The following is a 115,343-nucleotide window of genomic DNA, read 5'->3' on the forward strand; positions in this document are numbered from 1 at the left end:
ACCGGCGATGCCTCGAGGACGAGAGGCACCGTCACCCTCCCCAGAATGGCGTTTTGACCGGGTTCCGCAAGGGGCCCGGTTTCTCTTCTCCTGCAATCCCTGTTGTTGCTTCAGCAACCGGTCGTCGAAGAGGTTACCCATGTCGCGATTGAAGAAAGTACTCGTGGTTGGCGGCGGCACGGCCGGCTGGCTGGCGGCGTGCTACCTGGCCAAGGCCGTGAATGCGGTCGATCCCGACAGCGTGCAGGTGCACCTGGTGGAGTCGAGCAACATCGGTCTGCTCGGCGTGGGCGAGGCAACCTTTCCGTCGATACGAGGCACGCTCTCGGCCATCGGCCTGGACGAGCGCCGTTTCCTGGTGGGCGCCACGGCCACCTACAAGCAGGGCATCCATTACCGTCACTGGGTGAGGCCTCCGGGCGCGCCCGGCAAGTCTCATTTCTTCCATCCCTTCAGCCAGCCCAGCCAGCGGCCGGGTGGCCCTGAGCTGTTGCAGTACTGGCTGCTCGGTGCCGCGCCGGAAGGCATGTCGTTCGCCGACGCGGTCACCATGCAGAGCCGGCTGGTCGAGCGCAACCGCGCGCCCAAGCGGGCCAAGGACCCGGACTACCAGGGGCCGATGAACCATGCGTTTCATTTCGATGCGGCCTGCTTTGCACGGGTGCTCGCGGAGCATGGCCAGGAATCGCTCGGCATCAAGCGTCACGTAGCCACGGTGGAGCGCACGGAACTCGACGAGACCGGCGCCATTGCCCGGGTGATCACCACCGAGCTCGGTGAGCTTACGGCCGATCTCTACGTGGACTGCACCGGCCTGCGCGGGGCGCTGATCGGCGGCGTGATGGAGTCGCCGTTCCGCAGCCGGCGCGACGTATTGTTCGCGGATCGCGCGGTGGCGATGCAGGTGCCGTACGAGCGCCCGGATACGCCGATTCCGTCGTACACCATTTCCACCGCGCAGGAGGCTGGCTGGATCTGGGATATCGGCCTGCAGAAGCGTCGCGGCGTGGGTTATGTGTATTCCTCCCGCCATACGGACGATGCCCGCGCCGAGGAAGTGTTCCGTCGCTACCTCGGGCCGGCCGCGGACGAGCTGAAGGCGATGCACATCAAGTTCGAGACCGGCTATCGCCCGGAGCACTGGCGCAAGAACTGCGTGGCGGTGGGCCTTGCGGGCGGCTTCGTGGAGCCGCTGGAGTCGACCGGCATTGCGTTGATCGAGCTGGCGACCTATCTGCTCACGCATCTGCTGCCGGGCGACACCGACGAGATGGAACGCGCGGCGCGCCATTTCAACGAGATGATGGTGGCGCGCTACGACCGCATCATCGATTTCATCAAGATGCATTACTGCCTGAGCCAGCGGCGCGACTCGCCGTTCTGGATCGACAATGCGGATCCGGCCAGCATTCCGCAGACGCTGCAGGACAAGCTCGCGCTGTGGAAGCACCGACCGCCGCATCGCCTGGATTTCGTCAGCGACCTGGAGATGTTCCTGGTGTCGAGCTGGCAATACGTGCTCTACGGCCTGGAGTTCAAGACCGATCTGGAGCCGATGCGCAGTGCGTATCCGCGCTTCGAGGAGGCGCGCCAGGAATTCGCGATGATCCAGCAGGTGTCGGCTCATGCGGCGAACGACCTGCCCGATCATCGTGAGATGGTGGAGCAGATGTGTCGCGAGTTCCACGAACGTTCCGCATCGACCATGTCGGGCGAAGTCGTCGCGTAGCGTCCAGGCGTTCGTGTGCCGAGGTTCCGATTCTCGAGCGCACAAGCATGCGCATGTCTCTAGGCCTGTGGCAGGAAGCCGCAGCTTTGGCACGTTCGATCATGCTGGATAAAATGGCGGCGCCCACGACTGCGGTGAGACTTCCATGGACTCGACACTCATCGAAACGACGTATGCGGACGGCCGGATTTGTGGCGAGACCTCCTGCCGGGAGCGCGAAGGTGACGCCATGTCGTTCTGTGGCAGCTGCGCATTTTCCGAAGCCTGTGTATCCAGTGGCTATGCCAAGGGCGACCTGGCCGCGCTGCATTGCCTGGTCGAACATGTCCATACCGGTGGCGCCGGCGAACATGTGTTCCGGCGTGGCGAACCCTTCCGCGCGCTGTACGCCGTGCGCCGGGGCGGGGTGAAGACGTCGCTGTTCAGTCGCGACGGTCGCGAACAGGTACTCGGCTTTTATCTGCCGGGTGAAATCATCGGCCTCAACGGCATCTATCCCGACTGCTATCCCTGCGATGCGCTGACGCTCGAAAAGACCGAGTTCTGCCGCTTTTCGTTTCCCGCCATGAGCAGTCTCGCCTCGGTGCTGCCGGTGGTGCAGAGCCACCTGTTCCGCCTGCTGAGCAAGGAGCTTGGCACGGCCAACCTGCTGGCGGGTGAGCACACGGCGGACGAGCGCGTGGCGGCCTTCCTGGTGGACCTGAGTGAGCGCTACGAGCAGCGCGGGCTGTCGTCCCAGCGATTCCGCCTGCCCATGTCACGCAGCGATATCGCAAGCTATCTGCGCTTGGCGCCGGAAACGGTGAGCCGCGTGCTGAGCCGCTTCCGCCAGCAGGGCTGGGTGGCGATCGAGGGACGCGGCGTGCAGCTGCAGCGGATGGATGCGCTGCGTGACGCCGGCATGGCCTTGCGGCCTATGCTGGCCAGCGCCTGATTCACACTTTCCCTTGATGCTCAGCGAGACGGGCCAGGCTGCCCGTCGTCGCCCGCATCGGCGGGGGTGGTCGCCGTGGCATCGTCCTGAGCCGGCTTGACGGGCTCTTCCTCCATCAGCGGCAGCACACCTGGACTGTCCAGGTCATCGAACTGTCGGTGATTCACCGCCCAGAAGAAGATGCCGATCGCGACAACGACGATCAGCAGTGTCACGGGGATCAGGGCGAGCAGGATGTTCATGCGTGCAGCACCGGCTGGGATGCCTGCTGGCGGCCGATGCGCCAGGCATTGACCACCACCGCCAGCGAGCTCAGCGACATGCCGATTGCCGCCAGCCACGGTGGCACCAGGCCCAGCGCGGCGAACGGTATCGCACACAGGTTGTAGCCCAGCGACCAGCGACGGCCCTGGGCGATCACCTGTTGCACCTGGCGTGCGATCACGCGCGCCTCGATGAGTCCCCGCAGATGCCCGTGCAGCAGCAACAGATCGGCCTGTGCCTGGGCCACTTCCGTGCCCGTGGCGAGCGCGGCGGAGACGTCGGCCCCCGCAAGCACCGGCACATCGTTGGTGCCATCGCCCACGGCGAGGGTGATGTGCCCGTGTGTGCGCGCGGCCTTGAGCAGTTCGAACTTGTCTTCCGGCGTTTGTGCGGCGTGCCAGGTATCGATGCCCAGCGTGCGCGCAGTCGCTGCCACGCGCGAAGAGGTGTCCCCGCTGGCGATCAAAATGTCCACGCCTTCGCCGCGCAGCGTGTCGATGGTGGCCTGCGCATCATGACGCGGGCGCTCGCGCAGCCGGAAGGTCGCCAGGGCGCCGCCAGCGTCAGCCAGCCACAGTCGATCATCGGACCTCGGCGCCTCGCTGCCCAGCGCAAAGGTGATCTGGCCCAGTCGCAGTTCGCGGCCGTCGACCTGACCGCTGATGCCCCCACCTGGCGTCACGCGCACCTCCTCGGCACGCAGCAGGGGGAGGCCCGCCGCGGCATTCGCCACGGCCTGCGCCACCGGATGCGAGCTTTCGCGGGCCAAGGCCGCCGCGATGGCGAGCAGCGTCGACGCCTCGCCTCCACGCAGCACCTCGATATCCGGTGGGTCGAGGTGGGGAACGGTCAGCGTGCCGGTCTTGTCGAGCATGGCGAGATCGACGCGATCGAGAACCGCCAGCGCCGCACTGTCAGCCACCAGTACACCGCGCTGCGCGAGCACGCCCAGCGCGCGGGTCAGCGCGGCGGGGGCGGTGAGCGCAAAGGCGCAAGGACAGGCGATGACCAGCACGGCGACCGCGCTTGCGAACGCCCGCGAGGGATCGAACAGCAGCCAGCCCGCTGCCGTCGCGACGGTAAGTATCAACACGCGAGCCACGAAGCGGCGCAGTTCGACATCGCTTCGCAGCACCGAGGCTTCGCGCGTCAGGCGCGCATGGGCACCGAGCGCGCCGATGCGCGCGGCCGCCGTCGCGTCCCCGCCGTGCTCCACGCGCAGTTGCGCGGGCCCGGTAAGCAGGACGCTACCCGCGGCCAGATGTTCGCCGCGCTGGCGGGTCACGGGCGTGGATTCGCCGGTGAGCAGGGCCTCGTCCACCTGAATCCGCGAGCTTTCAAGTACGCCATCGGCCGGTACCGTCGAGCCTTCGGAGATGTGCACGCAGTCGCCGGGAAGCAGTTCGATGGCGGGGATCGTCTCCAGCGTGCCATCCGCCTTGCGACGCTCGGCGAGCAACGGCGTGCCATCGATCACGGCGTCGCCCAGCGCACCGCTGCGATGCCTGGCGCGAAGCTCGACGTAGCGGCCGGCGAGCAGCAGGAAGACGAACATGGTCACCGAGTCGAAATAGATCTCCCCGGTGCCGTGGACGGTGCTGAACGCGCTGGCGAAAAAGACCAGCCATACCGCCAACGCCACCGGCAGGTTGATGCCCAGCCGGCGTTCGCGCAGCTCCTGCACCGCGCCGACGGTGAAGGGATGCGCCGAATAGAACATCACCGGCACCGTGGAAATCAGGCTCAGCCAGCGGAACAGGCCGCGGGTGGTGAAATCCACGAAATCGACGACGCCGATGTAGATCACGAACGCATAAGTCATCACCTGCATCGCGAACATGCCGGCCACCAGCAGGCGCTTGAGCATGTCGTGCGATTCGCGGGTCCGCGTATCGTCGATGCTGTCGCTGCGCAGCGGTTGCGCCGCGCAGCGCATCGCAGCAAAGGCCTGCAGCAGTGAAGGCAGCGTGGTGCGTTCGGTGTCCCAGACAACGCGCACGCGACGGGCCGGCGCATCCACGCTGACGCCGCGAACGCCAGGCAACGCGTGGATGGCCTGTTCCAGTCGCAGCACCTGCTGGGCACCTTGCAGCGATTCCACGCGCAACGCCACCTCGCTGTGGCCATCACGGCGAGGGCGCAACACCTGGGCGGCCAGGCGTGGATGCGCCCATGCGTCGTAGCTGTTCATGGCGAGGGAGGTGGCTTGTGGCTGCTGTGCGAGCTGGACGGCACGCCGAAGACGGCGTGCGGGGCGTCCACCGGCTCATCGGCGTGGCGTGCGCCCAGCACGATCATCCATACGCATCCGGCCAGCGAGGCCAGGAAGAACGCCACCCCCAGCCAGAGGACCGGCTGGCGGTACCAGGCTGCGGAGGTGGCGCGTGAGGGACTAATCGCTGGCGTTGCCATTATGGGAGACGTGATACACGTAGGCCGCAAGCACGCGGATCTGGTCATCGGTCAGGCGTGGACTCCACGCTGGCATATGGCCCTGCTGGCCGTCGTGGATGGTCTTGTGGATGTCGGCCACCGTGCCGCCGTGCAGCCAGATGTGATCGGTGAGGTTCGGTGCGCCCAGTGCCTGGTTGCCCTTGCCGTCCGGTCCATGACAGGCCGCGCAGGTCGCGAACAGCGGCTTGCCAGCCTCGGCCGCCTGTTCGTCGTGCGGCGATCCGGAGAGGCTCAGCACGTACTGCACGAGATGGTTCACGTTGTCCTCGCCCAGGCTGGCCCAGGGCGGCATCACGCCGCTGCGGCCGTCATGGATCGAGGTGTAGATCGCCTTGCCGTCGCCACCGTAAAGCCAGTCGTTGTCGGTGAGATCGGGTGCGCCGACCAGCACGTTGCCCTTGGCAGCACGCCCGTGGCAGGCCGCACAGTTGTCCATGAACAGGCGCTCGCCCAGCTGTTGCGCGGCCGGATCACCGGCGAGCTGCTCGATCGGATAAAGCGAGAAGCGCTTCATCAGTTCGCCCAGCTTGGCGTCGTTGGCGGCGGTGGCTTCCGCCAGTTGCTGGTGGGACGTCCAGCCCAGCATGCCCTTGAAGGCACCGAAGCCCGGGTAAAGCGCGAGATAGGCGAAGCCGACCACGAACATGGCGGCGGAAAGCAGCACCCACCACATCGGCAACTTGTGCACGCCTTCGCGCAGCACGCCGTGGGCCCACACATGGCCACTGGTGCCGTCCGCCTGCACGGGGATCTTCGCCCGTGGTGCCCAGATGAAGAGGAACAGGGTGATGCCCAGGTTCAGCACCACCAGGAACATGATCCATAGCGACCAGAACAGGCTCATGGCTGCGTGTCCCCTTTGGTGGCGTGCGCGGTCTGTTCGTCGCTGCTCGCTTCGTCTTCCATCGGCAGGTTGGCCATGCGCGAGAACGCCTTCTTGTGATGACCGCTCCAGGCCCAGGCCCAGATGCAGATGAAGGCAACCATGATCACCACGATGATCACGCCGGTCAGGTGACCCCAGATCTCGCTCATGGCTCACCTCCATCGTTGGCCGGTTTGCCGTCCGCGGTCGTAGGCTCGTTCTTGATGCCCAGGCCCTGCAGATAGGCCACGAGCGCATCCATCTCGGTCTTGCCTTCCACCGCGGCAGGGGCGCCGGCAATGTCGGCATCGCTGTAGGGATCGCCGAGCTTGCGCAGGCCGCGCATGCGGGCCTGGATGTCGCTGGCGTCCAGCTTCGCACTGGCCAGCCAGGGGTAGCCCGGCATGTTCGACTGCGGCACGACCTGGCGCGGATTCATCATGTGAACCTCGTGCCACTGGTCGGAGTACTTGCCACCGACGCGGGCCAGGTCGGGGCCGGTGCGCTTGGAGCCCCACTGGAACGGGCGGTCGTAGACCGATTCTTCGGCGACCGAGTAATGGCCGTAGCGTTCGGTTTCCGCACGCAGGGCGCGGATCATCTGCGAGTGGCAGAGGTAGCAGCCTTCGCGCACGTAGATGTCGCGTCCGGCCAGACGCAGCGGGTCGTAGGGTTTGACATGGGCAGGCGCCTTGACGGCGTGCGCCTCCATGAACAGCGGCGTGATCTCGGCGAGGCCGCCGATGGACACCATGACGGCGGTGAGCACGCCCAGCAGGGCAGCGTGCTTTTCGATGGCTTCGAAATGCTTGTAGGCCATGGTCCGCTCCTCAGCCAGCCGCCGGAAGCGGGGCGGGAACCTGGTGCGGTTCCGGCTCGGGGATCGGCACCGGGATCGGCTTGATGATCCGGGCGCGCGCATCGGCGGCCGTGTACCAGAGGTTCCAGGCCATCACCACCATGCCGCTCAGCACGAACAGGCCACCCACCCAGCGGATCAGGTACATCGGCTTGATCGCGATCAGGCTGTCGAGGAACGAATAGGTGAGCGAACCATCCGCATTGGTGGCGCGCCACATCAGGCCCTCGGTGACGCCGGCCACCCACATCGAGCCGATGTACAGCAGCAGGCCCATGATGTGCAGCCAGAAATGCAGTTCCATCGCCTTGCGCGAATACATCTCGGGTTGGCCCAACGCACGCGGCGCCATGGCGTAGAGCGAGCCGATGGTGATCATCGCCACCCAGCCGATCGAGCCGGAGTGCACGTGGGCGATGGTCCAGTCGGTGTAGTGCGACAGCGAGTTCACCGTCTTGATCGCCATCATCGAGCCTTCGAAGGTGGCGGCGGCGTAGAACACCAGCGACATGACCATGAACTTGGCCGCGGGGTCGGTCTTGAGCTTGTGCCAGGAGCCGTTGAAGGTCAGCAGGCCGTTGGCGGCCGAGCCCCAGCTGGGCATCAGCAGGATCAGCGAAAACGCCATGCCCACCGACTGCACCCAGTCGGGCAGGGCGGTGTACATCAGGTGGTGCGAACCCGCCCACATGTACACCGAGATCAGCGCCCAGAAATTGACGATGGAGAAGCGGTAGCTCCACAGCGGCTGCTGAGCCTGGCGCGGCACGAAGTAATACATCATGCCCAGGAAACCTGCGGTGAGGAAAAACGCCACCGCGTTGTGACCGTACCACCACTGCACCATCGCATCGACCACGCCCGAATAGACCGGGTAGGACTTGGTCAGGCTGATCGGCAGCGCGATGTTGTTGACGATGTGCAGCAGGCCGACCGCGATGATGAACGCGCCGTAGTACCAGTTGGCCACGTAGATGTGGCGGATGCGCCGGCGGGCCAGGGTGGCGAAGAACACCACGCCGAAGGACACCCATACCACCGCGATCAGGATGTCGACGAACCATTCCGGTTCGGCGTATTCCTTGCTCTGGGTGATGCCCAGCGGCATGGTCACCATCGCCAGCACGCAGATCAGCTGCCAACCCCAGAAGGTGAGCTCCGCCAGTCGCGGTAGCGCCAGGCGCGTGTGCCCGGTGCGCTGGACGACGTAGTAGCAGGTGCCCATCAGGGCCGAGCCGCCGAAGGCGAAGATGACGCCGAATGTGTGATCGGGTCGGATGCGGCTGAAGGTCAGCCAGGGTATGTCGAAGTTGAAGACGGGCCACATCAATTCGGCGGCGGCGTAGACGCCCACTGACATGCCGATGATGCCCCACACGGCCGCCCCGAGAAGAAACAGGCGGACGACCTTGTCGTCGTAATACTCGGTATTAGGCATTGAAACCACCCTGTGAATTGGAGGATGTTGCCTTGCTTAAACGACGCAGTTCGATGACGCAGATCAAAATCGCGGGGCCGGGAATCACATTCCTGGCGCGGCGCATTGACGCAGATCAGAGTTCCCCGCCGGATGATGCGACTTTCTCGCGTCAGTCGCTACCGAGTTTCTACTGATTTGAATCAGGGGAGGGATGTCGACAAGAGGTGAAACTAGGCGGTCGAAAGAGGTGCCGCATGACCCACGTCGTCACTGAAAATTGCATCAACTGCAAGCACACCGACTGCGTCGAAGTCTGTCCGGTCGATTGTTTCCACGAGGGCCCCAATTTCCTGGTGATCGACCCGGACGAGTGCATCGATTGCACCCTCTGCGTGGAAGAGTGCCCCGTGGGCGCCATCTACGCCGAAGGCGATGTACCCGCCGGGCAATCGCTGTTCGTCACGCTCAATGCCGAGCTGGCCCGCCAGTGGCCGGTGATCGCGGCCAAGGTTCCCGCGCCGGACGATGCGGCGGAATGGGACGGCAAGCCTGACAAGCTGCGCCTGTTGATCCGGTAGCTCCGGACGAGCGCCGGTCCGGGTGGTTGCGATCAGGAAACGATATGCAGCGGGCCCACGATGCGCGAAGGGTGCTCCAGCGACAGCCGGCCGAGGTCCAGCCCCATGCTGAGTCCCTGCGCCACACGCTCGGCGGTGCCCACGAAAAGCTCCGCTGCCGCCGGTTCGAACACCTCGCGGGCGGTCTCACGCCACAGCTCCAGCCAGCGATAGAACAGCGCCTGCGGGAATCGAGGCAGGGCACGATGCACGCTCATCGGATTCCCGCGGTAGCGCCCCGTACGCAGGATCAGCGACGACCAGAAGTCGCGCAGGGTGACCTTGTGCGCCGGCCAGTCGTGGATGGCCTGACTGAAGATCGGGCCAAGCTGGGCATCTGCCTGCACCTTGTCGTAGAAACGATCCACCAGCGTGGCAATGCCGACTTCGCTGGCCTGGTGGAAGATCGTCATGGGCTTTGCTCCGTACGTAAGGCGGTCGGGTCAGCCAGGCTTGCCGTCCCGACGGGGTGTCAGATAAATCCAGGCCGAGCGGACCACCCACGGGGCAAGCACCAGCAGCCACAGGATCGCCGCCGCCGTATAGACCGGCCATGGCTGCCTTGCGGCATCGGCCAGCACGCGGACGATGGCCGTGAGCTGCATGCCGAGGAATGCGATCCAGGGGATCGTTCCCATTGCCAGTGGCCGGCCCGAGTGGCCATGCGTGACTCGCGTGACCATGCCGACCAGCATCGAGGCAAAGAAGCCGATGGTGAGTGCGTGCAACGGGGCGCGTGCCCAGCCGCTGGTGCCATGCCAGGCCAGCGAGAGGCTGTCGGCAGAGAACAGCGCAAAGGATAGTGGGAGCCAGGCCAACGCGACGTAAAGCACGGTGAGCAGCCCCGGACGGCGGGCCTTCCAGGGCTGCCACGCCAGCCATTGCCACAGCAGCAGGCCGGTGAGGGGCAGGTCGGCGATCCAGCGCCAGGCGGCAAAGCCGGCGAGATCCAGCAGCAGGTGCGCCAGCAACAGTACCCATAGGGCCACCAGCGACCAGGCCGGCCGCACCACCCGGTAGCCAGGGATCACGTTGTTGGAGAAGAACGGCACCATCCGGTGCGCGACCGTGAAGTAGACCGGCAGCAGCAAACCGAAGGTGCCCAGGCCGTTGGCGACCTGCATCAGCCGGGGTGAGGCCCCGCAGGCGAAGGCGAGCGCCAGGGCGATGCCAAAGGCGCCCAGCAGCAGGGCCGCAAAGCACGACACCGCCCAGACGTCGCGCCCGCGGTTCTGAACGAGTCGGCGGCCAAGCGCCAGCAGGGCGATGAGCCAGCCCGCCAGCATGGCGGCCAGGCCGAACGGAAGGATCGACGGTGCGCCGCTCTGAGCGGCGAGCACCACGAGGCCGCCGCCAAGGATCAAGCCGAAGACGGCCGCGTAGGTGCGCTTGGACACCTCAGCCAGGTTGAGCCAGCGGGGAAACACGGTGAGCAGGAAACCGAACACGAACGGGGACAGCGTCGCGTACTGCATCAGGAAACCATGCGCCCAGGCGGACGGCATGGCCTGCGCCGCGAATGGCCAGCCATGCCAGGCGGCCAGCAGGGCCCACGTCCACCAGGTCATGTTGGCGAGCAGGGCGAGGGCGCCGATCAGGAACATGGCCCGATGCGGTGCCGCCAGCAGTATGCCAAGCGGATCAGTGGGGCGGGAAGGGGATGGCGTTGCGGTCGTCATGGACGGCTTGCGTAGGGAGCGGGGGCCGAAGCGGACGCAGTCTGGCAATGTCGCTCCGGACCTGGCTCTGATCTGGGTCAGAATCATCCTACAGGGGTTACCCGGATCGGCCGGGCAAGCCCTGCAGCACCATCATCGGGCGGGTGGATCGATAAAGTCCACCCGCTCGCGGTTACAGCTGGCTCATGCCGCCGTCGGTGATGATTTCGGTGCCGACGATGAAGGCCGATTCGGGCGACGACAGGTGCAGCACCGTGGAAGCGATTTCCTCGGGTTTGCCGAAACGACCCAGCGGTACCTGCGACTGGATCTGCGCGGCTGTGGCTTCCAGCGTGACCTGGTCGAGGCCAAGCTTGCCGTATAGCGGCGTTTCCACCGGCCCCGGGCTGACGACGTTGACGCGCACGCCGGCGGGCAGCAGTTCGCCGGAGAGCGTCCTGGCCAGCGAGATCACCGCAGCCTTGCTGGCCGCGTACACCGACGAGGACGGCATGCCGAGCCGCGCATTGATCGAGCCATTGATGACGATGGACGCGCCTCGGTTGAGCAGCGGCGCCAGCGCCTGTACCTGGAAGTAGGGGCCCTTCACGTTGGTGTCGAACGTCAGGTCCCACAGGGCTTCGTTCACGGCATCGAGCGGCGCGAACTTCGCCACGCCGGCATTGAGGAAGACGGCGTCCAGCGTGATGCCCTGGGCTGACAGCGCGTCGGCAAGTGACTTGGCGGACGCCACCGAGCCCGCGTCGTTGCGAATGACGATGGCCTGCGGGCCCAGCGACGCCTTCGCCTGGTCGAGCGTGGCCTGATCACGGCCAGTGATGACGACACGGGCGCCTTCGGCGGCATAGGCCTGGGCAGCGGCGAGGCCGATGCCGCTGTTGCCACCGGTGACGAGGACGGTCTTGTTTGCAAAGCGGTTCATGAGGTTTCTCCTTGGGAGGTGTATGAGTCGATGGCGTCATGCTGCTACCGGCCTCCACCTTTGCCGTACCGCCTTTTCGATGAACACGTTCGAAGACTTCGAACGTATCGTGAAACCTCATTTCGAGGTCAAGGCCCGACGAAGGAGGCCAGATGTGCACGCGGCATGTGCATTGCGTGCGAGTGGTGTCCACGAGATGTGCGCAACGCGTGCAGTGGGCGTGCGTGTGGCGACGACAAGCCTGACTGGGCTACAACGCTTGCGCGAAACTGTCACGTCGTAGGGACTTCCTTTCGACATGGCGATCTCCAGGGTGACCTGAACCGCCCAAGGAGATGAGCCATGATCCGATGCAGCAACGCCGCGCGCATTCGCGGCGCATGGGGAGCTTTGTTCGTACTCAGCGCCACCTGCAGTGCCCCCGTCTTCGCCGACACCTCGCCCGCGCTGGATCGGGCAAGCCTGTGGATCGGCGGCTTCTATTCCGACACGGAAACACGCATCGGCGCGAGCGATCACAGCGGTCGGTATGGCGGCAGCGTCGGCCTGGAGGACGATCTGGGATTCCAGCGCCACAAGGCCGTGCCCCGTGCGCGCTTCGATTTCCTTATCGGGGACCACCAGGGGTTTTCCTTCGACTTCTTCGGCATCGACCGCACGCACAGTCGCTCGATCAGTCGCGCAGTCGACTACGACGGCAACCACTTCGACGCGTCGGCGCGCGTCGACGGCAAGCTCAACTTCAACTTTGGCAGCGCGGCCTATCGCTGGTGGTTCGGCCAGGGCAGCGACGTCTTCGGGTTTGGCATCGGCGCCGCGTACTACGGCGTGAAGGCGCGCATTGCCGGCGAGGCCTCGCTGAATGGCGAGACGGCGCAGGCAGAAGCCTCCACCCATGACACGGCGTGGGCGCCCGTCCTGCAGCTTGGCTGGCGCCACGCCTTCACGCACGACCTGCGCATGTACTTCGACGCCTACGGGGTGAAAAAGAATGGCGGCAATCTCGCCGGCCACATCTACAACGCCGCGCTTGGCCTGGAATGGTTTCCGATCGAAAACCTCGGCATCGGCGGCGAGTACGGCTATACGCGGATCAAGCTGGATCAGAACCGCACCAACTATCGCGCCGACCTGGACATGAAGCTGAAGGGCCCGTCGTTGTTCGTGCGGCTGCGTTTCTGACGAGTGGCTTCAGAATGCCCAGCAGAAGCAGCCGGGCGCGCCCCACAAGGCGTGTCCGGCATGCGTGTGCGAAGTGCAATGGGCATGGGAAGCAGCGTGCGTGACGATATCGCGAATGGGGGCGCGCGAGGGCGGTGATTTCCAGTAACGGCTTCCGAAATTCACCGGTGACCAGTCGGGCATTGCCGGGGGCGGCACGAGGTCGTGGGCGCGAAAATCGCCTGCGCCGTAGACGATGCGGCCGTCCACCACGGTGAGTTCGGACACGGTCTGCCTGATGTCTTCGTCGGGAATCTCGAAGTAGTCCTGCGACAGCACGGCGAAGTCAGCCAGCAGGCCGATGTCGAGTTGCCCCTTGAGGCCGTCCTCGCCGGAGAACCAGCTGTTGTGGCGTGTGCAGAGCGCCAGGGCCGTCGAACGGTCCAGGCGGTTGCGTTCGGGATACAGCGAAAGGCCCCCGAGCGTGCGCCCTGTGGTCAACCAGTGCAGCGTGGTCCAGGGGTCGTAGCTGGCCACGCGCGTGGCATCGCTTCCCGCACCGACATGCAGGCCCATCTCCAGCATCCGCCGCACCGGCGGCGTGCGTTCCGCAGCTTCCGCGCCATAGCGCTCCACGAAGTCTTCGCCCTGGTAGGCCATGCGATGCTGGATGGCGACGCCTCCGCCCAAACGCGCGATGCGCTCCAGGTTGCGGTCCGACACGGTCTCGGCGTGGTCGAAGAACCATGGCAGGCCTTGCAGCGACATCTCGCGGTCGACGCGCTCGAACACGTCCAGTGCGCGGCCGATGGTCTCGTCGTAGGTGGCATGCATGCGCCACGGCCAGCGCCGGGCGGTGAGCAGGCGCACCACCTGTTCAAGGTCCTCTTCCATGCCCGCGTGCGGATCAGGCCTGGGCTGGCGGAAGTTTTCGAAATCGGCCGCGGAGAACACCAGCATCTCGCCGGCGCCGTTGAGCTTGTAGAAGTCGTCGCCGTCGCCACGGCTGAGCGTGGAAGACCAGTGCCTGAAATCGTCGAGCTCTTCGCCGGGGCGTTGAGTGAACAGGTTGTAGGCGACGCGCACGGTCAGCAGCCGGTGCAGTTGCAACTCTTCGATCGCGCGGTAATCGTCCGGGTAATGCTGGAGCCCGCCACCCGCGTCGATCACGCTGGTGATGCCAAGGCGATTCAGCTCGCGCATGAAATGACGGGTCGAGTTGATCTGGTATTCGTAGGGCAGCACCGGGCCCTGGGCGAGCGCCGAATACAGCAGCATCGCGTTCGGCGTCGCCAGCAACAGGCCGGTCGGCGTGCCGTCACCGTCGCGCTGGATATGCCCGCCTGGCGGATCAGGTGTGTCGCGCGTATACCCGCACGCCCGCAGTGCGGCGGCATTGAGCAGGGCGCGGTCGTACAGGTGCATGACGAACACCGGCGTATCCGGTGCCAGGGCATTGAGTTCGCCGAGCGTCGGCAGGCGTTTTTCGGCGAACTGGTGTTCGGTGAATCCACCGATCACGCGCACCCATTGCGGCGGCGGTGTTCGTGCCACCTGGTCGGCCAGCATGCGCATGGCGTCGGCCAGCGACGGCACGCCGTCCCAGCGCAGCTCGAGGTTGTAGCTGAGCCCGCCGCGGATCATGTGGGTGTGCGAGTCGATCAACCCGGGGACGACCCGTCGCTTGCCGGCGTCGATCACCAGCGTGGCCGGGCCGGCCAGTGAACGGATCTGGCCGTTGGTACCCACCGCGGCGATGCGGGACCCGCTGATCGCCATGGCCTGCACTTCGGGACGCCTCGCCACACCCGTATGGATCTTCGCGTTGTGGACGATGAGCGTGGGATGCGTGGTCATGGAGGCTGCCTCGCGCGCCGAACGTTCCTATGCGTACAGATGTACGTTCAGACGCGTCGAGCTTTCGTGACCGCCCGCTATGTGGGGTGTCAAGCAGCGGGCGCAGCTCGCCGGCACAGGGTGGGGCAGTAAGGTCTTTCGTCGAGGAACGGGCCGGACAGGGCGCGTCGGGTCGGCATGTGCATATGCACAAAGGTCATTTCCTGCCGTGCCGGCGAATGCCCAGCATGAAATCACTCGTTGGGAGGCGAGCCCATGACCGTAGCGACAGGACGATCCAGAGCGAAAGCCGGGGTTTCACAAGGAAGTCTCTGCGCGGCGTTGCTCTTGCTCGGTTTGCCCGCAGCGGGCCTTGCGGCCGACTACGACTTCTACAGCAACTGGCCAACGCATGTGACGGCGTCGGACGGTACCGACTTCGGCCTCGCGGTGTTGTACCAGTACGACATCAACGAGTTTTCGCAGGACGACGGGCGATTCGAGGATGCGCACACCAACCGGCGTCGCTATCTCGGCCTGTACCTGCGCAAGCCCGGTGTGTATGACGCCATTGCCCAGTATGACTACCAGGCCAGGCAGTGGGCGGACGCATTCGTCCGCTTGCGCAGTGGCGGCGTGATCGGCGAAGACCTGGGTAACTTTCGGCTCGGTTATTCCAAGACGCCCGTAGGCTTCGAGGGCGTGACAAGCACTTCGGCCACCACCTTCGTCGAATCGGCGCTGCCGACGCAGGCGGTATGGGAAGGGCGTCGGGCGGGCATCGACTGGGCGTGGATACGTCCGCACGTGGTGATCAACATCGGCGACTACTTCTGGCGCAAGGACTTCGACGGCAACAACCCGGGGAGTACCTGGGCAGGGCGTGCCGCCTGGGTGCCGATCAATCGGCCGGAACACGTGCTCCACCTGGGTGTTTCCGCCTCGCGGGAGAACCTCGATTGGGCCGCCGAGGGCAGCGTGCCGCCCTCGGCACGCATCCGCGCACGGCCTGAGGCAGGGCTGACGCCGGTGCGCCTGGTCGATTCGGGCAGCCTCTCCTACAGCAAGCGCGTGGATCGGCAGGGTCTCGAGGCGCTATGGATCGACGGACCCTGGTCGATGCAGGGCGAATACATGCAAGCCAGGGTGAGCCGCTACAACGGCAAGCCCGACTACAACAGCGGCGGCTTTTACGTATTCACTACCTGGACGCTGACTGGCGAGGCCCGCTACTACAGCGACGGCAACGTGGGTGACCGCCGTTACACCGGTCGTGACCAGGCAGCCATTCGTCCCGCGCATGCCTGGGGCGCCGTGGAAGTGGCCGTGCGCTACAGCGAGCTCGATCTCAACGATGGCGCCATCACTGGCGGCCGTGAGCACGACTGGACGCTCGGCGCGAACTGGTACCTGGGTGAGCACCTGAAGCTGCAGGCGAATTATGTGTGGGCCTTCAGTGATCGCGGCAACCTGCAGGTGGATCCGCATATCTTCGAGATGAGGGCGCAGATCTACTTCTAGCGATGGCCGCCCACGCCAGCGGGTCGGGCGATCAATGCTTGACGTCGAGCTCGTTGGTGACTTCCTTCACGCCGGGCATGCCGCGCACCATGGAGTCGATCTTCGTCTTCTCGGCGTCGTTGGCCACGGAGCCGCGCAGCACCACCGCGCCGTCCGATGCGATGATCTTGACTTGGTGCGCCGCGGGGGACAGCGAGTTGTCGCGCTGCAAGGTCTGCTGGACGTTGGATGCCAGCTGCACATCCGCGGCGCTGGGAGAGGGGATCGTCCGGTTGGGGTTGTTGGGGTCGTGCATGGGCATGGTGGGAGGCGCTGTCGGCGTGGCGCCCGCGCCGGCCGGCGGTGTCGTCTGCGCGAAGCAGACGGTTCCGCTGACGATCAAGGTGCCGAAAACGATGGAGCGAAAACGCATGGCACGGTCCCGAGCAAGAGCGTCAGCTTCTAAGCTGCACCTCGGGACGTACCCACGCCGTGAACTGATCGTGCAGGACATGCCGGGAACCGCGGTCGCGGAGATCCAGACCTGGTGCTGGCGTCAGTCACGCCGGCCGTTGCGCCGGCGTGAGCAATGGCTCAATGCAGGCCTACGGTTCCCTGCATGGCGGCGAAGATCTTCTGCGTGTCGTAACCGACGCCGTTCTTGAACACCAGCGGCATGTGTTCCATCGCACCGGTGTCCCTGAGCGGGTCGCCATCGATCACCGCGATGTCCGCGCGCTTGCCGACGGCCAGCGTGCCGACGTCCTTGTCGCGGCCGAGATATTTGGCACCGTTGTAAGTGGCGATCTTGATGGCCTGTTCGAAGCTGAAGCCCGATTCCACCAGCAGCTCGACTTCGCGCTTGGACGAAAAACCGGGCACCACGCCGCCGTAGCCGGTGGGATCGGTGCCGGCGAGCAGCAGTCCGCCGGCGTCGGCGTACTGCTTTTCCATGCCGGCAAGCTTGCGGTAGGTCTCCCGCGAGATCCGGGTGGCGCGCTGGTCCTGCATGCGTCGCCAGGTTGCTTCATAGCTCTGGCGGACCTCGGGAAGCATCAGGGACAGTGCGCCCTCGGGCGCCTTGGGACGTCCCGCGGCCATGGTTTCGAACACGGTCAACGTAGAGGTGAGGGCGACGTGGTGGTCGATCATGTCGCGCATCAGCGATTTCACTTCAGGCGAAGCGGGATCAACGGACGCCAGCGATTCCATCACCGCTGCGTTCTTGGGGCACGTGTCGGGCTGCTTGTCCTTGACAAAATCGGTGGAGACGAAGAAGCCGTGTTCCAGGTTGTCGATGCCCATGTCCACCGCTTCGCGGTAGGTGACCGAGCACAGGTGCGCCGTGACCTTGCTGCCCCGGTGATGTGCCACGTCGATCACGCGCTGCAGTTCCGGCCGCGTGATCTGCATATAGGCCTTGTAGGAAGTGACGCTTTCATCGGCCCAGTAGTTGACGGTGCGCTCCGCATCCTCCACGCCGGTGAGCGAATGCACCGCCGGAATCGGCAGGCCGGGGCCGTTGAGGTAGGGGCCGGTCACGTCCATGTCGGGGCCGATGGAATCGCCACGTGCGATGGCATCGCGAACGTTGATGTCGGCGTACGGCATCATTGAGCCCGCCGTGCGCATGGTGGTGGCGCCACCCGCGAGGTACAGCCGCGGGAAGCTGTAGCTCATCTCGTTGTATTCCGCGCCACCGGCCGGATAGAACATGTGCTCGTGCACCATCACGAAGCCGGGCAGCAGCGTCTTGTCCCTGGCGTCGATGATGGTTGCGCCGTCGGGAATCTTCACGCGGCTGGCCTTGTCCAGCGCGACGATGCGTCCCTTTTCGACGAGCAGCGTCTGGTCCTTCTTCGCCTTGCCGCCACTGCCGTCGACGATGGTGGCGTGGGTGAAGGCGATCACCGGCTGCGCATAAGCCACCAACTCGCTGCCGGCCACCGGCTTGTCGGCGGCGAAGGCGGGCATCGACGACAACAAGCCCGCCAGTACCGTCGTGAGTAGCGATCGCCGCATGGTCATGGTGCTCCCCAACCAGTGAAGTGGGGGCATGCTAACAAACGCATACGGCGCGTGGATCAGCCTGCCTCGAGCAGGGCGACTGTTCCCTGGCCGCCATCGGCGCAGATGCTGACGATCGCGCGCGTGCCCGTGGGCATGGCGGCGAGTTCCTTCACGGCCTGGCTGAGAATGCGCGCGCCGGTGGCGCCGAAGGGATGGCCGAGTGCAAGGCTGCCGCCGTTCGGATTCATCAGGTCACGCGGGAACGCACCGAGTTCGCGCTCGACGCCGGCCTTGTGGGTAAGGAAATCGCGGCTCTGCAGTGCGGCGATGTGCGAGAGCACCTGTGCCGCGAATGCCTCGTGGATCTCCCACAGTCCGATGTCCTGGTAACTCAGGCTGTGTCGTGCGAGCAGGCGCGGGATGGCATAGGCCGGCGCCATCAGCAGGCCTTCGGTACGGAAATCGACGGCAGCGATTTCCCAGTCGATCAGCTTCACACGGGGCACATCCGTCGGCAGCCGTTCGAGGCCGCGCTGCGATGCCACCCACAGGCTGGCGGCGCCATCGGTCAGCGGCGAGGAGTTGCCAGCCGTGAGCGTGCCCTGGCCGCTGGTGCGATCGAAGGCGGGCGGAAGCTTGGCCAGCTTTTCCAGCGAGGTATCCGCGCGCGGAATGCTGTCGCGACGGAACTCGCCAACGGGAATCACCAGGTCGTCGAAGAAGCCCCTGTTCCAGGCATCCACGGCGTGGCGATGGCTGTCATAGGCGATCTCGTCCTGGTCGTCGCGCTTGAGATGCCATTCCTTTGCGGTGATCTCGGTGTGCTCGCCCATGCTGAGCCCGCTCGTGCGGTTCACGATGCCGGGGATGTACAGGCTGATGTCGCCGAATTTCAGCGACAGTGCGTGCGACACCTTCTCGCCGACCGAGCGCGCCTTCTGGAAACGCCGGATCCAATCCGACAGTCGTTGGTTGAGTCCCAGCTGGATGCGGCTGAGGCTGTCCACGCCACCGACCAGTGCCAGCTGCATGCTGTCGTCGTCCAGCATGCCGGCAGCCTCGATCATGCCGATCATGCTGGTGGAGCAGGCCATCACCGTGGAGAACGCCGGGATGGTGGCGGGGGCGCCCGCGTCCATCAGCACTTCGCGGGCGAGATTGCTCCAGGTGAGATTGGGCACCACGGTGCCCCATACGGCGACGTCCGGCGTCCGGCCTTCCGGCAGGCTGTCCAGCATGTGGCGCACCACGGGCACGGAAAGCGCAATGGCATCGTAGTTGGCCAATGCGCCATCCACCTTGGAAAAAGGCGTGCGCACACCTGCCGCGAGCCACACCGGATGGCGATAGCGCGAGTGAAGTGTCATGAAGGGCTTCCTGGTGGCAGGTGGAGGGTGGATTCAGGCCGTGGTGACGTGCCAGGGCGCCCCTTCAGGCGCGCCGCGTTCCAGCTTGTCGGGCAGTGCGTCCGTGTCGGCCACGAACTCGAGCGACACCGAATTGATGCAGTAGCGCTGGTGCGTGGGCGGCGGGCCATCGTCGAATACATGGCCCTGATGGCTGCCGCAACGGGCGCAGCGGATTTCCGTGCGCACCATGCCGTAGCTCGCGTCCCGCACATAGGACAGGTGCTGCTCGTCGAACGGCGTGGTGAAGCTCGGCCAGCCGGTGCGGCTGTCGAACTTGGCGCCTGCCAGGAAGAGAGGCAATCCGCAGAGCCTGCAGCAATACACGCCGGCACGCTTTTCCGACAACAGTACGCCGCAGAACGGCGATTCGGTGCCGTGATGGAGCAACACTTGGCGCTCCTCGCCCGTGAGCTTGGAGGCGAGCTGGTCAAATTGCAGCGGCGAAGGCGGCGAGAGGTCGAACGGGGCAGGTGCACTCATGACACGGGCTCCTCGGCGATCCAGGATGGGTTCGCCGGCAAGTTGTCGGCGACTGCGCCCTAGATCGTGGCGGGCGACGCGGAATCAAGGTTACCGGCGTTCGTCGGCCTGCTCTTCCTCGACGGTGAAGATCGCCTCGGGTGTCGCTTCCAGCCGGGCCTTGGGGATGGGCTTGCCGCTGAGATCGGAGTAGCCGTAGGTGCCGTCGGCGACCTTCTGCAGCGCGCGTTCGATATGGTCGATGCGCTGGGCGTCCGTGTCACGCTGCGCCTGGCGAACTTCCTCGCCGGCCGAGTCCTGGGCTTCATCCTCGAACTCCATGGCCTCGTCGCCATGATCCTCCTCGAAGGCACGGCGACGTGCGTTGGAGGACAGCTCGCCACCCAGCACCTGTTGCCGCAAGGCCTCCAGTCGTTGGCGCTGCTGTGCAATGAAGTCGGGGCTCAGATGAGCGTGCTCGGCGGGCATGGGTGTCTCCGGGGAGGGAAAGCGAGGTCTCCGGACAGCTATCGCATAGCCCCCGTTTCAGCGCGGTGAAGGCTCGCGACCTCGGCAAGTTTGCGCTTCGGTGGTTGCAGGCCTTGCCGATGCTCGTCGCCGGCCGGCCGCCGCGGGAGTCTTCACGCGGCATTGATGCCGCACTGAACGACCTTATGTGATGCGAGGGTTCCGGGCGACGAGGGCCGTCAGGGTCGTTGGCGCATCCGGTGTAGGTGGATTTTTCTGGACAGGATCTTATGGCTCGGCAAAAAGCGCTTCAGCTCTACCGCAACATCGGCATCATCGCCCACATCGACGCCGGCAAGACCACCACGACCGAGCGCATCCTCTACTACACAGGCAAGAAGCACCAGATCATCGACGTCCACGACACCAAGGAAGGCAAGGGCTCGACCACGACCGACTATCTGGAGCAGGAACGCAAGCGCGGCATCACCATCCAGTCGGCGGCGGTGTCCACCGAGTGGAAGGGCTACCAGATCAACCTGATCGACACGCCTGGCCACGTGGACTTCACCATCGAGGTTAACCGTAGCCTGCGCGTGCTCGATGGCGCGGTGGTGGTGTTCGACGGCGTCGCTGGCGTGGAGCCGCAGACCGAAACCAACTGGCGCCTGGCTGACCAGTACAACGTGCCGCGCCTGTGCTACGTCAACAAGATGGATCGCATCGGCGCGAACTTCGAGCATTGCGTGAAGGGCATCCGTGAGCGCCTCGGTGCCAACGTGCTGCTGTGCCAGGTGCCGCTTGGTTCGCATGACGAGTTCATCGGCATGGTCGACCTGGTGGCCGGCGTGGGCTACCTGTGGCAGGGCCACGACAAGGACAGCCTCTGGGAGACCGTGCCGCTGGAAGAGATTCCCGCGCGCGTTTCCTTCTCGACGGCCGCCGACCAGGCGTGGATCGCCGACCTGCCGAAGCTGCGCGAAGAGACGCTGGAGCGCGCGTTGTCGATGAACGATGCAGCGTTCGAAAAGCTGATCGAAACCGGTGAGTTCGACATGGATACGCTCAAGGCATGCATCCGCAAGGGCTGTGTGTCGGGCAAGCTCGTGCCGGTGTTCTGCGGTTCGTCCTATCGCAACAAGGGCGTGCAGCAATTGCTGGATGCCGTGGTGGACTACCTGCCGTATCCGGGTGAAAACGGCGGCATCGCGCTGGTGGACGAAAATGGCCATGTAGTTGGCGAGCAGGGGGTGGTCGACGAGGCGCCGGCCCGCGTGCTCGCCTTCAAGGTGATCAACGACCCGTTCGGCACGCTGACCTTCTGCCGCATCTATTCCGGCGTGATCAAGAAGGGCGACAACCTGCTTAACGTGACGCGCGGAAAAAAGGAACGCATCGGCCGCATCGTCGAGGTGCAGGCGAATGCGACACGCGAGATCGACGAGGCGCGTGCGGGCGACATCTGCGCCTTCGTCTCGCTGAAAGAGACCGAGACCGGCGACTCGCTCTGCGATCCGGCGCATCCGGCGTTGCTCGAGCGCATGCGCTTCCCTGACCCGGTGATCAGCGTGTCGGTGGAGCCCAAGCATCGCAACGACGTCGACAAGATGTCCGCTGCGCTCTACAAGATGGTCAAGGCCGATCCGTCGTTGCGGCTGGAGGTGGACAAGGAAACCGGCGAGACCGTGCTCAAGGGCATGGGTGAACTGCACCTCGAGGTGACCATCGACCGCATGCGCACCGAGCTGGGCGTGGATGCCAACATGGGCAAGCCCAAGGTGAGTTTCCGCGAAGCGTTCGGCAGGCCGGTGCAGCACACCTATACGCACAAGAAGCAGTCGGGTGGTTCGGGCCAGTTCGCCGAGGTCACCATGGTGTTCGAGCCGCTGGATACGGGTGGCGGCATCGTGTTCTCGGACGAAGTCGTCGGCGGCCGCATTCCCCGCGAATACATCCCGGCGGTGGAGCACGCCGTGACGGTGGAGTCGCGCGAAGGCCAGGTGGCCGGCTATGAGGTGGTGGACTTCAAGGCGCGCCTGATCGACGGCAAGTTCCACGACGTGGACTCCTCGGCACTGGCCTTCGAGATCGCGACCAAGCAGTGCTTCCGCGAGGCACAGAGGCTCAGCAAGCCCAAGCTGCTGGAGCCGGTGATGCGGCTGGAGGTGGTCACCGAGCCCGACTATCTGGGCGATGTCATCGGCGACATCAATCGCCGGCGCGGCACGGTGAGCGACCAGGGCCAGCGCGGCGCGCAGGCGTTCGTGCAGGGTTTCGTGCCGCTCGCCGAAATGTTCGGTTACATCAACTTCCTCCGCTCAGCCACGCGCGGACGCGGCACCTTCACCATGGAGTTCGACCACTATGAGGAAGTGCCCGCCAGCCTGGTCGACAAGCTGATGGAGAAAGAGGCGAAGTAAGGCTTTCAGTCAGTGGCGCCGCGTGGCCCGTGGACGGCCATGCGGCGCCACTTTTTTCCCGACGCAAATCCCCGCGCTGCTGGAGGTGTTCCCATGCGCATCAGCCCTGGACTCCTCGTGCTCGCCCTCGGCCTCGGCACGTTTGGCATGGCGGCTACCGCGAAGGAGTCGCCGGCGACACCGATGGTCGCGGTGGGGCCGCAATACGACAGTACCCATGTCTACGTGGCGCCCGCCGATGTGGACCGCTTCGTGGACAGCTTCCTCGGTACCTTCGGTGGGCAAAGTACCAGGCAGGGCATCGCCACGGTGACACCGACGCCCAGCAGCACCAGTACCCAGATACTGAAGACGCCGGTGGGTATGGTGTCGCTGTTCGGCTTTCGCACGCCGATTCCGCATCCGTTCGGCAGCGAACGTACCGGATACCTGGTGACCGATCTGGACGTCGCCATCAAGGCGGCGCGTGCTGCCGGCGCTGATGTGATCGTGGATGCCTTTCCCGACGCGATCGGTCGGGATGCCGTGATCCAGTGGCCGGGCGGCGTCAACATGCAGCTGTACTGGCATACCACGGCACCCAGCTATCCACCCATCCAGAGCGTTCCGGAAAATCGCGTGTATGTATCGCCGGATCGCGCCGATGCCTTTGTCAGAAGCTTTCTGATGTTCTCGCACGGCACGCTGGTATCCGATGCAAGGCAGGCGCCCGGCGTCGAAATCGGCCGCCCCGGCGAGAGCTTTCGTCGCATCCGCCTCGATTCCACCTTCGGCAAGATGACCGTGTTCGTCACCGATGGACACCTGCCGTATCCCTACGGGCATGAGCTCACCGGTTACGAAGTGGCCAACCTGGGCGACACGCTTGCGAAGGCGAAGGCCCATGGCGCGAAGACGCTGGTCGAACCGTTCACCAGTGAAGGACGTGAGTCCGCCATGGTGGAGTTCCCGGGTGGTTATGTGGCGGAAATCCACGCCAGCGCCGGGGCCAGGCCATGAAATGGCAGGGCAGGCTGGCGCGGGGTGAAAGCCTGCAGCGAACCTGTCGTGGATCGCGTCTTCAACGCCAGCTTCACCGGCGCAGTGCAAGCTGTGCAGGATGGCGCACGCGCGGCAATTTGTGCGACGGGCAGGCGTGAGGGGTGCGTCCCGAAATGGGTCCGTAATGACTTGGGGCAACCCTGGTGGTTGCCGGGCAAACGCACCGCGAGAGGACGCGACAGCATGACCAGCCAGCCACTCCTGCCGACCATCCTGAGCGTCAACGCGGGATACGTCGACACGGCGGGCTTCATGGCGCTGCATGGCCTGTTCACGGCGCACGTGACGGGAAACTTCGTCACCATCGGTGCCGCCCTGGTGTTGGGTACCTCCGGCATCATCGCCAAGCTGCTTGCGCTGCCGGTGTTCTGCGTAGCGGTTGTGGTGGCGCGCCTGCTGCATTTCTGGTTGGCCGGGCGCGGGCTTCCGGTGGTGCGCACGCTGCTGCTGATCAAGCTCGCCCTGTTCGTGATAGCGGCCTTGCTCGCGCTGCGCTACGGGCCGTTCGGTGCGGGCGACAGCTGGTCCGCCACGTTGCTGGGCATGACGATGGTGGCGGCCATGGCCATCCAGAACGCATTGCACCGCGTCCACCTGGGCAGCAGTCCGCCTTCGACGCTGATGACCGGCACCACGACCCAGATCATGCTGGACATTGCCGATCGCATTCACGGCGTGCCGGCGGACCAGCGAGCCGTGGTGGACGCGCGGCTCGCTCGCATGAGTCTGGCCGTGCTGGCCTTTGCGGCGGGCTGTGCCGCCGCGGCGCTGTTGTACGCCTATGCGGGTATGTGGTGTTTCGTGGCGCCGCCCTTGCTTGCACTGGCTGCCTACGTCCGCCACCGGGATGCCCCCGAAACCGCGGCCGCCAAATGAATTCGCGACGTTCGTTTCACCACACACCCGTCCCCGGAGAGCACACCATGAGCGATACAGGCAAAGCCAAGACCCGCCAGAAGGCGGCCCTCAATACGCCATCGACACTGGGAGAGAAAGCGACACGGGATCTTTCCGGCGAGCTCAATGCACTGCTGGCGGATGTGCTGGCCCTGTACCTGAAGACCAAGAACTTCCACTGGCACATGTCGGGTCCTTATTTTCGCGACTATCACCTGCTGCTCGACGAGCAGTCGGACGAGATCTACGCAACCGTCGATCCCATTGCCGAGCGTGTGCGTAAGCTGGGCGGCACCACCCTGCGTTCGCTGGGGCACGCTTCACGCCTGAAGCGCCTGCTCGACAACGATGCCGACTTCGTCACGCCCGACGACATGCTGGCGGAGCTGCGCGAGGACAACGGTAGCCTGATCGGCTACATGCGCAAGACGCACGAGCTGTGTGACGAGTACGGTGACGTGGCAACCGCCAGCCTGCTGGAAAACTGGATCGACGAGGCCGAGCGCCGCGTGTGGTTCCTGTTCGAGACCAGTCGTCACTCCTGATCGCGTGCGCGAAACAGGCAACGGATCGGCGGTCATCGCCGATCCGTTGGCTGACGCCATGTTGAATGTTGTCGATGGATGGTCACATCTTCAAAGCATGACGCTAACACTTGCTGCATGAAGATCGGGGCGAGTGCCACGCCACACCGCCGAGGATTCGTCATGTCCAGCCACGATCGCAAAGACGTGGGTCACGCCCACGACAAGCCTCATAAAGCCCCTGAAACGCGCGAGCAGCGCGATGAGCGCAAGCGCCGCGAGAGCGAGAACCACGACGTGGCGCTCGAGGAAACCTTTCCTGCCAGCGATCCGGTGTCCCCCTTTATTCCGGCCAAGTCGCCGGAAGACTGATATCGGAACGATGATTCTGGAAGAGGAGGTCGACACGCCCTCGTGGGTTTCCAGGTGCGCGACATGCAGGTGATTGCGCATCTGTGGAACAGCAGCCCCTGGGCCCGGCTTGGCATGGCCCTGGTGGCCGCGCTGCTGCTTTCGCTGGTACTGCGCGCGCTCGCCTATGTGGTGCTGGGGCGGCTGGCACGGCGCCATCCGGTGGTGGCCAACATGCTGGGCAGGGCCAGTGCGCCGATGGAGTGGCTGATTCCGCTGCTGATGCTGGTGGCTGCGCTGCGCGTGGTGCCGGATACGGATGCGCTGCCGTCGTTTGCGTTGATCGAGCATGTGCTGGTCATCGCGTTGATGATCAGCGTGACATGGCTGATCCTGCGTTGCCTGCGCACGCTGGAACTCGTCGCCATCCGCCGTTATCCGTTGGACGTGAGCGACAACCTCTCCGCGCGCCGGATGTTGACCCAGGTACGCGTGCTGCGGCGGACGGCCGAGGTCGTCGTGGTGATGCTGGGCGCCAGTGCGGTCCTGCTCACCATTCCCGGCGTGCGCCAGTTGGGAACCAGTCTGCTGGCATCCGCAGGCCTGGCGGGTCTTGCGCTGGGCCTGGCCGCCAAGCCGGTGCTGGGCAATCTCATTGCCGGCCTGCAGATTGCATTGACGCAGCCGATTCGTCTGGACGACGTGGTGATCATCCAGGGGGAATGGGGGCGCATCGACGAGATCACCGGCACCTATGTGGTCGTGCGCATCTGGGACGAGCGGCGGCTGGTGGTGCCGCTCAACTGGTTCATGGAAAACCCGTTCCAGAACTGGACGCGCTCAAGCTCTCAGCTGATTGGCAGCGTGTTCCTGTGGCTGGATTACCGCGTGCCCATGGCGCCGCTACGCGATGAGCTGATGCGGTTGTGCAAGGGGGCGCCGGAGTGGGATGGCCGCGTTTCGGTGCTCCAGCTGACCGATGCCAACGAACGTGCCGTGCAACTGCGCGCCCTGGTGAGTTCGATCGATTCGGGGCGCAACTGGGATCTGCGCTGCCGCGTGCGCGAGGGTCTGATTGCCTACGTGCAGGAGCACTATCCGCAATCGTTGCCACGAGTGCGGGGTGAGATCGAGGGTGACTCGCCTGCGGCTTCGCAAGGGCCGCAGGCAGCATCCGAAGGATGACTCAGGCGAAGCCGCGCAGGCGGGCCACCATGCCGACGCCGGTGGTGATCGTGCGCGAGAGCAGGCGAAGGTCCAGTGGCATTTCGGGGCGGTGGACGTCGAGCAGCAGGGCGATGCGCGTGCGCTCGCCGCGGTTCCACACTTCGTGCGGATAAGTGTCGTCCCACAGCAGGGACTGGCCGTCGCCCAGGCGGTGCTCCTGGCCGGCCAGCCATAGCACGGCGCCGGGCCGGCCCTCGTCGTCGGGTGGCACGTCGAGGTTGAGCTGGTAGCGCAGGATGCCGCGGAAGGGGCCGCGGTGCTGGGGAATGTGCTTGTGCGGCGCCAGGAAGGACAGCGTGGCGGAGAGAGCCTGCGGAGTGGCGGCCAGCAGCTCGCCCAGCGTGGGGCACTGCAGGAGATGGGTGCGGATCTCCTGCCCATAGACCTTGAGCAGGAACATGCGCCAGTCCTTGCCATCCGTCGCCGAGATCTCAGCCTGAGTCGGCATGATCTCGTGGAAGCGGGGAATGGATGGGACGGAGCGCCATACCGCCAATGCCTCCTCCCGAAGCTGCGGCCAGGCCGATTCGAACCGGCGCGCGGCGGGAAAGCAACTGTCGATGTCCAGCACGGGCGGCGTATCGATGCGCGAGTCATAGATGCGCCGGATCGCACGCGACGAGAGCTCATAGAGCGAGTCCATCTTTCTCCTCCGGGCGGCAAGGACGGGTGCCCCTGCGGCCCCGCGCCTGACTTTTCGCGTGACAGCGGAACGCACGGTAGTGGCCGGCGTCTCCTTGATACGTGAACGCCTGAGACGGTCTGCGGTTGGCTGCGACGTCCCCTTATTTCAGATGAGAAACCTGCCTTGAGTGGCTGATTTTCCGGAGTATTCTGTTTGATCTTTTACGTGACGTAACGTAAAATAGCGGAAATTGACGGAGGATGCGCCATGGTTGACCCGCAAGATCCCGGCACGCTTGCCTTGCCGCTGACGTTCAGGCGCGCACGCGGCCGCCCACGCAAGCCGAACGCGCTGACGCCGGCCGAGCGTGCACGGCGCTATCGCGCCAGGCAGAAAACCTTGTCGATGCATGTCGTGCCGCTGGCGGTACATCACGAGGCCGTCCAGGCACGTGATGCTGCGCAGGCAGAGGTGGCGCGGCTGCGTGGCGAGCTGGAGCAGGTGCTGCAACAACTGCGGCACTGATCCGGGCGGTCAGTGCGGTCGCGGGCACACTTTGCGTGTCCGCCTCATGCGCGACGACCTTGCGTCGGTCGCGCTACGGTTACTGGCGCATCGGGCGCGCCAGTGCGGGCGGCCGCCACATGGCGACCGCCCGTCTGTGTCTCAAGCGCTGAGTTCGGCCTTCAACGCAGCGGCCTGTTTCGGAAACCATGGACCGTTGGTTTCCAGCACTTCCGAGACGACTTTTTTCGCCTCGTCATCGCGATGCAGCGCCTTCAGTGCCTTCACGCGCTGCTGTGCCACCGCCAGGCGATTGGCGCCATAGGCTTTGTCCGCGGCCTGTGCGAGATAGGGCAGCGCATCCGCCGGCTTGCCGGCATCCAGCAGACTGCGGCCGTAGCGATACGCGTAGACGTAATCATCGGGGTAGGCCGCAATCAGCTTGTGCTGGTAGTCGTCGAGTTCCGCGGTGCGCTTGGCGCGCAGCAGATAGACGCGCAGGTTGTCCGCCAGGTTGCGGTCGCTGGCCAGGTTGCTGCCCAGCCGCTGCTGGGTGAGCTTGATGGCGCGATCGAGCACGGCCGTTGCGCCGGCATGATCGCCCAGGGCTTCATCGAGGTCCGCGCTGGACAGCACGGCGCTGCGCTGATCGGCGCAGGCGGGCTGGTTCACCAGTACCTGGGTGTCGACGTAGTGATCCAGGGGCGCGCGCTGTGCCGCCAGTGTGGATTTACGCTGCGCCGGTGACAGCTTGGCGCTTGCCTCCAGCAGATTGTCCAGCACGTAGGGGCGCTGGCAGCCGATGTCCTGGGCCAGCACTTTCTGGGCGCTGCCGATGATGGCGGCCTGGTTGTCCGAATTATTGGCGCGTGCGAGTGCCAGTTGATCGAGCCCCAGCGTCACGCGGGCATCCTTGCCCGCCTTCTGCTGCAGCGATGCAGGAAGGCTGGCGAACCAGGCAGAGCCGGCGTCGCCTTCACCGCGTGCCTGGTAGGCGTCCAGTACGCCAGCCACTGCGTCGATCGAACCCTTGGCGGCCTTGTCCTTGAGGCCGTCCAGCGTGTTGCCGGAGGCAAGGATCCTGTCCAGCTGCGGATAGAACTTTTCGCGAGGCTGTTCGGCGGTAATGCGGCCGAGTTCGTTGCCGTGCTCGTCCACCACGACATAGGTGGGCAGGAACGAGGTCTTGAGCTTCTTCATCCACGTCTGCGCTTCGGGTGAATCGGCATCGGCCTCCACCACAATCGCCTTGCGTTGCGCAGCGTCCCATTCGGGGCCGTTCAGCACGTGGCTTGCCATGTAGTAGCACGAGTAGCACCACACAGCCTGGAAATCGAGCAGTACCGGCCGATGCTGGGCGGCTGCCGCCTGGAGTGCATCGGCAATGGTGGTCGGCGACTTGTGATCGGCGGCAGCAGCCTGCAGCGATGCCAGCAGCAATGCCGCCGCCAAGGGGGCCGTGGTACGACGGATCAGGTTCGACATGGTGGCGTGCCTCGGGTTTCGTGCCGATGGAAGAAGGTGGGCGGGATGGCCCCAAGACCATCCCGCCCGATGCATGCATGGAGGGGCTGCACGCATCATTACCACGTGATCAGTAGTCGTAGGTGGCGGCCAGTCGCAGGTAACGCGGCTGCTGGCGAACCACGGCCGAGCCATACAGCGGATCAGGCGTGCCCGGCGAGATCTGGTAGTACGGGTAGGCGTTGAGGATGGCCTGCGAGTTGAACACGTTGAACACGTTGAGCGAGAAGCCCAGCTTGCCCTCGGCGAAGGCCGGCCGGTACGTGGCACCGAGATCCAGCTGCTTGTTCCACGGCAGGCGATGCGTGCCCGGAGGCGAGGGCTGGCCACCGCACCAGTGGTAGTAGCTGCCGTAGCCATCCGGATCGGTCTGGTTCGGGCCGTAGTAACCCAGGCAGTTGCGCGGGTTGCCCGAGACGATCGAGAGGTTGCCCGACACCTGCCATTCCGGCGTGATCTGGTAGTAGCCGAACAGCTTGATCTGGTGCGCGTGGTCATTGCTCTGCGCGCCGTTCGAGTAGGACATCAGGGCCGGGAAATCCCAGTCGATGCTGGTGGATGCCGCGGTCTGCTGGATGTCCGAACGCAGCTGGCCTTCCGTGTCGCCGTAACTGCGCGAGAACACATAGTCGATCTTGCCGTACCAGTGGCCATCGAACGGATGCTCCAGGTAGGTCTCCAGCGCGTAGTACTTGCGCTTGAGCGGGGGAAAGCCCATCTCCGCGTTGCTCAGCGAGACGCTGCGATAGGCGCCGCCGTCGTCGACCACGGTGAATGTGTTGGCGCGCCCCGGGTTGATCAGGTAGCAGCTGTTGGTGGCGCTCACGGTGTAGCCGAGTTGCGCGGCCTTGTTCTCGATGGCCGGCACGTCGCAGTAATCGTCGATCCCCGTGCGCAGGATGCGCTGGGTGAGCTTGGCGCCATAGGTCCAGTTGGAGCCCAGCGTCTTGTCGAAGCCCAGGATGAACTCGTCCTGGTATTCCGGCTTGATGTCCTGCGCGGTCACTGTCTTCGGATCGGGCAGTACGCCGTAGGTGTTGTTGGGCGACACAGGGTTGGAGAACGGCACCAGTCCGATCGGCGTGCCGTCCGCGGCAATGCCGCTATAGGTGAAGTACTGCTGCGTGGCGACGTAGGCGCCGGCGGCATTCAGTGCCGGGTTGAGCGGCAGGCCGAGGTAATAACGCCCGGCGTTGCCGTACACCTTGAAGCTGGAATCGCCGTTCACGTCCCAGGTGAAGCCCAGGCGCGGCGCCCACTGCGCGCTGCGCTGGCGGATATACGCCTCGCCGTTGGCGTTGTAGTCGGTGAACTGGTCGTTGCGCAGGCCCAGCGACAGCAGCCAGCGATCGGTCACCTGCCACTTGTCTTCGATGTACTGCGCGCGTTGTGCCGAGCGCACGCTGGCAATCGAGCTGTTGACGTACTGGATGGCGTAGTAGCCGTTCGCGCCATTGGGATAGTTCGCCGGTGCGCCCACGCCCAGGTTCGGAATCAGCGCCACGTTCGGCGTGGTGGTATAGGCGTACTGCCAGTAATAGCCCGGGCCCGAATTCTGGCTGCCCTGGTCGATCGCGCGCGCGTTCTGGTTGTCGATGCCGGCCGACAGGGTGTGCGAGCCGAGCTGATAGGACAGGTCGATGCGCAGGTTGTTGCTGTCGTTGTGGCGATTGGGATTGAACAGCGACTGGGTGACCTGGCTGTTGCCGATCGGATTGCCGCCGTTGAACGCCGGGTTCTGGTTCTGGATATCGGTGAGGTAGGTGAGGCTGCCGTCGTAGTTGCCCGGCACGTCGTAGTTCACCGTCTTCATCTTGCCGTACAGCGCCGAGAACGTCAGGCGGTCGGTGATGTAGCTGGTGAACTTGGCCGTGTAGAGGTCGCCACCGGTCTTGGTGTTGTCGTTGGCGTTGATGTAGGCGTCGCGCGACAGCGCGCTGTAGTCGTAGTCGTAGATCGAGCCCGAGGTGGAGCGCTTGCTCGACGCACCGGTGACTTCGAGGATGTTGCTGTCGGTGATGTTCCAGTCGAGCTTCGCGTACCACTTGGGTGTGGTGTAGCGGTAATCGACATAGGGCTTGGCGCTGGACACGTTGTTAACCGCGTCGCCTTCCTGGCGCTCGGCCTCGGCGGCGACGAACAGGAACAGCTTGTCCTTGATCAGCGGGCCGCCGACATAGGCGTCCACCGTGGTAGTCCACTGCCGGTTGCGGCTGTTGGGATCGTACAGGCCGCCGGCAATGGGCGAGGCGGGCAGGCCGTTGGTGTAGTACGTGTCACGCGCATCGGCCTGCGCAAACGCCGGCTCCCACAGCACCTGGCCACCGAAGTGCCATTCGTTGGTGCCGCGCTTGCCGACCATGTTGATCACGCCGCCATCGGAGCGTCCGTACTGGGCGCTGTAGCCGCCGGTGTAGATTTCCTGCTGCTCGATGGCGCCGTAGGGCAGGGTGAGGCCACCCAGGCCGCGCTGGCTTTCGGTGGTGTTGAAGCCGTTGATGTAGTACGCGTTCTCGCTCGCTGCGGAGCCGCCGAAAGTGACCAGGGACTGCCCGGTCGGGCCCGTGTAGCCACCGCTGTTGCCGGTGACGCCGGGCGCGAGCAGTGCAATCGCTTCGGCCGAGCGAGCCAGCGGCAGGCGGGCGAGCTCCTGTGCAGTGATGACCGTGCGCGAGTCCACGCTGGTGACGTCGATCTGCGGTGTAGTGCTGGCGGAAACACTTACCGCGCCCAGCTCCTTGGCCGCCGCGGCTTCGAAGGACACCTCGGTGCCCGCGCCGACGCGCAGGCTGATGTCATTGCGCGTATCGACCACGTTGCCATCGCGCAGCAGCGATACCGTGTAGGTGCCCAGCGGAAGTTCGGAGGCGACATAGCGACGACGATCGTCCACCGCGACCGTGCGCGTGATGCCCGTGGCGCTCTTGATCTGCACCGTCTCGCCGTTGGCGGCGGGAACCTGGCCGAAAATGCTGCCGGTGGTGGACTGCGCGAACGCGGGTGCGGCGCCCAGCGCAAACAGGGTGGCAAGCGCTGCCGAGAGGGCGCGCGGAGATAACGCAATCTGCTTGTTCAAAATCCTGGTTCTCTGGTCGCAACGGAGAAGTTGCTGCCGCTGGTGTGCGTCCATGCACGTGCGGGCATCGGCGATGCCCGCGCCAGTGACAGCGTTCGGAGAAACGAAACCCCTGTGCCGGCATGGGGATGCCGGCGCCGCGATGCATGCCGGGCGGAAATGCTCCGGCGTCGTGGGTTGCGTCTATGAAAACCCGGGATTAGATCGATGAAAAGGGTTACGCAGATGAGTGTTTCTCATCTGGATAGAACCCATGGTTATAAGCCGCGCCACAGCTGGGCTGCGGGGCTATTTCGACCGATAAAAAAGCCCGGCCCCGCGAGCCGTGAGGGGAGCGGCTGCGCGGGACCGGGCGGTGGAACGGGCCGTCAGGCGACGGCGCTTTCCTTCTCGGTCTCTTCCACCGGCAGGCGGATGAGGTAGTCAAAAGCACTCAACGATGCCTTGGAGCCTTCGCCCATGGCGATCACGATCTGCTTGTACGGGACGGTGGTCACGTCGCCTGCGGCGAACACGCCAGGCACCGAGGTTTCACCGCGCGCGTCCACTTCGATCTCGCCGCGCGGCGAAAGTTGCACCGTGCCCTTCAGCCAGTCGGTGTTGGGCAGCAGGCCGATCTGCACGAATACGCCTTCGAGCGCCACGTGGCGGCTTTCGCCGCTGGTGCGGTCGGTGTAGGCCAGGCCGATGACCTTCTGGCCGTCGCCCTGTACTTCGGTGGTCTGCGCGCTGACGATCACATCCACATTCGGCAGGCTGCGCAGCTTGCGCTGCAACACCTCGTCCGCACGCAACTTGCCGTCGAACTCGATCAGCGTGACATGGCCCACGATGCCGGCCAGGTCGATGGCCGCCTCGACGCCAGAGTTGCCGCCGCCAATCACCGCCACGCGCTTGCCCTTGAACAGGGGGCCGTCGCAGTGCGGGCAATAGGTGACGCCCTTGTTGCGGTATTCCTGCTCGCCCGGCACATTCATGTTGCGCCAGCGGGCACCGGTGGAGAGGATCAGCGCCTTCGCTTTCAGCGTGGCGCCGTTGGCGAGCACGACTTGATGCAGGCCGCCTTCGGTCGTTGCCGGGATCAACTTTTCAGCGCGCTGCAGGTTCATCACGTCCACGTCGTATTCGTGCACGTGCTGCTCCAGCGAGGCCGCAAGCTGCGGGCCTTCGGTGTACGGCGCGGAGATGAAGTTCTCGATGGCCATGGTGTCCAGCACCTGGCCGCCGAAACGCTCGGCCGCAACACCTGTGCGGATGCCCTTGCGTGCCGCATAGATGGCTGCGGAAGCACCGGCCGGGCCGCCGCCGACCACGAGCACATCGAACGGTGCCTTTTTGTTCAGGCGTCCGGCGGCGCGTTCACCGGCATTCGTGTCCAGCCGCGCGGCAATCTGTTCGATCGCCATGCGGCCGGTGTCGAAGAATTCCCCGTTGAGGAAGACGGTCGGCACGGCCATCACCTGGCGTTCGTTCACTTCGTCCTGGAACAGCGCGCCGTCGACCGCCACATGCTTGATGTTGGGGTTGAGCACGCTCATCAGGTTCAGTGCCTGCACCGTGTCCGGGCAGCTGTGGCAGGAGAGCGACATGAAGGTCTCGAAGCGGAACTCGCCCTCGAGGTTGCGTACCTGCTCGATCACTTCCTGAGTGGCCTTGGACGGGTGGCCGCCGACCTGCAGCAGGGCGAGCACCAGCGAGGTGAACTCGTGGCCCATCGGAATGCCGGCGAAACTCACACCCACGTCGGTGCCGGTGCGGTTGATCGCAAATGACGGCCTGCGCGCGTCATTGCCGTCCAGGCGCAGCGTGATCTTGTCGGACAGCGGGGCGATGTCTTCCAGCAGGGCCTTGAGCTCCTGCGACTTCTCGCTGTTGTCGAGGGAGGCCAGAAGCTCGATCGGGTGTACGACCTTCTCGAGGTAGGCCTGCAGTTGGGTCTTCAGATCGGCATCCAGCATGGTGACTCCGTCGTTTATTCGGGGTGAGCGCTGCCAGCACCCATGGCTAAGCCGGGCGTCGTGCGCGCTTTGGAATTCGGTAGGAGGACCCGGCAGGACGCCGGGTCCGGTGCGGCCCGATGCAGCGGGCCGCAAGACAGTAATGCAGGGGGAGCTTAGATCTTGCCGACAAGGCTGAGCGACGGCTTCAGCGTCTTGTCGCCTTCCTGCCACTTGGCCGGGCACACTTCACCCGGGTGAGCAGCAACGTACTGCGCGGCCTTGACCTTGCGCAGCAGCTCGGAAGCCGAACGGCCGATGCCGTTGTCGTGGATCTCGCACAGCTTGATCTGGCCTTCCGGGTTGATCAGGAAGGTGCCGCGCAGGGCCAGGCCCTCTTCTTCGATCATCACGTCGAAGTTGCGGGTGATGGCACCGGTCGGATCGCCGATCAGGGTGTACTTCACCTTGCCGATCGCGTCGGACGTGTCGTGCCATGCCTTGTGGGCGAAATGCGTGTCGGTGGACACGCCATAGACTTCGACGCCCAGCTTCTGGAACTGCTCGTAATGATCGGCAAGGTCTTCCAGTTCGGTCGGGCAGACGAAGGTGAAATCGGCGGGGTAGAACACCACCACGGACCACTTGCCCTTCAGGGAGGCGTCGGTCACTTCGATGAACTGGCCATCCTTGAAAGCATTGGCCTTGAACGCTTTGATTTCGGTGTTGATCAACGACATCGTTGTTTTCCCGTTGGTTGTGGTTGGTAGAAGCTCAAGAATAGAGATTTTTGATCAATTGATCCAATTGATTGTTGGGATGATAGCTATTGACATTGACTATCACGGGGCTGGTGCCCGCGTGCGCCGGCCGCGCGATCCCATCGGCGCTGCCTCGAGGCCACGGGAAAAGAAGTAGGGGCGTGAAGTGGCGACCCAAGGGAACCGCGACCTTTCGCCGTCACGAGGGCCGGTTACTTGCCGGTGGCCTCGGAAATCGCGCCGCTCAGGGTCGCGTTCGTGAAGATATCGCTTCCGAAGGTCCGCAACTGGGGCTGGCCGGCATAGCCGAGATAGCTCAAGCCGAACCAGGTTTCCATGCTGCGCAGTGTGGCGTAGTGGTTGTAAGGCGTGTCCGACACCGTACCCGGCTTGATGTATGGCGAGAGCATTACCGCGCCGATGCGTCCGCCACCGGGACCGAACTGCCCCGGCAGAGGGCCGCCGCGCAAGGGCTGCTCGCCACAGCACGCCTTGGCATCGGTGCCTTCATCGAATGTGATGATGAGTACGCCGTCCTGCTTGAAGGCAGGGGAGTCGGTGATGCGCGGGACCCAGTCGCGGAGAAAGGCATCCGCCGACACCATGCCGCCCTGCTCGCCGTTCAGGCAGGGAGCGTCGTGCCCGTCATGGCACAGGTCGGGCGTGATGAACACGAGGTTCGGCGTGGTGCTCACCTGCTCCAGGTCGTTGCGCAGGGCATCCAGGGGCACGATGTGCTGGCCGCAGTACGTCTCGTCGTCGATGATCGAGTGAAAGTAGACGAATGGATTGTGTTTGTCCGCGTAACGATCGGTCAGCGTCTCACGATAGGTCTGATCGGTCGAGCCGATGGCGGCGTGGCCGCAATGCGGCGCTTCACGCCTGGGGTTGTTACCCATCCCTTCCATATAGCCTTTCCAGGAGAGGCCGGCCCGGCGCATCTGGTCTGTCACCGTCTTCACCGAGGAGGGATAGATGCAGCCCTGTCCCATGAGCTGGCCATTGCTGTCCAGCTGTCTGGCGGTTGCGTGGAAGTTGACGAAGTTCAGGCAGTCCTTCTGGGTCGCGGGATTTGGCCCCTGGCCGCTGACCAGCGCAACGTAGTTGTCCAGGCTGTTGTGCCCGATGGCGTAGTACTCCCTAAGAAGTGCGCCGCGCGAGGCAAGCTCGTGGCTGAGGTACGGTGCGTTCGTCTGCGGGCCGAAGGTCACTTCAAAAGGTTCGTTCTCCAGCACGATCAGGAAGACGTGGTGAACGGGAGCCGTGATCGGAATCGATCGGCCATCCGCCAGCAGAGGCATGCTCATCAACAACGTGACTGCGAAGACGAGTGCGATGAGCGAATGTTTCAGTTTTGTCATCGAGTGAAGCCACATCATCAAAACTGCTCCACGATGGTCAATGCGCTGGCGACGAAGTGAAACGTCGGCGCGGTCGCATGGTTCGCCAGGATCACCGGCATGCGCGCCGGTCGTACGTGTTGACCGCGAGCACTTCACGAAGAAGCGTCAGGCCGCGAGCCTGGCATCAAGCGCAGCGGCGACCCGCAGCTTCGTGGGTGTGCCGGTCGCCAGCCCACGGGGAGGCTAAAGCAAAAGGGCTTTCGAAAGGCTGTCTGAAACTTCGCTCGAAGGATCGCGTGGTCGAAACCGTTCATGTTCATGAGGACGCATCAAAGGTGCGCCTATGCGCTATTCAGTGTGGTAGTCAACGCATGCTTTTGCGAAGTGCATCGCATGATGGGCGTCTCGCTTTCGTGCGAGGCGATGCAGGTTTTGTGAAGAGACGTGCCGCGAATTCAGCCGCCTAAATCATTTCGCTACGGTTCACTGTGAAGTAATAACAGCGTGCAATGATTGCTGAGTACTGAGTGTCTTGCAGTGATGATTGCAAGTCCGACGACAGCAAGGATCGTTGACATCAAGCGATCCACGATGCGATGAGCGGGTGTTGCTGAGTCGGATGTTTCGTGCTTCGTAGGCGTGCATTCATCACTGTCGTGTTACTTGGTTTTTGGCAGCTGAAACCGGAAGCCTCACCTCGGTGTGGTTTCCGGATCGGACAGGGGGCTGATGAACGGCTGGCGTCGATGTTTGACGCCGGTGGGCCTGAATCCGGGAGTATGCCAATACGTGTTTAAGCGGATATTGATCGTCTGCATGGGCAATATCTGCCGTAGTCCGGCTGCCGAATACTTGTTTCGGCAGCGAGTGAACGGGCGCGGCATCGAATTGCATAGTGCTGGGCTGAGCGCAGTCGTCGGCGACCCGATGGATGCCACGGTGGCGCGACTGCTCAACGAAAGCGGCATCGATGGATCGCCGCATCGTGCCCATCAGCTCACACCACCCATGCTGCTCCAGGCTGACCTGGTGCTCGGCATGGAAAAGAGCCATGTCGACGCCATGGTCGAGCTCGCGCCTGCGGCGCGGGGCAAGGTATTTCTCCTCGATAAATGGGTGGACGGACGGGATATCCCCGATCCGTACCGACAACATCACACTGCATTCGTGCGCGCCTACGAAATGATTCGGCGTGCTGTCGACAGTTGGGTTGACTATCTATGAAGTCCTGCCCGCATCGCGCAATGGGAAGACCGTCGCTATGACCATTATCCAATATCCACCCATGCAGCCGGACGGCGAAATTGACCTGAGCGAAGTGGTAGGTACGCTCAAGGATCACAAGTGGAAGATCGTCGGCATCACCTGCGTTTTCATCGTGCTTGCGATCGTCTATTCGCTGGTGGCCACACCGATTTACCAGGCCAGCGCCATGGTGCAGGTCGAGCAGCAGGTGCCGAACCTTCCTCAGCTGAGTGCGCTCAGCCAGACGCTGGCAGCGGCGAGTCCCGAGGCGACCACGGAGACAAACCTCATCACCTCGCGCATGGTGATTGGCGAGGCGGTCGACAAGCTCAACCTTACGGTGGAAGCGTCGCCAAAGCGTTTCCCTCTCATCGGTTCGTTCTTTGCCGGTCGCTTCGCGAAGAAGAACCCTGGGCAGGTCGCTTCACCCATGCTCGGCATGAGCGATTACGACTGGGGCGGCTCCAAGCTCAACATCTTCCGCCTCGAAGTGCCTGACGATCTTCTGGACAAGCCGCTGCGCTTTATTGCGGGCGAGGGCGGGCTCTATGTGCTGCAGGACGATGACGGAAACATCCTGGTCATCGGCCGCGTGGGCCAGGAAGCCAAGGCCCATGGCGTAACCATGGAAGTCAAATCGCTGGCAGCCAACCCGGGTACCCGCTTCCGCGTCTTCAAGCGTCGCGAACTCACCGTCATCAACAAGCTGCAGCGACAGATCAATGTCACGGAGCAGGGCAAGGAGTCGGGCATCCTGGGCATGACGTACAACAACGTCAGTCCTGCGATGGCGACGAACGTGCTCCAGGAAGTGGCTGAGTTCTACGTGCGTCAGAACGTGGAGCGCAATTCGGCGGAGGCTGCCAACAGCCTGAAGTTCGTGCGCGATCAGTTGCCCAACGTCCGGCACGAGCTGGAGCGTGCAACGGCGGCCTTGAACGAATTCCAGAACAAGGCCCAATCCGTCGACATCAATATGCAGACGCAGGCGCTGCTTAACCAGTCGGTGACGATCGAGACGAACCTTGAGCAACTTCGCCTGCAGCAGGCGGACGTGGCGCGCCAGTTCACTCCGGCTCATCCCCAGTATCAGTCCCTGATGAGGCAGATCGGCCAGCTGGAGGCGCAGAAGGCCGCCATCGACAAGAAGGTCGGTGGTCTGCCCGACACTCAGCAGCAGTTGCTTAAGCTGACGCGTGACGTGCAGGTGAGCAACGATACCTATACCGGTCTGTTGAACCAGGCCCAGCAGCTGGATATCGCTCGCGCCGGCACTATCGGCAACGTGCGCATCATTGACCGGGCGGCCGTGGATGTCACCGACCCGGTGTGGCCGCGGACCCTTCTCATCCTGGTGGGCGCGGCCATGTTCGGTGGCTTCGTCGCACTCCTCTATGTATTCGTTCGCCAGATGCTCAATCGCGGCATCGAAGATCCTGCCGTGGTCGAAAAACTCGGCCTGCCGGTGTACGCGACCATCCCTGTCAGTCCCCGCGAAAAAGTGCTGGCGAGCAAGCGCGTGCGTTCGGACGGCAGGGAACGCCTGCTGGTCGAGGACTCGCCCAAGGATCTGGCGGCGGAAGCCTTGCGCAGCCTGCGCACCAGCCTGCACTTCGCGCGGCTGGAGGCAAAGAACAATGTGCTGATGATTTCGGGCGCCAGTCCGGATGCCGGCAAGACCTTTGTGTCCGCCAACCTTGCGGCCGTGGTGGCGCAGACCGGTCAGCGCGTGCTGCTGATCGACGGCGACATGCGTATCGGTGTGGTGCACAAGGTGCTGGGCGGCCGGGCCGAGATCGGTCTGTCCGAACTCATATCGGGTCAGGTCGACATGGCTGGCGCGATTCGCCAGGCGGAGTCGCCGAGCACGCTGCACTACATCACCCGCGGCAAGATTCCGCCCAACCCGTCCGAGTTGTTGATGAATGCCAGGTTCTCGGCGTTGCTCGATCACCTGAAGCCGAAGTATGACCTGATCATCATCGACACGCCGCCGATCCTGGCGGCTACCGATGCGGCCGTCATTGGCCACCACGCCGGTACCGGACTGATCGTGGCGAGGTTCGGCCTCAGCCAGTCGCGCGAGCTCGCGCTGGCCAAGCAGCGTTTCGAACAGAACGGCGTGTCCATCAAGGGCGCGATCTTCAATGCGGTAGAGAAGCGCAGTCGCGGCTATTACGCGTACGCGTACTACCAGGTCGACAGGGCGGTGTCGTGATCGTCGCCCTGCCGAGAGGTGTCATTGACAAGGAGCGCCATGACCTCACGACGGCCCGCGCCGGGCCCTCGTAGCAAGCCATGACGCTCCGAATGGAATGAATCCGGCCCTGCCGGAGGCGGAGCTGGCTATCACCGAAGGAGCTTCTGTCGACGGCCTGCGCGCCACGCAGGTCGTCCATGCCACACAGCCTGGAAAGATGTAGGAAGGGAATTTGGCCGATGTCAAACAAGAAGAATTTCGCGCTGATCGGCGCTGCGGGCTACATAGCTCCTCGCCACATGCAAGCAATAAAGAGCACGGGTAACCGCTTGCTGGCTGCATTCGACCCTAACGACTCGGTCGGCATCATCGACTCACATTTCCCTGATGCCGACTTCTTTACCGAGTTCGAACGTTTTGATCGCCATGTCGACATGCGTCGACGGGCAAGGAATGGCGGTCAGATCGACTATGTGTCGATCTGTTCTCCCAACTATCTTCATGATTCGCACATCCGCTTCGCACTTCGCTCCGGCGCCAACGCCATCTGCGAGAAGCCACTGGTGCTAAATCCATGGAATATCGACGGATTGCTGGATATAGAGCGCGAGACGGGAAGGAAGACCAATACGATCCTGCAGCTTCGCCTGCATCCGTCGATCATCGCGCTACGCAAGCGTGTGCGCGAGGAACATCGGAGCACGAAGCACGAGGTGGACCTGGCCTATGTCACCTCCCGTGGCCATTGGTATCTGCAGAGCTGGAAGGGCGACACCAAGAAGTCGGGTGGCATTGCCACCAACATCGGGGTGCACTTCTTCGACATGCTGCATTACCTGTTCGGCGACTTGCAGGCCAATGTGGTGCACCTGTCCAACGACACCAAGGCAGCCGGTTACCTCGAGTACGAAAAGGCGAGGGTACGCTGGTTCCTCTCGGTGGACCTTGAGGACGTGCCGGCTTCGGCGCGCGAAAGCGGCCAGCGTACCTATCGGTCCATCACCGTCAATGGTGAGGAAATCGAGTTTTCCGGCGGCTTCACCGATCTGCACGATCGCAGCTATGCGGAGATTCTCGCCGGACGTGGTTTTGGACTGGAAGAAAACCGGACCGCCATCGAAACGGTGGCGGCCATTCGTGCCGGCAATGCGGCTCCATCCGTCCAGGATGGCCACCCGTTCCTCGGGAAAAAGTGAGCATCACATGGACTATTACATGCATTCTTCGGCCATCGTCGACGAGGGCGCCATCATCGGTGAGGGCTCGCGCGTCTGGCATTTCACCCATGTGTGCGCGGGCGCCCGGATCGGCAAGGGCGTCTCGCTCGGGCAGAACGTGTTCGTCGGCAACAAGGTGGTGATCGGCGATCACTGCAAGATCCAGAACAACGTCTCTGTCTACGACAACGTGACCCTGGAGGATGGCGTCTTCTGTGGTCCGAGCATGGTCTTCACGAACGTCTATAACCCGCGCGCGCTGGTGGAGCGTAAGAACGAATATCGCGACACCCTGGTCCGTCGCGGTGCCACGCTCGGCGCCAACTGCACGGTCGTCTGCGGCGTCACCATCGGCGAGTTCGCCTTCGTCGGCGCGGGGGCCGTCATCAATGAGGACGTGCCGGCCTATGCGCTGATGGTGGGCGTTCCGGCGCGGCAGGTCGGATGGATGAGCGAGTTCGGCGAGCGCCTTGACCTGCCGCTGACGGGAAGCGCCGAGACGGCATGCGCCAACACCGGTGCGCGCTATGTATTGAAGGGCGGCAAGCTGCACAAGCAGGAGCCTGTTACATGATCGACTTCATCGACCTCAAGTCCCAGCAAAACCGCATTCGGGCTGCCATCGACGCGGGCATCGCGCGGGTGCTCGACCATGGCCAGTACATCCTCGGCCCCGAGGTGGTCGAGCTGGAAACGCGGCTCGCGGAATACACCGGCGCAGCCCATTGCATTTCGGTGGCCAATGGCACGGACGCGCTGCAGATCGCCTTGATGTCGCTCGGTGTTGGTGTGGGCGACGAGGTGATCTCGCCGGGCTTCAGTCATATTTCCACAGCCGAGTCGATTGCGGTGCTCGGTGCGCGCCCGGTTTACGTCGACATCGATCCTGCGACCTGCAACATCGACGCGGATCTACTGGATGCGGCCATTACTCCGCGCACGAAGGCGATCATCGTGGTCTCGCTCTACGGCCAGTGTCCAGACTTTGATGCCATCAACACGATTGCTTCCAGGTATGGCATTCCGGTCATTGAGGATGGAGCCCAGAGCTTCGGTGCAACTTACAAGGGTCGCAAGAGCTGTAACCTGAGCACCATCGCCTGCACCAGTTTCTTTCCCAGCAAGCCGCTGGGTTGCTATGGCGACGGCGGGGCGATCTTCACCAGTGACGAGGCGCTGGCAAGATCGCTGAAGCTGATTGCGCGCCATGGGCAGGATCGCCGCTATCACCATGTGTGCGTCGGAGTTAACAGCCGGCTGGATACCCTTCAGGCGGCGATACTGCTGGTGAAACTCTCGGTCTTCGACGAGGAAATGCTGCTCCGCCAGCGCGTCGCCAAGGTCTATGACCACCTGCTGGCAGACCTCGATCAGGTCAAGCTGCCAGTCGTCGAGAGTCACAACATGAGCGCCTGGGCTCAGTACACCGTCCGGGTGGCCGATCGCGAAGCGCTGCGCTCCCGGCTTCAGGAGGCTGGCGTTCCGACAGCCGTGCACTACCCGTTGCCGCTCTACCGTCAGCCTGCCTTGGCGGACGAGGATACGCGCCTGCCGGTTTGCGACCTGGCCGCGGAGCAGGTCATGAGCCTTCCCATGTCGCCGTATCTGGACGAGAAGCAGCAGGAACACGTGGCCGCCTCGTTGGCGGCGAGAGCCTTCGCCTGACATGCCGGGAGATCCGTCGGTATGAAGAAGATCATCTTTGGGAAATGCTACGCGTTTTCTGGCGATGCGATGTATCAGGCATGGCTGATGGAGAGTCTGGCGCTCTATGCGGACGCCGGGGATATCCCGTCCGATGTGGATATCCATATCGTCAACGAAATATCCGGTCGCGCGCTCGTTGCCATGAACCCCAAAGCGCATCGGACCTTCGATCACGGCATGCTGACCTCGTTTCCGGCGGCTGACGTGTATTGGGGATGGTCAGATCGCGGCTCGTTGGAAGTGGAGGTGACGCTCAGGTCGCGTCGTGGCGTCAAGCGCAACGTGCAGCGGCTGCTGTCGGTCGAATATGCCAGTGACCTGGAGTCATTCGAGCAGATCCTGCACGAGTTCGTGCTGGTGCCATCGACCTACTTCTTCAGCGACATGGTGCCCATCCATGCCGCCTGCCTGACCGTGAACGGGCAGGCGTGCCTGTTGGCAGGCACCGGCGGCGTGGGCAAGTCGGCGGCGATGCTTGCGCTCAGGCAGCACGACGGCGTCGGTTTCGTCAGTGACGATATCTCCCTCATGTCCTATGGGTCGTCACTGGTGTACGCCAACATGGCGTGGCCGAAGATCTATGGCTACAACTGCAGCGATCCCGCGCTGAAAGGCGAATTGCTCGCCGGGCGCGGCTGGGTCGACCGCACGCACTTCAACGTCAAGGCCTGGATCAACGTGGCCAGCACGCGGCGAAAGCTGCGGCCGGACAGGGTCTACCGCAAGGTCGAATCGTCACCGTCACCGCTTTCGCGACTGTATTACCTAGTCCGCGAAGATGTGCCCAAGTTTCAAGTGGCCGGCCTCGAGGCATCGGTTGCCGTCGAGATGACGATTGCCGTGATAAGCGCGGAATACAGCATTTTCCATGACCAGCTCTACTGGGAGCAGTACAACGCCTTGGCCACGTCGCGTACCGCGATGTTGACCATGGAGCAGGTGGTCGCCAACTGGCGGCGACTGCTTGCCGAGTGCCTGGCGACCGTGGCCTGCTTCAAGATCAGCGTCCCCCTGAACATGGACCACGTTGCATATCGGGACTGCATGATCGATACGCTCATGACAGGAGTGGCAGAGCACGCATGAGAATCGTCATCCTCACCAACGCATTCCCGTATCACCCCGGCGAACAGTTCCTCGAAGACGAGATCGGTTACTGGGCGCGGCACCCCGATGCCAGGGCCACCGTGTTGCCGGCGGTGGCCGAGGGCACGCCAAGGCCATTGCCACCCGGTGTGTCGATGGACCTGAGCATGGTACAGCCCGGCGTGCTGCGTCGCTTGCCTTATATCGTGCAGGCGGCGTTCTCCGGCATGTTCCGCAAGGAAATCTCCTATCTGCGGCGCTCCGGGAAACTGCAGCGGCCAACAGCGATCCGGGCGCTGCTGCATGTTTCAAAGGTGATGCAACAGGCGGCGTCGCTCGTGCGTTACGCCAGGCGCAACGGGGTCATCGATGTCGCCTACAGCTACTGGAACGACACACAGGCCTATGCCGCGATTCGCGCGAGGGAGAAGGGGGCTGTTCGCAGGGTAGTGACGCGGGCCCACGGCATCGATCTCTACCAGGAGCGGCGGATGCTCGACTACATGCCGCTCAAGCGTCAATTCATCGGATCGTTCGACCGGATCTTCGCGCTGTCGACCGAGGCGCGGGGATATCTGGAGCACACCTACGGCGCACCGCTGGAGAAGATAACCATCATTCCTCTCGGCGTTCCCTTGACCGCCGGCATCTCCAAGCCGAGCCCGGAAGGCAACCTGCACATCGTTTCGGTGTCGTTCTGCCTGCCCGTGAAACGCATGGACCGGATCATCGAAGGCCTGCGTTTGTTTGCAACCAAGCACGCGGAATACAGCGTGCGATGGACGCATATCGGCGCCGGTCCGCTGCTGGATGAGATGCGTGAGTTGGCCCAGGTCAGACTGGGTGCACTCGAGAACATGAAGTTCACGTTCATCGGCGAGTTGCCCAACGATGCCGTGAAAAAGTACTACCTGAACATGCCAGTGGACATCTTCATGAACACGAGCGAGTCGGAAGCCATTCCTGTCTCCATCATGGAGGCGATGAGCACCGGCGTGCTCGCGATCGCTCCCAACGTGGGTGGTGTATCCAACCTTGTCTCGGCGACCTGTGGCGTACTTCTGAGCAGGAGTCCGAGCTACAAGGAGATCGCGGACGCGATCGCTGTGCTCGCCTACGACCAGGCGCGAAATGATCTTCGCGTGAATGCAAGAAAGGCCGTCGAGGATCACTTCGACGCATCGAAGAATTACCCGTCGTTCATCAGTGATGTGTTGTCTATTGGCACTTCATGAGACGTGTTGCAGGGAACGTCATGGTCAATCCCATGTAAGAAGGGAAGCGCATCATGTGCGACATAGTTCGAGTCCGAAAAATCGTGAAATCTGAAAGGTCGGCTTGTGAACTTACGAACGATCGCTGCATTTGCATTTGGGCCCATCGCCACTGCCGGACTGGGCCTCATTACGGTGCCGGCCATCACGTGGATCTTTGCGCCGGCTGACGTTGGACGTCTAAACGTTATTCAGATCGCAGTGTCGTTTGGGGTACTACTATTCAATCTCGGCCTTGATCGGGCTTATGTGCGCGAATATCACGAATGGCCGGATCGCGGTGCTCTTTTGAAAGCCTGCTTTGCACCGGGTTTCCTGCTGCTTCTTCTGGCTATGGTGCTCACCATTCCATTCAGTGAGCGCATAGCGGTGTTGCTGTTTGGACTGGATAAGGTCGTTTACTACTGGATGCTGGTCGCCTGTGTCGTAGTGAGCTTCATATCAAGATTCCTTTCGCTGATCTTGCGAATGCAGGACCGAGGAATGGCTTTTTCCATGAGTCAAGTTCTGCCGAAAGTGGCCTTCCTCCTGGTCGTTGGTCTCATGGCGTTGCCGCAGTTCTCGAAGTCCTTCTGGCAGCTCGAGCTGGCCTATCTGATTTCGTTGCTGTCGGTCCTGTTCGCATTCAGCTGGAATACCCGGCGCGACTGGCGGCCGGCGCTGAGCGCCTCCTGCTCGAACGAACAGGTCCGCGGCCTGATCAGTTACGGTCTACCGCTCATTTTTGCAGGCGTCGCCTACTGGGGACTCGATGCCACCAGCACGCTGACGTTGCGCTCGCTGTCGACGCTCACCGAACTGGCGTTCTATTCGGTCTCCATGAGCTTCGCTGGCGTGGGGATCGTGTTTCAGACCATCTTTACCGTGCTGTGGGCACCGATGGTCTACAAGTGGGTCGCTCATGGTGCAGACATGAAGCGCGTGGATCATGTAGCCCATCAGGCGCTTGCCGTGGTCTGCGCGATCTGGGTGCTCAGCGGAACATTTTCATGGGTGATCGATTTTCTGCTGCCGGAGAACTACCGTCAGGTGAAATACCTCATGTTGTGCAGCATCGGGCAGCCGCTGCTGTACACCCTTTCGGAAGTGACCTGTGTGGGCATCGGCATTACGCGCCGCTCGATGTTGTCGCTGTGGTCGACGCTGGTGGCGCTGGTGGTCAACGTATTGGGCAGCGTGTGGTTGGTTCCCGCGCATGGCGCGGCGGGCGCCGTCGTTGCCAACGCTGTTGCGTTCCTGGTGTTCTTCATCGCGCGCACCGAGGCCTCGGCCTATGTGTGGCGCCCGATTCCGCGCACCAAGCTCTACGTGTCGGTGATCGTCGCCGTGGCCTTGTCCATCGCGACGCTCTCCTTCGATGCCGATCAAGCGGCCTACGTCAGCCTGATCTGGCTGGCGATGGTGCCGGTGGTGTTCTTGACCTTCAGGTCGGAGTGGTCCGACATGTATCGGGCACTTCGTTCGGCCATTCGCCCGCATGGATGGCCTGAGGAGGCACGACGAGAACGTGATGCTGTTCCCTAGTCGTTGCAGTTGTCGAGGCTTCGGCCCCGTGTAAGGAGAGACACAGGGCTGTCGAGATACAGGAAGCAGTTTCGCGAGACTTCACCAGGTTGACGAATCAGGGGGCAACGCTGCAGGCCGAGTGAGGGTCAGGCGATGCCAAGAATAAATTTGTTCGTGTTTGCGGCGCATCATTTGTCCAGCAATGTTGCTGCCGAGCGTTTCAAGGGTCTGCTGAAATACATGGACCCGGAAAAATATCGAATCTTTGTTTTTGCCAGGCAGGCCTCCGCTGCTGCGCCGGTCGAGCACCTGGCCTCTTCGCCGGGCATGCGCATCATTGCGTTGCCCGGGCATTGTGTAGGCAGCGAGTCGTCCGCCCGTTCTTCGCTGCTCACGCTGGCGAGTGCGTTCGCCCGCTCTTTGCCGTTTCGCGAGCGCGATGACAGTGCGCAGGCGACATCCTGGCTGGTGCAGGCGTTGGCCGAGGCTGATCGTCTCTGCCGCGAAAGGGTGGCCGCCGGGGAGCACTGTGTAGCCATCGGCACTTATTCACCGGTTGACTCCCTGATTGCCGCATCGAACCTCGCCAGTCGTTACGGCATCGGTTGCATGCAGGATTTTCGCGATGGCCTGGTGTTCGAGGCCCTGGGAAAGCCCGGCAAGCTTCGAAATTTGCTCCGCACGCTGATCGAAAGGCGGGTGGTCGAAAACTGCGACCTGATTACCTCAGTGAGTGGGCCGCTGGTCGACGACTTCCGTCGCCGGTACCCGCACAAGACAGCCAAGGTACTTCCCAACGGATTTGACCCGGCGGACTTTGAGAGGCTGGCCGGTGATGCGGACGGTGTGAGGCGTGCGAACGCGATACTGGCCGAACATGTGCCGGCGGGTTCGACGCTGATCGGGCACTTCGGTCGCATCGGTGCCAGCGATGGCTCTGCCTCGCTGAGTCTCGATTACCTGGTGGATGCGTTGAATCGTTCGGGGGCATCCGCCACTGGAAAGCATCTGATGTTCGTAGGTGAACTCACCGAGGGTGAGCGTGGCTCGATCGGTCGTGCAACGTTTCCGGTCACGGTCATTCCACCCGTCGAGCGCAGCGTCGCGCTTCAGCTCATGAAGCATTGCGACAAGCTGCTGCTTCTCACGGGGTCGCGCGTGAGCTGCGCGACGGGAAAATTGTTCGACTACCTGGCAACCGGTGCCGATGTGGTTTGCGTCACGCGGGTCTGGAACGCAGCGACGGTCATTCTCAAGGAAACGGGGGCTGGATGCGCGCTGCTCACCGATGACGGCGACGCAGGCATTCAGGCCTTGCGCGAAGCGCTGTTCGGTCCGGGTGCTGGCGCGCAGCACGACATAAGCGCTTACAACCGGATCGTCCAGGCCGGTCTGCTTGATAACTGGATTTCACGGATGGTGACGGCATGAATTCGATCAACGATCCAACGCCGGTGATGCCACCGGTGCCCACGGGACTGCCGGACACGGATGCGCCGAGGCTGACGGTGCGGCACCTGTTCCTTGGAGTAGCGTTCCTGTTGCTGCTTCTTACGGTCGTGGTGCCCAACTCGCTGCCGATTCCGACCGCGATTGTCATGGGGCTGGCCTTCCTGCTCGCGCTGCCAGGGCTGCGCCTGAGCCTTGGCCTGAGAAACCTGCTTGCGCTGTACGCGTGCTCTGCGATGGTTACGGTCGTCTATCTCATCGTTGGTGGCATGCATGGCGCGCCATTCATCGGTCTCGTGCAGGTGGCGGCGGTTTATATCGTGTCGCCCTTCATCTGGATCATCGTGGCCGACGGTCTGCGCAGGGCCATAGGCATCGAGCGTCTCGTCGAATGGCTTGTCGTGCTGAGCCTGCTGTGCGTTTTCAGTGTGGCTCTGTTCTTCTACCTGTACCTGACCCGCGGTGCGGCGGCCGTGGCGTTCTTCTTCCAGGGAGCCAACCTCAATCTCAACGAGGGTTTTGCCGGCGCAACGATGCACGTGTACGGATCGATGATCTTCCTTTGTGGCGGCTTCTTCAGTTCGCCGGAGCTGATCAAGCGACGTACCCTGCGCTTCGCCCTGCTAGCCATGTTGCTGGTGAGTGCGCTCACGTCGGGACGTTCGGCGCTGATCCTGTCCATTCCGATGGGTGCATGCATCGGCTGGATTCTGGCGTCGCGAACCACCGAGCATCACGGAAAACCGGCCATCGTTCGCTTCATGCAATACGGCGTGCCATCCCTGGTCGCCATCATGGTCACGCTATATGTGCTCGAAGCCTATACGCAGGTCAGGATTTCCGCCGTTCTTGACATCGTATTCAACAAGGTGGCGGCAGGTGGCGGCGTAGAGCGCACGGAGATGTCAAGATCGTTGTACAACGGCATTCTCAACGATGGAGGGTTGGGCGCCGGGCAGGCCGTTGGCGTCAACTATGTCAGTGATCCGATCCATCCCTGGCGATACGAGGTGGTCTGGCTGGCCAGCGTTTTCCGCGTTGGCTTGCTTGGCGCATTCATCTACGCGTTGCCTTTCCTGATCTACATGTTCGGCGTGGCGAAGCTTGCACTCGACCGACGTCTTCCGGTCCACCACAAGTTCATGTTCTCAGGCTTCGTATGCGCCTTCCTGGCGACGAATACCAATCCGTACATCGAAGCATTTTCGCTGCAGTGGATGTACACGATCCCGTTGGTGTTCTGGTTCGTTGAGCACTCTCTTGCGTTGGTCAGGGTGAGGCGATGAGCCGGATACGGGTGCTGTTGTTCTCCAAGTATTCGAGGCGTGGAGCGAGCTCGCGGCTGCGCAGCCTGCAATACCTGCCGCTGCTTCGCGGCTATGGCATCGATGTGGAGGTGCATCCGCTGTTCTCCGACGAGTACCTCGATGCGATCTATGGCGGCAATTCCAGGGCCGCCATGGTCAATGCATGGCGTCGTGGCATGCAGCGCTTCATGGACCTGCTGAGAAGCGGCGACCATGACGTTGCGTGGATCGAAGGCGAGCTGTTCCCCTACCTTCCGTCCATGGTCGAGTCACTGCTCGTGCGGTCGGTCCGGCCCTACGTGGTCGATTACGACGATGCACTGTTTCATCGGTACGACCTGTCTTCCAATCGTTTGGTGCGCGGCTTTCTTGGTCGAAAGATTGACCGCGTGATGCGGGATGCTGCGTGCGTGGTCGCCGGCAACGGGTACCTCGCGGATCGCGCTGCACTGGCCGGGGCGAGCCGCATCGAAATCATCCCCACCGTGGTGGACGATGGCCGCTACGAGACGGTGGCGCACGATGTTGACGAACGCCCCGTCATCGGGTGGGTGGGTTCGCCCCTTACCGAGGACTACCTGCTGGAGGGTCGGGAGGTGCTCGAGAAGGTTTGCGTCGAGCATGGTGCCCGTCTGCTGCTGGTCGGTGCGCGCGAGAACATCGTCGATCGATTCAACGGGTTCGAGCCTGAGGTGGTTGCGTGGTCCGAGGAAAGCGAGGCGGCCATGATTGCCCGCATGGACATCGGCATCATGCCGCTGCGCGACGGTCCCTGGGAACGCGGCAAGTGCGGCTACAAGATCATCCAGTACATGGCGTGCGGGCTGCCCGTGGTGGCGTCGAACGTTGGGGCGAATATCGACATCGTCAACCACGGTAAAACCGGCTTCCTCGCCGGTGACCCGGCAAGCTGGGAGAAAAGTTTGGTGCAATTGATCACGGATCGCGCCATGCGCCTTCGCATGGGGCAGGCTGGCCGCGCATCGGTCGAGCGCACTTACTGCCTGAAGACACAGGCGCCAAGGCTTGCAGACGTGCTGCGCAGCGTGGGGCAGGGCCGATGTGCGGCATAACCGGGTTCTGGCAGCTTCAGCAGGGCGACCGCCAGGCCTTGCTTGATCGGGCGGTGGCCATGTCGCGCCAGCTCACTCATCGCGGCCCCGACGACGGTGGCGTGTGGTGCGATGAGTTCGCAGGCATTGCGCTGGCACATCGCAGGCTGTCGATCCTCGACCTGTCCGACGCCGGCCACCAGCCCATGCCATCGGCATGCGGGCGCTACGTCGTCGTGTTCAACGGCGAGATCTACAACCACCTTGAATTGCGCGATCGCCTGGAGCAGGAAGGACGTGCCCCGGCGTGGCGAGGTCATTCGGACACCGAGACTCTGCTGGCCTGCATGGTGGCGTGGGGTATCGAGCAGACGCTGAAAGCCAGCGTCGGGATGTTTGCTTTCGCGGTGTGGGACAGGCAGGAACGTGCGTTTACCCTGGCCAGGGACCGCATGGGCGAGAAGCCGCTGTACTACGCATGGCAAGGGCAGACCTTCCTGTTCGGCTCGGAGTTGAAAGCACTGAAAGCGCACCCGGTGTTCCGGGCGGAAGTGGATCGCGATGCACTTGCCTTGCTGCTGGCCTACGACTGCATTCCGGCGCCGCACTCCATCTATCGCCATGTATTCAAGTTGCCGCCGGGGCATTTGCTGTGCATTTGCGCCGAGGCTCCGGGCGAGGCGCAAGCGGTGCCGTACTGGCGTTGCAATGACATCGTCAGTGCGGGGCTGCGCGATCCCCTGGACTGCAGTGACGAAGAGGCGATCGATGCCCTGGAGAAGCAACTGGGGGCCAGCGTCGGCGGGCAGATGATTTCGGATGTGCCGCTTGGGGCGTTCCTCAGTGGCGGCATCGACAGCAGTACGGTGGCGGCGCTGATGGCGGCGTCCAGTCGAAGCCAGGTACGGACCTTCACCATCGGTTTCGACGAGAGCGACTACGACGAGGCCGTGCATGCCAAGGCCGTGGCGCGGCATCTGGGGACGGAGCACACCGAACTGTATGTTCGTCCCGAGGATACGCTCGCCGTCATCCCGAAACTTCCGTCCATCTATTGCGAACCCTTCGGCGACTGTTCGCAGATTCCGACCTTCCTGATCAGCGAACTGACCCGCCGCGAAGTCACCGTGGCGCTCAGCGGCGATGGTGGCGATGAATTGTTTGGCGGCTACAACCGCTATCTCGCGGCGCGCACGACCTGGGAGCGCATGCAACGCACGCCGCCGTTGGTGCGTCGCGCGATGGCAGCTACTTTGCAGGCGCTTCCGGCAGGCGGTTGGGACACCTTGGCGGCCATGGCCAGCCCGGTGCTCCCCAAGAGCATGCGCATGAGCAATCCCGGCGACAAGGCGCACAAGCTGGCAGAAGTACTGACCCAGTCCGACGGTCGGGCGTTCTTCCTCAGCCTGGTGAGCAACTGGCGCGATCCCGCCAGCATCGTGGTGGGTGCGCGCCGGACCACGACACTGCTTACCGACGCCCGGTCCTGGCCCAAGGCCGACGATCTGGCGGAGTGGATGATGGCGATGGATGCGCAGAACTATCTGCCGGACGACATCCTGGTGAAGGTGGATCGCGCCGCCATGGCCAACAGCTTGGAAACGCGCGCGCCCTTGCTCGATCACCGCGTGGTGGAGCTCGCCTGGCGCGTACCGCTGCACCAGAAGATTCGTCACGGACAGGGCAAGTGGCTGATGCGCCAGTTGCTCTACCGGCATGTGCCGAAGGAGTTGATCGAGAGGCCCAAGATGGGCTTCGGCATTCCGCTGGGAAGTTGGTTGCGAGGCCCCCTGCGCGACTGGGCCGAGGCGTTGCTGAGCGAAAGCCGACTGCGCAGTGAGGGTTATCTGGAACCTGCGCCGATCCGGAAGCGCTGGGCGGAGCATCTTGCCGGCAAGCGCAATTGGCAGCAGTCACTGTGGACGGTGCTGATGTTCCAGGCATGGCTGGAGAAGACGGAGGGAACCCTGTCATGACGACTTCCTGAAGAAAACGCCCGGCTCGTCGCGCAACGACGGGCGTAAGAAGGGCATGCGCGAGGTGCACGAATGAAAGTCATATTGTTCGCCAACACCGATTGGTATCTGTACAACTTCAGGCGCTCATTGGCGCTCGCTCTCAGTCACGCAGGTTGTGACGTCCTCCTGATATCTCCCCCTGGACCCTACGGCGAAAAGCTCCGCGGTCTGGGCCTGCGTTGGGAGGCCTTGCCCATGGAGCGGCGCAGCCTCAATCCGCTGCGCGAACTTTCGTTGCTGTGGTATCTCGTGCGGCTGATCCGGCGTGAGCAGCCGACACTGGTGCATGGCTTCACCATCAAGTGCGCGGTGTATGGCTCGCTTGCGGCACGCCTGGCGGGTGTTCCGGTGCGTGTGAACGCGGTGGCGGGGATGGGGTACGTATTCACCAGCCAGCAGCTCAAGGCACGCCTGCTGCGTCCCGTGGTACGTGGCCTGATGCGACTGGCGCTGGGTGGCGAGCAGGCGCGGCTCATTCTGCAGAACACCGATGACGTGGAGCTGTTCCGGAGCGCGGGTCTGGTGGATCCGGAGCATATCCGGCTGATTCGCGGCTCAGGTGTCGATTGCGCTCGATTTGCGGATGTTCCCGCGGCAGCGCCGGACGATGGCAGCCTGCGCGTGCTTCTGGCAAGTCGCCTGCTCTGGGACAAGGGCATCGAGGAGTTCGTCGATGCGCTTCGACAATTGCGCGACGAGGGGCGGCCGATTGATGCGTTGCTCGCCGGCATGCCCGACCCTGGCAATCCCGCCGCCGTCCCTGAAGAGACGATTCGTGGCTGGGTGGAAGAGGGGTTGGTCACGTGGCTGGGGCATGTCGACGACATGATCCGCCTGCTTGGCAGCGTGCATGTGGTGGTGCTTCCGAGTTATCGCGAAGGGCTGCCGAGAACCCTGGTGGAAGCGGCCGCTTGCGGGCTGCCGTTGATCACCACCGATGTACCGGGGTGTCGTGAGGTGGTTCTCGACGGCGTGGATGGATTGCTGGTCCCGGTGAAAGACAGCCAGGCACTGGCTGGAGCCATTCGACGCCTGCAGGACCAGCCGGAGTTCGCTCGCCAGTTGGGACTGGCGGCACGCCGGAAGGCCCGCGCCGAATTCGACGAGCGCATCGTCATACGACGCACCATGGAAGTCTACGCGGAGCTGTGCCAACCCGTCGGCGCTGCGCTCCTTCGTCAGTGATTCCGTCCCATTGCCGGAGAAACAGCCATGTCAACCACAAGCCAGGCAGTCAATGTCCTCAATCTGCTGCCTGAGAAGGAACGCGCCGCCATTCGTGCGGGCACCAGTACGTACGACTGCACGATGGTCATCCAACAGGCGATAGACAGCTCAAGCAAGGTCTATGTGCCGGCCGGGGTGTACCTGGTGAAGCAGCTGACCCTGAAGTCGGGCATCGAATTCTATGGTGACGGATCGTCCAGCCAGTTGAAGGCCTACGACAATTCGCTGCAATGCGAATTCATGATGGTTACCCATATTCGCGATGGGGGCACCTCGCAGGTGGCCGACAACATGCGGAACATCCACTTGCATGACGTGCTGCTCAACGGGCGCGTGGACGAGTACGGCTACATGCAGTACTTCTACCTGCTGGCCGTCAATGCCACCTCGGACATGCTGGTGGAGCGCGTGACGTTCCATGGCTTTCGCGGTGACGGGATGTACCTAGGCTCGGGCACCTTGCGCAACACGGAGCGGCACAACCAGCGCATCGTCGTTCGCAATTGCCTGTTCGACGGCCTGGTCAAGGCGAATCGTAATGGCCTTTCCGTGATCGATTGCGACACGTTGACGGTGGACAGCTGCACCTTCCAGAACATCGGCAACGCGAAACTGTCGTCCTCTGTGGGTGCCATCGATTTCGAGCCCGATCACAACTGGGGCATCTACCGGAATATCCGCATCACCCATTGCAAGTTCATCGATATCAACTCGGTGAACACGGCGGGCATCACCTTCTTCAATGGCCACCAGACCGGCGACAACATCCATGGCTGGACGGTGTCGGACTGCGAGTTCGTGAACTGCTACTGGGGGATCTACGGTGCAACCAAGCCAAAGACCGAGGCGGATCCACACGATGACCTCACCATCGTCAACTGCAGCTTCCTCAACTCGATCCGCTTCGATATCCAGATTGCCGGCCTGAGTCATACGCAGATCAGCGGGTGTACGTTCCAGCGGTCGCCACCGGGATCGGGCCCGGGCGGCGATGCGGTGCGCCTGGGTACCATCGTGTGGAATGCCAGCGACAACGCCATTCGTGCGGTGGTAACCGGCAACACCTTTGTCGGTATACGCCCCCAGATGGGAGCGGTCGGCGTATTCGGCGCGAACAACGCGGTGTGCGCCGGCAATACCTTCGTCGATATCCGCGGAAGCTGCTTCTGCTTTTCGATGGACAAGTCACCCGACAACGCCAGGCGCATCGAAAACATCATCATTTCCGGGAACACTGTCAGGCATGCGCCGCAGACACCGCACGCGCTTGCCGGCGTCATGTCGTTCCTGAGCACCAGCAACGAAATGCGCACCGTGAAGGCGTCGCTGGATCTGAAGGGATCCTACGAGTACGACAACAATATCGAGGATGGCCTGACCAGGATGGCCAACGGCTCAGTGATCCGCTTTCTGGGATCCTGAGCCATCGGTGGGGCGTCAGCAGCCGCGGATGACTACCGCGGCGGCTGGCGTAACGCCGATCGCAGTGAGCTGTTGCCCACGCTCGACTTGAGGCCGGCTCCGCCGTACTGCGAAGACGGTCTGGCGGCAGTAGAGGGGTCCCGCGTGCGAACCACCGAGGATGCGTTATGCGTCCGCAATGCCCAGTGCGCGGCGGAGGCGCGTTGGCGATGCGCTTCCTGGCGGGACCACACGCGGGTGGTCGTGCCGATGTAGAAGACCATGGTGACGCAGAAGATCAGCAGGTTCACGCCTGCGGAGGCGATGCCATGGCTGGTTGCCGCGCCGAGGATGGCGAAGCCGGAGGCGAGGGCGATGAGCGATAGCAGGGCAGTGCGGGGGCCCATGCCGGCGCCAAGGAGGATGTGATGGATATGCCCGCGGTCCGGCTTGAATGGTGACTTGCCCTTGGCCATGCGCCTCAGCATCACGGCGAGCGTGTCGAACACGGGCAGGGCGACACACCACAGTACGTTGACCGGAGACAGGTGCGCCTCTGGCACCTGACTCATGCGTATCAGCGTCCAGGCAAGCAGGTAGCCGATGAGTGTGCTTCCGGCATCACCAAGGAAAATCTTCTTCCCCGCCAGGCCCAGGTTGGCCGCCAGGTAAGGCAGCGATGCCGTGGCGAGCAGGGCAAGCAGAACAATCGCATCGTGGAATGTGCTCAGTCCGACGAACAGCGTGATGGCGGCGATGCTTATCATCTCCAGGCTGCCGGCGAGGCCGTCGATGCCATCCATCATGTTGAACGCATTCACCAGGCCGATGACGGCGAGGACGGTGAACGGAGGTCCAAGCCAGCCCAGCTCGATATCGTGGTTGAACAGCGTGCCAAGCGTATGGATGTATACGCCAGTGGTCGCGATGACCGTCGAGATCGCGATGGTCTGGATGGCCAGGCGTTCACGCACACTGAGATCAAAGCGATCGTCCAGCGCGCCAAGCAAGGTCAGCAGCATGGTGGTGTCGATCAGAATCTTGGTGAACCAGTGGAAGTCGCCGTAGCACGCTGCACCGGCGGTGACGCCCATGAAGATCGCGAGGCCGCCCACCAGTGGCACCTTTCCTACATGCTGCTTGCGCTGGTTGGGGCGGTCGATGAGGCCCAGTACCAACGCATATCTGCGGAGCATGAAAATGGCTATCGCCGAAGTGCATGCGCCCACAAGACAGGCCAATACCACATGAGGTTCTTGCATAGCACGTTACCCGCCGCTCTCAAGCTCACCCCCCTGTAATCCCTGCGAGCCGGATGGTAAGTGGTGCAGGCTTCGAGCAACGTTGCCCTGATGGCCTGTTTGGAAGGCCGATCACGGGAAGAATCGTTGCTGCTCCTGCTGGAAACGAAACGAGTCCAGCAACCTGCGCGTCAGGACTGGCATCGCCGCCAGACCATTTGAAACTATCATCTTTGCATTGCAAATTTGTGCATCATGGAATGACCTGTTCAGACAAAGTCGATCAAGTTGTATGTGACGTCAATGGCGGATGCGTAGCACTGAATATCCTGCTTTTGATCGGGAAAGTTCAGGGTTTTGTGGTCCCGCTTTCAGGAGCGATACATCACGACAGGTGATGTATCGCTCCTGAGGTCAAACTCAGTGACCGATGCTGTAGTTGGTGTAAGCGGCAGAGCTGATCACGCTAAGCGAGGGCAGCAGCTGGCTGATGACGCGGTTCCAACGGGTGATGCCGGCAGGGCCAACGAAGACGACGTCGCCCGGCTTCATCCAGAACTGATCGCCGAGCGCAAACGCGGCCGGGGAACGTGCATCGAGCTGGAAGACCTTGGCAGGCGTGTTGTCAAAGTTGTTCGCGCCGCGAATGACGTAAACCTCCTTGCCACTTGCGGTCAGCGGGTTCAGTCCGCCGACGCGACCCAGCGCCTGGGTAAGGTTGATGGTCGCGACCGTGCGGAAGTTGACCGCCTGCGGGCGAATGACCTCGCCCATGACGTACACCTCTTTGGTGTCGTTGTACGGAAGGAAGATGCGGTCACCAGGCTTGAGATAGACATCCTGCGCCGGACTGTGGCGCGTATTGCTGCTGGTTCCGGACAAGTCGAGGTGATAGTCCTTGCCGTCGCGAACAAGGATGAGGTCGCCAAGGTTGGCCTGGTCTGCATTGATGGTGGCGGTGCCGATGGCCTGACCCAGCGTGAGCGGTACGGCGGTGATCGGCTGCGGATCGGTCTTCATGAAGGCGCCCTGCAACAGGACGCGTTGACTGTTGTAGCCGACTACATTTACGTCAACCTGCGGTTTCTCCACGAACTTGGCCAGTTTGCTCGCAAGTTGCGCACGCAACTCTTCAAGCGTCATCCCTTCGACCTTGATCGAGCCGATATAGGGATAGAAGAGCGTGCCGTCGGAGCGGACCAGGCGGCCGTTGGCAACGGTCTGTTGCTGCACGCCTGCGGGTGATGTCAATTCCGCGTGATCCCACACGGTGATGTAGAGCGTATCGCCAGGGCCTATGCGGTATGGCTCAGGCCGGTAGTCGAGCAATGGTTGCGGAACGGACGCGTTGAGATCCCCCGAAGGGTTTTGTGCAAGGAGCTGGGGCGTGATGGTCAACAGCTGGATCTGGGTGTTGTCCGTCGGTGTTCCCTGGGTGAGTCCTTCCTTGGTCATGTACTGTCCTGGCACGCATCCTTGCAAGCAAAGCAAGAGTCCGGCAATCAACAAGGCGGATAGCGTTTTCACGGTCACTGGCTCCTTATTCAGAAGGCCTGCCGCGAGCAACAATGTGCCATGGGCGCCGCCATACGTCGGCACACCTGGAGCTCGCAATGAGGTTCAGCTTGGCTGAACGGTCGAAGCAAGGCCTGGGGCTCAGATGAGTACAGAAGCACTCTTCAGAGTATGGCCTTCCACGTACATAACCCTGGCTTTGCAGGTTATTTAGAGGGGCGACATGTGATGCCATAAAAAGCATGAACACAGCATTACAAATCGCAGGGCTGCCTGAATCATTGCCGCATGCCGATTCATCATCATGGGCGCTATGTAGCGTGAAGAAGACGACATTGCCTTCGTTAGCATGACGATACGAATGCTTCTTTAAGTTCGTACACATGCCTGAGTCGAAGCTTGCGTTCTTCACGTGCAAACAAAGTGCCTCAAGCATCGATCTGATGTGCCTGTGTTCAGCTGACTCGCGATATCAGGTAAGGCGTATATACGTCCAACGTAGCTCGACGTATAGAAGACATAACAAGAAGTTTGGCGGTGATGGACGACGTCGGTTATGGAATGAAGCAGCAGACGGAGACTTCGTATGAAAGTGCTTGTTTGTGGCGGGGCTGGCTACATCGGTAGCCATACGTGCGTGGCCCTGATCGAGCAAGGTCAGGAGGTGGTGATCTACGACAATCTCTGTCGCGGCACGCTTGCTGCCGTCGACCATGTCCGCCAGTTGAGCGGTGCGCAGGTTCGCTTTGTGCAGGGTGACGTGCGCGATCGCGGGACGCTGGAGACGCTGCTTGCCACCGGCTTCCATGCCGTCATTCATTTTGCCGCTCTGAAGATCATGAGCGAGAGTTGCCAGTATCCGTTGGCCTACTTCGACAACAACGTCACCGGCACGGTTGCGCTCCTTCAGGCCATGCGGGCGACCGGTGTTCAGCAATTGGTGTTCAGTTCCTCTGCGGCCGTCTACGGCGATCCCGAGACAGTGCCGATTACGGAGGAGGCTCCGCTGCGTGCGTCCAATCCCTATAGCCATACCAAGCTGGTGATGGAGCAGTTGATCGGCGAGGTATGCGATGCGCGACCGTCGTTCAGTGCAGCCATCCTGCGTTACTTCAATCCTGCAGGCGCGCATCCGAGTGGCTTGATGGGTGAGGATCCTTGCGGTTTACCGACCAACCTCATGCCTTATGTTTCACAGGTGGCTGCGGGCATGCACCCTCGACTGAGTGTCTTTGGCGGCGACTATCCCACGCGCGACGGTACCGGCGTGCGCGACTATATTCATGTGATGGATCTGGCCGACGCCCATGTGAGGGCGCTCGACGTCCTCCAGCATGGCGGTTGTCATGTGCTGAACCTGGGTACGGGGCGCGGCTACAGCGTGCTGGAGGTGATCGCCGCCTTCGAGCGCGTTTCCGGTTGCCGCATACCCTATGAGATTGTTGCGCGTCGTGTCGGCGACGTGGCTGAAGTATGGGCGGATACTTCCCGTGCCGAGAAGGCGTTGGGATGGCATGCGCAATACGATCTGCTGCGCATGTGTGCGGACGCATGGCGATGGCAGTCGATGCATCCGCAGGGTTGCCAGTCATCCCAGCCGATCGAGGCGCAGCGTCAGGCGAGTATCGGTTGACCGACGACGACCTTCCTCATGAAGTGGGTGAGACGTTGATGATGGGGTGGCGCCTGTCGCTCGTCAGTCTGTATCGCGACGAGCGGCACGGTACCTCTCGTCGCTAAAGGAAAAGCGATTGGGCGCAGTGAACGCCCGGATGAAGCCTGCCAGTTGATCGAGGGCTTTCCGCAGCGCAGCAAGCCTCGTGGCGCGGAATCGGGTTAGAGTGGGACGTGGCATCAGTTTCGTGGGTTCTTTCCACCAGGCTCATTGCCTTTTTTTAGGTGATCGATTTAAATCGATTTAAATCGGCAAATTCTGCGGATCGGTGGGACGGGGAAAGGGGTTGGACCAAATGAGGCAAGGGCAGTCGATCCGTGTGCTCGTCCGCCGTCGCGCAGGCGTGGCATTGCTGTGTGGCGCAGCGTGGATGCTTGCAGGTTCGGTATGTGCGAGCGGCGCAGCTGCGCCGGCCGACGAGGTCAATCCGCTGATCGGCAGCCGCCATGGCGGCAACACCTTTCCCGGAGCGGTGATGCCATTTGGCATGCTGCAATGGAGCCCGGAGAACACGAAGGGCACGCATACGCATACCGCGTCGCCAAGCGGCTACCAGTACGATGCGACGCGCGTCCGCGGTTTCAGCCTGACGCACCTGTCGGGTGCGGGGTGTCGTGGCGCGGGTGGCGATATTCCCTTCATGCCGGTCACCGTGCCGGTGAAGAGTTCGCCATCGGCGGATCTCGACGACAGCATCTACGCCAGTGATCTTTCCCACGCGAATGAACAGGCCACGCCCGGTGACTACCGCGTGCGGCTTGCCAATGGCGTGCAGGTCGAGTTGGCCGCCGCGACGCACAGCGGCCTGGCGCGCTTCGCGTTTCCCGCCGGACAGCCGGCCAATCTGCTGATTCGCGCTTCCGATTCCGAAGTGGGCAGCAGCAACGCGAGCGTCTCGGTGAATCAGGATGAGCGCGAGGTCGTCGGTTCCGTCACCAGCGGCAATTTCTGCGGCTATCTGGCCAAGGCGGATCAGCGCAGTTACTACACGCTCTACTTCGTCGCTGAGTTCGATCAGCCGATTGCGAGCGTGGGCGCCTGGCAGAACGGGGATGTGAAGTCCGCGGAAACCATGGCCACCGGCGGCACGGGCTACGGCGACAAGGGATTCCCCGAGTCGGGCAAGGGCTCCGGTCTGTGGCTGGGCTTCCCGACCAAGGGCAAGCCCGTGCAGGTTCGCGTGGGCATTTCCTATGTGAGTCTCGCCAATGCACGCGCCAACCTGAAGGCGGAGATCGCGCAGGACGCCTCGTTGGAGCAGGTGCAAGCCGCGGCACGCGAGGCGTGGAATGGAGCACTTGAACGCATCGATATCCAGGGTGGGAGCAACGAGCAGCGCACCACCTTCTATACGGCGCTCTACCACTCCCTGCTGCATCCGAATGTGTTCAGCGATGTCAACGGCGAATATCGCGGCTTCGACCAGCAGGTGCATCGGGTGGAGGGTGCGCAGCATGCGCAGTACGCCACCTTCTCCGGTTGGGATGTGTATCGGTCGCAGCTTCAGTTGCTGACCTGGCTTTACCCGGACGTGGGCAGCGACATCGCCCAGTCGCTCTATAACCAGGCGAAGCAGAACCACGGCGAATGGGATCGCTGGACGCACAACAACGGCGGCACGCACGTGATGAGTGGCGATCCGGCGGTGCCATCGCTGTCTGCCATCGATGCATTCGGTGGACACGACTTCGATCTGCATGGCGCCTACGCATCCCTGGTGAGGGCGGCCACGGAGCCGACGGCACACGACCTGTCCGACGATGGCTGCAATGTGGAATGTGTCGGCCAGCGCCCGTCGCTCGACCAGTGGTTGTCGCTGCATTACATCGCCACCACGTCGCACGCGTGGGGTGGTGCGGCTGAAACCCTGGAAGACGCTACGGCGGATTTCGCGCTGTCCCAGTTGGCGTCGCGTGCCGGCGATCGCGAGGGCGAGCAGCGCTTCCTGACGCGCGCCGGTTACTGGCGCAATCTGTTCAATCCCAAGGCGACGCCCGACGCTGGCTATATCCAGAACCGTAATGCGGACGGAAGCTGGCCGGCCTTCTCGCCGGACACCGAAGATGGCTTCGTCGAAGGCAGCGCATCCGTCTATCTGTGGATGGTGCCGTTCGACGTGCAGGGTCTGTTCGATGCCATGGGCGGGCGCGCCAAGGCCGCCGAGCGGCTGGACCGCTTCTTCCATGACGACAAGGGACAGTGGGCACTCACCGGTGCCGGTCCGCTGCATGCGGAGCTGGACAACGAGCCGTCCGTGGGTGCGCCCTGGCTGTATGCGTTTGCCGGCCAGCCGTACAAGACCCAGGAGGCGGTTCGCATCGTGGTGAACACGTTGTGGAAGAACGCGCCGGAAGGCATCCCGGGCAATGACGACCTGGGCGAGATGTCCTCCTGGTACGTGTGGTCGGCACTGGGGCTGTACCCGGCCATTCCGGGGCGTGCGGAGCTGGTGATCGGCAGTCCGCTGTTCCCGAGCGCCGTGGTTCACCGCGCCGGTGGTGATGTGATCATCGACGCGCCCGCCGCATCGGCCGAAACGCCGTTCGTGCATGCGCTGACGGTCGATGGCAAGCCGCACGAGAGTCCGTGGCTACCCGAGAGTTTTGCCACGTACGGCGGGCATCTTCATTTTGACCTGCGCGCCCAGGCGGACAAGCAGTGGGGCAGCGATCCGGACAAGGCGCCGCCCTCGTTCCCGCCGCCGCGCGGTTGAAGTGGCGGCAACCGGGTCTTTCTTATCAAGGCTGATCGAGAGCGAGGGGAGTGCGACATGAGTGATGCAACGACAGGAACGCGCCGTCCGCGCGGCAAGCAGGAAATGCGCCCTTGGCGCCACGTCGCCTGTGTCGCCGTGGGCACACTCTCGCTGGCGAGCCTGTCCGCTCTTGGAGCAACCGATACCCGCGCGTTCGCGACATCGTTCGAGACGGGGGATGCTGCACCGGTATCCAGCCGCGCTGAGGCTTGGCGTACCCGGATCGTGTCTGGTCCTGCCAAGGAAGAAGTACTCACCGCTCCGCCGGAGATGGGGTTCAGCGGAACCCATGCGTTGCGCTATGACGCCGATGCGACGCGCGAGCGTGCCGGGCGGCGCACGACCTTGTTCAAGGTGAAGCAGCCGATCACGGCGCAGACACACCTCTCCTATGTGCTGTTCCCGGTGCGTCCTGCGGATGGCCCGGGCGATGTTGCCCAGTACGTCGCGGTGGATCTGCTGTTCGACGATGGTTCGCGACTGTCCGCGCTCAACGCCCTGGATCACCATCGCGTGCCCGCCAATGCGTATGCCCAGGGCAGTTCGCGTGTGCTGCACGACAACCAGTGGAACGCACTCGACATCGACCTGGGCAAGGTCGCTGCCGGCAAGACCGTGAAGGCGATCGAACTGGTCGCCGACGCGCCGGCGGGTAGTGTGGCCTTCCATGGCTACCTGGACGATCTGTGCCTTGGCGACGTTGCGACGGTCGATGCGACGGCGGCGCCGCACAACTATGTGGATACGCGACGCGGCAGCAACGCGAATCCGCATTTCTCGCGCGGCAACAATTTCCCTGCGGTGGCCATGCCGCACGGCTTCAACTTCTGGACACCGACCACCAACGCGGGCTCCAACTGGATCTACCAGTACCAGGAGCGCAACGACGCGAACAATCATCCGCGCATCGAAGCGTTTGCACTGAGCCACGAGCCCAGCCCGTGGATGGGTGACCGCCAGACTTTCCAGGTGATGCCTGCCGCCGTGGCCAAGGGCGCGCCGCCGCTGGATCGCACGCAGCGCGCGCTGCCTTTCACGCACGACCACGAAGTGGCACGTGCGGATCTCTACCAGGTGACCTTCGACAACGGCCTCGTCGCCGCGATGACGGCCGCCGATCATGCAGCCATGCTGCGCTTCACGTTTGCGGGCGATCGCTCGCAACTGGTTTTTGACAACCGCGATGATCTGGGTAGCGTTGTGCTCGACTCCCCCTCGGCGAGCATCAGTGGCTACTCCGACGTTGCCAGCCGCCTCTCCACTGGCGCGACGCGGTTGTTTTTTTATGCGACCTTCGACCGCCCGGTGACGGAAAGCGGTCGACTTGAAGGGCAGGGACGTGATCACGTCGCTGCCTGGTACGGGTTCGACACCAGCAAGCAGAAGACGGTGACGATGCGCATCGCCACCTCGCTGATCAGCCTCGAGCAGGCCAAGCGCAACCTGGCGCTGGAGATCGCGCCGGGCGATACCTTCGACAGCGTGCAGTCCCGCGCGGCCGCGAGTTGGGACGAACTGCTCGGACGCGTGGAGTTGCCGGGTGCCAGCGCGTCCGACAAGCGCCAGCTCTATTCGAACCTGTATCGCGTGTTCCTCTATCCGAACGAAGCGTTCGAGAACACCGGGACGGCCGAGCATCCCGAGTACCGTTACGCGAGTCCGTTCTCCGCCAGGGCCAGTGCGGATACGCCCACGCAGACCGGTGCGCGCGTGCTTGCCGGCAAGCCTTACGTCAACAATGGCCTGTGGGATACCTATCGCACCGCCTGGCCGGCCTACGTGCTGCTTACCCCGCAACGCGCCGGCGAGATGATCGACGGCTTCGTGCAGCAGTACCGCGACGGCGGCTGGATTGCGCGCTGGTCTTCGCCGGGCTATGCCGACCTCATGGTGGGCACCAGTGCGGACCTGGCCTTTGCCGATGCTTGGAACAAGGGCGTGCGCAACTTCGACGTGCACTCGTTCTACGAGGCAGCCTTGAAGGACGCGACCGTGCTGAGCGACGTGCCGGGCGCTGGTCGCAAGGGCATCGCGCGCTCCGTCTTCCACGGCTATGTCGACAATGGCACCGACGAGGGCCTGTCGTGGTCGATGGCGGGATATCTCAATGACTTCGGCATCAGCGAACTGGCCCGGACGCTGGCCGGTTCGCACGATGCGCATGACCCCTACGCCAGCCACTACGCGGATGACGCGAATTATTTCCGTGGCCGCTCGCTGGGCTACGCCAACCTGTTCAATCCGGAAGCCGGCTTCTTCATCGGGCGCAAGCCGGATGGTACGTGGCGTACCGATGCCGCCCAGTTCGATCCGCTCGCCTGGGGCGGCGACTACACGGAAACGAATGCCTGGAACATGGCCTTCGAAGGCGTGCAGGACGTGCAGGGTCTGGCGAATCTGTACGGCGGTCGCGATGGCCTGATCAAGAAACTCGACGCCTTCTTCGCTGCCGGCACCGACTTCCATGTGGGCGCCTACGGTGACGTGATCCACGAAATGCTGGAGGCGCGCGATGTGCGCATGGGCCAGTACGGTCACAGCAACCAGCCTTCGCACCACATCCTTTACATGTACGACCTGGCCGGCCAGCCATGGAAGACGCAGGACAAGGTGCGCGACGCGCTGTCCCGCCTCTACGTGGGCGACGAGATCGGCCAGGGCTATCCGGGTGACGAGGACAACGGCGAAATGTCGGGCTGGTGGCTGTTCAGTGCGGCCGGCTTCTATCCGCTGCGCATGGGAACGCCCACCTATGCGATCGGCGCGCCGTATTTCCCGCACATGATCATCCACCTGGAGAACGGCAAGACGATCGACATCCAGGCGCCGGAAGTGAGCGACCGCAATCGCTACATCCAGGGCGTGACGCTCAACGGCAAGCCGTACGACAAGAACTGGCTCAATCACGCCGACCTCGCTGGTGGCGCCCAGCTGGTGTTCCAGATGGGTGCGCAGCCTTCGCATTGGGGTGAGGGTGCCGATGCCGGGTTGCCTTCGGTAACGACGGGCACCAAGCCGCCCGCGCCGTGGGTCGACCTGGCGGATGTCGCCAAGGGCAGCGTTACCGTCGAAGGTGATCCCGATGCCGCTCGTGCTCTCAGCGACAACACCTCCGACACCGAAGCCACGCTGCATGGCAAGCAGCCCGCCGTGCAGGTCAAGTTCGATCAGGCGCATCGCGTGGCGATGTACACGCTGACCTCGGCATCGAAGGCCGGCATGGATCCGCGTGAGTGGACGCTGGAAGCTTCGTCCGATGGCGTGCACTGGAAAACGCTGGACCACCGCCGTGGCGAAACCTTTCCGTGGCGGCGCCAGACGCGTGCCTTCAGCGTGGCACATCCGGGTGACTACGCCTATTACCGCTGGCGTGCCTCCACTGGCGGCAAGGACATCACGTTGTCCGAGATCGAGTGGCTGGGCACGGCGCAGGCTGATTGATGGAGCGTGCGCATCCCGTCGTTACATGGCGGGATGCGCGATGCGCGGTAAGTGCGCGGCTCAGGCCGTGCGTGCCCGCCACCGATTGATGGCAAATCCGGCTGCCAGCATCAGCGTCACGGCGAGCTGCGCCAGCAAGGACTGCCAGGTGGGATAGATACCCAGCCAGTCGATTGACGGAGCGGGCGCCACGGTGACCGCCGTCCATCCCGCTTCCTGCAGTGCGGCGACGCCCTTGCCGGTGAGCACCACCGCCAGCACGGCGATCACTGCCGAACTGATCGAGAAGAAGGTTCCCAGCGGAAGGCGCCGACTGCTGCGCAACAGCAGCCACGCGATGATGCCAAGCATGACGGCGCCGGTGAGCAGTCCCGCGAGCAGCCACACGCCCTGGCCTTCGTTCCACAGTGCCGTATAGAACAGGATGGTCTCGAACACCTCGCGGTACACCGAGATGAAGGTGAGGCCGAACACGAACCACGCGGATTTGCGATCCAGTGCCGTGGTCATCTTTGCCTTGAGATAGGCCTGCCAGCGTCCGCCAAAGCTCTTCTGGTGCATCCACAGTCCGACGCCGAGCAACACCGCGGCGGCGAACAGCGAGGACAAGCCTTCCGTCAGTTCGCGACTGGCGCCGCTGATGCTGATGGCGTAGCTGGCGATGCCCCAGGTGATGGCACCGGCGAGCAGGGCCAGGATCCAGCCGGCGTGCACGTAACGCGTCGCATCGTGGCGATCCGCCCGGCGTAGGAAGGCCAGCAGCGCGACTACCACCAGCAGAGCTTCCAGGCCTTCGCGCACGAGGATGGTCAGCGCACCGATGAAGGTAGCCGCAGGGCTGGCGGATGCGGCCGCCAGCATGTGTTCGGCCTGCTGCAGCATCGTATCGACCGCGTGTGCCTGGGCCGCGACGGCATCGTCGTTGCCGGTCTTCGACAGCGAGGTCCGATAAGCGCCCATCGCCGTCTCGATACGCGCGCGCAGTGCGCTGTCACGCGCGTCGAGGCGTGCCTCGACCGGTTCGATGCCATCGAGGTAGGAGGAAAGGGCGAGTTGCTGGGCTTCCTCGGCGGAGCCGCGGCGATAGGCGTCCAGGCTGGCCGAGAGTCGCGCGCGCGCCAGCGGCACGCCTTCGAGCGCCTGGTGCACGGCATCGGGATGGGCGCGCAGATAGCCGATGATCCGGCGCGCCTGTTCGGCGCCCACCGTTTCGGCAAGCTCGCTGACGCGAGCCCTCGCCAGTTCGCTGGGCGATGCAATGGCGCCACGGGCCTGCGTGCTGTGCGCCCATGCCTGGCTGCCATCCGCGGATGCCTGGGGATAGGCCAGCGTTCCTACGTAGTAGGCGAGCGCCCAGCGATCGTCGTCGGAGAGCGATGCCTTGTAGCTGGTCATCGGCGTATCGGCGACGCCCTGCGTGATCACTTCGTACAGCGAAAGCACGCTGCGTTGGTCGGCACGCGACTGATCGGTGAAGTCGATCGGGCGTGGCGTGAGCTTCACGCCAGCCGGGCCGTCACCGTGTCCGCTGGCACCGTGGCAGGCAGCGCATTGCTGCTGGTACAGCGTGGCGCCGCGTGCCAGGTCTGGCGCACGGGCAGGCGCGGTCGGCACGGGGTAGGCCTGCAGCAGGGCATCGGCCAGTGCGTGCGCCTGTCGGGCCACATCGGCTTCGGTTGCCTTGGCGTCGATCAGGGCGACCAGCTGGTCAGCCTGGGTGCGCAGGGTCGGCGAGGCGGGCGAGGGAGGAAGCGCCTCCACCTTGTCGCGCGCGTGGCGGGCAAACTCCCGCATCTCCTCGTACTCGGAGGCGCTAACGACGTTGCCCTGCCGGACGGCGCCGGCGTAGTCCACGGCGAGATAGTCGAGCATCTGCCAGGTCTGGCTGACATCGGGCTGGGTCGCTTCGTTGGCGTGGACGGGGAGCAGCACGGCCAGGAGCCCGAACAGCAGGATAGCGGCCGCCCGAGCGCAGATGCGATTCATTCTCATTAAGTGAGTTTACACCCGCCTTGATCCATTCGCGAGACGCGAGGCGTTACGCCACAGGCAAGCGTTGGGGCAGCGTTTGGCGGGTGGCGACGCGGACCGCTCAGGCCTGCTTTGGCGCGCCGGAGCTGCCGTAGTGGTCGCCGTACTGTTCCCTCAGCTTCGCCTTGAGCACCTTGCCGGTGGCGCCGAGCGGAAAGCTGTCGAGGAAGAGCACATCGTCCGGCTTCCACCAGCGCGCGAGCTTGCCGTCGAGGAAGGCGAGCAATTCGTCCTTCTCCAGCGTGCTTCCCGATGTCCTGGTGATGAGCAGCAGCGGGCGTTCGTCCCATTTGGGGTGGCGCACGCCGATGCATGTAGCGCTTGCCACGCCGGGATGAAGACAGGCGATGTTCTCGATGTCGATGGAGCTGATCCATTCGCCGCCGGACTTGATGACGTCCTTGCTGCGGTCGGTGATCTGCATGAAGCCGTCGCGATCGATTTTGGCCATGTCCCCGGTGGGGAACCAGCCATCGCGAAGCGGCTGGCTGGACGCGTCGCCGAAATAGGCGCTGGCCACCCACGGGCCGCGCACGAGCAGGTCGCCCACGGCTTCGCCGTCCCATGACAGCGACTTGCCGTTGGGGTCGACGATCTTCATGTCGATGCCGAACACGGCGCGTCCCTGCTTGGCCTGGACGGCGTAGCGGGCGTCTTCGGGGAGTGCCAGTTGGTGTGGCTTGAGGTTGCAGACGGTGCCCAGCGGGCTCAGTTCGGTCATGCCCCAGGCATGCAGTACATCGACCTCGTGCACCTTCTGGAACTGCGCAGCCATGGCCGTGGGGCACGGCGCGCCACCGATCACCGTGCGCTTCATCGACGAGAAGGCGCGGCTCTGTCCGGATACGTGCGAGAGCAGGCCTTGCCAGATCGTGGGTACGCCGGCCGACATCGTTACCTGTTCGGCTTCGATCAGCTCGTACAGCGACTTGCCATCCAGCGCCGGTCCCGGCAGCACCAGCTTCGCACCGACCATGCACGCGATGAACGGCAGGCCCCATGCGTTGACGTGGAACATCGGCACCACCGGGAGGATGGCGTCGCGTGCGGAGCAGTTGAACGTATCGGGCAGGGCGCCGGCATAGGAATGCAGTACCGTCGAGCGATGGCTGTAAAGCACGCCCTTCGGGTTGCCCGTCGTTCCCGAGGTATAGCAGAGCGACGAGGCCGTGTTCTCGTCCATCAATGGCCACTCGAAGTCACTGCTGTGACTGTCGATCAGGCTTTCGTAACACAGCAGCGAATCGTTGCCGGCCGGCATGTGCGAGGCATCGCACATCGCCACGAACAGGCGAGGCGTGGTCAGTCGTGCCTGCAGCGCCTCGATGATGGGAAGGAAGGTCAGATCGAAGAAGATCGCGCGGTCGTCAGCGTGTTCGACGATGTAGGCGATATGGTCGAGATGCAGTCGCGGGTTGATGGTGTGGAGCACCGCGCCGGAACCCGATACGGCGAAGTTGAGTTCCAGGTGGCGATAGCCGTTCCACGCGAGTGTGGCCACGCGGTCGCCGGGCTGGATGCCCAGGGCGGCGAGCGCGTTGGCCATGCGGCGCGAACGCACGCCGAGGTCGACGAAACGATAGCGATGAATGTCGCCCTCGACGCGGCGCGACACGATCTCCTGGTCGGCATGGTGTCGGGCAGCGTGCGTCAGCAGGGACGCGACAAGCAGCGGCTGCTGCATCATCAAGCCAATCATCGTCGGGTTCCGCATAGCAGGCAGGGGATTTGCGTGTGGCTCATTTCGTACGCCGGTATGGCGTATTGGCCCTTTTGATCGAGCGGTACTTCACCGGGTGGTTGCGTGAAGATCCCAAGGGCTTCTTTCATTACTGAAATCGCCCGGCACCGTCGCGTTTCGCGCGACAGTGCCGGGTGGGTTTCCTTAGAACGTGGTCTGGAACGTGAGGTCGATGTAGTTGCGGTCACGCAGCAACGAGGCCAGGCCTGCGCTGGAGGTGACCACGTCGGCCTGGTTGACCGCAAGCCGACCCACGTAGCCGATGTACTTCAGGTCGAAGCGGTACTTCTGGCGAACGTCCGCGCCGACACCGAAGGAGTAGTTGCCCATGCCCTTGTTGCCACCGAAGGTGACCGCGGAGTTGCCGGACAGGCCCATCGTGTAGGTCATCGGTGCGAGCAGGTCCACGCCCGGATAGACCTGGAACCAGGTCGGCGTGAAGCTGAGCTGCGTACCCGTGTAGTTCCTGGTCGGCTTGTCGATGCCGGTATAGCCGGGGCTGGTGCCTTCGAAGGCGTTGGGGTTCTGGGTGACCTTGTCCCAACGGCTCCACACGAACTCGACCACGTAGTTGGCGGTGTCGAAGACGGGCGTCTTCGGCACGACGCCGGCGAAGTCGGTGACGGCATGCCAGGTATCACCGCGTGCGCCGGCGACATTGCCGTCCGTCGGCATCGTGCTGATCGCGCCCACCACCTTGCCGGCCAGCGGCGCCGGCAGCAGCTGCACCGGAATGCTCACCAGCGGCATGTTGTGGCGGTAGTTCACCTCCGCGCTGAAGCTGACGCCGAGAATCTGCTTGGCGAAGCTTGCGCCGTAGATGTCGATGCCGTCGCCGTAAGTGGCCATGTACTGGCCGACGTTGCCAGCCAGGATCTGCGGCACCGAGGCCATCGCCGGGTTGATGTAGCAGAGGGTCGGGCTAAGCGCCTTGTAACCGAGCGCCTTGCACGCGGCGGCAGGCACGTTGGGTGCCACGGCCGGGGCCAGCATGAACTGCGGCTGGATATCGGAGGTGTTGCGATAGTAGAGGCCGATGGTGGAGTCGATGGCCTCCGGACTCCAGTGCATCGCCACGCCCCAGTCGCCCGTACCCTTCGGGGTGACGTCCTGGCCGCGCAGCGCGCGCTGGGTCGCGTTGATGTAGATCGACTGGCCGCCCTGCAGCACCGCGTCGTTCGGATCCATGTAGGAACCCGACTCGGGGTAGTAGACCTGTTCCCAGCCGAGGTAGTACTGGCCTTCGAACGAGAGCGTGGGCGTTGCCTGGATCTGTGCCGATACCTGCGGACGCGGGCGGAACAGTTCCTTGGCGGTGGCGCCCGGCACGGTGAGCAGCTTGCCGATATCGAGCGGCGACTGGCCGTAGCTCAGCGAGTGGATCGGGTTGAGCAGCGCCTCGCCCCAGAACAGGTCGTAGCGGCCGGCCTTGGTGTTGACGTTCACGCCATCGATGTCGAAGTTCGCGAAGGCGAAGGCGTCGAGCAGCTGGGCCGACGGGCCCTCGAAATAGCGCTCGGTGTAGTTGGGCAGGCCCAGCGCGGGCTGGCCATTGACGATGTGGTTGGACGAGCTGACGTGCGTGTTGTCCAGCGAGCTATAGGCGTTGTCGTACCAGCCGTCGGCGCTGATGCGGAAGCCGTAGTTCTTCTTGTAGACGAAGTCGAACTCGCTGATTACGTCAACGCGGTTCGTGACGATGGCATGGTTGCCAAAGTTGCGGTCGCCGTCGTCGTTGTTCGGGCTGTTGAGGATCGACTGTTCCTGGGAGTGCGCGCGCTGTCCGAGGTTGTAGCGGACGGTGTTGTCCCAGCGAATATCGAGGTCGGGATTGCCCGTATTGAATTCGACCGCGTGTGCCGCACCCACGGACCCGAGCGCCATCGCGACAGCGAGTGCCATCAGGCGGGTGGCCGGTGCGCCGCGGCGTTCGATCTCCCCATCAAACTTCTTCATGCAACTCTCCTCCCCCATGTGTTGTGCCGTGTCTGTCTTTCCGTTGCACGTCAGCACGGGTGGCTGGGATATCGCGCACGGAAATGTCTCGCCAGGCCGCCCCATGAAGTTCTCCCAAGCTGCGCGGCGAAACTGTTTCGGGTGGTTGCCACCGCCGGATTCGTGCAGTCGTCGGATGCACACCACATCGTGGTTTGCGCGGGGTGGTGATTCCCCTCCGGCGAAGCCTCCGGTGGTGGCTTCTGGTATGGCCAGATTCAAGCGGGCGACTGCATAAGGCCCCCCCCAGTCCGGTGGGGGCAGGTGCCGTGCATGAATCGCGCAGCGGCGTTGAGACGGAGGCATGCCTTACCTCTCGTCTTGCGACGAGGGAGGAATGCGTTTCGTTGTCGATCAACGCACTCGTCAGGGCGGCAGCGCAGCGAGCATGGCCCTGGCGAGCGTTTCCGGGGGCAGGGCGCCGGAGAGCGTCTGACGCCTGCCGAGTACGAATCCGGGTACGCCCGAGATCCTTTCGCGGCGGGCTTCGCTCTGCCAGTGTTCCAGTGGCGCGTCACGCATGGGTGATTCCATGCGCTCCAGGCTTGCCGCACGCGGCATGTCGTAGATCTCGCCGATATCGGCCAACACCTGCATGTCGCCGATGTTCATGCCACGGATGAAGTACGCCTGGAAAAGCTCGTCGATCAGCAGTGACTGGATCATCGCCCCGCCCACTTGGCCCGCATGCTCGACGAGGCGATGGGCGGCGGTCGTGTTGGGCATCCATTCGATGCGTTCGAATTCGAATCGAATGCCGTTGGCACTGCCTGCGTCACGAACCTGTTGGCGGCGGGCCTTGACGGCGTCCGCGCTGCCGAGCCGGTGAAGATAGAACGCTTCGTACGGCTTGCCTTCGAGCGGCATGTCGGGAAGCAGGGGCAGCGATTTCCAACGGACGTCGATATCGACGTCCGGATAGCCGATCGCCACCAGCTCGGTGGCGCGCTCGAGCTGGCGCTTGCCGATCATGCACCACGGGCAGATCAGGTCGAAGTAGAAGTCGACCGGAATGCGCTTGCGCGAGATCGTGGCGGTGACGTCGGCGAGTTCGCTCACAGGAGCGAATCGATCAACGTTTCGGCAGTCGGCCACGGACCGTAACCGGCGGCCGGATTGAGATGCCCGACGCTACCCAGTTCGATCAGCAGGCTGCCCCAGTCATTGGCGATATCGGCGGCGCGTGACGCGCTACAGAGCGGATCATTGGCGCTGGACGCAACGATGGAAGGAAACGGCAGCTTCGCGCACGGGATCGGCAGCCAGCCGTGCTCGCGCAGGGTGTCCATGGTCGGGTAGCCCGCGGGCATCGGCGACTCCAGGTCGGCCGGTGTCGCAAGCAGTGCACCATGGATGGGGCGGTGATGCGTCTGCGCCCAGTGCGCCGTAATCATCACGCCGGCGCTGTGCGCCACGAGAATCACCGGGCCGTCGATCGCGGCAAGCGCTTCATCGAGTGCCGCCACGCGGGCAGCGCGGCTCAGCTTGTCGTGTTCCAGCGGAGGCACGGAGCGTGCCTTGGGAAGCTTGGCCTCGAGCAGGGTCTGCCAGTGTTCCGCAACATGGTCGCGCAAGCCGGGGACCATGAGGATCGTCGGGGTCGTCACGAGGTTTATCCGTCGAATATGGGTGTGGATGGTCAGACTTCGGTCGCCAACGCCTGCTGCTGGACGCGTGCGATGTCCTGGCCGTAATGCGCGCGAGCGATCCAGAACGTCAGCGCCGCGAACAGCGCCATCAGTGGGATCACCTTGAACGCATCCAGCAATCCGACGCGATCGGCCAGCACGCCGGTCAGCAGCGGTCCGGGCGCGAGGCCCAGCAGGTTGTTGGCGAGCGTGAGCGTGGCAAAGGCGGTGGCGTGAATCGGCGTGGGCGTCAGATTGGCGACCATCGCGCCCGCCGGGCCGCAGGTGCCGGCCACGAGGAACATGCCCAGGCCGATGGCGACGAGCTGGTTGAAACCTGGCTTGAGCTGGAAAGCGACGCCGAGAATGATCGCGGTGGTCAGGCAATAGGCGATGGCCATCGCGAGCTTTCGCGGTGGCGAGTGGCGGCACACTCGGTCGGTGGCCACGCCACAGACCACCATGCCGATCGCGCCGATCAGCACGAATACGGCAGCGGTGACGCCGGCCTTGTCAGGCGTCATCGCGTAATAGCGGTTGAGGTAACTCGGCATCCAGGCGATGACCGCAGCCATGATGAACAGCTGCAGGCCGCTGCCGATATAGGCGCAGATGACCGAGGTGCTGGAAAACAGGCCGGCGAACAGGTTGCGCAGCGACAGGCTGAAGCCCGGGCGGCTGTCGCGCAGTTCCTTCGCGGCAGCCGAGCTGCCGCGCAACCGACGCTCGGTGACTGTCAGTGCATAGGTCACGACGAGGGCGGCACCGAAGATCGCCATGACGACGAACGCCGAGCGCCAGCCGAACTTTGCGGCGAAGACGCCGCCGAGTGCCATGCCGACCACCGAGCCGAACGCGCCGCCGGCCATGAAGGCGCCAGTCAGCGTGGAACGCAGATAGGGCGGGAAGATGCTGATGATCAATGCGATACCGACGCTGCCGTAAGCGGCCTCGCCGAGTCCGACGAAGAAGCGCGCGGTCAGCATCTGGCCGTAGTTGGTGGCGATGCCGCAGGCGAGCGTGGCGACGCTCCATAGCGTTGCCATCAGCAGGATGCTGCGCACGCGCCCCCAGCGATCCGCCATGACGGAAAGCGGGAAGGTGAGCACGCCCACCAGCAGCGCAACGATGCCCGAGAGCGAGCCAAGCTGCGTATCCGAAAGACCCCATTCGGCCTTCAGCAGCGGGAAGACGGCATTGAGCACCTGGCGTGACATGTAGTCCGACAGCAGCAACCCGAAAGTGAGCGCGAACACCAGCCAGGCGTAGACGCGTGGCTTGGTCATCGACGTGACCGTGGTGTCCAGTGTGGTTGCCTCGGCGTAGTTCATTCCCAAAGCGGTCTCCTCGCCGGCCTATGCCGGATGTGATGCCGTGACGGCTCGCGTCACGCTTTGACCGGCAAGGCGGGGAGCCGATGGCACCCCGCTTTGTCAGCCGTTACGACTCAGGCAGCAAGGTCGGCGAGACCCAGCTTTCCCGGCTTGCGGTTCGGCGAAAAGCCGTTGGCGGCCAAGGTCTCATCGATGGTGTCGTAGAACACGCCGATCTTCAGGATCTCGCGCGCTTCCTTGCCGTTGGCGATCTCGCGGCCGAATTCGCGCGAAATGCGCACCAGCTGTTCGATCTGCTCCACCGTGGTCATCTTGGCGGTACGCGACTGGTTCCACAGGTTGTCTTCGATGCCGCAGCGGACGTGCAGGCCCATGGCGATGCCCATCATGTTGATGGGGAGCACGTTGCGCATGCTGCTTTCGACGGTCAGCATCGTGCCGTCAGGAATGGCGCGCACGAAGTTGGCCAGGCTGTAGATGGTGGGCTGGTCCATGCCGCCGCCGATCGCGACCCAGTTGCACACCAGCGGGCCCTTGTAGATGCCGCGGCGAATCAGACGCTCTACCGTCTCGTAGCTGTTGATGTTGTAGAACTGGAACGCGCTCTGGATGCCGGCCGCGCTCAGGCGCTTGACGTGCTCCTCGATGAAGCCCGGGCCCGAGGGCACGATCATCTCGCGATAGGCTTCGTAGGTCTGCGGTTCGGCGATAGAGGTGCCGGCGAGGTCCGCCATCTCCATCTGCTCGACGATGTTCATCTGGACCGTATTGACGGTGACCGTCACCTGGTCCGGCTTGGGATCGAGTTCGGCCAGCATGTGGCGGGTGTCGTCTTTCAGCCACTTGGCGCTCGCGCCCTCGGTCTCCGGCGCGAAGGAGATCGAGCCGCCGACCTGGATGACCATGTCCGGCACCGCTTTGCGTACGCCGGCGATCAACTCATTGAACATGGAGAGGCGCTTGGAGCCCTTGCCGTCCAGCTCGCGCACGTGAAGGTGCAGCACGCTGGCGCCGGCGTTGTAGCAGTCGACCGCCTTCTGGATCTGCTCTTCCATAGTGACCGGGATGTCTTCCGGGAAATCCGAAGGAATCCACTCGGGGCCATAAGGCGCAGCGGTGATGACCAGCTTGTCCTGGTACTCGGGAAACAGCGAACCGTCGAGGAAATTCATGGCTTTGTCCTGTTGCTCTGTGGAGTAGGGATTCGGTTCAGAACGTGGCGTCGCCGACGATGCCAGCGCGCTCCATCTTTCGATGGCAGGGCGGGTAGTCCATGACCGCGTAGTGCTGGGTGGAACGGTTGTCCCAGATGGCGATGCTGTTTTTGCTCCAGCGCCAACGCACCTGGTATTCGGGGATATAGGCCTGGCTGATCAGGTAGTTCAGCAGGAGGTTCGCGCCAGGGTTGGCGTCCTGGCCGTAGCACACGTTTTCCTTCGTGTGGTAATTGGTGAAATGGGTGGTGAAGGCGTTGACGAACAGCACCTTCTCACCCGTTTCCGGATGCGTGCGCACCACGGGATGTTCGGCGTCCGGGAACTGCGCCCTCAGTGCATGGCGGCGCTCGATCGGCATGGCGGCGCCGAACGAGGCTTCGATGCTGTGGCGCGCATACAGGCCGGCAATCTGCTTCTTGGTATGCGCGGGCAGCATTTCGTATGCGGCCACCATGTTGACCCACATGGTGTCGCCGCCGACCGGCGGGCATTCCACGCAGCGAAGCACGCAGCCCATTGGCGGAATCTGGCGCCAGGTGGCGTCGGTGTGCCAGGCGTTTTCGTAGCGGTCCATCGGCGCGTCGGGCGTCTTGTAGATCTGCACCAGTCCCGGCGCATCCGGATGACTGGGTGCGACCGGATGGTCTTCCAGCTCGCCGAAGCGGCGCGCAAACGCCACGTGATCCTGTCGGCTGATGTCCTGGTCGCGCAAAAACAACACGCGATGCTTGAGCAACGCGGCCTTGATCTCGCCGAACAGGTCGTCGTTGTGGACGGCATCCGCAAGATTGACGTCGAACAGTTCGGCGCCGATGTTGCAGGTGAGTTGCTCGATACGCATGGGGTTGCCTCAGATGACGAAGATCGACGAGCCGGTGGTCTTGCGCGACTCGAGGTCGCGGTGTGCCTGCACGGCGTCTTCGAGCGCGTAGCGCTGGTTGATCTCGATCTTGATGCGGCCGGACGACACGTGGTCGAACAGCCTTTGGGCCAGCTCGGCCTTCTCGGCCGGGTCGGCGATGTAGTCGGCCAGGGCGGGACGCGTCATGTACAGCGAACCCTTCATGGCGAGGATCTGCGGGTCGAACGGCGGGATGGTGCCCGAGGCGGTGCCGACGCAAACCATCAGTCCGCGGCGGCGCAGCGAATCGAGCGAGGCCATGAACGTGCTCTTGCCCACCGAGTCGAACACGACGGACACGCCCTTGCCATCGGTGAGTTCGCGTGCGCGGGCCGCGATGTTCTCGTGGCTGTAGTTGATGACTTCGTCGCAGCCATGCGCACGCGCGACGGCGGCCTTCTCGTCGGTCGACACCGTGCCGATCACGCGCAGGCCAAGCAGCTTGGCCCACTGCGACACGATCAGGCCGACGCCGCCGGCGGCGGCATGCAGCAGGATGGTTTCGCCGGCCTGGAACGGGTAGATGCGGCGCATGAGGTAGGCCGCCGTGAGGCCACGCATGGTCATGGCCGCCGCCGTCTCGCAGCTGATGCCTTCCGGCAGGCGGATCAGCGGCGCAGCCGGTACCAGGCGGGCGGTGCTGTAGGCACCCAGCGTGTTGATGAAGCCGGTGTAGGTCACGCGGTCGCCGACGGCGACGTTGGAGACGTCCGGACCAATGGCCTCGACGACGCCGGCCGCTTCGACACCGATGCCGTTGGGCAGCGGAATAGGATAGGTGCCGTTGCGGAAATACGTGTCGGCGAAATTGAGCCCCACGGCCTGGTGGCGCAGACGAACCTCGCCCGGGCCGGGCTCGCCGACCTGGATCGTTTCGTAGCGCAGCACGTCAGGGCTGCCGGCTTCATAAAAACGGATGGCGTGTTCCAAAACGGGACTCCTTGGTTCAAAGCGCCGGCGCAGGGCGCCGGGTATTGCTGGTGATGGCGATGTCCGGCTTCATGTCGATGCAAGCTGGGCAATGCGCGTAAACAGTTGCTGGTAGGCGACCTGCGCCTCGCCATTGGCACGAGGACTGCCAGGGCGCGTGACGGTCGCCTGGATTTCGTTCCAGTCGGCTTCGGAGAGGTAGCGCTGGGCCGCGGGAAGGACGACGCCTTCGATGCGCCCCATGTGCTCCCACGTGAAATGCGCGTAGGTTTCGACCGCATCGTGAAGCTGCTCGAGGGTCGCCTGGCCTATCGCGTAGTGTTCGACTTCGTCGCCCAGGGCTTCGGCCATGGCGCGCTCGCGCTCGTGCTGGCGCTCCAGTTCGTCCAGTTCGGCATGGACGACCGCGGTGCGGCCGCGCAACACGAAGAACAGGTAGTCGTGCTCGCTCGGCCGGTGCAGCGCCAGGGGAAACTTGACGACGTAATGGGCCATGGCGCGCATCAGCTCGGTAGCGACCGTCGGGTGCTGCGGGTGGGCGTGGTTCAGCAGGTGCAGCCACGCGTGCAGCACGGCGGCCAGCGCGCGATGCTCGCGGCGGATGATGTCCACCATCGGATGAACCTGCCCACCGTCCTGCACTGAGGAGACGAGCACGGGCATCTCCCCGGCCGCCAGGACGCGGAGGGTCTGAGACCCCAGCGTCTCGCCACGGATCGCCTTGCGATCGTGCGGAGCCATGACGATGAGATCGCAACCACTCTTGCGCGCCGTGTCCAGGATGACCTCGTGCGGTGCGTTGCCCTCAAGGACAACGGAGTCGCAGGGGACACCGAGCGCGCGGGCGGCGGCTTCGGCCTTGGTCAGGAGTGCATGGGTGCGCTCGCGATGCGTGGCCCGGTACCCGTTCGGCATGCCATCGGTGTCCGGCGGGACGGCGTCGTGATCGTGCACATGCACGAAGCTGACCCGTGCCCCCAGCGTGCGCGCGAGATTCACGGCCTTGCTGACCGTTTCGATCGAGAGATCGCTGTCATCGAGCGGAACGAGGAGGTGACGGTACATGCGGACTCCAGACAGATGTGCGACCCGTGACGCCGGGCGGCAAACCCACCGCACCTTGCGATGGCCGCCGGAACATGTGTCCTTGCGTAGGTGGCGAGGAGTCCACCGTCGCTGCTTCTTGAGCAATGAGCCTCCGCGTACGATGGCTCACCTCCGGGACTCCACCCCTGTCGAGCTGGCTTTTCGCCAACTCGACCTCAGCCGCCAAGCGGCTGGAACGCCGGACCTGTTTTGTCACGGGACCAAGGCTAGGTACCGCTGGCCGCAGAAGCCCCCCCCGGCATGGAGGGGGAGTGCCGTGAAGGGTGGGTGATGAGTGGTCAGGCCCGATCCGGCGTGACTACAATGATTTTGAGACGCACGTCGTTGACCGGTATCGCGGGGCGTGTTTCGCCCGGGGTGTCGCATCCAACAACGGGAAAATTGCGTCAGCCTACCTGGATCAGTTTGATGGCACTTACGCCCGGCGGGGCAGCGCCCGCCATCGCCGAACTTGTTCTCAAGACCACGCCGCCCCGGGCGCCGCGCTATCTGTTGGTGCGGCCACGACTCGGCCTGGACGACGAGCAGTTCCGCGAGCGCTCCTTCATCCTCGTGCAGGCGCCCGCGGGCTTCGGCAAGACTTCGCTGTTGGCGCAGTGGCGGCACGAGTACCTGGCGCGTGGCTGGGCCGTAGCGTGGATCTCGGCCGATGGAAGCCCCGACCCCCAGCGCATGCTGCACAGCCTAGTGCTGGCGGTACGCATGGGGTGCGGCCGCCCCCAGTTCGGCGCGACCTTGCTGGAAAGTGCCTCGGTGGCGGTGGGCGAGTACGAAGGCGTCACCGAGTGGCTGAGCGAAGTAGCCCAGGCGTCGCTGTCGATGGTGTTGATGATCGACGAGGCCGAGCGCCTGCACCCGACCAGCCAGGCCGCCCTCAACTACCTGCTGCACAACGCACCGCCGAACCTTCGTGTGGTCGCGGCGGGGCGCGGCGAGCTGGATCCCATGGTGGCGGACCTGCGTGCGTACGGCCTATGCACCTCCGTGGGCGTGGAAACCCTGCGTTTTACGCTGGAGGAAACCATCGCCCTCGTGCGCAACCGCATCGGCAGCAAGGCCGATGCGGATACCTGTGCTCGGCTCCATGAGATGACCGAGGGCTGGCCGCTGGGCCTGCAGCTCGTGCTTGCCGCGATGGAGCGGGGCAGCGATCTGCGCAGCGTGGTGGGCCCGCATTCCCCGGATTCGCGCAATCAGCTGGTAGAGGCCCTCACGGCCAAGCTGGCGCCGGAGGACGTGACCTTTCTGACCCGCGTTGCGGTGGTGGACCAGCTGCATCCGGATCTTTGCATTGCCCTCACCGGCGACGAAGAGGCCCCGCAGCGTCTTGCGCGCCTGGCGCGCGAGACGCCGATCTTCGTGGTCGGCGAGGACTCGGACTGGTACCGCCTGCACCTGCTCGCCTCCGATGCGCTGCGCCTGCGCCTGGCGGAGTTGCCCGAGCAGGAAAGGGCGGACCTGCATGGTCGTGCACAGGACTGGCTGGCGGCGCACGGCATGCTCACCCAGGCCGCGCGCCATGCGCGCGAGGCTGGCAGGGAGGGGGTTGCCGTCGATCTCGCGCAGAAGGGCCTGTACGAAGCCGTGATCCAGGGCCACATGGGCACGATGCGCGAGTGGCTCGACGTGCTGCCTGAGTCGGTGCTCGATCAGCATCCGCAATTACGCCTGGCGGCCGCATGGTCGCTGGCGGTGAGCGAGCGCCATGAAGAAGCCGAGCGCATGGTGGGCCTCATCCTTTCGCGCCCTGACGTCAATGTTGCATTGCGTTACGAGTGCGTGTTGATAGCGAGTGGAGCGGCCTACTACTCGGATGACCCCGATCGTTGTGTCGGCATGCTGGCGCCGTGGAAAGATTCCGAGTCGGGTGGCGAGCCCAGGTTCCATCGGATGCACGTCAACCGGCTGGCGATGATGGCCTTGCTGCAGGGCGATCCCGCGGAGGCCCGGCGCCTGTGCGGTGCGTTGGGCATGGACGCGCCAAGAGAGTCCGACTATGCCTCGCGCTGGCGTGAATTCATCACCGGCCTGAGTTTCGTGTGGGAAGGGCAGATCCTGCTCGCGGAGGAAGGACTGCGCGGGGCGCTGGTCTCCGTCGATGCGAAATTCGGCCGTCGACACCCATTGTCCTGCATGTTCGCCGCCTTGCTTGCCTCGATTGCCTATGAGCGGGATCGACTGGATGAGGCGGTGGCACTGCTGGCTAACCGGCTGGATGTGCTTGAGCGCGTGGGTGCGCCTGAGGCGATCCTGGTTGGCTATCGCACCGTGACGCGGGTGGCCGCGGCGCAGGGCGAAGAACACCGGGCGCTCGATATGCTGGAGGCGTCGTATGCCATCGGCGTGGCGCGACGGCTGCCGCGCCTGTGCATCGCCAGCCTCGGCGAGCAGGTGCGCATGCACGCAAGCCGCTTCCGTCGAGAAACCTGTAGTGCCTTGATCACCAGGATCGACGAGCTGGTGGCCAGCGAAAGCCCTCGCCGTGGGCCGCTATGGCGTCGCAATGTGGAGCTGGTGAGCGCCATGGCCCATGCCTATGCCGCCATGGCATCGCAGGACTGGCCGGGCGTGCTCGAATCCGTATCGCGGGCCGCACCGATGGCCGAGCAGACCAGGCTGGGGCGCTTCCGCATCGAGTGCATGGCGCTGCGCGCCTTTGCGCTGGACCGCAACGGCGAGGACGGCCGCGCGCTGATGGTCGAGGCCATGAGCCTGGCCAAGACCTATGGCTTCATGCGCGTCTTCACCGATACCCATCCGGTGCTTACCGACTGGGCGTATCGCGTGATGGCGGAGACGAGCGGTGAGGCGGCGGGCACGGTTTCTCCGTCACGCGTGATTCCGCCACCCGTGGATCAGCGCCAGGGCGGCCCCCGCGTGATGCCGAGCATGGTGCTCACGCCGAAAGAGCGCGAGGTGCTGGAATACCTCGCGCGCAATCTGTCGAACAAGGAAATCGCCCAGGCCATGGCGGTGGGCGAGGCCACGGTCAAATGGCATCTCAAGAACCTGTTCGGCAAGCTCGGCGTGGGTACCCGCCGGCATGTGGTTCATCGAGCGCAACTGCTCGGTCTCATCCAGGGCCTGGAATAGCCCGGCCAACGGGCGCGAGACCGCTCGCGCCGCTTCACGGACGTGAAGATCCGGCCGAGGCCGGATAGCCACCCTTGGTTACCTATTTGCCCCTCCCCCGACGTTTTGGGGGGGGTATGGTTTGCGCCGCTCCGAACAATGGGTATCGACCGCTTTCGCGTGTCCATGGTCGCGAGCCCATGGCGCGGATGGCGGCAAAAGAGAGTGAGGCAGCGTAAAGCGCAGCGGTGCGACGCACCGCGATGCCGGCGGAATGACGCCGGCTGCGGCGAGACGAGGCCTGTGCTTACGCCATGGGGTGGTGACGAAAAGCCACCCCCGAAATTCGAATCACACATCGTGAGGAGCATGCGCATGCAATTCCGCAAAGCCCTGATAGCTGGGGCCGTAGCCGTCCTGATCTCCGGCGTTGGCCACGCCAGCGTTTCGTCCGACGAGGCCAAGAAGCTCGGCACCACGCTTACCGGCGTCGGAGCAGAGACGGCCGGCAGCGCTGACGGCGCGATCCCCGCCTACAGCGGCGGCCTCACCACTGCGCCCTCCGGATTCAAGCCTGGCAGCGGTGTTCGCCCGGATCCGTTCACTGGCGAAAAGCCGGTGCTCACGATCGATGCGAAGAACATGGACAAGTACTCGGCCAACCTGACCGAGGGCACCAAGGCCCTGATGAAGAAGTATCCGGGCTACCACATCGACGTCTATCCGACGCACCGTTCCGCGGCATTCCCGAAGTTCGTGGTCGAGAACACCGCCAAGTGCGCGACGGAAGCGAAGACGGATGCCGGCGGCCGCTCGATGAGTGGTTGCCACGCAGGCTTCCCGTTCCCGATCCCGCAGACCGGCTTCGAGGCGATGTGGAACCACCTGGTCCGCTTCAACGGCGTGGCCTATGAAACCAAGTATCGCAACTACAACGTCGATGCCTCCGGTCACGCGACGCTATCCACCGAAGGCAACGCGGTCGAGGAATATCCCTACTGGGATACCAACAAGCCGAACGCCGATGTGTTCTGGGAGCAGCGCCTGACCTACACCGGTCCGGCACGTCGTGCGGGCGAAGCCATGCAGATCGTCGACCCGCTCAACTACAGCAGCCAGGGCCGCAAGGCATGGCAGTACCTGCCGGGCCAGCGTCGCGTGAAGGTAGCGCCGGATCTCGCCTTCGATACGCCCAACCCGGGTTCGGGCGGCGCGTCCACCTTCGACGACGTGTTCCTGTTCAACGGTTCGATGGAACGCTACGACTTCAAGCTCGTGGGCAAGAAGGAAATGTACGTTCCGTACAACGACTACAAGATGGCCTACGAGTCGAAGGCGGACGGGCTGCTGACGCCGAGCTTCCTCAACCCAGCCGACGTGCGTTGGGAAATGCATCGCGTGTGGGTGGTCGAGGCCACGCTGGCTGCCGGCAAGCGCCACATCTACAGCAAGCGCACGTTCTATCTCGACGAGGACAGCTGGGCGGCAGTGGCTTCCGATGCCTATGACGCGCGCGGCCAGTTGTTCCGTGCGGGCTTTGCCTACATCACCCCGGCGTACGACATGCCGGCACCGGTGGCCGACCTGCATGGCATCTACGACCTGATCGCGGGCTCGTATTCGCTGACGGGCTTCTCCGGTGAAACCGGTGGCGTCCGTTACGTGAAGCCGATGTCGGAGCGCGACTGGGCGCCGGAATCGCTCGCCGGTTCGGGAGTTCGCTGATCGGCCGTCAGGCACGGTCTTGAGCATTGTCGCGAGGCGGGAGGCATCCGCTTCGCGACTCACTCGCATGGCAATGGCGGTGGTGAGGCGAATGCCGCAACACCGCGGTGACGAAGGACGCCTCTCGGGGGAGGGCTCGCGCACGCCGTCATCCACATGGGTAGCGCCCCACCGCCATTTGCCACGCACTTTGGTTGTCGGCCTTCCTCCGGCCCTAGCAAGCTTCGACACCGCCGGTTCGCCGGCCGATTGCGAAGACACGGGAATGGAGCAGGCCTTGGATTGTTGGGGCACCTGATGTTTACGCCATCCATTCGCCGCGCACTGGTAGCGCTTGCACTCGCGCTTCCCTCCGTATCGGTGGCGGGTTTCGCCGATGTGCTGGATACGCCATCCAGCACGAGTGCTCTCGCTTCAAAGAGCCTGCTCAATGGCCTGGCGGTAGCGGGCCATCGCGTGATCGCGGTGGGTCAGCGCGGTCATGTCGTCTACTCCGATGACAGCGGTACGACCTGGCAGCAGGCGAAAGTGCCGGTGTCTTCCGATCTGGTGGCCGTGAGCTTCCCCACGCCTCAGCAGGGTTGGGCGGTAGGCCACGATGGCGTCGTTCTGCATACCGCCGATGGCGGCGCCAGCTGGTCCATCCAGCTCGATGGGCGGCGCGCGGGTGCGCTGTTGCAGCAGCAGCTGCAGGCCAAGGCATCCAGGGGCGAGCTTGGCAGCCAGGACGATGCAGGCAAGCTGGTGGATGAGGTGGGCCGCATCGCCGCGCAGGGTGCCGAGAATCCTTTCCTCGACGTGTGGTTCGCCGATGCCCGTCACGGCTTCATCGTGGGCGCATTCAATCTCATCTTCGAGACCACGGACGGCGGCCAGACATGGACGACGTGGTTTGACCGCACCGAAAACCCGCAGCGCCTCCACCTGTATGCCGTACGCGGCATCGGCACGGATGTCTATATCACCGGCGAGCAGGGCCTCGTGCTCAAGCTTGACCGCGAAGCGGGCCGTTTCAAGGCGGTGGACACGCCTTACAAGGGCACCTATTTCGGCGTGGTGGGCGACAGCGATGCCGTCGTTGTCTACGGACTGCGCGGCAACGCCTATCGCAGTGCCGATGGCGGCGCGCATTGGACGCAGGTCGATACCGGCGTGCAGGAAGGCATCACCGGCGGTGCGAGCTTCGGCGCGCACGGCCTTGCACTCGTGAGCCAGGCCGGCACCGTGCTGGTCAGCCGCGACAACGGCGAACATTTCGTTACCCATCGACCGGCCAAGCCGGCACCGGCATCGGCAGTGGCCGTGTCCGGCGACGTGATCGTGACGGCCGGCGCACTTGGCGTGAATGCCAAGGCGCTGCACTGAAGCTGGCACGAGGAGACACCGCATGAACGTTTCAACCGATTCAGTCGATCGCATGCCCGTCGTGCGCTCGGTCGAGGACTTCGACAAGCGCTCCGGCAACCTGCTGGAGCGACTGGTGTTCAATCACCGCTTCATCATGGTCCTGGTGTGCGCGCTCGCCACCGTGATCCTGGGTGGGCTGGCGGTGACGCGGCTGAGCTTCAATGCCAGCTTCGAGAAGATGATCCCCAGCCACCACCCCTACATCCGCAACTACCTGGAAAACGCGGGCGAATTGCGCGGCCTGGGTAATTCCTTGCGTGTGGTGGTCGAGAACGAGAGCGGCACCATCTTTGATCCGAAGTACCAGGAGGTACTGAAGAAGATCAACGACGAGTTGTTCCTGACCCCCGGCGTCGATCGCGCGTGGGTCAAGTCGTTGTGGACGCCGTCGGTCCGCTGGACCGAAGTGACGGAAGAGGGCTTCCGTGGCGGCCCGGTCATGCCGGACAACTACGATGGCTCGCCGCAGAACACCGCGCAGCTCAAACTCAATATTGCGCGCTCGGGCATCGTCGGCCGCTTTGTCGGCAACGACTTCAAGTCCAGCATGATCTTCGTGCCTCTGCTCGACAAGAACCCGGACACGGGCAAGGCGATCGATTATCGCGCACTGTCGCATTCGCTCGATGACATCCGTGCGCGCTACGAGGCCACGCCGGGCGTGAAGGTTCGCCTGCACGTGATCGGTTTCGCCAAGCTCGTCGGTGACCTGATCGAAGGTCTGGTCAAGGTCATGAGTTTCTTCGGCATCGCCGCGCTGATCGCGACGCTGGTGATCTTTGGTTACACGCGCTGCCTGCGCAGCACGGGGCTGGTCATCCTGTGCTCCGCCGTGGCGGTGGTATGGCAGCTTGGCCTGGTGGCCGTGCTGGGCTTTTCGCTCGACCCGTTCTCGATCCTGGTGCCGTTTCTGATCTTTGCGATCGGCGTTTCGCACGGCGCGCAGAAAATGAACGGCATCATGCAGGACATCGGGCGCGGTACGCATCGCCTGGTGGCTGCACGCTACACCTTCCGTCGCCTGTTCCTGGCGGGTGTCACCGCGTTGCTGGCGGATGCCGTGGGCTTCGGCGTGCTGATGGTCATCGACATTCCGGTGATCAAGGACCTCGCGCTGACCGCAAGCATCGGCGTGGCCGTGCTGATCTTCACCAACCTGCTGCTGTTGCCGGTGCTGCTCTCCTTTACCGGCGTCGATCCGGCTGCTGCCGAGCGCAGCCTGCGCGCCGAGCGCGAGCAGGCCGAAGGGAAGGGCGGTCGCAGCGCGTGGCAGTGGCTGGACCGTTTCACCACTCGCCGCTGGGCCATGGCTGCGCTGGGCATCTCGGTGGCGCTCGCTGCCGTGGGCTTCGTGGTCAGCACGCACCTGAAGATCGGCGACCTGGAGTCCGGTGCGCCCGAGCTGCGTGCGAACTCCCCATACAACCGCGACAACGCCTACATTACCGGCAACTATTCGCTATCGAGCGATGTGTTCGCCGTCGTCGTCAAGACGCCACCCGAGGGATGCCTGAAGTATCCGACCCTGGTCGAGGCGGACCGGCTGGCCTGGGCACTGCGGCAAGTGCCTGGCGTGCAGGCGACGACGTTCCTTGGCGACGCGGTGCGCCAGATCACGGCAGGTTCGTACGAGGGCAACCCCAAGTGGCTGACCATCGCGCGCAACCAGGACGTGCTCAACTACGGCGCGCAGCAGGCCTCGGTGAACAACCCGGACCTTTTCAATAACGCCTGCTCGATCATGCCGGTGATCGCCTATCTTTCCGATCATCGCGCTGAAACGCTTGATCGCGTCGTCGCGGCGGCGGCATCGTTCGCGGCGGCGCATGGCACGACGGATCGCCAGTACCTGCTGGCCGCCGGCAGCGCTGGTATCGACGCGGCGACCAATATCGTGGTGCGCCAGGCTGACCACACGATGCTGTTCTACGTCTATGGCGCCGTGATCCTGCTCTGCTTCGTGACGTTCCGTTCGTGGCGGGCCGTTGTGGTGGCCGTCGTGCCGCTGATGCTTACGTCCATTCTTTGCGAGGCGTTGATGGTGGCGCTTGGCATCGGTGTGAAGGTCGCCACCTTGCCGGTCATCGCATTGGGTGTAGGCATCGGCGTGGACTACGCGCTGTACCTGCTGTCCATCCAGCTCGCCCAGCAGCGTGCGGGCGTGCCGCTCGCGCAGGCCTACCGGAATGCCGTGCAGTTCACCGGCAAGGTCGTGGCCCTGGTAGGCGTGACGCTGGCTGCGGGCGTGGTGACGTGGGCGTTCTCGCCGATCAAGTTCCAGGGCGACATGGGCATCCTGCTGACCTTCATGTTCCTGTGGAACATGGTGGGAGCGTTGGTGCTGATCCCTGCGTTGTCGCACTTCCTGCTGCGCGACTCGACCTGGCGTACTTCCGCGCGCGACACGCTGCAGCACGCAGGCTGACAGGTTGGCGTGGGCCACCACGCCACCTCATTCCTTGAGCTGATGGACCGATCTCGCCATCAGCATTGACCGATCCACAGTCCGATACCGTTATCAGCCCATGCCAGATGCAGCCAACCTCAGCCACGTGATGCGCGCGCTCGCCGACCCGACGCGGCGGGCGGTCTATGAACGGATCGCTGGGGGTGGGGAAATCACTGTCGCCGGCCTCACCCACGGCAGCGGTGTCTCGCAAAGCGCCGTCTCCCAGCATCTGAAGGCATTGAAGCTGGCTGGCCTGGTTACCCATAGACCGGAAGGGCGTAACGTCTACTACCGCGCCAGGCCGGCCGGACTGGCACCGCTGATGGACTGGATGGCGGATGCGGCGCACGTCGGCATGATGGTCCCGAAGCAGCCACGGTAACCGGTTGCCGGCTACCGTGGCCGACGAAGCATTGCTTCGCTCAAAACGCCGTCCTCAGTCCAGCGAACGCACCCAGATGTTGCGGAAGCTGATGGGCTTCGAGTGGTCTCCGTGCGCCTGCAGCTTGATGGCGGCTTCGTCGTAGGGCTTGTACTTCGGCTTGCCGACATACAGTGTCTCGCCCGCCAGCTGGGTGTGGTTCTGCACCAGCACCCCGTTGTGGAACAGGGTGACGTAACCCGGTGACTTCACCGTCCCGTCGGCGGCGAATACAGGTGCCGTCCACACCACGTCGTAGGTCTGCCACTCACCCGGCGGGCGCATCACGTTGACCAGCGGCGCCGTCTGCTTGTACACGCTCGCGGCCTGGCCATTGACGTAAGTGGTGTTCTTATACGAATCCAGGATCTGGATTTCGTAGCCTTCATCGCCAGGTCCCGTCGAGGCGAGGAACAGCCCGCTGTTGCCGCGGCCCTGGCCTTCGCCGGTGATGTCCTTGGGAACCTGCCATTCCAGGTGGAGCTGGTAGTTCTTGAAGTGCTGCTTGGTCTGGATGTTGCCCGTGGTCTTGTCGACCGTGACTATGCCGTCGTGCACGTTCCAGTGAGCCGGCGAATGATCCTTGGACGCCTCCCACTGGCTGAGGTCGTGGCCATCGAACAGCACGACGGCATCCGACGGCGGCGCGTCGTCCTGCTTGCCCGGCGTGACGATCTTCGGCACGGGCTCCCATTGCTCGGTGGCCTTGGGGTCGGTGGGTTCGGCCGTAGTCGATGGAGCGGTCGATTGCGCCCATGCGGCGGACGCGGACAAGACACATAGGGCGATGGCGGCGGCGAGCGGTCGTTTCATGGTCATTCCCGGTGACTGGTCAAACCGTGCAGATGCGCACGGCTTCGGCGAAGGATTCGAACGGATCGGTTCGCGCCGGCATGAATTCGTGCGCGATGAATCCGGAGAAGTTGAGGTCCGCGATCGCCATGGCAACGGCGTGGAAGTTGAGTTCCTGGGTGTCATTGATTTCGTGACGCCCCGGCACGCCGCCCGTGTGGAAGTGTCCGATCCACTGGATGTTGTCGCGGATGGTACGAATGACGTCACCTTCCATGATCTGCATGTGGTAGATGTCGTAAAGCAGTTTGACGTTGGGCGAATTGACGCCCTTCATCACGGCGGCGCCGAACGCGGTGCTGTCGCCCTGGTAGCCGTGGTGGTCGACCTTGCTGTTGAGCAGCTCGACGCAGATCGTGATGCCGTTTTCCGCCGCGTAGGGCGCAATCCTGGAGAGGCCCGCCACGCAGTTGTCGATGGCCTGCTGCGTATCGATACCCGGTTGGCGGTTGCCGAACATGGTGATCATGTTCTTGACGCCGGCACGCTTGGCCAGGGGAAGGGTGGTTTCCAGTTCCTTCAGCAGCATGGCGTGATTGGCGGGATCGTTGAAGCCTGTCTGGATGAAAGGCTCACGTCGCGTGGGATAACCCATGGAGACGACGAGGCCACTGTCGTTCACGATGTTCCACTCGTCCGTGTGCACCAGGTCGACGCCAACAAAACCCATCGAACGCATGCGCTTGCACAGGGCGGGCAGCGGTTCCTTTGAGGTCCAGCGGCTCAGGGACTGCTTCAGTCGCCCGGCCGGCAGCTTTGCCGGTGTAGTCGGGATGCTGGTGGTTTCGGCCGAAGCTATCAGCGAGGTGGCGCCGAACGCGGCGGTAGCCGCGATGCGACCCAGTGCAGTGCGGCGGGAGATGCCCCGCGAATCGGTGGACATGACCTAGGCGTTCCTCGAGCGTCGACAGTTAGGTGAAAAGATCAGGGTGGTCTAGCCGATGCCGAGGATCTGGCGATTGAATGCCTGGTCCGCGCCGGTGGCGGCAAAGTCGTCGAACGCGCGATCGGTGACCTTGATGATGTGATCGCGGATGAACGCGGCACCTTCGGTGGCGCCCTGGATGGGATCCTTCAGGCAGCACTCCCATTCGAGTACCGCCCAGCCCGGATAGTCGTACTGCGCCATCTTGCTGAAGATCCCGCCGAAATCGATCTGTCCGTCGCCCAGCGAGCGGAAGCGGCCGGGGCGGTCGATCCAGTTCTGGTAGCCGCCGTAGACACCAGCGCGTCCGTTCGGGCGGAACTCGGCGTCCTTTACGTGGAAGGCGCGAATACGCTCGTGATAGATGTCGATGAACGCGAGGTAGTCGAGCTGCTGCAACACCATGTGGCTGGGGTCGTAGAGGATGTTCGCGCGCGGATGATGGCCCACTGCATCGAGGAAACGCTCGAAGGTGGCGCCGTCGTGCAGGTCTTCACCCGGATGCAGCTCGTAGCACACGTCCACGCCCGCTTCGCCGAAGGCATCGAGGATCGGGCGCCAGCGGCGGCCGAGTTCGGCGAAGGCCTCCTCGATCAGGCCGGCTGGACGCTGCGGCCATGGATAGAACAGGTGCCAGGCGAGCGCGCCAGAAAACGTGGCGTGTGCGGTCAGGCCGAAGTGGCTGCTCGCCGTGGCTGCGAGCTTGAGTTGCTCCACCGCCCAGGCCTGGCGTTCCGTAACGTTGCCGCGCAGCCGCTCCGGGGCGAACCCGTCGAACAGCCGGTCATACGCGGGATGCGAAGCGACCATCTGGCCTTGCAGATGCGTGGACAGCTCGGTCACAGCAAGCCCGTGCTCCGCCAGCATGCCGGCGATGTCGTCGCAGTAGGCCTTGCTGGCCGCCGCCTGCTCGAGGTCGAACAGACGGCGGTCGTTGGTGGGGATCTGCAGGCCGACAAAGCCGAGCGACGACGCCCACCGGGCAATATCCGGCAGCGTGTTGAAGGGCGCCGCGTCTCCCGCGTACTGGGCAAGGAAAATGCCCGGTCCCTTGAGTGTCTTCATGCGTGATCACCTGATCGTTGCGGGTGGTACATGGGTCAGAACATCAGCGCCGTCTCGACGGCCCAGGCCTTGCCATTGCCGGCTTGCGCCAGCGGTATGTCAGCGTGGTAGGCGCCAGGCACGGCCGAGTACTGGAGTACTTCGGTGCATCCGGGTTGCGACAGGAAGAAGCCCGTCATGGCGAGCTTCTTGTTCATCAGCACAAACGAAGCGGCCAATGCGGTGGCGGTATCTTTCGGATTCGCCAGCGCCTCGGCGTGAAGCTTCATCACCAGCGCCTTGCGTTCCGCATCACTGAGCTGCAGGAAGGGCTTGCCGCCGGCCTTGTCGAAGGCCGCCATCGCGCTCATGTAGCGCTCCTGGTCGGCCTTGGCATAGACGTTGGCGAACATCTGGTCGATGAAGCCGGGTACGCCGACATCGACAGCCCCGGGCGTCTTGCTGCGGGGAATGATGATGTCGACTACGGCCGTGATCAGGCTGATCTGTGGCTGGGAGAAGTACTGCAGGCTGGTGCCCGGCGTCTGCGCGGCGGCATAGGCATCGAAGGCAGCCAGCAGCGACGGTGCGGCCACCGTGCCGACGGCGAGTGCGGAAACGCATTTCAACCATTCGCGACGATTCATGGCGATATCCTCAGATGTTTCCGCGCTTGAGTTCTTCCACCGCATGGCTGGCGGCGCGAGCCGTCAGGGCCATGTAGGTCAACGACGGGTTCTGGCAGGCGGAAGACACCATGCAGGAACCGTCGGTGATGAAGACATTCTTGGAGGCGTGCATCTGGTTCCACGAATTGAGCACGGACGTCTTGGGATCGCGGCCCATGCGTGCGGTACCCATTTCGTGGATGGCGGCGCCGACGTTTGCCTCGGTGTGGTAAGGCTTTACGTCCTTGTAGCCGGCGGCGGTCAGCATCTCGACCGCATCGCTGACGATCTCCTTGGCCATCATGCGTTCGTTCTCGCGATGGGTCACGTCGAAGTTGAGCGCCGGCAGGCCGTATTTGTCCTTGCGATTGTGGTCCAGCGACACGAAGTTCTGGTGCGACGGCAGCATTTCACCGAAGCCGCCCATCGACAGATGCCAGGGGCCTGGCTCTTCCGCCGCGCGCTTCAGCTCGTCGCCGATCAGGTTCTCGCTCACGAGTCGTGACCAGTCGCCTCGGCTTGCGCCGCCCTGGAAGCCGAAGCCGCGCAGGTAGGGGCGCTTGTCCGAGCCGATGTTGCGGTAACGCGGGATATAGAAGCCGTTGGGACGGCGGCCGCTGTAGTAGCGATCCAGGTGACCATCCACGCTGGCCTTGGCGCCGGTGCCGAACAGATGGTCCATCACGTTATGGCCCACCTCGCCGCTGTCGTTGCCGAAACCGTTCGGGAAGCGGCTGGAAGTCGAGTTGAGCAAGATGTGCGTGGTGCCGAAGGTCGAGGCGCACAGGAAGATCACGCGCGCGAAGTATTCGGTCTGGTGGCCGGTTACCGCATCCAGCACGCGCACGCCGGTGGCCTTGCCCTTGGCGTTGTCGTAGATCATTTCGTAGACGATGGCGTTCGGCACGATCGTCATGTTGCCGGTGCGCTCGGCCGAGGGCAGGGTCGAGGAGTTGCTGCTGAAGTAGGCGCCGAAGGGGCAGCCGCGCATACACTGGTTACGGTACTGGCAGGTGGCGCGCTGCGGGCTCTGGTCGTGCTTGAGCGGACCGGAAAGGTTCGCGGTGCGGCCGATGATCAGTTTGCGGTTATGGAACTTGTCGGACAGTCGGCCGCCGAACTCCTTCTCCACGCAGTTGAGTTCCATCGGCGGCAGGAACTGGCCGTCGGGAAGCTGCGCGAGGCCTTCGGTCGAGCCGCTTACGCCAATGAAATTCTCGACGTAGTCGTACCAGGGGGCGATGTCGGCGTAGCGGATCGGCCAGTCCACGCCCACGCCTTCCTTGCCGTTTGCCTCGAAGTCGATGTCGCTGAAGCGATAGCTCTGGCGGCCCCACATCAAGGAGCGTCCGCCGACGTGATAGCCACGGAACCAGTCGAAGGGCTTGGTTTCGACATACGGGTTGTCGAGGTCATCGACGAACCAGTGCTTGGTGGCCTGCGTGATGCCGTAGAACGAGGGGCGCGTGTGAATCGGATGACGACGCACGTCTTCCTGCGTGGGCTCATCGGCATAGGGCAATTCCCATGGCGCCTTCGTCGCCGTGGGGTACTCGCCATGCTTGACCATGCGGCCGCGGTCGAGCACCAGGGTCTTCAGTCCTTTTTCCGTAAGCTCCTTGGCTGCCCAGCCACCGCTGACGCCGGTACCGACAACAATGGCGTCGTACGTGTTCTTGTCCATCATGGCCCCTCGAAACAAGCAATCGGTCGAAAGTGAAAGCGCTGGGTCAGCGCAACGGACGCAGGTAGGCAAAGTCGACGCGTGCGGCGTCGAGCTGGCTCATGCGGGAGAACGGACCTTCCTGTTCGACGAAGCAGTGCTTCAGGCCGGACGCATTTGCCGCGGCCATGATCGGCTTGTAGTCGACAGTGCCGCGGCCCAGCTCCGCACCCGGATAATCGTCGGGCTTGGAGGAGGGCAGGAAGTCCTTGGCGTGCATCAGCGGGATGCGACCGGGGTTTGCCTTGAAGATCGCCGCCGGATCCTTGCCGCCGGCATGCACCCAGCCGCAATCGAGTTCGAACTTCACCAGGTTCGGATCGGTTTCCTTGAGCAGCACGTCGTAGAACGTCTGTCCCTGGCCCACATCGGTAAATTCGAGATGGTGGTTGTGATAGGCGTACTGCAAACCCGCCTGCTTCGCCTTCTCGCCGATCTGGTTGGCGAATTCGGCGGTGCGCTTGGCGTCGTCGCGCGAATAGGTGGCCTTCTTGCCGCCACTCATGTTTTCCATGAACGACGGCAGGATGCTGCTGACGAAGTACTTCGCGCCGAGCGTGTGCGCGGCCTCGATGCCAGGCTCGATGCCGAGGCTGTCGAAGTGCAGGCTGGGGCAGCCCAGGCCGGCTTCGTTCAATTGATCGCGCAGGGTCGCAGCCGTTGAGGTGACGATGGCCTCGATCTCGCCGTAGCCGATGGATTTCAGCGTCTTGAGTGTGCCCATCGGGTCGTCCTGATAGGCCTTCAGGACCATGTAGAGCTGGATGCCGAGCGGCCTGCCTTGACCGGCGGCGGCAAGAAGCTTGCCGGGCGCACTGGCGGCGAGCCAGGCGGCGCCGCCGATCAGCGCGGATCGAGCCAGGAATTGCCTGCGATTCATCATGAGTGATTCTCCTGAAGGGTGCCGGATCAGGCGGCGGTGGTGACGGGGCTGCCGGCAGCTTCCCTGCGGCCCCTGAACAACAGTACGAACAGAACGAGTACGAAGGCGGCGCACGCGCCGGCGATCATCCAGATGGCGTGCCAGTCGTGCGTCGCGACACCTTCCGCGCCAGTCTTGGCGTAGGTGTCCACGACCACGCCCGACAGCCACGAGCCGACGAACATGCCCAGGCCGTAGGTCAGGAAGGTGATCAAGCCTTGTGTTGCGGCGCGCAAGGCGGTCGGCGCCTCGCGGTCGATATAGATCTGGCCGACCACGAAGAAGAAATCGAAGCAGATGCCATGCAGCACGATGCCCAGCCACAGCATCCACATCAGGTCGCCGGTGCCGCCGAAGGCGAACATGGCATAGCGCACCACCCAGGCCAGCATGCCCACGGCGAGCATGTACTTCACGCCCAGGCGACGGAAGAACCAGGGGATGAGCAGCATGCAGAGGATTTCCGACATCTGTCCGCCGGTCATCTTGCCCGCGGCGTTGACCACGCCGATCTCGTTGAGATACAGGTTGGTGAAGGCGTAGTAGAACTGCAGCGGAATGCAGATCAGGAACGAGGCCAGCGCAAATACCGCCATCGAGCGGTCGCGCAGCAGGTGCAGCGACTCCAGGGGCAGCGCATGGCGCAGCTCGAAGCGCTGGCTGCTCGCGAGTGGTGGCGTGGCGGGCAGGGTGAAGCAATAGCCCGCCATGACCACCGACAGCACGGCGGCGAGGTGCAGCGGCGATGCGCTGGCTTCCACGCCCCAGGCGCCGACGATCAGGCCCACGACGATCCAGCCGATGGTGCCGAACACGCGGATCGCACCGAACTCCTCGCGCGGATCGTGGATATGGCGCATCGCCAGCGAAGTGGTCAGCGCCAGCGTGGGCATGTAGCAGAGGCTGTAGGCGAGGAGGGCCGCATAGACCAGCCCGAAGGAACTCTGTTGGGCCGCAACCACCAGCAAGACGGCGCCGATGACGTGCAGCACGGCGAGCACGCGGCGCGTATCGAACAGGCGGTCAGCCATCAAGCCGACGAACAGCGGCGAGATCATGGCGCCGATCGCGGTGGTACCCGCGACTGCACCGATTTCCTGTCCGCTGAAGTGCAGTGTCTTGCCCAGCCAGGTGCCGACGGTGACGTACCAGGCACCCCAGATCGCGTACTCGAACAACATCATCAAGCGAAGGCGCCACTTCATCCCCGTTTCCCCTTTTTGCGTTGTGGCCCGAGCGGTTCTTCCACGTCCTGCCAGACGCCGCCTGCGGCATGGCTTCTGAGCATGGCGTCGATCACCAGGCTGTTGCGATAACCGTCGGCGAAGGTTGGCAGGGCCGGCGGCTTGGTATCCGGTGTGCCGCCGCGCCGTATCCAGTCATAGGCGTCGGCGATCAGGTTGCGGAACGCATCGGCCCAGGCTTCCGGATGGCCGGCAGGCAGGTGTGCGTAACCGCGGGCGAGCGGATCCAGGGTGGCCGGATCCTTCGCGAGCACGGCATTGGCTTGCGCGTGCTGGCCGAGCCACAGCTCGTTGGGCTGCTCCTGTTGCCATGCGACGGAGGCAAGTCGCCCGTTCACCTCCAGGCGCAGATCGTTCTTGTGGCCGGGCAGCACCTGGCCGACGATGAGGCAGCCGCGCGCGCCGTTGTCGAAACGCAGCAGCACGCTGGCGATGTCTTCGCTGGTGATCTTCACTTCGCGCCGTTGCGCCGACTTCGACTTGGCGAAGGCCTTGGTCGATTCGGCGGGCGCCAGGCGCACCGGGACGGCGGTGTGCAGGTCGGCCAGCACGGAAGTGATGCGCGATCCGGTGACGTGTTCGGCCAGGTCGCACCAGTGGGAGCCGATGTCACCAAGGGCCGAGCTGGCACCGCCCAGCTTGGGGTCAAGGCGCCAAGAATAGGTGCGCTCGTCGGTCAGCCAATCCTGCAGGTAGCGGCCGTGTACGAACACGGGCGCGCCGAGCTTGCCCTTGGCCACCATCGTGCGTGCCTGTTGCACGAGGGCGTGACCGCGATAGTTGAAGGTGACGACGTGCGCCACGCCGGCATCGCGCGCTGCCTCGAACAGCTCGCGACTTTCCTGCGCGTTACTCGCCAGCGGCTTGTCGGAGATGACGTGCTTGCCGGCCCGCAGCGCCGCCAGGGAGACTTCCCTGTGCAGGTGATTGGGTGTGGTGTTGTGCACCACGTGCACGTCAGGATCGGCGAGCAGTTCCTGGTAACTCGCATAGGCGCGGCCGGCATTCAGTTCGCGGGCGCGCTTCTTTGCGGATTCCAGGCTGGAGCCTGCGATGCCGATGATCTCGACATCACCCAGGCGACGTACGGCATCAAGATGGTGTGCGGCGATGAAGCCAGGGCCGACCAGGCCCATGCCCAGCTTCTTCATCGATCCGCACCTGCCGGGATGTGTCCTATATGGATCAAGAGGTTGTCGCAACGAATGCGCAGGCGGCACGCTGGCAGGGCCCGCTTGCGGGTTGATGCGAACTGGCCTGCCATTTCCCCTCCGGTAAATCGCTGCAACAAAAATGTATTCGATTACATCCGCACAGATACTGGGTTTTTCCGGGCTTCCCGGGAAGTGATCGATCAAGATCGAGCACGAGTCGGTCGGAAAGTCGTTAAAGTATGTAGCAGATGTGCAAACGCACGTGCAACGATTTCATGTAATCCATTACATTGCACTGCACAAAGACTCGTTGAGTCGCAGTGGCGAAGATCGCGTTCTTCGTGCGGTTGGCGCCCAATGGGCCGGCGATGTCGTGCCGAAGCAAAGCAGCAATGAAGGAGGCAGGATTTGTGAGTGCGGATGGATCCAAGCGCAAACGACCGGGGGCGAAGGCCGCATCATCGGCTGCCGGGTCGCCGCCTGCGCGCGTCAGGACGGTCAAGGAAATCGCCGCCGCTGCCAACGTATCGGTGGCGACCGTGTCTCGCGCCTTGCAGCGACCGGAAATCGTCAGCGAAGCGACGCGCCTGCACATCCAGGAGGTCGTCAAGCGTTTGGGTTACACACCCAATGCGCTGGCTCGCAACCTTCGCACGGCGCGCACGCGCCTCGTCGTCGCGTTGCTACCCGACATCACCAATCCCTTCTTCTCCGAAGTGATCCGCGGCATCGAGCAGGTGGCGCACGAAAGCGGCTACTCGGTGCTGCTGGGCGAAACCCAGAGCAGCCTGGTGCGCGAGCAGGCCTATGCGGACATGGTGGCCGCCCGCCAGGCCGACGGCATCATCACCATGTCCCATCGCGTGCCGTCGATCCCGATCACGGGTCGGTTGCCCGTGGTCAATGCCTGCGAATACGTGAAGGACAGCCTGATCTCCAGCGTCTATGTCGACAACGTGGCGGCGGCAGGTGTCGCTGTGGACTATCTGGTGACATTGGGGCATCGCGACATCGCTTTCATCGCGGGACCGCCGGCGAGCCCGATCTGCATCGATCGCGAGCAGGGTTATCGGCTTGCGCTGGAGCGGGCGAACATCCCGCTCAATCCCGCGTTGACGGCCACCGGCGATTTCTCGATCGAGGCAGGTGAGCGCGCCATCGAGCTATTGCTGTCGCAAGGACAGTCGTTCAGCGCAGTGTTCTGCTCCAACGACGAAATGGCGATCGGCGCCATGCGCGCGCTGGCCGCGCGCGGATTGCGCGTGCCCGAGGATGTCTCGGTGGTCGGCTTCGACGACATCCGCTTCGCGCGCTACATGACGCCCGCGCTGACCACCGTTGCCCAGCCAAAAAATGCGCTGGGGCGCGAAGCCATGACGATGCTCATCGAGCTGCTCAACGATCCCGAGGTGCCTCCGCGCAAACGCGTGCTGTCGGCCGACCTCGTCGTGCGCGGTTCGGTAGCGCCGTATTTGCCTCGGCGCAAGTAGCACGTCAGTAGAGGCGGGCGCCTTCGCTCACTCGGTGCCCGTTGCGGTGACTCGTTCCCGCGTATCCATGTGTCCCGATTGACTGAAGAAGCTGCACTCGCCGGCCCGCTATCGGTGCCGCTCCCTTCGCTTGCGCGCATGACAGGCGAGTGTTCGGACGGCTTGCCGATTTTGCCTAGTCATTTGCCCGTTTTGCGTACGGCGGCATCCGCCATGAAGCATAGAGTTGCGCTGCAAGCCTTGGCGGCGCGCGTTGATTCGTGCGTGCCTGGTTCACGGGCGGCGCACGCAGCGGTCGCAAGTGGCTGGTGGCCAGGGAGATTGGCTCAATCGTTGGAGTGCAAAGACGTGAATGCAGGCATCGCTAGGTTCAGGGCTGTCGCAAACGAAGTCGACGATGTGAATTCGTTGCGTGAGAGGGTGCTCCTGTCCTCCTTCATGGCGCTGGAAGAGCTCTGCCCGCACATTGCTGAAATGCTGATCCAGAACCTGGGAAGCCGACGCAAGGCCGCGTTGTGGATGTGCAGGCATCAGTGGGCGCTGGCCGGGCGAAATGGCTATCAGACCCTTGCCGACGGCGAAGAGGATCGGCTGCTGGATGTGGTCTACGGATGGGAGGCCGATCTATGCAGCAAGGGCCTGGTTGCCGAGTGAGTCTTGTCGCGAGTCCATCTGACGGGTCCGCGTGGACGAGGCAATGGCGATCGAAGAAGTCCGACCCTTGCCATGAATCACCGTGATTCAGCGAGGGATATAGGCGAAGGCAGTCTGGAGGCCCATTTTCAGCCTCAATATACGGTAGCTGGCGAGTTGGCAGGAGTGGAGGCGCTGGCACGCTGGCGCACGGTCTCCGGCGAGCTGTTGCTTCCCGATGACTTTCTTCCGGCCATCCAGCGAGCCGGGTTGTCCCGCGTACTGGCGCAGCGGATGGTTGACCAGGCTGCCTACCTCGCAGTGTGTTGGCGTGCGAAAAATGGGAGCACGCTTCCCGTGGCCGTGAATGTGGATCCGGGGACCATCATCTCCTCATCGTTCCTTGCCTACCTGGAGATGGCCGTGCGACGGGACAGGATATCTCCGGATGTTCTGGTCATCGAAGTTCTCGAGGAATCGATGGATGGCCAGGCACGGGAATTGACCAGCCGCCTGCGCAGATTTCGCCGGCGCGGCTATCGGATTTCCATTGATGACTTTGGAACGGGAGGGGCGGGACTTCAGCGGTTGCTGGATGTGCCGGCCGACGAGGTCAAGATTCCCGGTTGTTTCGTCAAGGGAGTTGGCACGGACTGCAGGAAAGCAGCTGTCGTCGAAGGGATGGTGGCGATGGCGGAGCGCATGGGGATGACTGTTGTGCTCGAAGGTGTCGAACGAGCCGAAGACATGGAGTGGGCAGCACGGTTGCGCGCTCAGATTCGCATGCAGGGCTTTCTTTTGGCGCGCCCCATGCCGATGGATCAGCTGATTCGAAGCAAAGGTGCCGTCAATGGAGGTGCTCGCCTGGGAAGGGATATGTCCATTGGCTTTCAGGGACGACATGCTTCACAAGTGACCACGCCGTTCGGATCGACCATGTGATTCGACTGAATTAATTCGGTGTGCCGGATACGTGCACAGCCTCGCCGAATATGCGCAGGGCTCATCCACTTATGCGCATCGCCGCGCCGTGGGCGCGGCTAATTTGCCAGCGGGGTGTCAGCACTCATCTCGCTCCGAAGCGAACGATGTCGTCTTCCCCGAACAGATACGCACCCAAGCCGGCGAATCAGCGGAGGAAGCATGCATCTTCAGGTGGAAGGCAGGTCGATGATTCTCCGCGCAACCGAGGAGGACGTCCTTCATGCCCTGGCGTCGCTTCGACGATATGGATCGAGCTCTTACGCCGTACTGGCGGACGCTGCGGGTAGCTGCATCCAGGTGGCAGGGGGTGGACAGACCTGCGCCGTCGAGATCAAGGGAATTGCCCCTGGCTACCATCGCCGGGCCCACAAGGCAAAGCGGCACTTGTCGTATCCACATGGCACGCGACTCGCCTTTGGTGCGGGTGTGCTGGAGCTGTTCAGTGACGAGTGGTTTACGGTAGACGAGGCAGCCACGCTGTTTCTCGAATTTCACCGCGGCGAATGGCCGCCCACGTCGGCTGCAGGGTGGCGCGATGTATCGGGCGCTCGCAACAGGCCGCGTTACCAGCGATTATCGGTCGATCCCGTCAGGTCACCCGGGTACTCCTGCGCCGCAACCTCTCGCACGGGCCAGATCTTCTCGGCGCACGCCTGAGGCAAGCCTGTGTGCGGCGTCTGCAGGAAATCGCAGGCTGCGTGACACAACAGTCTGTGCGATTCATGGGCGAGAGCTTGCTTGTAAATCCGTGGTGCGATGGTATGAAGGCAATGACACTACTGCCGATGCTTGCCCATGCACGACCTGCCTCCCTTTCATCTCGCCTTTCCCGTGACATCGCTGGCGAATGCCCGGGCGTTCTATGGTGAATTGCTTGGTTGCCCGGAAGGTCGATCCAGTGACAGCTGGGTAGACTTCGACTTTTACGGGCACCAGATCGTGGCGCACCTCGCGCCGGAAGAGACGCGCCAGGTCGCAGCGCACGACGTGGATGGCGACGATGTGCCGGTGCGTCACTTCGGCGTGGTGCTGTCGATGCCGGACTGGCAGGTGCTCGCCGAACGGCTGGAGACGGCAGGGACGCGCTTCGTCGTCGCGCCGCATATCCGTTTCAAGGGCCAGCCGGGCGAGCAGGCCACCATGTTCCTGCTGGACCCCTGCGGCAACGCGCTGGAGTTCAAGGCGTTCGGGGATCGTTCGCGGCTGTTCGCCAAATGAAGCCGGAAGACCTGAAGCGGCTGGTCACGATCAGGATGCCTTACGGCAAGTACAAGGGGCACCTGATTGCCGACCTGCCTGGCGCGTACCTGGCATGGTTCGCCCGCAAGGGCTTTCCACCCGGTGACCTGGGCAACTTGCTGGCACTGGCGCTCGAGCTTGACCACAACGGCTTGAAGTCGCTGCTGGATCCCCTGCGGCAGGGTCGGGGTGCTGGGAAGGCCTGATGGGTCAGGCTGGGCTATTCGGCAGTGTCCGGCCCGGGGTTGCCTTTAAGTTACGTATAATCAATAAGTTGCCGGTTATTCTTCATCTAATATTGCGCCACCTGCGCCGGGTGGTTATTTATTCAAGCAAATGATTTAGCATTGTCGCGTTCGCCCCTCTGGACAGGCTGCTGACATGCGGAAGGACACGATTTCCATCGGTGGTGCCAGCGGCTTCTGGGGTGACAGCGTCACCGGGCCGATGCAGCTGGTTGCCTCGCGCCGCGTGGATTTCCTGGTCTTCGATTACCTGGCCGAACTGACCATGTCGCTGCTGGCCTCCGCGCGCATGAAGGATCCGGCGTTGGGCTACGCCACCGACTTCGTTGGCGTCGCGATGCGCGCGGTGCTCAAGGACGCGATGGCGCAGGGCATTCGCATCATCGCCAATGCGGGCGGCGTGAATCCGCGTGGCTGCGCGTCGGCGTTGCAGGCGCTCGCGGATGAGCTGGGCGTGCAGGTACGCATCGCGGTGGTGGAAGGCGACGATGTGATGCCGCTGCTGCCCGCGCTGCGCGAAGAAGGCGTGCGCGAACTGCACGGCGAGCGGCCATTGCCCGACAAGGTGGTCAGTGCGAATGCCTATCTGGGCGCGTTGCCGATCAAGGCAGCGCTGGATGCGGGTGCGCAGGTGGTCATTACCGGCCGCTGCGTCGACAGCGCGGTCACGCTCGGCGCGCTGATGCATGGCTTCGGATGGGCGACGGACGATTACGATCGCCTCGCGGCCGGCAGCCTCGCCGGGCACATCCTTGAATGTGGTTGCCAGGGAGCAGGTGGCCTGCATACCGACTGGGAGGCCGTGCCCGACTGGGCGCACAGCGGTTATCCCATCGTCGAGTGCCGTGCCGATGGCGGGTTCACCGTCACCAAGCCTGACGGTAGCGGCGGCCTGGTGACGCCTGCCGCCGTGGGCGAGCAGATGCTGTACGAGATCGGCGATCCGGCGAGCTATGTGTTGCCCGACGTCGTGTGTGATTTCACCCAGGTGACGATGACCCAGACTGGCGAGCATCGCGTGGAGGTGCGTGGCGCGCGCGGACGCGCGCCCACGCCTGAGTACAAGGTCAGTGCGACCTACGCCGACGGCTATCGCGCCAATGGCCAGCTCACCGTCATCGGTTTCGACGCGGACCGCAAGGCGCACCGTACCGCCGAGGCGATCCTGGAGCGTACGCGCGGCCTGTTCCGCAGGCTGGGCCTGCCGGACTACAGCGCCACGCATATAGAGACGCTGGGTTCGGCCTGGCTGTTCGGGCCGCATCAGCCGACGGCGCCGCACTTCGAGTCGGTGATGTGGCTGGCGGTGGCGCACCCGAACAAGCAGGCGCTGGAGCTGTTTGCCCGCGAGATCGCTCCGGCTGCCACATCGTGGGCCCCGGGCACGACGGGTGCGGGTGGGCGTCCCAGCGTCGTGCCTGCCATCAAGCAGTTCGCCTTCCTGCTCGACAAGGCGCGACTTCAGCCGCGTGTGATGCTGCTGGATGGCGAGACCATCGATGTGGACGTGCCAACCGGCGGTGTGTCCACCGATGCACCCTTGGCGCCTTCTGCGCACGCCGCGCGCGTCACCGTCTCGGACCTTGACCTTGCCGGCAAAGTCCCGCTCATCGCGCTTGCCTACGCACGCAGCGGTGACAAGGGCGACACGTCCAATATAGGTGTCATCGCGCGTCGGCCCGAAGACCTCCCGCTGCTGCGAGCACAACTGACTGAAGCGTCGGTCGCCGCCCATCTGGCGCATATGGTGAAGGGGCGCGTCACGCGCTACGAGCTGCCAGGTATCCATGCGCTGAACTTTGTCTGCGAGCAGGCGCTGGGTGGCGGCGGCATGGCGTCACTGCGTAACGATGCGCTGGGCAAGGGCATGGCGCAGGTGTTGCTGGCCATGCCGGTACAGGTGCCCGTCGGCCACCCATCGCTGGCGGCGCAGTCGTGACCGCTGGCCTGATGCCATCTTCATGCGTCGAAGTCGGGCGTGGCGCGCTGCATGGCGCCATGTGCCTGGGTTTCGAGGAGCCGGTGATGCCACATTGCAAGGAGGCCACTCGTGCCTGTGCTTGAATCCCGCGTCGTCCCGCAAAGCGATGCCTATCGCCAGAACCTCGCCGCGTTGAGCGGACTCGTCGAACAGTTGCGTGCACTGGAGGCCCGTGCGCGCGACAAGTCGGAACTGTCCCGTGAACGCTTCGAGCGACGCGGCCAGTTGCTGCCAAGCGATCGACTCGGCCGCCTGCTTGATGCCGGCGCACCCTTTCTCGAGCTGTCCACCCTGGCCGGTTTCTGTCTGGATCATGCCGATCCGGCGCGCTCGACGCCGGGCGGCGGCCTGATCGCCGGCATCGGCTGGGTGAGCGGCGTGCGCGCGATGATCGTGGTGGACGATGCGGGCATCGACGCCGGTGCGGTACAGCCCATGGGCATCGAGAAGTTCCAGCGCGCGCAGTGCATCGCGCTTGCGCAGAAATTGCCGTTCATCCATCTGGTCGAGTCCGCCGGCGCCAACCTGCTGGCGTATCGGGTGGAGACCTTCATCCACGGCGGCAGCGGGTTCTACTGGCTGGCACGGCTGTCAGCCGCGGGCATTCCGGTGATCAGCGTAGTGCACGGTTCCAGTACGGCGGGCGGCGCCTATATGCCCGGGCTGTCGGACTATGTGGTGATGGTGCGCGACCGTGCACGCGCCTTCCTGGCGGGCCCGCCGCTGCTCAAGGCCGCTACCGGCGAGATCGCCACCGAGGAAGAGCTGGGTGGCGCCGAGATGCACGCCAGCATCTCGGGGCAGGCCGAGTACCTCGCCGAGGACGATGCGGATGCATTGCGCATCACGCGCGAACTGCTCGCGGCACTGGACTGGAATCGCGATGCGCCGTCGAGCGAACGCACCTACGCACCGCCACGCTTTGCCGAAGAGGAATTGCTCGGCATTGCACTGCCGGATCATCGCAAGCCGCTCGACATGCGCGAAGTGATTGCGCGCATCGTCGACGGCTCGGATTTCCTCGAGTTCAAGGCGGACTACGGCCCCGCCACGATCACCGGCCACGCCGCCATCTGCGGGATGCGCCTGGGCGTCATCACCAACAACGGGCCGCTGGATCCGGCGGGGGCCACCAAGGTGGTGCACTTCATCCAGGCCTGCTGCCAGGCGGACATCCCGCTGCTCTACCTGCAGAACACCACCGGCTTCATCGTCGGCAAGGCCTCGGAGCAGGGCGGCATGATCAAGCACGGATCGAAGATGATCCAGGCCATGGCCAACGCCACCGTGCCGCGTATCACGGTGCATTGCGGCGCCTCGTTCGGTGCGGGCAACTACGGCATGTCGGGCCGTGGCTTCTTTCCGGATTTCTGCTTCAGCTGGCCCAATGCCAAAACCGCTGTGATGGGTGCCGAACAGGCGGCCGACACCATGGCCACCGTGATGGCCGCCAGCATGCAGCGCAAGACGCAGTCCGTCGATCATGCGGCCATCGAGGCGATGCGCGCCAAGGTCATCGACACGTTCGAACGGCAGTCGGATGCCTTCACGCTTTCGGGTCGCCTGCTCGACGACGGCGTGATCGACCCGCGTGACACGCGCAAAGTGCTCGCCTGTGTGCTTTCCGTCTGCGAAGAGTCGCGCCGACGCACCCTGCATCCCATCCAGTTCGGCGTCGCGCGCGCCTGACCACTACCTCCATCAGTCCAGGATCACCGGAGCCAGACATGCAGTTCAGTCACGAGCACCAGGAGCTGCAGCGCAGCCTCAAGCGCTTCATCGACAGCGAGATCAATCCGCACGTCGATGAGTGGGAGGCGGCCGAGATGTTTCCCGCCAAGGCGCTGTTCAAGCAGATGGGCGAGCTGGGTTTCCTCGGCATCGCCAAGCCGACGCAGTTCGGCGGCCTGGGCCTGGACTATTCCTATGCGATGGCGATGGCCGAGACGCTGGGCCACATCCATTGCGCCGGCATACCGATGGCGATCGGCGTGCAGACCGACATGGCCACGCCGGCGCTCGCCCGCTTTGGTTCCGATGAACTGCGCGCACAGTTCCTGGCGCCCGCCATCAGCGGCGATGCGGTGGCCTGCATCGGCGTATCGGAGCAGGGTGCCGGCTCGGACGTGGCTGCGATCAGGACGGTGGCCCGCAAGGATGGCGACGACTACGTCATCAACGGCAGCAAGATGTGGATCACCAACAGCCTCCAGGCGGACTGGATGTGCCTGCTGGCCAATACCTCGGACGACGCCTCGCACAAGAACAAGTCGCTGATCATCGTGCCGATGGACAGCAAGGGCGTGTCGGTCGGCCAGAAGATCCGCAAGATCGGCATGAATGCCTCGGATACCGGCCTGATCCACTTCGATGACGTGCGCGTGCCGCAGCGTTACCGCATCGGCGACGAGGGCAGGGGCTTCACCTACCAGATGCTGCAGTTCCAGGAGGAGCGCATGTGGGCGGCGGCGAGCAACCTGCAGATGATGACGTCGTGCATCGACGCCACCGTCGAGTACGCCCGCGAACGCAAGCTGTTTGGTGCCAGCGTGCTCGACAACCAGTGGGTGCACTTCAAGCTGGCCGAGCTCAAGACCGAGGTGGAGGCGCTGCGTGCGCTCACCTATCGCGCCTGCGAGCTGTACATCAGCGGCCAGGACGTGACGGAGCTGGCGTCCATGGCCAAGCTGAAGACGGGACGCCTGGCCCGCATCATTCCGGATACCTGCCTGCAGTTCTGGGGCGGCATGGGCTACACCTGGGACAACCCGGTATCGCGGTTCTATCGCGATGGTCGGCTCGGCTCCATCGGTGGCGGTGCGGACGAGGTGATGCTCAGCATCATCTGCAAGTACATGAACACGTTGCCGGGCCGGAAGGACTGAGCGATGAGCCAGTCGCTTGCCGGGTTTCGTTCGATCCTGATTGCCAATCGCGGCGAAATCTCGCTGCGCGTCCAGCGCACGGCCCGGCGTCTCGGCATGCGCACCATTGCCGTCTACTCGGAGGCCGATCGGGATGCGCCGCATTGCTGGGCTGCGGATATGGCCTTGCCGATCGGCGCACCGCAACCGCAGGCCTCGTATCTCAATATCGCAGCATTATTGGATGCCGCGCGGCGCTCCGGTGCCGAGGCCGTGCATCCCGGTTACGGCTTTCTCGCCGAGAGCGACGCTTTTGCCGAAGCCTGCACTGACGCCGGTCTCGTGTTCATTGGCCCGTCCGCAGCGGCCATCCGTGCCATGGGCAACAAGGCGGGCGCCAAGCATGTGATGGAAGCGGCCGGCGTGCCCTGCGTGCCCGGCTACCAGGGTGACGATCAATCCGACGCTCGCATGGCGAAGGAGGCTGAGCTCATCGGCTATCCCGTGATGATCAAGGCTGCCGCCGGTGGCGGCGGGCGTGGCATGCGACGTGTCGATCGCCCGGAGCAATTTGCCGCCGCGTTGCAATCGGCCCGTTCCGAAGCCGGGCATGCGTTCGGTTCCAGCGAGCTGATTCTCGAAAAGGCCATCGTCGAGCCGCGCCATATCGAGATCCAGGTGTTCGCCGACATGCACGGCCATGTCGTTCACCTGGGTGAGCGCGATTGTTCGGTGCAACGCCGGCACCAGAAATTGATCGAGGAATCGCCGTCGCCCGCAGTGTCGCCGGAGCTGCGGGCGCGCATGGGCGAGGTGTCGGTGAATGCGGCGCGCGCCATCGGCTACGTGGGTGCCGGCACGCTGGAGTTCCTGCTTGCCCCGGACGGCTCGTTCTATTTCATGGAGATGAACACGCGCCTGCAGGTCGAGCATGCCGTTACGGAGGCCGTGATTGGCGTCGATCTGGTCGAGTGGCAGTTGCGCGTGGCGCTGGGCGAAGTGTTGCCGCTGACCCAGGGCGACATCGATGCACGACTGGCCCAGGGCGGTCATGCCATCGAAGTGCGCCTGTGCGCGGAAGATCCTGCGCAGGACTTCCTGCCGCAGAGCGGCACGGTCATGCGCTGGCGCGCGCCGCGCGAAGTGCGCACGGACCATGCGCTGGCCGACGGTGTGGTCGTTTCGCCTTACTACGATTCGATGCTGGCCAAGATCGTCGCCCACGGCAGCGATCGTGCCGATGCCTGTCGCCGGTTGGCCCGCGCGCTGGAAGACTGCCTGCTGCTCGGCCTGCCGACCAATCGGGCATTCCTGCGGCAATGCGTGGCGCATCCGGCATTCGTGGCCGGTGATGTGTCGACGGCATTCATCGATACGCACTTCCCGGCATCGGTGCGAAGGGTGTGGACACCCGATGCCTCGTCCCGTCAGGCCGCCGCCGTATTGCTGACGTACCTGCGGGGAAATACAGGTCGCCGCTATCCCGCCGAACTGCAGGGTTGGGCCAGCAGTCGTGCGTATCCCGCGTCCTGCCGGTTCACGCTCGATGGCGCGGCCACGGAGATGCGAGTGCGCACGCTCGCTATGCAGCGATGGGAGTTGGCGGGGGAGGATGGCGTCGTCGAGGCGGAAATCGTTTCGGAGAGTGAGGGGTGTTTGACCCTGATGTTGGGCGGCGGGCTGCATTTACTGGAATACGCACTCACCGGTTGCGCAGGCCAGTTCACGCTCGACGGCATCGAGCACGGCGTCTCCGACACCACCTACGCCAAGCCTGAGCGCCAGGGCGCGCAAGTCGGGAATGGCCGTATCAGCGCACCAATGAACGGTCGCGTGGTGGCGGTACACGTTACCGAAGGCGAGGCGGTCGCCGCCGGGCAGGCCTTGCTCGTGGTAGAGGCCATGAAAATGGAGCACAGCATTGCGGCGCCATTCGCGGGCGCGGTGAAAGGCCTGTTTACCCAGGTCGGCGCCCAGGTGGCGCCCGGTGGGCTGCTGATGGAGATCGCGGCGGCCTGATCGGCGAAATCCGATGCGGGGCGATCAGTGGCCTCGCCTCGTTACGGCGACGTGCGCAGGATGAAGCGCACCGCCTGTTCGGCCAATGCATCGATGCTGATGCCGGCGCCGGCCTGGTACCACTGTGCCGTCCAGTTGAGTGCGCCGAACATCAGCAGGCGATCCACCGGCGTCGGTTGCGCCCAGTCGCCTGACGCATGCAGCCGTTCGATGATCCGCGTCCAGATGGCTTCGTAGCGATCCTTGAGCGCAATGATCCGTCCTTGCGCTGCCGCATCCAGCGAGCGCCATTCGTACAGCATCACCGGGATGAAATCCTGCTCGGGCGCGAGCAGGGTGTACAGATGTGCCCGCACGAGCTGCAGCAGCGCCTCGCGCGGAGGCAGGTGGTCGACATCGATGGCCTCGATGTCGGCGAGCGCCACCGTGAGGCCGTGCTCGATCACGGCCTGCAGGATGTCCTGCTTGGTCTTGAAGTAGTAGAACCAGCTGCCCGCATGCACGCCTGCGGCCGCGGCGATGTCGCGCACCGTGGTGTCGCCGTAGCCTTTCTCGCGGAACAGTCGTGCCGATTGCTCGATCAGCTCCCGGCGCAAGCCTTCGTTGGCATCCTGCGCTGGACGGCCGCGCTTGCGGCGCGGAGCGGCTTCGATATCCGGCGCGGGCTTCGGCGAGCTGGGAGCGGCGTGTTTTGGCATGCCCTGATCAATGCGGGAGGCTTGAACGCATTGTAGCCTCGGTTGCAGCGCAATCACGGCGCCACTCGCGCCGACGCAGCGCCACTTCGGGCGCTGCGTCGGGTTGGTCGATCAGAAGTGAACGACGGTGCGGATGGACTTGCCTTCATGCATCAGGTCGAAGGCTTCATTGATGTCGGTGAGCGGCTTGGTGTGCGTCACGAACGGTGCGAGCTGGATCTTGCCGGCCATCGAGTCCTCGACCATGCCGGGCAACTGCGAGCGGCCCTTCACGCCGCCGAACGCCGTACCCAGCCAGCGACGGCCGGTCACCAGCTGGAAGGGGCGGGTGGAGATCTCCTGACCCGCGCCAGCCACGCCGATGATGACCGACTGGCCCCAGCCACGGTGCGCGCATTCGAGCGCGGCGCGCATCACGTTGACGTTGCCGATGCATTCGAAGCTGTGGTCCACGCCCCAGCCGGTCATTTCCACGATGACCTGCTGCACCGGCTTGTCGTAATCCTTGGGGTTCACGAAGTCGGTCGCGCCGAACTCGCGCGCCAGCTCGAACTTGCCGGGGTTGGTGTCGATCGCGATGATGCGTCCGGCCTTGGCAAGCTTCGCGCCCTGGATGACGGCCAGGCCGATGCCGCCGAGACCGAACACGGCCACGCTGTCGCCTTCCTGCACCTTGGCGGTGTTCTTCACGGCGCCAAGGCCCGTGGTGACGCCGCAGCCCAGCAGGCACACATGCTCGGGGTTGGCGTCCGGGTTGATCTTGGCCAGCGATACTTCGGCCACCACGGTGTATTCGCTGAACGTGGAGCAGCCCATGTAGTGATAGATGGGCTGGCCGTTGTAGCTGAAACGCGTGGTGCCATCCGGCATCAGGCCCTTGCCCTGCGTGGCGCGTACGGACACGCACAGGTTGGTCTTGCCGCTCTTGCAGAACAGGCATTCGCCGCACTCGGCGGTATACAGCGGAATGACGTGGTCGCCCGGCTTCACGCTGGTGACGCCTTCGCCCACTTCCACCACGATGCCGGCGCCTTCATGGCCGAGCACGGCGGGGAAGATGCCTTCCGGATCATCGCCCGACAGCGTGAATGCGTCGGTATGGCAGACGCCGGTGTGAGTGATCTTCACCAGCACTTCGCCCTTGCGAGGCGGCTCCACGTCGATGGTGACGATTTGCAGGGGCTTGCCCGCTTCGAAGGCAACAGCAGCGCGTGATTTCATGGCGATGATCCTGGGACGGTGAACGCTGATGGCCACGGGCGTGGCCATAGGGGGATTAACGGAGATAAGAGCGCACGAGAGAGACCACCTCTTCGATGGACTGGTCGGGATTGCCTTTGGCTTGTGCCATATGGGCAAATTCCTCTCTGAGATGACTTTCGAGCACGCCGGCCATCAGGCCGTTGATTGCTCCGCGGACGGCGGCGATCTGCTGGAGAATCGGGCCGCAATCCGCGCCACTCTCCAGCGCAGTTTCAAGCGCATCCAGCTGGCCGCGTACGCGCCGGACGCGCGTCAGGACACGCTTTTTCTCTTCAGCGGTATGCGGCATGGGGATGCCCTCATCAATACTGGCAGGGAGTATCCTATATACCCCCTCCCAGTATTACAACTTGCTACGTGTCGGCAGCCGGATAGCGTTGGTCAGCTGTGCAGGCTCAGCGAAGCCGTGGTGTTTCACCGTTTGTCGTCACGAGGCTCGCTGGCGAGCCCGGATGATGAAGGGCGCTCAGGCGACGCTGCCCCTGCCATAGATATAGAAATCGGCGAGCGAGCCGGTGTCGTTGTCACCGGAATACGGATAGCGATTGGGAATATGCCGGAGCAGTCGCCAGCCTGTTGCGTTGGCGCGCACCCAGCGACTGAACTGATGGTGGCGCACATGCGGGATCTGCGGGTTGGCCTCGTCCTTGTCGGACGAATAGATGATCACGTAATCCTTCGCTGCATCGAACAGGCTGCGCATGTACGTCTCGTACACCGCCTCCTCGGTCAGGTGGTAGATCACGTCGAGCGACAGCGCGAGCTGGGCTGTCTGCCCGGCGTAATCGTGCACCAGCATGAATGACTTGCTGGCATCGCCGGCGAAACGCCGGCTGCATCCTTCAATCGCATGCGGACTGACATCGACGCCGAGATAGGACGGATACCTTGCCAGCGTCAGCTGGTTGCCATCGCCGCAGCCGAACTCGATCACATCGCGAATATGGTGGGTGACCACGAAGTTGTTGAGTACTTCTGCCTTGAATTCAGCCAGGCGGTTGTACGAGCCGGCACCGGAGTTGCCGCCTTCGCGATAGCGCTCGATCCAGTATTCCTCGGAAGTGTGGAAGGGTTTGGCCGGGTGCAGCAGTCGCTGGTACACGCTGCGGGCGACGGGTCCGATGACGGGGATCCGCTTGATGAGGTCTTTCATGTAAGCGCTCCTATAACGTGAAGATCCGTTATGTCGCCTAGGTAGTTACCCCTGAGCCCACGCTTTGGCGCCGATGCTGCTCCTTGCTCTCGACCCGTGGGATTGCCCGGAAGGTCGCGTCGATCATCGGATGTCGTCGATCCTATCAGGGCAGGCAGCGGTTAAATGAATGATGCCGTTACGCGGATCGCTGCCTTGGATGGAGGTGATTTCACCTGTTCATGTTGCCGCCAACAGTCCGGCGATGCTGCGCAGCGCCGTCGCGTTGCGCCGAAGATGCGCGGCATCGGGCCGTCCATCAAGGCAAACCAGGCATGGCGGGCATGGGTTTTTCCATTGGCATCACATGACAGCCATGTGCCCCATGCCCGGCGTTAACGCTTCGTACGTCAGGGTTGAAGCTCGCCCGAGGCGCCGAGAGCCGGGGTAACCAATGATCTGGAGTCAATCACCTGCCATGAGTGTCACGCCGTCGGATGCGCTGGTCTTCTTTGGTGCCACGGGAGACCTCGCCTACAAGATGATTTTTCCGGCGCTGCAGGCGCTGATCAAGGCAGGCGAGCTACGCATGCCGGTCATTGGCGTCGCTCATGGCGGGATGACGCTGGATCAACTGCGCGAGCGTGCGCGCAGCAGCCTCAAGGAGCACGGCGGCATCCACGCGGATGCGTTCGAGCAACTGGCCAGCCAACTGCAATATGTCGACGGCGATTATGACGATCCGGATACCTATGCGCGACTGAAGAAGGCGATGGGTGGGGCCAGGTGTCCCCTTCATTACATGGCGATACCGCCTTCGATGTTCGCTACGGTGGTGAAGGGCCTCGCGGCCTCGGGCTGCGCCAAGGGAGCCAGGATCATCGTGGAGAAGCCGTTCGGTCGCGACCTCGCTTCGGCGCAGGAGTTGAACCAGACGCTCCACGATGTCTTCGATGAATCGGCGGTCTTTCGCATCGATCACTACCTCGGCAAGGAGGCGGTGCAGAACCTGCTGTATTTCCGTTTCGCCAATACCTTCCTCGAGCCGGTGTGGAATCGAACGTACGTCGACAATGTCCAGATCACCATGGCGGAAGACTTCGGCATCCAGGGGCGCGGCAGCTTCTACGACCAGGTGGGCGCTCTGCGCGACGTCGTGCAGAATCACCTGCTGCAGGTGACGGCCTTGCTTGCCATGGAGGCACCCTCCGGGCATGGCCTGGCGGCGATGCGAGCCGAGAAGCTTCGATTGTTCCAGGCCATGCGCCCGTTGAAGCCGAGCGAGGTGATTCGCGGCCAATTTCGCGGATATCACGATGAAAAGGGTGTGGCGCCACATTCCCAGGTGGAGACTTACGCGGCGCTGCACCTGCACATCGATACGTGGCGCTGGGCAGGCGTGCCGTTCTACATCCGCACCGGCAAATGCATGCCGGTGACCAGCTGCGAGGTGGTAGCCACGTTGAAGCGGCCGCCGTTGGCCGTGTTCGATGCGGTCAACCGGAATCATTCGAACTGTCTGCGGTTTCGGCTCAGTCCGGAGGTCACCATCGCGCTGGGTGCACGCGTGAAGCGGGCAGGCGAACAGATGCGCGGCGAAGCCGTGGAGCTGGTGGCGAGACATCAATCGCCCGAAGAGGAGTTGCCTTATCAGCGTCTGCTGGGCGAAGCGATACGCGGCGATCCCTCGCTGTTCACCAGCGACGCCTGCGTGGAAGCCGCGTGGGCGGTCGTCGACCCCGTGCTCGACAACGCGGAGCGCGTGCATGCCTACGCGCCTGGCAGCTGGGGCCCGGAGGCCGCCAGTGCCATGACGGCCAATCACGGAGGGTGGCATGACCCGAAAGCGGAGGGTGAGCAGGCGTGATCGCCATGCCGCCACCCGTGTCGTCATTCATTTGTGTCTGATAGCTGCGTCGAACTCACCATGAAACCTACCCAACAATTGCATCAACTCGGTCAGAGTCTCTGGTTGGATAACATCACCCGGGACCTGCTCAACAGTGGCGCGCTGCGTCGGTACATCGACGAACTCTCGGTGACCGGCCTCACCTCGAATCCCACCATATTCGACGCGGCCATCGGCGGAGGCCACTCGTATGACGCGGGCATCCGCGAAAGGGCGGGCGACGGCGCCAGTGGCGAGGGTCTGTTCATCGAGCTGGCACTGGACGATCTCCGCCGTGCCGCCGACATGTTTCATCCCGTCTTTGAGGCCAGCCAGCATCAGGATGGCTGGGTGTCGATGGAGGTGTCGCCTTTGCTGGCCTCCGATACCAAGGGCAGCATCCGTGCTGCGAAGCTGATCCACCAGCAAGCCGGGCGGCCAAACCTCTTCGTCAAGATTCCTGGCACGCCGGAAGGCATTCCCGCCATCGAGGAATCCATCTTCGCGGGCGTGCCGATCAATGTGACCCTGCTGTTCTCGCGTGAGCAGTATGTGGCGGCGTCCCGGGCTTATATGCGCGGTATCGAGCGCCGGCTGGAGGTGGGTCTGGATCCGCACGTCTGCTCTGTCGCGTCGCTCTTCGTCAGTCGCTGGGATGTGGCCGTGAAGGACGCGGTGCCCGCACCGCTTCGCAACAAGCTAGGCCTGGCCGTCAGTGGACAGGTCTATCGCGCCTATCGGGACATGCTCGCGTCGGGCCGTTGGCATGCGCTTGCCGATAAGGGCGCGATGCCGCAACGCTTGCTGTGGGCGAGCACCGGCACCAAGGATCCCGAGGCATCGGACACGCTGTACATCGAGGCCCTGGCCGCACCGGACACGATCAACACGATGCCCGAAAAAACCTTGCTCGCGTTTGCCAAGCATGGCGAGGTCAAGGGTGTGATGCCGGAGAAGGGCGGCGATGCGGAAGCCACGCTGGCGCGCTTCGCCGAGGCCGGGGTGAATGTCGACAAGCTTGCGATCAGGCTGCAGAAGGAAGGTGCAGCCGCTTTCGTCAAATCGTGGAATGAGCTGCTTGGCCGCATCGATGAAAAAAGCACGCGCCTGGTGGGCGCGAAGGCATCGTGACGGCGCGTCATGTCGCATGCGGTCCGCGATCACGCATCGAGCGTTACCACAACGAGTCTGGCAAACCATTGGATAACCCGCATGGCACATGACCTCGACCAGAAATGCATCAACACCCTTCGATTCCTGTCCGTCGACATGGTGCAGAGAGCGGACAGCGGGCATCCCGGCCTGCCGCTCGATGCGGCGCCCATGGCTTACATGTTGTGGACGCGCTGGCTGAAGTTTCACCCCGCTAACCCGCAATGGTTCGACCGTGACCGCTTCGTACTTTCGGCGGGTCACGGCTCCGCGCTGCTCTACAGCCTGCTCTACCTGACCGGGTACGCGCTGACGCTGGACGACATCAAGTCGTTTCGGCAGTGGGGCAGCAAAACGCCTGGCCACCCCGAGCGTGGCCACACGCCTGGCGTGGAAACCACCACGGGCCCGCTGGGCCAGGGCATGGCCAACGCGGTGGGCATGGCCATTGCCGAGGCGCAACTGGCTGCCCGTTACAACCGTTCCAACCATGCGGTCGTGGACCATTACACGTATGCGCTGGTCAGCGACGGCGACCTGATGGAGGGCGTGGCCTCCGAGGCCGCTTCGTTGGCCGGTCACCTGGGGCTGGGCAAGCTGATCTGCCTGTACGACGACAACGCGGTCACCTTGTCCGCAGGCACGGACATGACGTTTTCCGAAGACTGCAGGCGTCGGTTCGATGCCTATGGCTGGCACACCGTGTATGTGGGTGATGGCAACGATCTGGCCGCGATCGATGCGGCACTGGAGGCGGCTCGCGCCAAGAGCACGCGCCCGACGCTGATCCTCGTGCGTACCCACCTGGGTTATGGCTCGCCCGAGCAGGACAGCTTCAAGGCGCACGGCTCGCCGCTGGGCGAAGATGGCGTGCGACAGACGAAGATGAAGCTGGACTGGCCGACCCAGCCTGACTTCCTCGTGCCCGACGATGTGTTGGCGCACTTTCGCCAGGCGCTGCAGCGTGGCGAAGAGCTGGAGGCGGCGTGGGAGCTTCGCATGAGCGCCTATGCCAAGACGTTCCCCGAGCTTCATGCCGAACTGCGGCGTGCCATAGACGGGGAGCTTGTCGAAGGGTGGGATGCGGATATCCCGGTGTTCCCGGCGGATGCCAAGGGCATGGCCACGCGCGA

92 protein-coding genes (1 of these 92 only partly in view) are annotated in these 115,343 nt (G+C 63.7%); 46 read left to right on the plus strand and 46 right to left on the minus strand.

The window, feature by feature from the left end; genetic code table 11:
• The first annotated feature begins 139 nt into the window (after nucleotides 1-139).
• Together EPB08_RS09735 and EPB08_RS09740 are read left to right on the plus strand one after the other, a co-directional pair.
• Nucleotides 140-1,729, plus strand: coding sequence for a tryptophan halogenase family protein (locus EPB08_RS09735; protein ID WP_130618891.1), 1,590 nt, complete (start codon nucleotides 140-142; stop codon nucleotides 1,727-1,729).
• A 145-nt stretch (nucleotides 1,730-1,874) separates the two neighbouring features.
• The gene (locus EPB08_RS09740; protein WP_130618892.1) at nucleotides 1,875-2,663 is read left to right on the plus strand and encodes a helix-turn-helix domain-containing protein; all 789 of its coding nucleotides are present in this window, start codon (nucleotides 1,875-1,877) and stop codon (nucleotides 2,661-2,663) included.
• A 20-nt stretch (nucleotides 2,664-2,683) separates the two neighbouring features.
• Here the strand turns inward: EPB08_RS09740 and ccoS are convergent, their stop codons facing one another.
• Genes ccoS through ccoN form a run of 7 tightly spaced genes read right to left on the minus strand, consistent with a single transcriptional unit; the run spans nucleotide 2,684 to nucleotide 8,543 of the window.
• Entirely contained in the window at nucleotides 2,684-2,905 is a 222-nt protein-coding gene (ccoS, locus tag EPB08_RS09745) for a cbb3-type cytochrome oxidase assembly protein CcoS (RefSeq protein ID WP_130618893.1), read from the minus strand.
• On the minus strand, nucleotides 2,902-5,118 hold the full coding sequence (locus EPB08_RS09750; RefSeq protein WP_130618894.1) for a heavy metal translocating P-type ATPase: 2,217 nt from the start codon (nucleotides 5,116-5,118) through the stop codon (nucleotides 2,902-2,904). The genes ccoS and EPB08_RS09750 overlap by 4 nt, the downstream gene beginning before the upstream one ends.
• Nucleotides 5,115-5,339, minus strand: a complete 225-nt coding sequence (locus tag EPB08_RS09755; RefSeq protein ID WP_130618895.1) for a hypothetical protein — start codon at nucleotides 5,337-5,339, stop codon at nucleotides 5,115-5,117. Before EPB08_RS09755 ends, EPB08_RS09750 begins: the two co-directional genes overlap by 4 nt.
• Nucleotides 5,320-6,225: a cytochrome-c oxidase, cbb3-type subunit III gene (gene ccoP, locus EPB08_RS09760; protein ID WP_130618896.1), complete on the minus strand. Its 906-nt coding sequence runs from the start codon at nucleotides 6,223-6,225 to the stop codon at nucleotides 5,320-5,322. Before ccoP ends, EPB08_RS09755 begins: the two co-directional genes overlap by 20 nt.
• A complete protein-coding gene (locus EPB08_RS09765) occupies nucleotides 6,222-6,416 on the minus strand; it encodes a cbb3-type cytochrome oxidase subunit 3 (RefSeq protein ID WP_130618897.1) in 195 nt (64 codons plus the stop codon). The genes ccoP and EPB08_RS09765 overlap by 4 nt, the downstream gene beginning before the upstream one ends.
• A complete protein-coding gene (gene ccoO, locus EPB08_RS09770; RefSeq protein ID WP_130618898.1) occupies nucleotides 6,413-7,066 on the minus strand; it encodes a cytochrome-c oxidase, cbb3-type subunit II in 654 nt (217 codons plus the stop codon). The genes EPB08_RS09765 and ccoO overlap by 4 nt, the downstream gene beginning before the upstream one ends.
• Before the next feature lie 10 nt (nucleotides 7,067-7,076).
• Nucleotides 7,077-8,543 (minus strand): cytochrome-c oxidase, cbb3-type subunit I, encoded by a 1,467-nt coding sequence (gene ccoN, locus EPB08_RS09775; RefSeq protein ID WP_130618899.1) that lies wholly within the window; start codon nucleotides 8,541-8,543, stop codon nucleotides 7,077-7,079.
• 236 nt (nucleotides 8,544-8,779) lie between these two features.
• Between ccoN and fdxA the strand changes: the two genes are divergently transcribed.
• Nucleotides 8,780-9,103 carry a ferredoxin FdxA gene (gene fdxA / locus EPB08_RS09780; RefSeq protein WP_130618900.1) on the plus strand — a complete coding sequence of 108 codons (324 nt, stop codon included), beginning with the start codon at nucleotides 8,780-8,782 and terminating at the stop codon, nucleotides 9,101-9,103.
• A gap of 32 nt (nucleotides 9,104-9,135) precedes the next feature.
• On the opposite strand, the gene EPB08_RS09785 is transcribed toward fdxA, so the two are convergent.
• The 3 genes from EPB08_RS09785 to EPB08_RS09795 all read right to left on the minus strand — a co-directional run bounded on the left by EPB08_RS09785 (nucleotide 9,136) and on the right by EPB08_RS09795 (nucleotide 11,743).
• Nucleotides 9,136-9,555, minus strand: coding sequence for a group III truncated hemoglobin (locus tag EPB08_RS09785; protein ID WP_130618901.1), 420 nt, complete (start codon nucleotides 9,553-9,555; stop codon nucleotides 9,136-9,138).
• A gap of 30 nt (nucleotides 9,556-9,585) precedes the next feature.
• Complete coding sequence (locus tag EPB08_RS09790) at nucleotides 9,586-10,821, minus strand: NnrS family protein (protein WP_267873347.1); 1,236 nt, start codon at nucleotides 10,819-10,821, stop codon at nucleotides 9,586-9,588.
• 172 nt (nucleotides 10,822-10,993) lie between these two features.
• Nucleotides 10,994-11,743: an SDR family oxidoreductase gene (locus EPB08_RS09795; protein WP_130618903.1), complete on the minus strand. Its 750-nt coding sequence runs from the start codon at nucleotides 11,741-11,743 to the stop codon at nucleotides 10,994-10,996.
• Nucleotides 11,744-12,085: 342 nt separating this feature from the next.
• On the opposite strand from EPB08_RS09795, the gene EPB08_RS09800 reads away from it, so the two are divergent.
• Nucleotides 12,086-12,925, plus strand: a complete 840-nt coding sequence (locus EPB08_RS09800; RefSeq protein WP_130618904.1) for a hypothetical protein — start codon at nucleotides 12,086-12,088, stop codon at nucleotides 12,923-12,925.
• A 9-nt stretch (nucleotides 12,926-12,934) separates the two neighbouring features.
• On the opposite strand, the gene EPB08_RS09805 is transcribed toward EPB08_RS09800, so the two are convergent.
• Nucleotides 12,935-14,761 carry an amidohydrolase gene (locus EPB08_RS09805; protein ID WP_130618905.1) on the minus strand — a complete coding sequence of 609 codons (1,827 nt, stop codon included), beginning with the start codon at nucleotides 14,759-14,761 and terminating at the stop codon, nucleotides 12,935-12,937.
• A gap of 327 nt (nucleotides 14,762-15,088) precedes the next feature.
• Between EPB08_RS09805 and EPB08_RS09810 the strand changes: the two genes are divergently transcribed.
• Nucleotides 15,089-16,261 carry an OprO/OprP family phosphate-selective porin gene (locus EPB08_RS09810; protein ID WP_229238285.1) on the plus strand — a complete coding sequence of 391 codons (1,173 nt, stop codon included), beginning with the start codon at nucleotides 15,089-15,091 and terminating at the stop codon, nucleotides 16,259-16,261.
• Between the two features lie 31 nt (nucleotides 16,262-16,292).
• Here EPB08_RS09810 and EPB08_RS09815 read toward each other — a convergent pair whose 3' ends face one another.
• The 5 genes from EPB08_RS09815 to EPB08_RS09835 form a co-directional block, all read right to left on the minus strand.
• Nucleotides 16,293-16,673 (minus strand): BON domain-containing protein, encoded by a 381-nt coding sequence (locus EPB08_RS09815; protein WP_165418467.1) that lies wholly within the window; start codon nucleotides 16,671-16,673, stop codon nucleotides 16,293-16,295.
• 161 nt (nucleotides 16,674-16,834) lie between these two features.
• A complete protein-coding gene (locus EPB08_RS09820; protein ID WP_229238286.1) occupies nucleotides 16,835-18,262 on the minus strand; it encodes an amidohydrolase family protein in 1,428 nt (475 codons plus the stop codon).
• Nucleotides 18,263-18,324: 62 nt separating this feature from the next.
• Nucleotides 18,325-19,617: an acetyl-CoA C-acyltransferase gene (locus EPB08_RS09825; protein WP_130618909.1), complete on the minus strand. Its 1,293-nt coding sequence runs from the start codon at nucleotides 19,615-19,617 to the stop codon at nucleotides 18,325-18,327.
• 33 nt (nucleotides 19,618-19,650) lie between these two features.
• On the minus strand, nucleotides 19,651-20,139 hold the full coding sequence (msrB, locus tag EPB08_RS09830) for a peptide-methionine (R)-S-oxide reductase MsrB (protein ID WP_130618910.1): 489 nt from the start codon (nucleotides 20,137-20,139) through the stop codon (nucleotides 19,651-19,653).
• A 90-nt stretch (nucleotides 20,140-20,229) separates the two neighbouring features.
• The gene (locus EPB08_RS09835; RefSeq protein ID WP_130618911.1) at nucleotides 20,230-20,607 is read right to left on the minus strand and encodes a TraR/DksA family transcriptional regulator; all 378 of its coding nucleotides are present in this window, start codon (nucleotides 20,605-20,607) and stop codon (nucleotides 20,230-20,232) included.
• Between the two features lie 269 nt (nucleotides 20,608-20,876).
• Here EPB08_RS09835 and fusA point away from each other — a divergent pair, with 269 nt between their 5' ends.
• From fusA to EPB08_RS09865, 6 genes are all read left to right on the plus strand, one after another.
• Nucleotides 20,877-23,006 (plus strand): elongation factor G, encoded by a 2,130-nt coding sequence (gene fusA / locus EPB08_RS09840; RefSeq protein WP_130618912.1) that lies wholly within the window; start codon nucleotides 20,877-20,879, stop codon nucleotides 23,004-23,006.
• A 93-nt stretch (nucleotides 23,007-23,099) separates the two neighbouring features.
• On the plus strand, nucleotides 23,100-24,005 hold the full coding sequence (locus tag EPB08_RS09845; protein ID WP_130618913.1) for a glyoxalase: 906 nt from the start codon (nucleotides 23,100-23,102) through the stop codon (nucleotides 24,003-24,005).
• A gap of 225 nt (nucleotides 24,006-24,230) precedes the next feature.
• Nucleotides 24,231-24,923, plus strand: a complete 693-nt coding sequence (locus EPB08_RS09850; protein WP_130618914.1) for a YoaK family protein — start codon at nucleotides 24,231-24,233, stop codon at nucleotides 24,921-24,923.
• 47 nt (nucleotides 24,924-24,970) lie between these two features.
• On the plus strand, nucleotides 24,971-25,489 hold the full coding sequence (locus tag EPB08_RS09855; RefSeq protein ID WP_130618915.1) for a Dps family protein: 519 nt from the start codon (nucleotides 24,971-24,973) through the stop codon (nucleotides 25,487-25,489).
• 162 nt (nucleotides 25,490-25,651) lie between these two features.
• The gene (locus EPB08_RS09860) at nucleotides 25,652-25,840 is read left to right on the plus strand and encodes a hypothetical protein (protein ID WP_130618916.1); all 189 of its coding nucleotides are present in this window, start codon (nucleotides 25,652-25,654) and stop codon (nucleotides 25,838-25,840) included.
• A 63-nt stretch (nucleotides 25,841-25,903) separates the two neighbouring features.
• Nucleotides 25,904-27,004, plus strand: a complete 1,101-nt coding sequence (locus EPB08_RS09865) for a mechanosensitive ion channel family protein (protein WP_130618917.1) — start codon at nucleotides 25,904-25,906, stop codon at nucleotides 27,002-27,004.
• A gap of 1 nt (nucleotide 27,005) precedes the next feature.
• Here EPB08_RS09865 and EPB08_RS09870 read toward each other — a convergent pair whose 3' ends face one another.
• Nucleotides 27,006-27,689 carry an aspartyl/asparaginyl beta-hydroxylase domain-containing protein gene (locus EPB08_RS09870; RefSeq protein ID WP_130618918.1) on the minus strand — a complete coding sequence of 228 codons (684 nt, stop codon included), beginning with the start codon at nucleotides 27,687-27,689 and terminating at the stop codon, nucleotides 27,006-27,008.
• Between the two features lie 249 nt (nucleotides 27,690-27,938).
• Between EPB08_RS09870 and EPB08_RS09875 the strand changes: the two genes are divergently transcribed.
• A complete protein-coding gene (locus EPB08_RS09875) occupies nucleotides 27,939-28,196 on the plus strand; it encodes a hypothetical protein (protein WP_130618919.1) in 258 nt (85 codons plus the stop codon).
• A 141-nt stretch (nucleotides 28,197-28,337) separates the two neighbouring features.
• Here EPB08_RS09875 and EPB08_RS09880 read toward each other — a convergent pair whose 3' ends face one another.
• From EPB08_RS09880 to EPB08_RS09900, 5 genes are all read right to left on the minus strand, one after another.
• On the minus strand, nucleotides 28,338-29,660 hold the full coding sequence (locus EPB08_RS09880) for a thioredoxin family protein (RefSeq protein ID WP_165418468.1): 1,323 nt from the start codon (nucleotides 29,658-29,660) through the stop codon (nucleotides 28,338-28,340).
• Nucleotides 29,661-29,769: 109 nt separating this feature from the next.
• The gene (locus tag EPB08_RS09885) at nucleotides 29,770-32,778 is read right to left on the minus strand and encodes a TonB-dependent receptor plug domain-containing protein (protein WP_425598251.1); all 3,009 of its coding nucleotides are present in this window, start codon (nucleotides 32,776-32,778) and stop codon (nucleotides 29,770-29,772) included.
• 365 nt (nucleotides 32,779-33,143) lie between these two features.
• Nucleotides 33,144-34,733, minus strand: coding sequence for an alkyl hydroperoxide reductase subunit F (gene ahpF / locus EPB08_RS09890; protein ID WP_130618922.1), 1,590 nt, complete (start codon nucleotides 34,731-34,733; stop codon nucleotides 33,144-33,146).
• Between the two features lie 155 nt (nucleotides 34,734-34,888).
• Entirely contained in the window at nucleotides 34,889-35,452 is a 564-nt protein-coding gene (gene ahpC, locus EPB08_RS09895) for an alkyl hydroperoxide reductase subunit C (protein WP_130618923.1), read from the minus strand.
• A gap of 233 nt (nucleotides 35,453-35,685) precedes the next feature.
• Nucleotides 35,686-36,834: an alkaline phosphatase family protein gene (locus tag EPB08_RS09900; RefSeq protein WP_130618924.1), complete on the minus strand. Its 1,149-nt coding sequence runs from the start codon at nucleotides 36,832-36,834 to the stop codon at nucleotides 35,686-35,688.
• Nucleotides 36,835-37,545: 711 nt separating this feature from the next.
• Between EPB08_RS09900 and EPB08_RS09905 the strand changes: the two genes are divergently transcribed.
• The 14 genes from EPB08_RS09905 to EPB08_RS09970 all read left to right on the plus strand — a co-directional run bounded on the left by EPB08_RS09905 (nucleotide 37,546) and on the right by EPB08_RS09970 (nucleotide 55,526).
• Nucleotides 37,546-38,040: a low molecular weight protein-tyrosine-phosphatase gene (locus EPB08_RS09905; RefSeq protein ID WP_229238288.1), complete on the plus strand. Its 495-nt coding sequence runs from the start codon at nucleotides 37,546-37,548 to the stop codon at nucleotides 38,038-38,040.
• 37 nt (nucleotides 38,041-38,077) lie between these two features.
• Nucleotides 38,078-40,279 (plus strand): polysaccharide biosynthesis tyrosine autokinase, encoded by a 2,202-nt coding sequence (locus EPB08_RS09910; RefSeq protein ID WP_130618925.1) that lies wholly within the window; start codon nucleotides 38,078-38,080, stop codon nucleotides 40,277-40,279.
• A 221-nt stretch (nucleotides 40,280-40,500) separates the two neighbouring features.
• On the plus strand, nucleotides 40,501-41,457 hold the full coding sequence (locus EPB08_RS09915; protein ID WP_130618926.1) for a Gfo/Idh/MocA family protein: 957 nt from the start codon (nucleotides 40,501-40,503) through the stop codon (nucleotides 41,455-41,457).
• A gap of 7 nt (nucleotides 41,458-41,464) precedes the next feature.
• Nucleotides 41,465-42,052 (plus strand): acyltransferase, encoded by a 588-nt coding sequence (locus EPB08_RS09920; RefSeq protein WP_130619009.1) that lies wholly within the window; start codon nucleotides 41,465-41,467, stop codon nucleotides 42,050-42,052.
• Nucleotides 42,049-43,143 (plus strand): DegT/DnrJ/EryC1/StrS family aminotransferase, encoded by a 1,095-nt coding sequence (locus tag EPB08_RS09925; RefSeq protein ID WP_130618927.1) that lies wholly within the window; start codon nucleotides 42,049-42,051, stop codon nucleotides 43,141-43,143. Before EPB08_RS09920 ends, EPB08_RS09925 begins: the two co-directional genes overlap by 4 nt.
• 21 nt (nucleotides 43,144-43,164) lie before the next feature.
• Nucleotides 43,165-44,271 carry a phosphoenolpyruvate carboxykinase (ATP) gene (locus EPB08_RS09930; RefSeq protein WP_130618928.1) on the plus strand — a complete coding sequence of 369 codons (1,107 nt, stop codon included), beginning with the start codon at nucleotides 43,165-43,167 and terminating at the stop codon, nucleotides 44,269-44,271.
• Nucleotides 44,268-45,506, plus strand: coding sequence for a glycosyltransferase (locus tag EPB08_RS09935; protein ID WP_130618929.1), 1,239 nt, complete (start codon nucleotides 44,268-44,270; stop codon nucleotides 45,504-45,506). Before EPB08_RS09930 ends, EPB08_RS09935 begins: the two co-directional genes overlap by 4 nt.
• Nucleotides 45,507-45,611: 105 nt before the next feature.
• Nucleotides 45,612-47,069 carry a lipopolysaccharide biosynthesis protein gene (locus EPB08_RS09940; RefSeq protein WP_229238289.1) on the plus strand — a complete coding sequence of 486 codons (1,458 nt, stop codon included), beginning with the start codon at nucleotides 45,612-45,614 and terminating at the stop codon, nucleotides 47,067-47,069.
• Between the two features lie 156 nt (nucleotides 47,070-47,225).
• A complete protein-coding gene (locus tag EPB08_RS09945; RefSeq protein ID WP_229238298.1) occupies nucleotides 47,226-48,482 on the plus strand; it encodes a glycosyltransferase family protein in 1,257 nt (418 codons plus the stop codon).
• A complete protein-coding gene (locus EPB08_RS09950) occupies nucleotides 48,479-49,786 on the plus strand; it encodes a hypothetical protein (protein ID WP_130618931.1) in 1,308 nt (435 codons plus the stop codon). Before EPB08_RS09945 ends, EPB08_RS09950 begins: the two co-directional genes overlap by 4 nt.
• 11 nt (nucleotides 49,787-49,797) lie before the next feature.
• A complete protein-coding gene (locus EPB08_RS09955) occupies nucleotides 49,798-50,880 on the plus strand; it encodes a glycosyltransferase family 4 protein (RefSeq protein ID WP_229238290.1) in 1,083 nt (360 codons plus the stop codon).
• Nucleotides 50,868-52,835: an asparagine synthase (glutamine-hydrolyzing) gene (asnB, locus tag EPB08_RS09960; protein ID WP_130618932.1), complete on the plus strand. Its 1,968-nt coding sequence runs from the start codon at nucleotides 50,868-50,870 to the stop codon at nucleotides 52,833-52,835. Before EPB08_RS09955 ends, asnB begins: the two co-directional genes overlap by 13 nt.
• Before the next feature lie 72 nt (nucleotides 52,836-52,907).
• Complete coding sequence (locus EPB08_RS09965; RefSeq protein ID WP_130618933.1) at nucleotides 52,908-54,062, plus strand: glycosyltransferase family 4 protein; 1,155 nt, start codon at nucleotides 52,908-52,910, stop codon at nucleotides 54,060-54,062.
• 27 nt (nucleotides 54,063-54,089) lie between these two features.
• Nucleotides 54,090-55,526: a glycosyl hydrolase family 28-related protein gene (locus EPB08_RS09970; protein WP_130618934.1), complete on the plus strand. Its 1,437-nt coding sequence runs from the start codon at nucleotides 54,090-54,092 to the stop codon at nucleotides 55,524-55,526.
• A 32-nt stretch (nucleotides 55,527-55,558) separates the two neighbouring features.
• Here EPB08_RS09970 and EPB08_RS09975 read toward each other — a convergent pair whose 3' ends face one another.
• Nucleotides 55,559-56,701, minus strand: coding sequence for an undecaprenyl/decaprenyl-phosphate alpha-N-acetylglucosaminyl 1-phosphate transferase (locus EPB08_RS09975; RefSeq protein ID WP_229238291.1), 1,143 nt, complete (start codon nucleotides 56,699-56,701; stop codon nucleotides 55,559-55,561).
• Between the two features lie 465 nt (nucleotides 56,702-57,166).
• Nucleotides 57,167-58,345: a polysaccharide biosynthesis/export family protein gene (locus tag EPB08_RS09980; RefSeq protein ID WP_324615225.1), complete on the minus strand. Its 1,179-nt coding sequence runs from the start codon at nucleotides 58,343-58,345 to the stop codon at nucleotides 57,167-57,169.
• Between the two features lie 502 nt (nucleotides 58,346-58,847).
• On the opposite strand from EPB08_RS09980, the gene galE reads away from it, so the two are divergent.
• The 3 genes from galE to EPB08_RS09995 all read left to right on the plus strand — a co-directional run bounded on the left by galE (nucleotide 58,848) and on the right by EPB08_RS09995 (nucleotide 66,132).
• Nucleotides 58,848-59,894 carry a UDP-glucose 4-epimerase GalE gene (gene galE / locus EPB08_RS09985; RefSeq protein ID WP_130618936.1) on the plus strand — a complete coding sequence of 349 codons (1,047 nt, stop codon included), beginning with the start codon at nucleotides 58,848-58,850 and terminating at the stop codon, nucleotides 59,892-59,894.
• A 337-nt stretch (nucleotides 59,895-60,231) separates the two neighbouring features.
• Nucleotides 60,232-62,649 (plus strand): GH92 family glycosyl hydrolase, encoded by a 2,418-nt coding sequence (locus EPB08_RS09990; protein ID WP_205746326.1) that lies wholly within the window; start codon nucleotides 60,232-60,234, stop codon nucleotides 62,647-62,649.
• A gap of 57 nt (nucleotides 62,650-62,706) precedes the next feature.
• Nucleotides 62,707-66,132, plus strand: coding sequence for a GH92 family glycosyl hydrolase (locus EPB08_RS09995; RefSeq protein WP_229238292.1), 3,426 nt, complete (start codon nucleotides 62,707-62,709; stop codon nucleotides 66,130-66,132).
• Between the two features lie 60 nt (nucleotides 66,133-66,192).
• Here EPB08_RS09995 and EPB08_RS10000 read toward each other — a convergent pair whose 3' ends face one another.
• The 10 genes from EPB08_RS10000 to EPB08_RS10045 form a co-directional block, all read right to left on the minus strand.
• Complete coding sequence (locus EPB08_RS10000; RefSeq protein WP_324615227.1) at nucleotides 66,193-68,064, minus strand: cytochrome c/FTR1 family iron permease; 1,872 nt, start codon at nucleotides 68,062-68,064, stop codon at nucleotides 66,193-66,195.
• 160 nt (nucleotides 68,065-68,224) lie between these two features.
• On the minus strand, nucleotides 68,225-69,862 hold the full coding sequence (locus EPB08_RS10005; RefSeq protein WP_130618937.1) for a 3-(methylthio)propionyl-CoA ligase: 1,638 nt from the start codon (nucleotides 69,860-69,862) through the stop codon (nucleotides 68,225-68,227).
• Nucleotides 69,863-70,048: 186 nt separating this feature from the next.
• Entirely contained in the window at nucleotides 70,049-71,860 is a 1,812-nt protein-coding gene (locus EPB08_RS10010) for a DUF1302 domain-containing protein (RefSeq protein WP_130618938.1), read from the minus strand.
• 405 nt (nucleotides 71,861-72,265) lie between these two features.
• On the minus strand, nucleotides 72,266-72,958 hold the full coding sequence (locus EPB08_RS10015) for a DsbA family oxidoreductase (RefSeq protein ID WP_130618939.1): 693 nt from the start codon (nucleotides 72,956-72,958) through the stop codon (nucleotides 72,266-72,268).
• Nucleotides 72,955-73,506 (minus strand): RBBP9/YdeN family alpha/beta hydrolase, encoded by a 552-nt coding sequence (locus EPB08_RS10020; protein ID WP_205746327.1) that lies wholly within the window; start codon nucleotides 73,504-73,506, stop codon nucleotides 72,955-72,957. Before EPB08_RS10020 ends, EPB08_RS10015 begins: the two co-directional genes overlap by 4 nt.
• Before the next feature lie 32 nt (nucleotides 73,507-73,538).
• Nucleotides 73,539-74,858 carry an MFS transporter gene (locus EPB08_RS10025; RefSeq protein ID WP_130619017.1) on the minus strand — a complete coding sequence of 440 codons (1,320 nt, stop codon included), beginning with the start codon at nucleotides 74,856-74,858 and terminating at the stop codon, nucleotides 73,539-73,541.
• A 116-nt stretch (nucleotides 74,859-74,974) separates the two neighbouring features.
• A complete protein-coding gene (locus tag EPB08_RS10030; RefSeq protein WP_130618940.1) occupies nucleotides 74,975-76,033 on the minus strand; it encodes a beta-keto acid cleavage family enzyme in 1,059 nt (352 codons plus the stop codon).
• A 37-nt stretch (nucleotides 76,034-76,070) separates the two neighbouring features.
• Complete coding sequence (locus EPB08_RS10035) at nucleotides 76,071-76,919, minus strand: TauD/TfdA dioxygenase family protein (RefSeq protein ID WP_130618941.1); 849 nt, start codon at nucleotides 76,917-76,919, stop codon at nucleotides 76,071-76,073.
• Between the two features lie 9 nt (nucleotides 76,920-76,928).
• Nucleotides 76,929-77,909, minus strand: a complete 981-nt coding sequence (locus EPB08_RS10040; protein WP_130618942.1) for a quinone oxidoreductase family protein — start codon at nucleotides 77,907-77,909, stop codon at nucleotides 76,929-76,931.
• 69 nt (nucleotides 77,910-77,978) lie between these two features.
• Nucleotides 77,979-79,100, minus strand: a complete 1,122-nt coding sequence (locus EPB08_RS10045; RefSeq protein WP_205746328.1) for a universal stress protein — start codon at nucleotides 79,098-79,100, stop codon at nucleotides 77,979-77,981.
• Nucleotides 79,101-79,424: 324 nt separating this feature from the next.
• Between EPB08_RS10045 and EPB08_RS10050 the strand changes: the two genes are divergently transcribed.
• The 5 genes from EPB08_RS10050 (at nucleotide 79,425) to EPB08_RS10070 (ending at nucleotide 88,051) form a co-directional block, all read left to right on the plus strand.
• On the plus strand, nucleotides 79,425-82,109 hold the full coding sequence (locus EPB08_RS10050) for a helix-turn-helix transcriptional regulator (protein ID WP_130618943.1): 2,685 nt from the start codon (nucleotides 79,425-79,427) through the stop codon (nucleotides 82,107-82,109).
• A 354-nt stretch (nucleotides 82,110-82,463) separates the two neighbouring features.
• The gene (locus tag EPB08_RS10055) at nucleotides 82,464-83,813 is read left to right on the plus strand and encodes a DUF1329 domain-containing protein (protein ID WP_130618944.1); all 1,350 of its coding nucleotides are present in this window, start codon (nucleotides 82,464-82,466) and stop codon (nucleotides 83,811-83,813) included.
• 297 nt (nucleotides 83,814-84,110) lie between these two features.
• Entirely contained in the window at nucleotides 84,111-85,178 is a 1,068-nt protein-coding gene (locus EPB08_RS10060; protein WP_130618945.1) for a WD40/YVTN/BNR-like repeat-containing protein, read from the plus strand.
• Between the two features lie 22 nt (nucleotides 85,179-85,200).
• Nucleotides 85,201-87,645, plus strand: a complete 2,445-nt coding sequence (locus tag EPB08_RS10065) for an efflux RND transporter permease subunit (protein ID WP_130618946.1) — start codon at nucleotides 85,201-85,203, stop codon at nucleotides 87,643-87,645.
• 100 nt (nucleotides 87,646-87,745) lie between these two features.
• A complete protein-coding gene (locus EPB08_RS10070; RefSeq protein ID WP_130618947.1) occupies nucleotides 87,746-88,051 on the plus strand; it encodes an ArsR/SmtB family transcription factor in 306 nt (101 codons plus the stop codon).
• A 54-nt stretch (nucleotides 88,052-88,105) separates the two neighbouring features.
• On the opposite strand, the gene EPB08_RS10075 is transcribed toward EPB08_RS10070, so the two are convergent.
• Genes EPB08_RS10075 through EPB08_RS10110 form a run of 8 tightly spaced genes read right to left on the minus strand, consistent with a single transcriptional unit; the run spans nucleotide 88,106 to nucleotide 96,619 of the window.
• On the minus strand, nucleotides 88,106-88,903 hold the full coding sequence (locus EPB08_RS10075) for a 3-keto-disaccharide hydrolase (RefSeq protein WP_130618948.1): 798 nt from the start codon (nucleotides 88,901-88,903) through the stop codon (nucleotides 88,106-88,108).
• A 19-nt stretch (nucleotides 88,904-88,922) separates the two neighbouring features.
• Complete coding sequence (locus EPB08_RS10080; RefSeq protein WP_130618949.1) at nucleotides 88,923-89,825, minus strand: hydroxypyruvate isomerase family protein; 903 nt, start codon at nucleotides 89,823-89,825, stop codon at nucleotides 88,923-88,925.
• A gap of 51 nt (nucleotides 89,826-89,876) precedes the next feature.
• Nucleotides 89,877-90,932: a sugar phosphate isomerase/epimerase family protein gene (locus EPB08_RS10085; protein ID WP_130618950.1), complete on the minus strand. Its 1,056-nt coding sequence runs from the start codon at nucleotides 90,930-90,932 to the stop codon at nucleotides 89,877-89,879.
• Nucleotides 90,933-90,967: 35 nt separating this feature from the next.
• Nucleotides 90,968-91,558: a gluconate 2-dehydrogenase subunit 3 family protein gene (locus tag EPB08_RS10090; protein ID WP_130618951.1), complete on the minus strand. Its 591-nt coding sequence runs from the start codon at nucleotides 91,556-91,558 to the stop codon at nucleotides 90,968-90,970.
• Nucleotides 91,559-91,568: 10 nt separating this feature from the next.
• Nucleotides 91,569-93,263: a GMC oxidoreductase gene (locus tag EPB08_RS10095; RefSeq protein ID WP_130618952.1), complete on the minus strand. Its 1,695-nt coding sequence runs from the start codon at nucleotides 93,261-93,263 to the stop codon at nucleotides 91,569-91,571.
• A 46-nt stretch (nucleotides 93,264-93,309) separates the two neighbouring features.
• A complete protein-coding gene (locus EPB08_RS10100) occupies nucleotides 93,310-94,182 on the minus strand; it encodes a sugar phosphate isomerase/epimerase family protein (protein WP_229238293.1) in 873 nt (290 codons plus the stop codon).
• Between the two features lie 29 nt (nucleotides 94,183-94,211).
• Nucleotides 94,212-95,429, minus strand: coding sequence for a nucleoside permease (locus EPB08_RS10105; RefSeq protein WP_130618954.1), 1,218 nt, complete (start codon nucleotides 95,427-95,429; stop codon nucleotides 94,212-94,214).
• A complete protein-coding gene (locus EPB08_RS10110; protein WP_165418470.1) occupies nucleotides 95,426-96,619 on the minus strand; it encodes a Gfo/Idh/MocA family protein in 1,194 nt (397 codons plus the stop codon). Before EPB08_RS10110 ends, EPB08_RS10105 begins: the two co-directional genes overlap by 4 nt.
• 413 nt (nucleotides 96,620-97,032) lie before the next feature.
• Between EPB08_RS10110 and EPB08_RS10115 the strand changes: the two genes are divergently transcribed.
• The 9 genes from EPB08_RS10115 to EPB08_RS10155 all read left to right on the plus strand — a co-directional run bounded on the left by EPB08_RS10115 (nucleotide 97,033) and on the right by EPB08_RS10155 (nucleotide 108,077).
• Nucleotides 97,033-98,112 carry a LacI family DNA-binding transcriptional regulator gene (locus tag EPB08_RS10115; RefSeq protein ID WP_229238294.1) on the plus strand — a complete coding sequence of 360 codons (1,080 nt, stop codon included), beginning with the start codon at nucleotides 97,033-97,035 and terminating at the stop codon, nucleotides 98,110-98,112.
• 348 nt (nucleotides 98,113-98,460) lie between these two features.
• A complete protein-coding gene (locus EPB08_RS10120) occupies nucleotides 98,461-98,766 on the plus strand; it encodes a DUF2384 domain-containing protein (protein WP_130618956.1) in 306 nt (101 codons plus the stop codon).
• A gap of 72 nt (nucleotides 98,767-98,838) precedes the next feature.
• Nucleotides 98,839-99,687 (plus strand): EAL domain-containing protein, encoded by an 849-nt coding sequence (locus EPB08_RS10125; RefSeq protein WP_130618957.1) that lies wholly within the window; start codon nucleotides 98,839-98,841, stop codon nucleotides 99,685-99,687.
• 837 nt (nucleotides 99,688-100,524) lie between these two features.
• Nucleotides 100,525-100,947, plus strand: a complete 423-nt coding sequence (locus tag EPB08_RS10130; protein WP_165418471.1) for a VOC family protein — start codon at nucleotides 100,525-100,527, stop codon at nucleotides 100,945-100,947.
• A complete protein-coding gene (locus tag EPB08_RS10135) occupies nucleotides 100,944-101,174 on the plus strand; it encodes a DUF3820 family protein (protein WP_130618958.1) in 231 nt (76 codons plus the stop codon). Before EPB08_RS10130 ends, EPB08_RS10135 begins: the two co-directional genes overlap by 4 nt.
• Nucleotides 101,175-101,349: 175 nt before the next feature.
• A complete protein-coding gene (locus EPB08_RS10140) occupies nucleotides 101,350-103,152 on the plus strand; it encodes an acyclic terpene utilization AtuA family protein (RefSeq protein ID WP_130618959.1) in 1,803 nt (600 codons plus the stop codon).
• 111 nt (nucleotides 103,153-103,263) lie between these two features.
• On the plus strand, nucleotides 103,264-104,883 hold the full coding sequence (locus EPB08_RS10145; RefSeq protein ID WP_130618960.1) for an acyl-CoA carboxylase subunit beta: 1,620 nt from the start codon (nucleotides 103,264-103,266) through the stop codon (nucleotides 104,881-104,883).
• Nucleotides 104,884-104,921: 38 nt separating this feature from the next.
• Nucleotides 104,922-106,079: an acyl-CoA dehydrogenase family protein gene (locus tag EPB08_RS10150; RefSeq protein WP_130618961.1), complete on the plus strand. Its 1,158-nt coding sequence runs from the start codon at nucleotides 104,922-104,924 to the stop codon at nucleotides 106,077-106,079.
• 3 nt (nucleotides 106,080-106,082) lie between these two features.
• Entirely contained in the window at nucleotides 106,083-108,077 is a 1,995-nt protein-coding gene (locus EPB08_RS10155) for an acetyl/propionyl/methylcrotonyl-CoA carboxylase subunit alpha (protein WP_130618962.1), read from the plus strand.
• A gap of 41 nt (nucleotides 108,078-108,118) precedes the next feature.
• On the opposite strand, the gene EPB08_RS10160 is transcribed toward EPB08_RS10155, so the two are convergent.
• The 4 genes from EPB08_RS10160 to EPB08_RS10175 all read right to left on the minus strand — a co-directional run bounded on the left by EPB08_RS10160 (nucleotide 108,119) and on the right by EPB08_RS10175 (nucleotide 111,191).
• Complete coding sequence (locus tag EPB08_RS10160; RefSeq protein WP_130618963.1) at nucleotides 108,119-108,775, minus strand: TetR/AcrR family transcriptional regulator; 657 nt, start codon at nucleotides 108,773-108,775, stop codon at nucleotides 108,119-108,121.
• A 111-nt stretch (nucleotides 108,776-108,886) separates the two neighbouring features.
• Complete coding sequence (locus tag EPB08_RS10165) at nucleotides 108,887-109,996, minus strand: S-(hydroxymethyl)glutathione dehydrogenase/class III alcohol dehydrogenase (protein ID WP_130618964.1); 1,110 nt, start codon at nucleotides 109,994-109,996, stop codon at nucleotides 108,887-108,889.
• Between the two features lie 55 nt (nucleotides 109,997-110,051).
• On the minus strand, nucleotides 110,052-110,327 hold the full coding sequence (gene frmR / locus EPB08_RS10170) for a formaldehyde-responsive transcriptional repressor FrmR (protein WP_130618966.1): 276 nt from the start codon (nucleotides 110,325-110,327) through the stop codon (nucleotides 110,052-110,054).
• A gap of 177 nt (nucleotides 110,328-110,504) precedes the next feature.
• Nucleotides 110,505-111,191: a class I SAM-dependent methyltransferase gene (locus EPB08_RS10175; protein WP_130618967.1), complete on the minus strand. Its 687-nt coding sequence runs from the start codon at nucleotides 111,189-111,191 to the stop codon at nucleotides 110,505-110,507.
• 457 nt (nucleotides 111,192-111,648) lie between these two features.
• On the opposite strand from EPB08_RS10175, the gene zwf reads away from it, so the two are divergent.
• From zwf to tkt, 3 genes are all read left to right on the plus strand, one after another.
• Nucleotides 111,649-113,037 (plus strand): glucose-6-phosphate dehydrogenase, encoded by a 1,389-nt coding sequence (gene zwf, locus EPB08_RS10180; RefSeq protein WP_130618968.1) that lies wholly within the window; start codon nucleotides 111,649-111,651, stop codon nucleotides 113,035-113,037.
• A 60-nt stretch (nucleotides 113,038-113,097) separates the two neighbouring features.
• Nucleotides 113,098-114,189, plus strand: a complete 1,092-nt coding sequence (tal, locus tag EPB08_RS10185; RefSeq protein ID WP_130618969.1) for a transaldolase — start codon at nucleotides 113,098-113,100, stop codon at nucleotides 114,187-114,189.
• An 81-nt stretch (nucleotides 114,190-114,270) separates the two neighbouring features.
• Nucleotides 114,271-115,343: the 5' portion of a transketolase gene (gene tkt, locus EPB08_RS10190; RefSeq protein ID WP_130618970.1), read on the plus strand. It continues 976 nt past the right edge of the window; 1,073 of the gene's 2,049 nt are visible here — the first part of the coding sequence; its start codon is at nucleotides 114,271-114,273; its stop codon lies off the right edge, out of view.

It is taken from the genome of Dyella amyloliquefaciens (genome assembly GCF_004296575.1).
Classification (GTDB): domain Bacteria; phylum Pseudomonadota; class Gammaproteobacteria; order Xanthomonadales; family Rhodanobacteraceae; genus Dyella; species Dyella amyloliquefaciens.

Bases quoted from the DNA above. Each gene is read 5' to 3' on its own strand.
- EPB08_RS09735 (WP_130618891.1), top strand. From the start codon at position 140: ATGTCGCGATTGAAGAAAGTACTCGTGGTTGGCGGCGGCACGGCCGGC.
- EPB08_RS09740 (WP_130618892.1), top strand. From the start codon at position 1,875: ATGGACTCGACACTCATCGAAACGACGTATGCGGACGGCCGGATTTGT.
- ccoS (WP_130618893.1), bottom strand. From the start codon at position 2,905: ATGAACATCCTGCTCGCCCTGATCCCCGTGACACTGCTGATCGTCGTT.
- EPB08_RS09750 (WP_130618894.1), bottom strand. From the start codon at position 5,118: ATGAACAGCTACGACGCATGGGCGCATCCACGCCTGGCCGCCCAGGTG.
- EPB08_RS09755 (WP_130618895.1), bottom strand. From the start codon at position 5,339: ATGGCAACGCCAGCGATTAGTCCCTCACGCGCCACCTCCGCAGCCTGG.
- ccoP (WP_130618896.1), bottom strand. From the start codon at position 6,225: ATGAGCCTGTTCTGGTCGCTATGGATCATGTTCCTGGTGGTGCTGAAC.
- EPB08_RS09765 (WP_130618897.1), bottom strand. From the start codon at position 6,416: ATGAGCGAGATCTGGGGTCACCTGACCGGCGTGATCATCGTGGTGATC.
- ccoO (WP_130618898.1), bottom strand. From the start codon at position 7,066: ATGGCCTACAAGCATTTCGAAGCCATCGAAAAGCACGCTGCCCTGCTG.
- ccoN (WP_130618899.1), bottom strand. From the start codon at position 8,543: ATGCCTAATACCGAGTATTACGACGACAAGGTCGTCCGCCTGTTTCTT.
- fdxA (WP_130618900.1), top strand. From the start codon at position 8,780: ATGACCCACGTCGTCACTGAAAATTGCATCAACTGCAAGCACACCGAC.
- EPB08_RS09785 (WP_130618901.1), bottom strand. From the start codon at position 9,555: ATGACGATCTTCCACCAGGCCAGCGAAGTCGGCATTGCCACGCTGGTG.
- EPB08_RS09790 (WP_267873347.1), bottom strand. From the start codon at position 10,821: ATGACGACCGCAACGCCATCCCCTTCCCGCCCCACTGATCCGCTTGGC.
- EPB08_RS09795 (WP_130618903.1), bottom strand. From the start codon at position 11,743: ATGAACCGCTTTGCAAACAAGACCGTCCTCGTCACCGGTGGCAACAGC.
- EPB08_RS09800 (WP_130618904.1), top strand. From the start codon at position 12,086: ATGATCCGATGCAGCAACGCCGCGCGCATTCGCGGCGCATGGGGAGCT.
- EPB08_RS09805 (WP_130618905.1), bottom strand. From the start codon at position 14,761: ATGACCACGCATCCCACGCTCATCGTCCACAACGCGAAGATCCATACG.
- EPB08_RS09815 (WP_165418467.1), bottom strand. From the start codon at position 16,673: ATGCGTTTTCGCTCCATCGTTTTCGGCACCTTGATCGTCAGCGGAACC.
- EPB08_RS09820 (WP_229238286.1), bottom strand. From the start codon at position 18,262: ATGCGGCGATCGCTACTCACGACGGTACTGGCGGGCTTGTTGTCGTCG.
- EPB08_RS09825 (WP_130618909.1), bottom strand. From the start codon at position 19,617: ATGACACTTCACTCGCGCTATCGCCATCCGGTGTGGCTCGCGGCAGGT.
- msrB (WP_130618910.1), bottom strand. From the start codon at position 20,139: ATGAGTGCACCTGCCCCGTTCGACCTCTCGCCGCCTTCGCCGCTGCAA.
- EPB08_RS09835 (WP_130618911.1), bottom strand. From the start codon at position 20,607: ATGCCCGCCGAGCACGCTCATCTGAGCCCCGACTTCATTGCACAGCAG.
- fusA (WP_130618912.1), top strand. From the start codon at position 20,877: ATGGCTCGGCAAAAAGCGCTTCAGCTCTACCGCAACATCGGCATCATC.
- EPB08_RS09845 (WP_130618913.1), top strand. From the start codon at position 23,100: ATGCGCATCAGCCCTGGACTCCTCGTGCTCGCCCTCGGCCTCGGCACG.
- EPB08_RS09850 (WP_130618914.1), top strand. From the start codon at position 24,231: ATGACCAGCCAGCCACTCCTGCCGACCATCCTGAGCGTCAACGCGGGA.
- EPB08_RS09855 (WP_130618915.1), top strand. From the start codon at position 24,971: ATGAGCGATACAGGCAAAGCCAAGACCCGCCAGAAGGCGGCCCTCAAT.
- EPB08_RS09860 (WP_130618916.1), top strand. From the start codon at position 25,652: ATGTCCAGCCACGATCGCAAAGACGTGGGTCACGCCCACGACAAGCCT.
- EPB08_RS09865 (WP_130618917.1), top strand. From the start codon at position 25,904: ATGCAGGTGATTGCGCATCTGTGGAACAGCAGCCCCTGGGCCCGGCTT.
- EPB08_RS09870 (WP_130618918.1), bottom strand. From the start codon at position 27,689: ATGGACTCGCTCTATGAGCTCTCGTCGCGTGCGATCCGGCGCATCTAT.
- EPB08_RS09875 (WP_130618919.1), top strand. From the start codon at position 27,939: ATGGTTGACCCGCAAGATCCCGGCACGCTTGCCTTGCCGCTGACGTTC.
- EPB08_RS09880 (WP_165418468.1), bottom strand. From the start codon at position 29,660: ATGTCGAACCTGATCCGTCGTACCACGGCCCCCTTGGCGGCGGCATTG.
- ahpF (WP_130618922.1), bottom strand. From the start codon at position 34,733: ATGCTGGATGCCGATCTGAAGACCCAACTGCAGGCCTACCTCGAGAAG.
- ahpC (WP_130618923.1), bottom strand. From the start codon at position 35,452: ATGTCGTTGATCAACACCGAAATCAAAGCGTTCAAGGCCAATGCTTTC.
- EPB08_RS09900 (WP_130618924.1), bottom strand. From the start codon at position 36,834: ATGACAAAACTGAAACATTCGCTCATCGCACTCGTCTTCGCAGTCACG.
- EPB08_RS09905 (WP_229238288.1), top strand. From the start codon at position 37,546: ATGAACGGCTGGCGTCGATGTTTGACGCCGGTGGGCCTGAATCCGGGA.
- EPB08_RS09910 (WP_130618925.1), top strand. From the start codon at position 38,078: ATGACCATTATCCAATATCCACCCATGCAGCCGGACGGCGAAATTGAC.
- EPB08_RS09915 (WP_130618926.1), top strand. From the start codon at position 40,501: ATGTCAAACAAGAAGAATTTCGCGCTGATCGGCGCTGCGGGCTACATA.
- EPB08_RS09920 (WP_130619009.1), top strand. From the start codon at position 41,465: ATGGACTATTACATGCATTCTTCGGCCATCGTCGACGAGGGCGCCATC.
- EPB08_RS09925 (WP_130618927.1), top strand. From the start codon at position 42,049: ATGATCGACTTCATCGACCTCAAGTCCCAGCAAAACCGCATTCGGGCT.
- EPB08_RS09930 (WP_130618928.1), top strand. From the start codon at position 43,165: ATGAAGAAGATCATCTTTGGGAAATGCTACGCGTTTTCTGGCGATGCG.
- EPB08_RS09935 (WP_130618929.1), top strand. From the start codon at position 44,268: ATGAGAATCGTCATCCTCACCAACGCATTCCCGTATCACCCCGGCGAA.
- EPB08_RS09950 (WP_130618931.1), top strand. From the start codon at position 48,479: ATGAATTCGATCAACGATCCAACGCCGGTGATGCCACCGGTGCCCACG.
- asnB (WP_130618932.1), top strand. From the start codon at position 50,868: ATGTGCGGCATAACCGGGTTCTGGCAGCTTCAGCAGGGCGACCGCCAG.
- EPB08_RS09965 (WP_130618933.1), top strand. From the start codon at position 52,908: ATGAAAGTCATATTGTTCGCCAACACCGATTGGTATCTGTACAACTTC.
- EPB08_RS09970 (WP_130618934.1), top strand. From the start codon at position 54,090: ATGTCAACCACAAGCCAGGCAGTCAATGTCCTCAATCTGCTGCCTGAG.
- EPB08_RS09975 (WP_229238291.1), bottom strand. From the start codon at position 56,701: ATGCTCCGCAGATATGCGTTGGTACTGGGCCTCATCGACCGCCCCAAC.
- galE (WP_130618936.1), top strand. From the start codon at position 58,848: ATGAAAGTGCTTGTTTGTGGCGGGGCTGGCTACATCGGTAGCCATACG.
- EPB08_RS09990 (WP_205746326.1), top strand. From the start codon at position 60,232: ATGAGGCAAGGGCAGTCGATCCGTGTGCTCGTCCGCCGTCGCGCAGGC.
- EPB08_RS09995 (WP_229238292.1), top strand. From the start codon at position 62,707: ATGAGTGATGCAACGACAGGAACGCGCCGTCCGCGCGGCAAGCAGGAA.
- EPB08_RS10005 (WP_130618937.1), bottom strand. From the start codon at position 69,862: ATGATTGGCTTGATGATGCAGCAGCCGCTGCTTGTCGCGTCCCTGCTG.
- EPB08_RS10010 (WP_130618938.1), bottom strand. From the start codon at position 71,860: ATGAAGAAGTTTGATGGGGAGATCGAACGCCGCGGCGCACCGGCCACC.
- EPB08_RS10025 (WP_130619017.1), bottom strand. From the start codon at position 74,858: ATGAACTACGCCGAGGCAACCACACTGGACACCACGGTCACGTCGATG.
- EPB08_RS10030 (WP_130618940.1), bottom strand. From the start codon at position 76,033: ATGAATTTCCTCGACGGTTCGCTGTTTCCCGAGTACCAGGACAAGCTG.
- EPB08_RS10035 (WP_130618941.1), bottom strand. From the start codon at position 76,919: ATGCGTATCGAGCAACTCACCTGCAACATCGGCGCCGAACTGTTCGAC.
- EPB08_RS10050 (WP_130618943.1), top strand. From the start codon at position 79,425: ATGGCACTTACGCCCGGCGGGGCAGCGCCCGCCATCGCCGAACTTGTT.
- EPB08_RS10055 (WP_130618944.1), top strand. From the start codon at position 82,464: ATGCAATTCCGCAAAGCCCTGATAGCTGGGGCCGTAGCCGTCCTGATC.
- EPB08_RS10060 (WP_130618945.1), top strand. From the start codon at position 84,111: ATGTTTACGCCATCCATTCGCCGCGCACTGGTAGCGCTTGCACTCGCG.
- EPB08_RS10065 (WP_130618946.1), top strand. From the start codon at position 85,201: ATGAACGTTTCAACCGATTCAGTCGATCGCATGCCCGTCGTGCGCTCG.
- EPB08_RS10070 (WP_130618947.1), top strand. From the start codon at position 87,746: ATGCCAGATGCAGCCAACCTCAGCCACGTGATGCGCGCGCTCGCCGAC.
- EPB08_RS10075 (WP_130618948.1), bottom strand. From the start codon at position 88,903: ATGAAACGACCGCTCGCCGCCGCCATCGCCCTATGTGTCTTGTCCGCG.
- EPB08_RS10080 (WP_130618949.1), bottom strand. From the start codon at position 89,825: ATGTCCACCGATTCGCGGGGCATCTCCCGCCGCACTGCACTGGGTCGC.
- EPB08_RS10085 (WP_130618950.1), bottom strand. From the start codon at position 90,932: ATGAAGACACTCAAGGGACCGGGCATTTTCCTTGCCCAGTACGCGGGA.
- EPB08_RS10090 (WP_130618951.1), bottom strand. From the start codon at position 91,558: ATGAATCGTCGCGAATGGTTGAAATGCGTTTCCGCACTCGCCGTCGGC.
- EPB08_RS10095 (WP_130618952.1), bottom strand. From the start codon at position 93,263: ATGGACAAGAACACGTACGACGCCATTGTTGTCGGTACCGGCGTCAGC.
- EPB08_RS10100 (WP_229238293.1), bottom strand. From the start codon at position 94,182: ATGAATCGCAGGCAATTCCTGGCTCGATCCGCGCTGATCGGCGGCGCC.
- EPB08_RS10105 (WP_130618954.1), bottom strand. From the start codon at position 95,429: ATGAAGTGGCGCCTTCGCTTGATGATGTTGTTCGAGTACGCGATCTGG.
- EPB08_RS10110 (WP_165418470.1), bottom strand. From the start codon at position 96,619: ATGAAGAAGCTGGGCATGGGCCTGGTCGGCCCTGGCTTCATCGCCGCA.
- EPB08_RS10125 (WP_130618957.1), top strand. From the start codon at position 98,839: ATGAATCACCGTGATTCAGCGAGGGATATAGGCGAAGGCAGTCTGGAG.
- EPB08_RS10130 (WP_165418471.1), top strand. From the start codon at position 100,525: ATGCACGACCTGCCTCCCTTTCATCTCGCCTTTCCCGTGACATCGCTG.
- EPB08_RS10135 (WP_130618958.1), top strand. From the start codon at position 100,944: ATGAAGCCGGAAGACCTGAAGCGGCTGGTCACGATCAGGATGCCTTAC.
- EPB08_RS10140 (WP_130618959.1), top strand. From the start codon at position 101,350: ATGCGGAAGGACACGATTTCCATCGGTGGTGCCAGCGGCTTCTGGGGT.
- EPB08_RS10150 (WP_130618961.1), top strand. From the start codon at position 104,922: ATGCAGTTCAGTCACGAGCACCAGGAGCTGCAGCGCAGCCTCAAGCGC.
- EPB08_RS10155 (WP_130618962.1), top strand. From the start codon at position 106,083: ATGAGCCAGTCGCTTGCCGGGTTTCGTTCGATCCTGATTGCCAATCGC.
- EPB08_RS10160 (WP_130618963.1), bottom strand. From the start codon at position 108,775: ATGCCAAAACACGCCGCTCCCAGCTCGCCGAAGCCCGCGCCGGATATC.
- EPB08_RS10165 (WP_130618964.1), bottom strand. From the start codon at position 109,996: ATGAAATCACGCGCTGCTGTTGCCTTCGAAGCGGGCAAGCCCCTGCAA.
- frmR (WP_130618966.1), bottom strand. From the start codon at position 110,327: ATGCCGCATACCGCTGAAGAGAAAAAGCGTGTCCTGACGCGCGTCCGG.
- EPB08_RS10175 (WP_130618967.1), bottom strand. From the start codon at position 111,191: ATGAAAGACCTCATCAAGCGGATCCCCGTCATCGGACCCGTCGCCCGC.
- zwf (WP_130618968.1), top strand. From the start codon at position 111,649: ATGAGTGTCACGCCGTCGGATGCGCTGGTCTTCTTTGGTGCCACGGGA.
- tal (WP_130618969.1), top strand. From the start codon at position 113,098: ATGAAACCTACCCAACAATTGCATCAACTCGGTCAGAGTCTCTGGTTG.